The sequence below is a fragment of the Legionella sp. PC997 genome (assembly GCF_014109825.1).
GTDB lineage: Bacteria > Pseudomonadota > Gammaproteobacteria > Legionellales > Legionellaceae > Legionella.
The window spans coordinates 3,611,201-3,726,543 of sequence record NZ_CP059576.1; the positions used below are offsets into that span (position 1 = coordinate 3,611,201).

Sequence of the window (115,343 nt, forward strand, 5' to 3'; positions counted from 1 at the left end):
CAAAAAGGAACAGTATATGTTGCCCCTGAACACAAGCATATGGAAATCGAACGTGTTCATGAACGATTAGTATGTAAACTAGTTGATGGCCCCCCAGTCTCCGGTTTTTGTCCTTCGATTACCCGATTGCTGCATTCTATTGCCAAAGTTTCTGGAAATAAGGCGATTGGAATTCTATTAACTGGAATGAGTGATGATGGTGCAGAAGGTTTATTGGAATTAAAAAAAGCTCATGGACATACATTGATTCAAAACCAGGAAAGTTCCATCGTTTTTGGAATGGGCGCTGTAGCTCAGTCCTTGGATGCTGTAGATGAGGTTATTGGGTTAGAGCAGATTGCAAGTTATTTAACCAAAATTTGTCCGACAAAACATGAGTAGCTCTTTTATGGAAAAAGAAAATCCCGTGGTCTTGGTGGTGGATGACAGTGCCACCATGCGCTTAATTACCTGCAATGCCTTACTTAAAGTTGGTTTTGCAGTGATTCAAGCTGAAAATGGTGAGGCCGCATTATCCTTACTTAAAACCTCGAAGCCTGATGCCATTTTGCTGGATGTAGAAATGCCTGGTCTGAATGGTTTTGAAGTCTGTGCAGCGATTCGAAAATTACCCGATTGTCTTTTCCTTCCTATTATGATGGTCACTGGATTAGAAGATTATGAATCCATTAATAAAGCCTTTCAGGCAGGAGCTACTGATTTTACCACCAAACCAATTAATCCAACGCTATTAGGATATCGTGTCCGTTATATGGTACGGACTAATTCGTATTTTCAAGAATTACAAATTGCTGAACAAAGAGTCAAAGCCTTAAATGAAGAACTGATAAATAAGTTAGTTGAAATCCAGCAAAATGCAATTGCGGTAGCACGCTTTGTCCCTCAAGATTTTTTGAAAGTTCTAAATCGTAAAAATATTGCAGACATCAAGCTCGGCGATTGTGTTGAAAAAGTCATGACCGTCCTCTTTTTGGATATAAAATCGTTTACTTCACTTGCTGAACGTTTAGCGCCTGTTGAAATTTTCACGGTTTTTAATGAACTAATGAGTTATTTAGATCCTGCTATTTTAAAAAATTCTGGCCTTATTGATAAATATATTGGTGATGCCATTATGGCATTATTTAATAGTGCCGATGACGCTGTGACCGCGGCATTGGATATGTTAGAGGCTTTAGATCGTTTTAATGCCACGCGAGTTCGCGATAACCTAAAACCTATTAATGTAGGAATTGGGATAAATACCGGTAATTTGATTGTAGGCACTGTTGGTTTTGAAAAACGGATGGATTGCAGTGTCATTAGTGATGCAGTCAATATAGCTTCTCGACTTGAATCATTAACTAGAAGTTTTAATATTGAGCTTCTCATTGGTGAACAGACCTATGAAGAATTAAAACAAAAAGAAAAATACAATTTACGTAGTTTAGGTTTAACCCAAGTGAAAGGGAAAAGCTTATCTATAGAAATTTATGAAGTTTTTAATCATAACTCCCCCACTGAAATGCAGTTAAAAAAGGATTCAGCTACTCTTTTTAAGGACGCTGTAACGCATTATGAAGCAAAAAAATTTGCGGATGCGGCAAATTGCTTTGAGCAAATCGTACTAAAAAATCCAAATGACTCACCAGCACAATATTATTTGCAGAAATGCAAAGAAAAAATGTAATGAGTCATTTTATCCAGGTTAAACGAGTGATGACCCTTCTTAACCGGCTTTAATTTGATCCACTACTTGTTGGTTGAGATGGGTCACAATTAGACTGACTAATTTAACTGCTTGCTCATAATCACGTTTATCAAACATTCCAGCTTGTTGATGTGCATAGCGAATAGGAACTCCGATATTGATACTAGGAACCCCTGAACCTGAACCTTGAACTTTTGAGCCATCTTGACCATAACCCATTTCTGACTCAAGTTGCACTTGAATATTATTTTTCTTTGCTAAATCTAAAATCCAGTTAAGTAGTTCTTGATGAGGAATCATGGAGCGATCATAGACAAATAAAGTAGGACCTTTACCCAAGGCTATTCGGCCTTTGCGTTTTGCAATTAAAACAGGATAATCATCGGCAATACCTACCTCAACATTAATGGTAATATCGGGATGAGTACTTTGATATACAGTACTTGCCCCACGTAGCCCCACCTCTTCCTGTACGGTTGCTGCTGCATAGAGTTGATTAGCTTTATCCTGGTTTTTTATAGAGTCTAGAACATCGCCAATAAGCGCCAGCCCCAAGCGATCGTCAAGAGCCTTTGCTAAAAAGCGGTTTTCACTCAAAGAACTAAATTGGCTTGCAGGAGTCACTTGCAATCCTGGACGCACATTGAATTTGCTTTCAGCCTGCTCTTTGGTTTCTGCCCCGATATCAAGAAAAATAGCATTCCCCGAGGGCAACTGATTTTTCTTGGCTTCATCAATAAGATGGGTCGAGTCCATCCCTGAATAAGCTAAAATAGGTCCATTAGGCGTGGATATCATCCAACGCTGTGCAAAAATTACGGAAGATGGAATACCGCCTAAAGGAATAACTTTGATAAAGCCATCTGGAGTAATTGATTCAATCATATATCCTACTTCATCCATATGCGCCATTAACAAGACATTAGGACCTTTCTGATTTCCTTTGTATTGGCCAATTAAATTACCCATTCCGTCTACTGTAATACTGTTCATGGATTGCTGCCATTGTTGCTTTACCGCATCCCGAACAGACTTTTCAAAACCAGATGCACCTGCTAAATCTGTTAATTTCGCTAAAGAATGATCGTCTGCAATAGCACTTGTTGCGCCAAGCAGCGATAACCCTGCTGTGAAGAGATTTAATTTTTTCATACCAATGTCCTTATCTAAAATCCGGTGTGAGAAACGTTGAATCAATAAGCCGGTAAAATTCATCCTCTTATTCAAAGGCTTTCCCTGAATCTTCCCATGCGTTGCTGAAAAACTATTCTCAGGATCCGAAAGATCCTGCCAACCACCCGTAGCCTCACGGAAAAGCCGCGTACGTAGACTCCGGATATGATTAAGAAATAGTATTTGTTCACAGGACTCAGCGGATGTTTTTCCGAATTATTGTGACCTCATTCTACTATAGTAAGCCTCAAATATTTAGGCTATTATTGCCCTTTTCATTGGAATAATTTTTGCCATGCACACTGCCATTGTAATTCCGGCCCGCTATGCTTCTACTCGTTTACCAGGAAAACCTCTGGCCATGATTCAAGGGCAAACGATGTTGCAACGTGTAGTCCGCTTATCACGTGCTGCTGCGGAAGGATTAGAAAATGTGTCGGTAGTCGTTGCAACAGACGATGAGCGAATTGTCCATCATTGTAAGGAATTAGGTGTTGCATCAATAATGACTCCACCAGAGGCGCCAAGTGGAACGGATCGTGTCGCCGAAGCAATACGCTCTATGGAAAGTCAACCCGATTTCATTTTAAATATGCAGGGCGATGCTCCTTTAACACCGCCAGATTTTTTACGTGCATTAATCGATGCGTTCACTACTTCTCCTTGTGACGTGATTACCCCCGTAACTCAATTAACCTGGGATCAGCTGGACAATTTGCGCCAAAATAAATTAGCCACTCCCTTTAGTGGTACTACCGCCGTATTCGATGAACAAACAGGCCACGCTTTTTGGTTTAGCAAAAATATTATTCCTGCCATCCGCAAAGAAAAAGAATTACGTCAAAACAGTGATAAAAGTCCGATATTTCGTCACATTGGCTTATATGGTTATTCGCGAGATATGCTCGAACGCTATATTAACCTGCCAGAAAGTAAATTTGAAAAAATGGAAGGTTTAGAGCAATTACGTATCTTGGAAAATGGCTATACAGTTCGTTGCATTCCCGTTGACTATAGAGGTCGTGCCAGTATGTCAGGCATTGATAGCCCAGAGGATATTGCTCGTGCTGAAGCATTGATTGCCCAACACGGTGAACTATTAGAGAGTATGTAACTATGAGGACTCGATTACTGGTTGCTCGTCATGGAAATACTTTTGCGCCTGGCGAACTGGTTCGAAGAGTAGGCATTACTGATTTACCGCTGGTAAATAGTGGCTTCACTCAGGGAAACAAACTGGGCAACTATCTGAAAACCAATGGTCTTATTCCAGATGTAATTTTTACTTCGAAGCTTAAACGGGCCATACAGACTGCAGAACAAGCCCAAAAGACTATGGGGACCCATTTGTCGATTGAAACGCTGGCCATTTTCAATGAAATCGATTACGGGCCTGATGAAAATCTGCCCGAAGAAGAGGTTGTTGCACGCCTTGGAAAGGAAGCAATTTATGCATGGGAAACACAAGCTATAGTGCCTGAAGGTTGGAATGTCGATCCCTCTTTACTGATTCAGAATTGGGTGGATTTTTCTTTGCGTATTCGTAAAGAATACCCCGGGAAAACATGTCTGGTAGTTACCAGCAATGGAATTGCTCGCTTTGCGCCTTATTTAACGGGTGATTTTGCAGCATTCAGTGCGCAATATGGAATCAAAGTTGCAACCGGAGGATTGTGTGTCTTTGAGCATAAAGAGCCATCTGGGACATGGGATTGTCTTGCTTGGAATGTAAAACCTCAGTGATCTTGGAAGATTTCTCATGAAATTATGGATGATAGGATGTTCTCTATTTATAAGTTCCATTTGTAATGGGGCTTCTCAATATTGTTCCCCAAATCAGCCCTGTTGGCCCCCTCAAGCACAATGGGACGAGTTCAATAAACAAGTAAATGGGCATTTACTACGCGGACAATCCCCTTTATCTCCTTGTTTTAAGAATTCTAAGAGCCCTTCATGCCAAATGGTTCTGCATGAGTTAAAAAATCCTTATTTTATTGAGTCACAAGCTGGGGCAACCCAATCCAATGGGTGGGTCGGTGGCTGGCAAACTGCAGTGAGTTCTTATGTGGTAGCAGTGGAAAGCGCCCAAGAAATAGCTGCTGCAATTAATTTTGCACGCACGCATCGAATTAAACTTGTGGTGAAAGGCACTGGTCATGATTATCTTGGTCGCTCCAACGCACCGAACTCACTTTTAATCTGGACCCATCCCCTTCGTGAGGTCACTATTCAAGATCATTTCATTCCACAGGGGTGTCCTGCAACCCAGACTCCCACGACTGCAGTCACGGTTGCCGCAGGCTCACGATGGATAGAGGTCTATAAAGAAGTCACTACCCACAAAGGCCGCTACGTTCAAGGGGGAGGTTGTGCCACAGTCGGTGCTGCGGGCGGATTTATCCAAGGAGGGGGATTTGGTAGTTTTTCCAAAAAATTTGGCACCGGTGCCGCTGGTGTTTTAGAAGCCGAAATTATTACTGCAGATGGAGTCATTCGCACTGCTAATGCCTGCCAGAATCAAGATTTATTTTGGGCATTAAAAGGTGGAGGTGGAGGTGCCTATGGCATTGTCAGTAAAATTACATTGCAAACCCATGACCTTCCCAACCTATTCGGAAAAGTTAAAGGTACGATCACTGCGAAATCGGATGCAGCATACTTCCAACTTATTCATCATTTTATCGAGTTTTATCGTCTCAAACTCCATAATGAGCACTGGGGGGAACAAGTTGCTCTAACCCCGGATAATAAAATGAATTTCTCGCTCGTTTTTTCGGGTTTAAGTAAAGCCGAAGTAGACAAACTTTGGCAACCATTTCTTAATTGGTTAGCAAAAAAACCCGAGCAGTACCAATTTAGCCTTCAGAGTGCAACTCGTCCTCCTAGGCACTACTGGGATTTTGATTATTTGCTTGCTAATGCACCAGAAGCTATTGTGGTTAACAAAGGAAAAAATGCGCCCCCACATGAATATTGGTGGGCATCAAATCAATCTGAAGTATCTATGTATATTAATTATTATTTATCCATGTATCTTCCGTTCACATTATTTACGGAGGAAAACGCAACAGCATTGACCAAAACACTTTTCGACGCATCGCGTTTTGTTGAACTTACACTTCATTTCAATAAAGGATTGTCGGGTGCCCCAAAAGATGCTCTTGCACATCAAAAAAATACGTCCATGCATCCTGAAGTACTTAATGCAGCGGCTTTAGTCATTATTGCAGGGGGTCAACAAAATACCTATGCCAATGTTGCTGGACATGAGCCGGATTTAAATAAAGCTAACGCAGCGATAAAGCAAGCCCATAAGGCTATGAAACGACTACAAACCTTAAGTCCCAACTTGAGTACTTATCCAAATGAAGCAGATTATTTTATTAAAAATTGGCAATCGGCTTTATGGGGAAGCAATTATCCTAAACTGCTGCAAATAAAACACAAATACGATCCTCAAAATCTATTTACCTGCCATCATTGTGTGGGAAGCGAGTAAGATTGATAGAGAATAGATTCTAGCAGGATGAAACGCCGCGTAACCTGGGAACATTTTGGGATGAAACCCGGGTTACGCTCACACTTCAGTGAGGTTACATTTTAAACATCATCAAAGTAATTTTTTAATGTTTGCTGTACGTCCAAATTGAGCTCACCAGAATTAGGATCAATTGCACTTACTGTATCCCCAAGATATCCGATCGCCCAGAAGAATATATTGTTGGTTTCCATATTCGCTTGCAAATAAGGCATGAGTGCATTTGTAAAAAATGCCTTGCCCTTTGCAGTTTTCCAGGATGCCTCACCCAGAACAACTGGATAACCTGCCTTATATAAAAATCCCCACGACCAGTCGAATCGTAATTGACTTGGAGTTCCTGGGGCAGTTTCCCAGCCAGCTACCTCAGCAGGATATACATGGGGTGAGAAAACGATATGGCTGTTTTGCGCTTGTGAATCGCCCAACAACCACTGCAATGCAGTCTGGTTTATTCCTTGACTCACTAATTCTTTTTTAAATTTATCCTTATCAAATACGGGAACTCCAGTTTTAGCTTGTTTTTCATTGAGTAACGGCTTGAAATCTTCCCCCCAATTCCCTTTAAAAAACATCCGCTCTAAAGTGCCACATAAAGCGGGATCAGGTGAGTGACTGTATCCATTATCATTTACGATCTTCGATTTGGGGACACAAATTACAGGATTGTTTGAATCATCATTTCCTGAATCAGGCCCTTCTACAAAGAGCAACAGACTAGGATTGTTTTTCTGAATTGCATTCGCAGCTGTTGCTATGACTTTGGTCCAGGGTACTTGAGAGTCATGCATTTTAAACCAATTTAAACGATAAGGTTCATTAAAAATATCAATGCCTAACACATTGTCTAAGTTACGCTTTTTAATTTCTGTGGCTAAAAGAGAAATATCTTGTTCGTAACGTTTCATATCATATACAGTACCATCTCGCATTGAATCGCCATAACCATGACGGTGATGGATGTCAATCATTACTCGGATGTTTTTCTTTTTTAACTCCTGTAAAACCGTCCAGAACGCTTGTTTTGGACTTACTGCTTTTTCACAAGCACTTCCATAACTTTGCCATGTTTTACAAAATAAGCCATTACCCGCGCTGGGAACCGCTTTATCTGAGAGCCACTTATTCAAATCAACCTCATGTTGATCATCATACAGAACTTCTGGTTGTATCGGTAATCTTAAGGTTTTAAAACTAACCCCTGAGTTTTTATCTACGCCTGAACTCGGGAACTCCCATGGCTTGCTAATTAAATTCATCATTCCATAAGCTCTTGGGCTAGAACTTAATGAGGGAATTGCATAAAAAGGATTGCTCTGTAAGCCTTGAACCACATTGGTGTCTTGGAATCCAGACCATGAGAGTCCGTCAATATGAACCAGCTGACCTTTATCAGTGTAAATTTTACTTTCCCGAGTCTGGTAGGAGTGCGCATTCCATGCAAGCATTAGTAATAAACAACCTCCTAATACATTCATTTTTTTCATTCACTGTACCTCCAAATTAATATGGATACTTACTTAAAAGGGGGATTATTTAATCACCGCCACATCATTTAAGACAAAAAATAGATGAGTTTTGCAAAATTTTAACAAAATAGATTGATTTCAATTGACGCCAAACAAAAGCCTGATGGGTGCAAACCCGAGAATCGTAATCCATTCAATTCTCGAGTTACACTGCAAACAAAAAAAGGATCATTATCCTACATGGGAAAAACGGCGATCATTTTCATAAATTGACTTTTTAACCAATTCATCCATGTCCGGACTAGGTTCGCAAGACTGATAAACAACTTTTAAGGGAGAAACATCCACAGTTGATTTGGTGATATTATTTTGCAAATAACCATCTAGATTTCTAAAAGTAAGATACTTATCTGTAGCAAACTCTTGGCATTCGGCCATAGTTTCGTCTTGGCATATTGAAAATTTAATTAAATGCTCTGCATGAAATGGTTCATGACTTTTTGAAAATACGTACTGCATATCGTACAAAACGCTATCAGCGCCAGCACAAAAATAAGAACCGGATTGAAAAGTGTTATTTTCGAATACATCACTACGAATAAAACGGCCTTCTCCAGGTTGCAAACCCGCGAGAGTTACTTTATGAGTTGCTATTTCTTTAGGATTGTCTGCAAAAGCATAACCAGTTAAAACCAAACCCAATAATACCGAGGCTACTTTCATCATTCTGTTTTAACTCCTAATTTTGAAATAAATATTCTCTGTAATGATTTTATTCTCCCTTAAACCAATACAAAGAACAGGAAAACAAGAGTTATTGTCTAAAAATAAAACACCAACTCTGATTAATTTCAGTCCGTCATTATACCCCATTTCATACGAATAGTGTAAAAATTTATAAATTAATTCGCATTTTGCTCGAAAACAGTCTATGGAAATGAGGCTGGAATTGATGAGCTATCAATACATTAAATGCAAAGTCTCTCTCGGGAAGAAGATAATTTTTGCTCTCTTTGTCTTTTTTATTAACCGAATAAAAATTATTTTGTTACAATGCCTAAATTAAATCTAGATGCGTGTTAATGAATGTCTAAAAAATTAATCCAAAATTTCAGAACTGCATTAATACATTATTTGAAAAATCCATATGATGAGAAGAATAAAAAAAATTTAACCGAATCGGCTTTCGCTATATATGATTATGCTGCGAAATTGAATAATAGCATGGAACCCGATAAATATATGACATCTATCGATGAAATGGTCAAAGTGGCAGTTCGGGGAATCAAAGTACATCCTTTCCTTGCAGAAGTATTGGATTCGTTTTCTCGTGAATTAGGGATGTTGGATCAGAAGCATAAAGCATATGCATTTCATGTCCTCACCATCACTTATAACTGGTATTTGAGAGAGCGTGTAATTGATCCGGAACAACTCGCTCGGAAAAAATTAGCAACAATCAAGAAAACAATCCAACAATTAAAAGTTGCTAACAATCCTTATGTTGAAGAATTAGAAGCTGCACTAACTCAACTAACCACATTAGTTAAGCAGTATTTTAAATTAACACCGGAGAAGCAATTACACGAGCATTCGGCCCTTGAAGAACGACTCAATTTTATTTGTGCGGAGCATCGAGCCGCCATTACTAGTGATGTTCGAGTTAAATTTGCTTTTTACAGTTTCCTTTCCCTAATTTTTAGTATTTTTGATGTATTGGGATTTTCTCTTGCTGCCGAATGCAAAAAAACAAATAGCTTTTTCCAAGAGGCTTCATTAACTCCCCAAAATACCCTATCCGATTTTAGAATCCCCTTTATTAAAGTTAAAGATAATTTTGAGGATGAAGAGCAATTACTTATTTTTGGTATCTCATAAAATTATTAGAGGCCTGTTTTCAGATCGTCCTCACTTTCAAGACCCTCAACTATAGTGGAATCGGGTGCCGCATGAAGATGATGTTTTCCGGTGGGGTTTTTTAAAATTTTATGCGTGGGATGAGGCGATTTTCGTTCAATTTCTTCAAAATTAAATTTGTTTACCAACCCATCTGTCTCGGAGTAATGGATTTCTATGGGAATTGGTTTTTGGACATGCTCTTCCGTTAAATATCGTGTTAAATTTTTAAAAGCGCTCGCTACAAAAGAGATAAAATCAGAAAACGACGAAAGCGCAGAAGCACCACCTTCTCGCCTTATCCCTCTTTGCCCTATAAGATGAGCATGTTCATCTTTATCGCTCGGATTCGATCTAATCGTTGGTAGATTACCGATAATTTGCAACAGTGGATTTTTCATAGCTGCTGGGGCTATTAACTGAATTTTCTTTATCTTATCTTTAGGCATATTTGCAGGTGGATTATCATTAAGTTCATGGATCATTTTTAATGCATTAGCAATAACAGCACCTCCTAAGCTGTGGCCTAATAAGATTATTTCATCCACATTGGGATCTAAATAGGCCTTTTCTAACATACTATAAAAATCTAATTGCATTTGTTTTATATTTAAATCCTCTTTCCCACGAGCTTCGTCAAAAGCAGCCCCCGACTGGTCATAACTTTTGACTGTGTACCCTTTTCTGACATATTGGTTAGCAACCACATTAAAAGTATTTACGCTGTCTTGTAATCCATGGACAGCTAAAACCAATTTCTTGCTAGGTTCATTTTTCGTAGAATCAGACCACGTTTTTATTTGTAACGTTCTTTTATCTTTCTCAGGGTTATATTCCTTAAATTTTTCGGGATGCTTTGCAGCGAAATCGATAATAGCCTGCTCTATATAATTCTCAAATCGGCTTGAAAAACCTCTCTTAAAACTTGATGATAAGAAATGGCTGGCAATCTCTTTAACCGCATCATCAATATGATGTGGTGGTATTACTTGATTCTCTTGATATTTAGCTAATATAACTCTGATTGCTTGAAGATCGCGTGCCCTGTTCTCATTAGGTTTAGGATTTAAATCTTCATATCGCTTACACGCATATTCTATTACTTTGGCAAAATCATATTCTATGCTTTCTGTACTATAGCTAGCATAGGGCTCTAATGCGCTAAAAGCCTTGTGCATTGTTTTATTTATTTCTTCGTTCGCCTTAGCTTCTTTTGACTTTCCTTTAGCAATAACAAAAGGGGCTAAGCAAGTATGCCAATCTGTAGTATTGGAATAGTTTCCTTGAGGAGTTTCTTTTGCTTTTTCTACTAAGGATGAAATTATTTTATTTATTTCTTCTGGATTAATTTTTATAATTTTTTTTGAAATTAAACTGGTTAATGCCAGCTTACATGCTTCTACTAAAGCGGCATCCTTTCTGGATTCGACAACTAGGGCATCTAATCTTTCTTGGTATAAAAGAAGGGCAGCCCTATTGTAATTAATAAAATCAGGATTGTTCTTAGTAAATATTTGATACGCCTTTAGGCTTTTAGGTTTTTTGGGGAACTTTTCATGGCTATTTTTGTATTTTTTTTCGCAATAGACAGCAAAAGCTTCATCTAGATAGCTTAATTTAAGCGCTTCCGGATTAGAAACATTTTTCTCATGATTAAGGTTTTGAACTTTAGAACTTAATGTTGTATATATGTTTTTATAGCTATTACCCATTCATATCTCACTCAAAAATATTTGTTCTGATATGTATTTTAAGTTCTTCCACGGCGTAGTTTTTATTCATATCGTATAAATATTATACCACAAATTACGCTGCTTGAATTTTTATCGCTTCATTGATACCGCACCGATTTTAATGAATTATTGGACTGCAACAGTGGTCAACTCATTACCATTATGACAAGTAAATAATAACTATTTGATTTCACGCCAAAAAAGGCTTTGCTATTAAAAAAAAATGGGTTATAACTCTCTCTTACCTGAATCAAGGATTGACAGGTATCTAGGATGGGTCAGCATGATGCTGAATATTATTTTTTCATGGAGTGAGAAAATGAACAGTAAAGTATTTTCGCAACGCTTCAATCGCGAGTTGGCTTCATTGGACTTTCCAGAGGAATTAACTGAAAAAGTCAAAGCCGTAGCTAAGGTATTTGGAATTTCACGTCATTTAGCAAACTCTTTAATCTTTGGTCACATACTTCCAGCAACCGAACAACTTAACCGAATCGCTGAGATTTTAGAAGTTTGTCCCAAATGGTTATGTGGGGCAACCGACCGAAAAAAAACTTATCACGCTCGTGAAACTACAGAATGATGTATAATAGTTAAAGTTGAGATAATTATTATATATTTGTAAAATGCTGTATCTGATCTTAGAGTCGATTATTGGATACAGCATATGTATCTATTTTCATCATTGAATATAGCTTTTATTCGCGGGTTATTACCATCATGGAATGCTTAAGTTTTTGTATTGCCAAATCAATTGATTTATCACGTGTTGACAATCATTTTAAAAATGCTTCGACTGACTTTACCTCATTGAAAACTCGAGATGTCCTAAAGTTAAGTGCAAATCACAATAAAGACCACACTATATTCATTTTTAAAAATGGCACGGTGGTTTCCTGGGGAATCAAACGTTATCAAATTAATGATTATCTAAGTACCATTAAGCTATTGGTTGATAAACCGGTCACTCTTTTGGTACATGATGAATTTCATTATCAATTCCGTGATAAAACTACGATAGAGCCACATGATTTTTTTGATGTGGATTGCTTGACTATAGAGGATGAAAGCGATGAGCTCAAACTCAGTCTCTCTTATGGGTTTTCTCAATCAGTAAAATTACAATATTTTGAAACAATTATTGATGCGCTAATTGAAAAATACAACCCTATGATACAAAGCCTTTCGCATACTGGTGAAATGGAAATTAGCCGTACTCAAATACAACAAATAATTGGGGAGATCCTGGGTGCTAAAAGTGAAATGAATCTAATTAGTAATTTCCTTTATCATCCCAAATACTTCTGGCAACATCCAACTTTAGAAGAACACTTCACTATGTTGGAACGTTACCTACACATTCAAAGACGTGTCAATGCAATTAATCATCGACTCGATACACTCAATGAAATTTTTGATATGTTTAATGGTTATCTCGACAATCGACATGGCCATAATTTGGAGATTATTATTATCGTTTTAATTATTTTGGAAATTATCGTTGCCGTTTTAAACCTACATTTTTAATAAATTAGCCTTTAATTAGAGCAAATTAACCCAAAACAAGCTATTCTTAACAAAAACGAATAATAATTTATTATTAATTATGCTTAGTAAAACAAATCAACTTAATAAAGATCAGCTCAAAGATCTAGAATACTTAAAAACCGTTTGCAAAAAAAATGACGGGAGTGTGCCTAATTTGTACACTCATTTGCTCATGCAAAAAAGAAATTTGCCTACACTCGTCCTGAAGTATGACAGAAAAAAATTGATTGGCTTTCTAAGTGTTTTTTTCTTTTACGAAGATGCAGTTGAAGTTTCTCTAATGGTTCACCCGAAGTATCGTCGGAAAGGCATTGCCAAAAAATTGCTTCACAATATATTACCGCTAGTGCAAGAACAAGGTTTTCAAAAATTGATTTTTTCTAGTCCTGCACATATCAATAGTTCGTGGTTATCTGAGCTTGGTTTTTCATATTTGCATAGTGAATACTATATGGAGCGGCATGATTTAAATCCATTGCTGGATTACAAAAAAAATCTAACATACCGCACTGCTACAGAGAAAGATATTCCATTGCTTTGCGTCTTAGATGAAGCGTGTTTCTTCAAAACCCAGGCAGAGTTAGTTCCTCGTTTTGAACACATCCTAGGAGACAGAACTTATCAAATAATTTTGGCCTTTGAAGACAATCATCTTGTAGGAAAAGCACACATACGCTGGGAAAACCATGGCGCAACCCTTTCTGATATCGCCGTTTTACCCATTCGACAAGGGAAAGGATTAGGGACAGCCTTGATTTCTCACTGCATCAATTATGCTCTAAGTGAAGGAAAACCTGATCTCAATCTGGATGTCGAAACGCACAATCAAAAAGCGCTTAATCTATATACCCGTCTCGGTTTCCTAACTCAAAACTCATGTGATTACTGGGAAATTAACCTCTACGATTTGCAAAAACGAATTAAACCAAAACAAAAACTTGGATAACTTAGCTTACAAAACAGGTTCCTATCTAAGAAAACAGATTATATTCAATGTCCTGATCAATCATTAAGTTCAAAGAAAATTGTACAATACTACTAAGGAATGGGATTCACCCCTTTGCGGAAATGACAATGCGAGTAATCCTACTTTAATTTTAATCTATAACACCTCCTCATATAGAGCTTGACAGAATTTAAACCCCGCCTTTAGTATTGTCCTAAAAAAGCCGTAGCAACAATTTTATCGCAAAATTGTTCGTTCAGCTTACATGAAACGTTTCACATATTAAAAATAAAAGGGATCATTGATGAAAAAAAGGGTTGTTATAACCGGCATGGAAATAACTTCTTCCATAGGAACAGGTGTAAGCAAATTCTGGGAAGCGGCAAAACAAGGGCAATGTGGAATAAAACGCATCCAGAGCTATGATCCTTCCTTGTATCCAACACAAATAGCAGGAGAAATTACGGATTTTTCACTGAATCATCTTCCTGAACTTAATAAAAATAAGCGGTATCCACGCGTCGCTCAATTTGCCCTCTATTGCACCCATAATGCCATAGAACAATCTGGACTTACTCCCCAGGAACTCAGCAAGACAGGGACTTTTATCGGTACTGGGATGGGGGGATATCCGGAATCAGAGAGCAGTTATAAATATTTTTTCAATGATAATTGGAAGAAAATGCAAGCTTTGACGGTGATTCGAGGAATGTCTAACTCCATTGCTAATTTTATTGCCATTGGATTTGGTCTCGGTGGACCCAATTCCACGATTTCGAATGCATGCGTTTCCTCAGCGGATGCTATAGGAACTGCTTACCAGCAAATTGCTCATGGCAGACTTTCCACGGCAGTCTGTGGCGGTACCGAAGCTCCTCTTTGGGAATCAATGATGTCTGCTTGGTGCAAATTAAAAGTCATGTCTACCAATAATGAGACACCAACAAAATCCTGCCGACCCTTTGATCTGAATCGTGAGGGGATGGTAATGGCAGAAGGAGCTGGGATTTTAATTCTTGAAGAATTAAATCACGCCAGAGCACGAGGAGCCACGATTTTTGCGGAAATTATTGGTTTTGGTTCCAGCTGTGATGCATTTCATATTACCGCACCTTCTTCAGAAGGCCAGCAACGTGCGATTCAAGGGGCACTAGATGATGCTAAATTATCACCGCGAGATATTCAATATCTCAAAGCCCATGGAACTGGAACCCAATTAAATGACAAAATTGAAACGCAAACGATTAAATCAATATTTGGTGAAAGAGCCTATGAAATCCCAATTACCGCACAAAAATCGATGATTGGGCATGCCATAGGAGCCTCTGGGGTAATGGAAGTCATTTCCACATCATTGAGTCTACAACATGATCTATTATTACCTACAATTAACTTAGAAACACCAGATCCTGCTTGTGATTTGGATTATGTACCTAATGAATCCAGGAAAAAAACAATTGATATCGTACTATCCAATCATTTTGCTTTTGGAGGTGCCAACGTGGCGTTAATTCTCCGCAGATATATCAAATAAATGAGATTGTCGTAGCCTGTTCAACCCAGGCTACATATATATCCTAGTTTCGTTAAACTATCAGCACTCAAGATTTCCTAACTTAAAACATATAACCTACACTAAACAATAATTCCGTAGTATATAAATGAGGCATACCGGGACCTTGATCTAAGGTCGCTCCATCATCACCTAAATAATTTTTACCCCAATCTGCAAATTCAACCCCTACACCGACTTGCCAGTTTGGAGTTAACATTTTTTGCACGCCTAACCCAAGGGTGTAGGAAAAAGCAACGGTACTGGCGGTATCAAACCAATAGGTAGGATACAAAACAGGATCTATTGTAGTAGGAAGCCAATCATGAGCATGGTTCCAACCCACACCAAAACTACCACTTAAATAAGGCTGAAGAGATTGAAAACCGCAAGCAATGAGTTTTCCTTTAAACTCTGCACGTACATGACTTACCTTATAGCTATAGGTATAAACATCCGGAACCCCATCAACAGAAACTGTTCCCGAAAGACCCGCATCACTCGCTGCAGCCACGCCGAGTCCGAATTGGGCAATCACATTGCTTGCACCAATAAAATGCTGTAGCCCAAAAAATAATTCACCCGATCCTAACCAGTCGGATCTCGAGTCAGCAAGATATAAGTTGTTCTGGGGAGGGGGAAAAGGATAAAGATATTGATCTTTACCTGGATTAGACCATGCAGGTCCTCCGCTGACGATAATAATGGATGACCAAACCTGGGGTAACACTGGAGCATAAGGATCTACCATAGCATATACATTTACGGTAAACAGCGCACAAAACCCTGAGGCTATTATTTTTTTCAACATACATATCCTTTTGATTTTTAATCACGAAATCCTAAGCATTCAGGCTAATTTTATACAGTATTTGGACCTATTTTTCTATACTTCATATCACTACATTTTAACTGCGCGTGCTCTGCTTTACTGAGAATCCGAAAACGTTCCATAATCACTGTCGCGGCGAAATGCAACCAAATACCTGTTCCCCATTCTTTTCCAAATTAACAAAAATGAAAAGATCTTAATAAGGGCTCGCTCTATAAATGATTCTGTACCAAGCAAAGGAGTCGTTTAAAACATAGCAATGGGCGTTTCTTGGGTATATAATCAGATATTTTATAAAAAAAGGCTAACAAATGAGTTATTCACTACGTGATATAGCAAATAAGATCCAAGGGGTAGTCATAGGTGATGACTCAATAAAAATCTCTTCATTGTCTCCTATTGATGAGATTGTACCTGGAAGCTTAGTATTTGCTGACAGTAATGAAAATGTGAAATTGGCAGAGGCATCACAAGCAGCTGCTATATTAGTCAACACTCACATCACTGCTTCTCAAAAACCAATAATACAAGTAAAACATCCTTTCAAAGCTTTTATCACTTTGATGCATCATTTCAATCCACCACAAAAAACAAGACCTGGAATCCACTCCACTGCAGTAATTGGCGAGGGTGTACAATTAGGAGAGGAGGTATTTATAGGCCCCTATGTGGTAATTGAACCCGGTTGTGTTATTGGAGATCATTGTATTTTAAAAAGTCATATTCATATTGGTCGTGAAGTGACTCTGGGTGCCCATACTACCATCCATTCTCATGTCACTATTTATGACACCTGCCAAATTGGTTCCCGAGTAACTATTCATGCCTCTACGGTTATTGGCTCTGATGGTTTTGGTTATACCTTTGTTGATGGCAAGCACCTGAAAGTCCCTCATATTGGCCGAGTCATCATTGGGGATGATGTAGAGATAGGTGCGAATACCGCCATAGATCGTGCCACAATGGGAGCGACTGTTATTGGAGAAGGAACTAAAATTGATAACCTGGTCCAAGTAGCCCATTCAGTTAAATTGGGTAAACATAACATATTATGTGGTTTCACAGGCATAGCAGGAAGTACGACTTCCGGAAACAACGTCATTTTTGCGGCGAATGTTGGGGTTAGCGATCATGTACGCATTGATGATGGGGTTGTATTAGGCGCTCGCACCGGAGTACCACCCAACAAACATTTAAAAGAAGGAAATGTTTATTTAGGCAATCCAGCTCGTCCTAAGGATATTGCTATTCAACATGAGTTAGGCGTCAATCGCATCCCTTTAATACGCAAAAACATTAAAGCACTCTCCGAACAAGTTGAATCATTAAAGAAACAATTAGCCAAAGCAGAGGCAGAGTAACTATGACATCCCCCTTGATTCTCATTGATGGTTCATCCTATTTTTTTCGTGCCTTTCATGCATTGCCGCCTTTAACTAATTCCAAAGGCCAGCCCACAGGTGCCATCTATGGGGTAGCTAATATGATTAAAAAGCTCATTAAAGACTACCGACCAGAAGAGTTGGCTGTAGTTTTTGATGCCAAGGGGAAAACATTCCGAGATGATTGGTATCCCGAATATAAAGCCCATAGACCCTCCATGCCCCAAGAGCTAAACTCTCAATTTGAGCCATTGATCCAGATACTGGAAGCGATGGGACTTCCCATATTGATTATCGAGGGAGTTGAGGCCGATGATGTAATCGGGACTTTGGCACGACAGGCGACGGAACAAGGAATTTCTGTGGTCATATCGACAAGCGATAAAGATATGGCGCAACTTGTTAATGAACACATTACATTAGTCAACACCATGAGTAATACCATCATGGGAATTGAAGGCGTCCGAGAAAAATTTGGGATAATACCAGAGCAAATGATTGATTATCTCACCTTAATTGGCGATAGCGTCGATAACATTCCAGGAATAACCAAATGTGGACCAAAAACCGCTGTCAAATGGCTTACAGAATATCAATCTCTGGATAATCTCATCCAACATGCGACGGAAATTAGTGGCAAAATTGGAGAATATTTACGAGAAGGTATTCCCCATCTGTCATTATCCAAGAAATTAGTGACTATAAAAACCGATGTTACTTTACCCCTAAGTTGGGGGGAGTTAAAGCCTAAACCCATGAAGAAAGAACAACTTATTGAATTAACCCGTCAATTTGAGTTCAAAAACTGGCTGAAAGAGCTATTAGGGGAAGAGGAAAGTATATCCTCGAACAAATCAAGTATCTCTAGCACTTCTTACGAATTGATTACAACAAATCTCCAGTTAAATCAGTTGCTTAATCAACTGGAGGAATCCGAAGAATTTTGCATTGCTATAGAAACTAGCAGTATCGAAATCATGGTTGCAGAAATCGTTGGAATCTCTTTAGCACTTAAAGAAGGGAAATGCGTATATATTCCATTGACCCATCTAGATGGGACAACTCAATTAATTCGTGAGGAAGTATTAACTGCATTAAAACCTATTTTAGAAAATTCTAAAATAAAAAAAATAGGCCAAAATCTTAAATACGATTATGCAATATTGAAAAACCAGGGGATTAACCTTAAAGGTGTGTATTATGACACTATGTTAGAATCATATGTGCTCAATAGTGCCTCTGGCCGTCATGATGTTGAGTCTATGGCCTTAAAATACTTAGGACAAAAAACAATTAGCTACGAAGAGGTTGCAGGAAAAGGCGCCAAACAATTGCGTTTTGATCAAGTTCCAGTGGCTAAGGCCGCTGCTTATGCTGCAGAAGAGGCAGTAATTACCCTGCAACTTCACAATAAATTGTTCTCTATGATCCCAGAATCGGTACAAAATGTCTTCAATGAGATAGAAATGCCTTTGGTTCCCGTGCTTGGCGATATGGAGCGCCTTGGAGTGCTTATTGATTCCATAACTTTGGAACAACATGGGAATCGATTAAAAGAGCGCATCCATGCCTTAGAGCAAGAGGCATTACAATTAGCAGGTAGACCCTTTAATCTGAACTCGCCCAAACAATTACAAGAGATCCTCTTTGATTCACAAAAGCTGCCAGTGATCGCAAGAACACCCACGGGCCAACCTTCTACAGCCGAGTCTGTATTGCAAGAGCTCGCGTATGACTACCGTCTTGCAGCAGTAATTCTTGAGTACCGTAGTTTAACAAAACTTGTTTCTACTTATATTGATGCCCTACCTAAAAAAATTAATCCGCACACGCACCGAGTTCATACCTCGTACAATCAGGCGGTCGCTGCCACAGGTCGACTTTCTTCTAGTGAACCCAATTTACAAAATATTCCTATTCGCAGTGAAGAAGGCCGGCTAATTCGTACTGCATTTATTGCACCTGAAAACTGCCTCATTTTAGCAGCAGATTACTCACAAATTGAATTACGAATTATGGCTCATTTATCACAAGATGAGAATCTTTTAAAGGCCTTTGCTCGGGGTTGGGATATTCATACGGCAACAGCCAGTGAAATTTTCCAAACACCCCTAGAAGAGGTGAGCAGCGAACAACGGCGTCGGGCTAAAGCAGTTAATTTTGGTTTGATTTATGGGATGTCAGCTTTTGGTCTGGCAAAACAGATTGGTGTTGAACGTCAGGATGCACAATATTACATTGATACTTATTTCCAACGTTACCCTAAAGTTTTGGAATATATGAATCGCACCAGGCAGCAAGCCCATCATCAAGGTTATGTGGAGACTTTGTTTGGTCGACGTTTGTATTTACCTGAAATTAATGCACGCAACATGGTTCGCCAAAAGGCAGCAGAGCGAACTGCAATTAATGCGCCGATGCAAGGTACTGCGGCAGACATCATAAAAAAAGCCATGATATCTATTGCCCACTGGCAAAATGAGCAAAAAAATCCACCGGCCAAGATGATTATGCAAGTACATGACGAGTTAGTCTTTGAAGTACAAGCCCAAGAGATTGAATCAAGCAAAAAGATAATTCGAGAATTAATGGAGCACACAGTAGAACTTTCCATTCCCCTTGTAGTCTCTATTGGTATAGGCCCTAATTGGGATGCAGCTCATTAGAGTGATGCAATGTCAGTGAGGTTACGATACGAAGCAGCAACGCTTCATTTATACATGATGCGTTGCCCAATAAATATTTAATGCATCACCGTATTCAAGAGGTTTAATAATTTGTCCTCTTACATTTAAGTCTTTGATCGCAAGCTTATCCTCTTTTGTATAAGCATTTGTTAAAATAAACACTTCGGTAAAAGCTAGGGAAGGATCTTTTCGGATTATTTTTAACAGATCAATTCCATTCATTTTAGGTACATTAATATCCAGAAGAATAACTTTTGGATGAATTTTTGCTTCTCCATCCCGCCCATATAATTTATTTAATGCCTCTTCACCATTAGAAGCAACTTCAATAGCGCACGACTCTTTAACTTTTTTAAAAATACGTTTTACACCCTCGACATCAACAATATCATCCTCGATATACAAAATATCAACGGTGTTTCCTTGGGATTCCATAATCATTCTCCTGCCGCGTTTCTGTTTTTATAAATATCACAAAATCACGGGTATTAAGATAGATTCTAAAGTGAATTATCCTAATTATATTGATTCATACTTTAATTATAGTATCAATAAAAGATCATTATGTGAAAAGTTTAACTTTATTGCCTATAATCTATATTACCAAGTTATAAGGAATAAAAATTATGTATCAATTAGATAAATCCATTAATTTTATGCTTGTGGATGACGATGAAATTGATATTAAAGATATGCAAAGAACTTTTAAAAAAAATAAGATCGACAATCCACTTCATGTAGCCACTAATGGAATAGAGGCTCTAAATAAATTATTAGGCATAAATGGAGAAAAAAAATTAAAACCTACCCCCAAAATTATTCTTTTAGACATTAATATGCCTAAAATGAATGGGATTGAGTTCATGAAAACTCTACGAACTAATAAAAAATTAAAATCCGTTTTGGTTTTTATTCTCACTACTTCGAATAGTGAAAAAGATAAAATAGATGCTTATAACCTGAATGCAGCTGGCTATATTGTAAAACCTTTTCAAATTTCAGATTTTATGGAAGTCATTTCCTCATTACATCATTATTGGAATCTACTTGAATTCCCAAGCAAAAAAGCGGAATAATATTTGTAATTCATTATTTAATGAGAGTGTAAATCTTGTTTTTTAATTTGCTTAGGCCAGGTAAAGGACATTGAAGTTCCATGTCCAACCCGAGATCGGACCATTACTTGTCCTCCCTGGGATTCAACAATTTTCTTTACTATACTCAAACCAACACCCGTCGACTCCAATTCATCTCTTGATTTAAGGGTTTGAAAAACGACAAAAATCTTATCAAAAAACTCAGAGGGTATTCCGGGACCATCATCATGAATCGTAAACAGATAAAAGGCCCCTAATGTGTCTAATTCAATATTTATCTTTCCTTTTTTTCGATGGTGATGCTTTATGCTATTGCCGAGTAAATTGGATAATACCTGTATTAATGGGATCCTTGCTGTTTTGAAAATCGGCAGATGTTTTGGATAACGTATTTCGAATCGCCCATCTTGATTAAGATTTTCAATAATTTCCTTCAAAATTTCTTCAGTATTCACCAGCTCAAGATTCAAATCGATCCGACCAGCTCGTGAGTATTGTAATATTCCATCAATTAAATTAGCCAGGCGCAAAGTACGTTGCCGTAATAATGCTAAATGTTCTTTCGATTTATCATCTAATTTATCCATATTATCTTCTTCAATCCAAGTCGCTAAACGTTCGATTGCACGCAGCGGCGCCTTCAAATCATGCGAGGCAATATAAGCAAATTGTTCTAATTCTTCGTTCGTTTTAATTAATTGAGTTTCAATTTTCTTTGCTTCAGTAATATCTTTGGAAATCATGACATAACCAATCGGGTGGCCCTCATTATCACGTCGTACTGTTAAGGTTACCGAGGCAATAAAAGTCGACCCATCTTTACGAAGGCGTTCAAATTCCTGATCGGCTTTTCCTTCTTCTAATGTTTTTTGCATAAACTTCTGAGCAATTCCTGATTTGATGTCTTCAGATTTAAAGAGGTCTAAAATATTTTTCTTGTTTACCATCTCGGTCGCATGGTACCCGTAATTGCGGAAAGCTCCTTCATTCCATACAATTATTTTCCCATCCAAATCAGTTGCGACAATGGAATACTCAATCGAGCTTTCTAAAATATTTTGCAAGATGCTTTTTGCATAAAATGCTTCTTCCGTCTTAATAGGTTGTACCTCCAAGTCAAGTATGCTCTCTTTTATTGGGGCATTCTTTTTGCTTTGGTGATGTTTATTTTTGTCCAATTTTTGCCCTAAGGAATTCAGATCCTCATCACTTTCTTTTTCATGAATTTTTTTTGTTTTCTGTATTCTCTGTGGTTGGTGATCCGAAGACCCATGCATTAGCTCATAATCCATAATTTGCGGTTCCCTAAAATTTATCTATTTGTTATGTAAACAATATATATAAATTATAGCGTGAATTTGAACCCTTTGCTGACGACACCAAAAAGTAAGTCAGAACAATCTAGATGCTATCTAGTTTACAGCCGCCGCCACTCTTTTAGCATGGGGTGCATGTGAAAATGCTTGTTGTTTGTTTCCGATTGACTCATCAAAATAATAAGCCCAAGTTTTTTCAATGCATGTCTGATTTACGGTTTTAGTCCAAGTGTTGTACTCATTAACCAACCGGTTATATTGAATAAAAACTTTAGCAAAAGCTCCACGCATAAATTCAGAGTCTGACCAGGCGATAAGAGGAAGATGAGGATATTTTTGTAATATTACTGCTGCAAGTTGTGGGCCATGAGTTGAGAATTCGTCAATCAAATTTAACTCACCATCAATAATAACCAGATCGGGTGCATGAGTATCTATAAAAGACAAAGCATCTTGGCTATTACTTACGACATCAATTGATATTGGAGCACTAACTGACTCCAAGAGTCTAGATAAGCAAAATGCATTAAAAACGTTGTCTTCGATAATTAATACACGCATAGCATCCGGGCTCCCTATAAGTTCATGATTAAGTATAAAGATCAAACCTTAAGGAAGAATTAAGAAATTATTTTTTTAAACTAATTTATTTTCTTGTTTATGTAATTCAAGTTTCACGCACCACTATATATAATTACTTAAATTTATAGTGAGAAAGAACACAACCCATGCTGAATATTAAAACGGAAGTACTTAACGCCGAACATAGAATTCGTGGGTATATTCGTGAGACTCCCTTGGATTTCTCTGTTCCACTAAGTCAATTAACCGGGGTAAATCTTCATTTAAAATGTGAAAATTTACAGTATACAGGTTCATTCAAAATACGGGGGGCATTTAATGCTTTATTGTCTTTAAAAAAAGAACAGCTAAATGGTATTGTCGCGGCCTCTACAGGAAATCATGGAGCAGCAATCGCGTACGGATTACATAGGCTTAATCTGCCAGGAATTATTTTTGTTCCCGAACATGTATCCCCCGTAAAAAAAGAAAATATAGACTTTTATAATACTTCTCTTAAACTCTATGGCAACGATTGCGTAGAAACTGAGATACACGCCATAAACTACGCAAAACAACAGGGCATGGTGTATGTATCTCCCTATAACAATAGGCAAGTAATTGCAGGTCAAGGCACAATCGCCGTAGAACTTATGCGTCAACTCAATTCCATTGATGTAGTTTTTATACCTGTTGGCGGAGGGGGATTAATTGGCGGAGTTGCTGGATACCTGAAAGCAGTTTCATCTAAAACTAAAATTATAGGGTGCTTGCCAGAAAATTCTCCAGTTATGTACGAATCGGTTAAGGCGGGAAAAATTATTTCCATGGACACCTTGCCAACCCTTTCCGATGCCACAGCCGGGGGCATTGAGCCAAATTCAATTACTTTAGATCTATGTCGCGACTATGTGGATGATTTTGTTTTAGTTTCTGAAAATGAAATTCAATCTGCAATCCTCACAATCGTCAATACTCATCATTTATTAATTGAAGGTGCCGCAGGCGTTGCTCTGGCTTCATTTTTAAAATGTGCCAAATATTATCAAGGAAAAAATGTGGTGGTTGTTCTAAGTGGCGCTAATATTAGTCTGGAAACATTAAGGAAAGTAATCCAGTAGGGTAAATAATTCCGTACAATTTTTTGCCTTAATCACTCATCATCCGCAGATAGACTGCAGGATGATGAGTTTAAACCATTTATTTAAAAAAACCTTAATGGCCACCGCCCCCTTCTCCGCCATAACCTTTTTCATTACTTGATGAGATGGGTTGATCAGGCTGACTTGTATTGCAGGAACTGAATAATACAGTAATACCTAACAAACAACCTGCAAAAATCACTCTTCTTAATAGTTTAATTGTTAACATGACTTTCCCTTTTAATGATTTAATCCATAAATAGTCTAAGTCCAAAATCCTACTTCATAGATTGAATAATTCATTCTCAATAATATCTTAGTCGCCATTATTATAATCTGCAATTATCTCCTCAATTACCCGCCAAGATTTTGCACTATCCAATGGATTTGTACCCGGCAATTTCGCGCAGACAATTAATGCTTTCCACAAGGCCCATCCTCGAGCGCGAGCCCATGTTGCTTTATCCAGTTGCAGTGCCTTACGAAACACATCTCGGCTTGCCTTTTTTAAAAATGTCCAAGCTATGACCAAATCACATGCAGGATCCCCAACAGCCAATTGTCCAAAATCAATTACTGCATAAAGACGGCCTTCTCGCATCAATAAATTACCTACAGCAATATCGCCATGAACCCAAACCGGATTTTTATGCCAGCTCTCAGCTAGGGCCTCAGACCAGATTGAATAAAGGGTTCGGGTATCTGTTTGTTGCGCCAGAATTTTAATTGCCTTTTGAACTTCAGCATCATAAGTTATTAGTGGGCCGCCACGGTAGAAGCTGTGCTCGCCTGCCGGTGGTCCATCTGCCGTATCAATTGCTTGCAATTCCACCAAGAATTTTGCAAGAGCCGTTGCAAATAAACTCTGATCGTTAACGCATTCAATCGAAGCTGTTTGTCCTTCAATCCATCGATAAATGGACCATGGCCAAAGATAACCCTCAGCTGGCTCACCTTTAGCTATAGGTGATGGAATGGACAATGTTAAATGAGGAGCAAGATAAGGAAGCCAGTGCTGCTCTTTTTCTACTTGCAGCGCATAGAATGCCTCACTGGGCAGTCGAACTGACATTTCATTACCTAGATGAAAGGTTCTATTATCCCAACCACTAAATTCTACAGGCTTAATGGGTAAATTAGCCCATTGTGGAAATTGTGAATCAATCAATCTTCGTATAAGTGAAACATCAATGGATACCGTCATTGCTACCTTACACCTTAATCTTCCTTAGTTTTTATACTTCGATATCATGCGCTAACAGACGTCTGTTCGCACGGAAATAAGTTACAGGAGAGTATTCCAATAAATCGGATAGTTTTTCCATATAAATACACGCAAAGCGATCCACTTGATAGGCAAAATAACTTTCCTCAGCACCCGCGCGAAAAATACGTTCCCATTTTGGATTAAAATAGCTTTGTTGTTCTTTTAACAATTTAGTGAGTTGTGCATCTATTCTGCTGATTTGCGCTTGTAATTCTTGTATTTCATTACTGTATTCTTTTGAATCTTCATCAATCATTTTAGTATACAACTCGACATATTGTTTTTCTAAGCCTTTTTTGATGTCCATTGCCTTGCTGATTTCTTTCTCTATAGGCATGGCCCGAGCTTGCGCCGCTATTTCCTCTCCCAGCTCTTCAACCACTAAAGCAGTGCGCCAATTGCAGTCTTTTTTCAATCTTAAGATATCTCCGTAAATGTGATCCCCAATATAAAGAATCTCATCACCTCGGACATGTAAATCTTCGGTAAATTTTTTGGCATTTCCTCCTTGGTACACGCCAGGAACTATTGGACCCACAGTGTTAGTCATGGTACCAACGGCTGGATGAATTGATAAAAAACGAAGATTATCGTAAAAAAAGCGTGGTTTATTAGCTAAGGTAATGACAAATTCAAATAAATTAATCCAACTTTCACCCTTCTTCAAGAAAGGGTTAATTGCATATTCCAGCAAGAGCTTCGTATAGGAAAAGTCAGAGTTGGTCAGGATAAATATTTTTTTACCATGATGGATGAAATGCCGAAGCCCATCAACCAACGCGCGTTCTTTAATAACATAGGTCGGTAAATTTTTGCTAATGATGGTTTTTAAGCTGCCATCAGAATGAACTTTATCCACACAAAATTGTACATCTTGTGCTATGGTTTGATAACTGGGTATTTCCTCAGGATAAAGCGTGTCTTTCAAATGAACCAACTGGCCATATAAAACGCAAAAGGCAATTGAAAAAGAAGTATCAATTGCCATGTAATTTGGATCACTCAAATCAACATAGATACTTCGATAAATTTTCTGTTGTTCTGCATAATCGATAGGTTTCGTGCCATGATAACTTTGCCGAATTGCCCCATAACGACTGAGTTTTAAAATATTGCCATTTTTTCTATCAATGACCAAACCACGGATTGCATCATGATAATTGAAATTTAATTTTTTAATTTGCTCAGGATAATGCTTTACATCTACTAACTGCTCTTTAACTAGCTGATAAACCAGCGACTCAAAATTCTCAGAATTATAACGAATCAAGGTATGGTCCATGTCTAAACCAATTAACTTGATTTTTTTCATGTTTAAAATTCGGTTTACATAAACTTTATGTTCATTCATTAGCCTAAAACCTATTTAGTTATAAAGTAGTATTACTTAATTTTTGGCCCATAACTCAGGGCATAGAAACAAAGCATGATCCGAGAATTGTTCAGTCACCACACATCCAGGAATCTTCGATTTAATCTACTTTACTTGCTTAATACCCTCGGGAGAAGCAAGCAAAATCACATCAGCTGTTCGACGTGCAAAAATCCCGTTTTCCACAACTCCAGTTATCCGGTTAATCCGATCTTCCAAATCCATAGGTTCATTAATTGTTAAATTAAACACATCCAGAATAATATTCCCATTATCGGTAACAAAGCCTTCTCTATATTCGGGATCTCCACCCAATTGCACTAATTGTCGAGCAACCAGGCTTCTTGCCATGGGAAGCACCTCAACGGCTACAGGGAAGTTTCCCAAATGCTTCACAAGCTTTGAGTTGTCTACGATGCAAATAAATTTTTCTGCTACTTGGGCAACAATTTTTTCGCGCGTATGGGCTCCACCGCCTCCCTTAATCATTTCGCCATGCTCAGTCACTTCATCGGCACCATCAATATAAATGGGCAAATCCTGGACCGAATTTAAATCAATCACAGGAATACCTTCTTTCCGTAATAAAGCCTCTGTGGCTTTGGAACTTGATACACAGGCATCAATTCGGTGTTTTATAGTAGCCAGCTCTTTAATAAAGAAATTCACTGTAGAGCCTGTACCAACACCCACCACCATATCGTCTTCAATGTATTGCAGCGCGGCTTTTGCCGCGTTCATTTTTAATTCACTCATTAGAAACCGCTCCCTTTCCTTTGCCTTATAATTTCATATAAAGAAACACCAGTGGCTACAGAAACATTTAAACTTGTTACACTGCCTGACATAGGCAAAGAAAATAAACCATCACAATGTTCACGTGTTAGACGGCGCAGCCCCTCACCTTCAGCACCCATCACAATAGCAACATCACCAGTGCAATCTATTTGGTGTAGAGAACCGGTTGCCTCGCCCGCTGCACCATAAATCCAAACTCCATTTTCTTTTAAAAGCTTCATGCTACGTACTAAATTGGTAACCCTTACCAAGGGAACTGATTCCGCCGCACCACATGCAACTTTGCTTACTACGGGAGTAATACTGGCGCTTTTATCTTTAGGAATGATCACAAAATCAACCCCTGTTGCATCTGCAGTACGCAAACAGGCTCCTAAATTATGGGGATCGGTCACTCCATCTAGGATAAGAATCAAAGTAGGTTGTTTACTAGATTCCAGTAATGCAAGCAAATGAGACTCATTGTAATCGGGCAATGACGAAGCACTTGCAACGACTCCTTGATGGGCAAAGTCTGCAAAACGCTGGTTCATTTTTTGGGTGCTTAGCTTTTCGATAGGGACATGTGCTTGTGTGGCTTTATCAATGATATCCTGCAATCGTGTATCTATCCGGTCTTCACTTATATAGAGTTTCTTAGTCACTCGATGCGGATTGGTTAATAAAGCAGAAACCGCATGTACACCATAAACATACTGCTCACTCATGACTTACTGTTTCCTCCACCGGCTCAAAATCAATTTTACGCTCATCCAGATCCACGCGAGCCACTAAAACAGTCATTTTGTCCCCCAAACGATACACTTGTCCGCCGCGGGTCCCAATCAAACGATGTTTTACAGAGTCAAAAGTATAGTAATCATTCTTTAATGAAGTGACATGAACTAAACCTTCGACGTAAATTTCATCAAGTTCGACAAAAATTCCAAAACTAGTGACTGCGGAAATTCGTCCTTTGAATACTTGCCCTAATTTATCTTGCATGTACTCACATTTTAACCAAGCAACTACTTCTCTTGTTGCTTCATCTGCTCGTCGCTCCGTCATAGAGGAATGTTTGCCCAATCGATTCATGTCTTCGTGGGTATAACTGAATTCATAAACAGGATGATTCTCTAACAAATGACCAATTGCACGATGGATTAATAAATCAGGATAGCGTCTGATAGGCGAAGTAAAGTGCGTGTATGCAGAATAAGCGAGACCAAAGTGCCCTTCATTCGCTTCAACATAATGCGCTTGTTTTAAAGAACGGAGCATAACTGTTTCAATCAAATGTTGATCGGGTCGACCTTCTATAGAATTCATAGTGCGCTGAAAATCTTTGGGCCCGGGTTTCTTACCCCCGCTTAATTGTAATCCTAACTCACCTAAAAACTGTCTTAGAGCCGTAATTTTATCCTCTTCAGGAGCAGCATGCACCCGATAAAGAGTCGGAATTTTTGCTTTTTCCAAAAATCGTGCCGTCGCTACATTCGCAGCCAACATGCATTCTTCAATCAATTTATGAGCATCATTGCGAATCACTGGGATGATGTATTGAATTTTTTTATTTTCATCAAACTCAATTCGCGTTTCAGTGGTTTCGAAATCCATTGCTCCGCGAAGTTTACGGGTTGCTAATAAAACATGGTACAAATCATAAAGGGCTTGCAACCCTGGCCATAAAGCAACATGTTGTTCGTCTGTGTGGCCCTGCTCCAGCCAAGAACCGACCTGGGTATAGGTCAATCGGGCATGGGAATGGATCACTGCACGATAAAAACGTGAACGTGAAATTTTGCCCTCATTGCTAATGGACATTTCGGCAACCATACACAGCCGGTCGACATGTGGATTTAACGAACATACACCATTAGATAAAGCTTCCGGTAACATAGGAATTACTTTACCAGGAAAGTAAACCGAATTACCCCTGCGTGCGGCCTCTTTATCCAGGGCAGAATCTTGCATTACATAGTTACTAACATCTGCAATTGCAACATACAATTGATAGCCACCTTTAGGCTTTTTATAACAATAAACCGCATCATCAAAATCCTTAGCATCTTCCCCATCAATTGTAACAAAAGGAAGGCTGCGAAGATCGGTTCGCCCCTTAATTTGTTCCTCAGTAACATGTAGGGGAATTTTTGCAACTTCAATGCTTACATCCTCTGGCCATTCAAAAGGTATTCCATGGGCATACAGTGCAACTTGGATTTCCATCCCTGGCGCCATATGCTCACCCAATACATGAATCACTCTACCGATGGCTTGGGTTCGCTTACTGGGAAATGAAATTAATTCAACTAAAACGATTTGACCATTTTTTGCACCATTCACCATTTCTTGTGGGATAGAAATATCCTGCGTCAGATGTTTGCTATCGGGCAAGACAAAACTTACCCCATGATCGCTAAAAAAGCGTCCTACTACGGAGGCATTCGCATGCTCAATTACTTCATGAATTTTTGCTTCAGGTCTTCCCCGTCGGTCCACACCCGCTTGATAGGCAAGAACAATATCCCCATGCATTACCGCCCGCATTTCTTTAGCGGACAAAAACATATCTTCCGAGCCATCATCCGGAATAAAAAAACCAAAGCCATCTGGATGTCCTTGGACCGTACCCCGTGACAGATTAATCCTTTTCATAAGGCAAAACCGACCACGTCGATCCTGCATAATTTGGCCATCGCGCAACATGGCCTTCAGCCTAAATCCCATAGATTCTTGTTTGCTTTCATTACTTATGTGTAGTTTGTCAAATAATTGATTGCGCGACATGGGTTTACCGAATTCATTAAGAACTTCCATGATGAATTCGCGACTTGGGACAGGATCGTTATATTTTTCACTTTCTCGTGCATAAAAGGGATCTTTTGATTTTTTGCTCACTACTTATCCTGTTTGTATTTAGTTATCATCATATTTAAGTTATATATCATTTGCTCAGTTCTACCACTTATCCATAAAAGTAGCAAGATAAGGGGGCAACCGCCAGTAATTCTCCCAAAGTAGTTAAGAACCCTCTATCCAAAACGCATTCTTTAAGAAATATTGCTGGATTTATATCTATTTTCAATATCTTCAAGAACTTCTTTTGCACAAAGATTTGTTTGAATTAATGCACCAATTAGAATCTGCTGCGTCATCTCACTACTAATCGTGGAGTCACGAGATAATACAGAATAAACATTTTGCATAAACTGGAGTTTTCTTTCTTTATTCTCTAGCTTATCTTCAGTTTTTGTATCAAACAGCTTTATGTACATACTCATACTCCAAAATTAAAATCTCGGGAGATTGTGCAAATGAATTAACTCTTGTTACTTATTGTTCTTAGGCATAGGAATCACAAAACCTCGTGCCCCCACTGCAGCAGTTAAGGCAGATAATGACATATCTTCTGCTGCCCAAAACGTACTTTCTTTACCATTATTAGGGATTTTCACCCCCTTCCATTTACACACGGCAATGAGACCTTCACAGGGGACTTGTTGTTCATGGCCAGGTTTAGATTCAATGCAATTTATAGGAAATGGACCTTTGTTCAATGCTAATGCAGACCAATTACCACCTTGTAAACGAGTTGTCCAACCTGCGCTAGCGCTCGGCTCAGTAACGGGATGGGTAATCCATAAATCAGCAGAAGTAAGATTATGAATAAAGATCAGACTGCTTTGTTTACCTTGTAGAGTCACTGACTCACCTTGAACAGCAATCGCCTGACATCCAACAGGGAGAGTGGATTCAGCAGCAACAACCATAGATAACATGGAACAACAAAGAAAAGTGAAAACTCTCATTACTTTCTCCAAAAAATAGACCAATCTGATTGTTCAGAACATGTAGGCAGCGTGCAAGGATAAAATTATATAGTTAGGCTATATTACTTGTCAGCCTTACTTGTTAAAATCATTCTATCATTCGACTGACAATTCAATTATATGCAGATCTGGGTAGATGCCGATGCGTGCCCTAAAATAATTAAAGAGATTTTATTTCGCGCCGCGGTCCGTACAAAAACACGACTCACCTTGGTGGCTAATTCCTTTATTAATTATCCTCCCTCACCTTTTATCGATGCAGTTCAAGTCGTTAAAGGCTTTGATAGTGCAGATCATTATATCACAACTCATTTGCAACCGTTTGATTTAGTTATCACTGCGGACATCCCTCTTGCCGCAGATGTGATTGCAAAAAAAGGATTGGCAATTAATCCTCGTGGAGAGGAATATACGGAAAACAACATCAAACAGCGGTTAAATTTACGAAACATGAACGAGCAATTACGCGCTACCGGGCATTATTCGGGTGGTCCTGCTGCCTTAAGCATAAAAGAAAAAACTGCCTTTGCCAATGCATTAGATCGCTGCTTAGCTAGAAATATAAAAAGTTGACAAATAATTCTCAACAACCTAGATTTAAATATACTCCAGATGGAATGGTACAACTGCATGAAGCGGGTTAGACATATTCTATTTTTTATACTTTTAGTGATTACCCCACTCGCTTATAGCAATACCGTTATAGTAGGCGTTTCAAAATCTGCACCTCCTTTTTCTGCAATAGACGGAAGTAATCATTATTTTGGTTTTTGCATCGATCTAATGGATGAAATATGTAAACGTCTCAATATTACTTGTGAATACAAACCAGTCACCATGAAAAACCAATTGGCTATACTCAATGCAGGAGATATTGATATTACGTTCCCGCCCAGCCCCATCCCTCAATCCCTCTCCGCAAATTATGTTTATAGTTTGCCCTTTATGACAAGTGATGGACAATTTTTAACAATGTCCTCAAATATAAAAACCATTAAGGATCTTAAAAACAAAAAAATAGGGACTCTAGAAGCAAGCGACCTCGAGGATACCCTTGCGCTGTATACCAGCAGAGATAATATAAAATCCTATCCAAAAATTTCTTTAATGATTACCGCATTGCTCAATAATAATGTGGATGCAATTATATTGAACATCAATATCTTTAAGTATCTTACCATCAATAAAGTGATTAACTTTAAGCCTGTGGGGAAACCTATTGTACTTGGAAACGGCTATGGAATCCTCGCACTTCCCAAAAATACGGCGCTCATTAATGGTATCAACAAAGTTTTATTACAAATGGAAAACGATGGAACTTATGAAACCATTTATAATAAATACTTCGGCTCTAATTTGTAGCGTTATGCGGTATAGGTTAAACTGACACCTTTTCAAAGAGCAGGATTGAAACATGTCAGAGCGTATTAATGGCGAAGAAATCATCAATATACATAAAAACTCCATCCTCCAATGGAATACTTCCGGTATCGTGTATCAACAGCAAGAATTTTATCGCTTAGTAGAAGAAAATCATGCATTTAACTATCAGCTCTGGCTGGCAGAAGATAGAGCTCGTCGTGATGATCAGGGTTATGAATTTGTCTACCAGGCAAAGCGAGAAATTGATCGCTACAATCAATTGCGTAATAACCGTATGGAAGCAATGGATGAATGGCTTTTCCAGCAATTACAACCAGCACATTATAATGTATGTCCAGTGCACTCTGAATCACCCGGCATGATCATTGATAGACTCTCTATTTTATCATTAAAATCTTATCACATGGGTCTACAAACTCAGCGCGAAGATGTCACCGAAGAACATAGAAACAATTGTGCCCATAAATTAGGGATCATTAATCAACAATTAGAACAATTAACCCAATGCTTTAAAGAATTGCTTGAACAAGTGCATGCGAAAAAGCGTACGTTCAGAGTCTATCATCAATTTAAAATGTATAATGATCCTACTCTAAACCCCCAATTATACTCTCGGTAGGATGCTGATTTAGGCTTGTGTCACTCATTGAATGAGAAAGTTTGGAGGGAGGGGTTTGTTTAGAATAAAAGAAATTCCAAATTGAAGAACCGCTTTTTGGCCGGGAATCAGAGGCTTTGCGTTTCGGACGCTCACTTGATTCCCGTGGATGCCGGGTTTTCATATCATCCATCGACACCCCGGCACATTCTGATTCTTTAATTTTTGGATCTACAACCTTAGCTACAGGCGATCGCCCTAATCCACGAGCTAAAGCTCGAAAACCAAAAATTAATGAGAATAAGGCACCACATACAATTGCTAAGTCTCCCATTAACGAGGTATCGTGACAATGTCCTTCAGAATCAATATCTTGGGAGAAGGTCAAAGCAAAATTAGAGAAATTGTTTCCTTTAGATAAACCAGAAGCAAAAGAGCGAAATACTTCAAACCACTCTTGAAAAAAAGTCTGTGGGGAAGGATCGAGGTTAAGACCATCGGTTAATGCCGCAGCAAACGTTTCTGCATCTAAAATATCAGCCTCTACGTTGCTCTCGATACGATTCTTCATCTCCTTAATTTTAGTGTAAGGATGATCTTTTTGGTCGTCTTGTTCGCGTCTTTTCATATGCTGGTAGTGAGCATTTAAGGTATACGCGGTCATCCCTATCATTAATATTAAGCCAGAAACGATAATTACTGCCAATAAAGCAGGAGGAAAGCTACCTGCAGTGATTAGAGAAAGTGAAGAAGCGGTAAATAAAATACTAGTCAATACCCCGTAAGCAAATAAACCATACTTCATACCTAACAAACCGGCTGTCAGATAACTGTACGTCAGTTGGTCTTGTAATAATCGGTGCTCTTCTTCAAAACTCCCAATTAAACGGCAAACCTCTCTTTTCAATCTTCTGATTTCTTCTAGATCTTCATTTTTAAGGCTATGCCTTGCCTGTAACTCAAGCAATTTAGCATAAGTCAGCTCCAATTCTTTAGTAGTTAGGGCTAACTTACATCGGGTTTGGGTAACTTCGAGGCGTAACTGAAAATCATATTCTTCATAAATTCTTGAGATGACACAGGAGAGTGTGTATAAAGCCCCAATACTGGATAAAGCAATAAGGAGCGGTGGCGAAAGCACTGAAAGACTTACCACGCCAATGTAAAGATATAATCCGTCTAACAATCCACCCGCTGCTACCGCTAAATACGCATGAACGCGTGTATCCGTATCCTGATATTCTATTTTTGATAAGTACGTTTTAAGATCTAATGGCGTTAAAGAGCTGAGTTGTTGAATTTTCAATAAAAGCTCTTTATTTTGATCCATTTGCGTTTTACGCTTCTCAACCATGCTGCGTATCCAAAGACGATTGGCGGCAGCAAATACACCTAAAAACAATCCTACAGGGATTACCATGTATTTGAGATCCATCCCACTGATTAGGCTTAATACCTGAACTGCGCTCCGCCACCCTTTGTATGCATTTTTTAAGCCCTTCATCAAATCACGAAAATAGGGCCAAGCAGACGCTATTAATTTTTTTAACGAATCCTTCTCTTCTTTATCATAAACACTGGCTAAAAAGGAAAAGGAAACCAAAAAAATTGCTTCTGCAGCAACCGCGGCGATTCCTTCGGGAGAGGTCAAAATTTTGTGCATTAGATCGGGATCAGACTTAGCAATAAATACTTCCAAGAAGTATTTAAACATACTGTAAGAAGAGCTTAGAGAGTCCATAACGGCATAAGCATGATAAACATAACGATCTTTATCGAGCTTTTGAGCGAGAAGTCTACTTTGCGCGTCAATACGACCGGCGATCGCCAAGAGGAAAACAAGGTCTTCGGATTTTAACGGTGAATCTTCTTCGCCCTTAATAGTCATTCTTACACACAGAAATGGCCACCAGTTAGGATGGGCGGATTATATGGATTATTGCTCTCGATGTCAATAATCGTTTCATCATGACTTAAAAAGATACAATTTTCAGGCAGTTGATCATGATATCACACTCAGTTCGTACAAAAAATATTTATTAAATCCACTTACGGGTTGTGACTTAGGAGCCAAACCTGCTACGATATTGCCCTAATATAAAAACAACTCAGGTAAGAGGATTCAATGAGATCAATATTTGCTCTCTTTATTTTTGTAGCACTAATGACCGGACCCGTTATGGCATCGAATGAAGCACAAATTTATGGTTATGTTGAAAAAGTTTCGTTTCCCCAAAAAAATTTGACTCTATCAGCTAAATTGGATACCGGGGCTAAATCAGCATCGTTAAATGCGACCAATATTACTGAAATAACCAAAAATGGGGTTCCTTATTTACGTTTTACTGTTCCGACTAAGACTGGCGAATCTATATTTGAAGCGGAATACAAAGGCCGAGTGAAAATCAAAGTTCGGGATGGAGAACATGGTTCCGAGATTATCGCACACGCACCAATCAAACGGCCCGTTGTACTGCTTGATATACAACTTGGAGATAAGGTCAGAACAATTAAAGTAAATTTAACCAACCGCAAACGCTTCCTCTATCCTTTACTTCTAGGAAGAGACGCAATTATTGCTTTTAATGGTGCAGTTAATCCAGCACTCACATTTACGTTAAAAAATCAGAGTTTTAAGAAACAATGAAAAACAACACGCGTCATGTTTATGGATTGATCATTACACTATTTATCCTTGGAGCAGGAATTTTTTTGTACCGACACTTTGTTCTCGATGTGCCGCTAACTGATACTGAAACGATAAACAGTTGGATGGTTGAATCCAACTTGCGTTTCGTTGCGGACCCGAATACGCCAATTAAAGCGAGTTTTAATATCCCTTATTTGCCACCCCATTTTGCTATTCTTGATGAGTATTTCGTCTCAAGAAATTATGGGGTAACCACTAACTTAAATGGTGATAATCGGGAAACCGTTTGGTCAATCCGGCGAGCCCATGGCGCACAATCGCTGTATTACAGAGCAATTTTTCGCCAAACTGAGGGCAATGAATCACCATTAGCGACCCCTCCTGCGGCCAAAACACAACCCCTGGCAGAAAGTCAAAAGTCCGCTGTGGAAACCATCATCAGCCAAGTAAGACAATCTTCAGCTGATATTAAAACCTTTGCTCAGAGCACCATTAAAGAACTGAATAAAAAAGATGGGAATGCTAAATTATTAACAAGTAATGACTTTAGTGATGAGCACCTTATCAATGCCGCCATTTTAATTTTAAATCAGTCTAAAATTTCTGCGATCCCCGTAAAGGGAATTTATTTATCTCAAAAAAGCAAAGCGGAATTAAGTTCATTTTTAGCTGTATTCAATGGTAAAAACTGGATTTATATTAATCCTAAAACTGGGGGAGCCGGTTTACCAAAAGATTTTCTTATTTGGCAATATGGTAATGAGCCTGTATTTAACGTCGAGGGGGGCAAAAAGCCGCAATTTAGTTTAACTGTATCGCCCACGCCCATCAATGCTTTAAGTATTGCTAAATCGCGGGGTCTGCAATCCGATTCGCAACTCCTGCGATTCTCTTTGTTACAATTGCCGGTTAATGCTCAAGCTACCTATAAGATTTTATTAACCGTACCTATAGGTGCTTTTATTATCTTAATCCTACGAAACTTTATTGGACTCAAAACATTTGGGACTTTTATGCCCGTTCTAATCGCTTTAGCGTTTAGAGAAACACATGTAGTCTGGGGAATTTCTCTCTTTGTTATTATTGTCTCTTTTGGGCTACTGGCACGTTTTTATTTAGACCAATTGCGACTGCTTTTGGTACCACGACTCGCAGCAATATTAACTGTCGTGATTATGCTTATGATCTTTATTAGTATCATCAGTCAAAATCTCGGCCTCGATGCAGGTCTCTCCGTTGCCCTATTCCCTCTGGTCATTTTAACCATGACTATAGAACGTATGTGCATTACTTGGGATGAACGCGGTGCATCAGAAGCCATTAAATCAGGCATAGGCAGCCTAATTGCAGCAGTTATCTCTTATTGGGCGATGAGTTATGAACCATTACAATATCTTGTCTTTGCTTTTCCTGAGCTGATTCTGGTTCTGCTCGCGTTAATCTTGTGGTTTGGACAATATCGAGGATACCGATTATTTGAGTTGAAACGCTTTAAATCACTTGCGGGACACGTAAAATGATTAATCTGTTTCGCCGTTTAAAAAACCACGGAATACTAAGTATTAATCAGCGTAATTCAGATTTTGTATTGCGCTATAATCCTAGAAAACTATTCCCTTTAGTTGATGATAAGTTAAAAACTAAAAAACTGGCTCTAAAAGCAGGTATTGCGGTCCCACCTTTATACGATATCATTGAAACGGAACAACAAATTAAAACCATAGAGGAACGTTTAGAACCTTATAATGACTTTGTTGTTAAACCAGCTCGAGGTTCTGGTGGAGATGGGATTTTAGTTTTTAAGGATAAAGTTTATGGTCGTTATCGGCAAATTAACGGCAAACTCACCACAACCCAAGAGCTTAGCTACCATTTATCCTGCCTTCTTTCAGGAGCATATAGTCTGGGAGGCTCCTCGGATTATGCAATTATAGAGAAACGAGTAGTGGTAGACCCCGTATTTGCCGAAGTAAGTTATGAGGGTATTCCTGATATTCGTATTATTAGTTTATTGGGTTATCCCGCTATGGCCATGGTGCGCCTCCCGACTCGCTTGTCGGGTGGAAAAGCGAATTTACACCAAGGTGCTATTGGGGTTGGAGTCGATTTAGCTACGGGAAAGACCTTAGGTGGCGTATATCATAATGACATCATCGATTATCATCCTGATACTTTGAACTCCATCGTCGGCATTGAAGTACCCTATTGGAATAAAATACTGGAAATAGCTTCCAGCTGTTATGAATTAACAGGTCTTGGCTATCTCGGTGTAGATATAGTCCTGGATAAAGAACACGGCCCATTAATGCTTGAATTAAATGCAAGGCCAGGCTTGAATATCCAAATTGCTAATCGGGAAGGCGGATTAAAACGCTATCGAATAATTGAAGCCCATTATCAGAAACATCCCAAAGAATCAGTTGCTGAAAAAGTAGCGTTTAGTCGTCAACACTTTGCTCGCTTAAAATAAAGTATTAAGTCTTAGGATGGGAGGAGTTTATGACGAAGGATCTCCTGGTTTTGGTATTTTATTACCCTAACACGTTGAGACCCCACATTTAAAAGTCATTATTCGCTAATAATTTAGGCTCAACTCTGTTTCAGAGAGCGATTCATCTTCTTCCTCTCGTTCCATTTTTGTATTCTTTCTCTTTTTAGAAAGGTTTTCCCCAAATTGGAACGTTGGGCTCCAAGCCTTTCTTTTTTCATGGGTGCTTTCTTTATCTTGTTCTTTAGAATCTTCAGAAAAGCCCTCCCCTACTGAATCAAAACTATAACCTGGGGTGAGAATTTTTTCATGATCTTCTAAATCATGGCCTGGTGTTAAAATGTGCTCATTGGATACTGGACTCCATTGGAAATTCTCGTGTTCTCCAGAATGGGAATAAATGGTCTCATCAATGTCGTCTAAACTATAGCCAGGAGTTTTTGGTATTACGTTTTCAATCGTGGCTTTATCGTTGTCCCAAGTAGCTTGGTAATAATATTGAGACTCATTAAAATCATCGAATACTTTAGCCAACTTGGTCGGTGAGGCTCCGTAATCATACCCCTCATAAAAAGCCAGAATTTCTTCACCAGGTTGAATTTGACGTGTAGTTATATAAGAATTAGTTCTAAAATCAAATCGAACATTCATTTCGCTTCGGTGTTTGGCTCCTTCTACACAATAGGCTTCTGAGGCTTTATCTTTAGTATAAAGATATCCTCCCTCTCCGGATTGGACTAAATAATTTGTATCAATATTATTTTGTGCTGCCCATAGAAGCATCTCTTCGCTCTTTTTCGGGACCGCATCCATTTTCTGGCCAACAAGCCGGCATAGAGTTTTCTTTGCAGGAATTTTCTGGCCACTAAATAATGAATAGCGATTTTCTTCCTTTCCTCGTATCGTAGGAGCTATAAATAAATGATAGGGAGAGGTTTGTTTCAGCTGGAGTTTTTGTTCTTTTTGAAAACGCATCACATCTGCAAAGGTACTTAAGTCATAGATCTTTGGATCTAAATTTTTATCTAAATACATTTGCTTTTTTTGTTCTTGTTTACTTAACATGTCTGATCTTAGTAAAGTGAAAAATTCTTTTAGTTCATTAGGCGTACTTATTTTACTTATTGCAACTTGCTGCGTTTCAGCGAGATCCTCTAAAATTTTAACCAAACTTTGAGGTTGACACACAATTTGAGGTCGCTCTGCTGTAAAATACTCATCTCCATAAGAAATAGTCAACTCATCAGCAAAATCAATTTTTCTGGCAGCAACATAATACGCATGATAATCAAATTGAACTTTTCCGCTGTCATCTTGACGTTGCTTACAAATTACTTTTACTTCTAAATTGGGTTTATTTGCATGGTTAACCCAGCGCGTACTTGATCCCGATTTCAACAAATCGATGACTACCGCATATTGATCCCTATCATCTAGATTTAATTTCCAAACGTAAGTTGAATCCCCTTGGTATTCTTCAACTATCCGCTCCATCTCTGCATTAGGACGAATACCAAATAAGTCTGTGCCTTTTATTTCTCCAACTATATCTCCAGGCTTAAACGATTTAGCCGCAAAGACTGCGAGTTGTTTAGGGCCCAGATTTGGACTTGCAGCAATTATAACGCCCTTATCATACTCAGTGCGTTGAAAGTTAAAATCGGGCTGAGTACAACTATACTTTAAATAATTACATAATCTTAAAAGAGAATCCTCCTCATCAGGAAAAAAAATGAGTTCCTCTTTTAGCATTTCCTGCCTGGCTTTTGTTTTGTCTGAGTTGTCTAAAAATTTAATGGTTTTTTTCATGTGATTCTTCGCCCATTTGATTGGGGTTGAATTTTAATAAAAAAAATTAACCTGTCCAGCTAATTTTTAAACAAATAGAGGGATTGAGTGGTAGCTTGGGAAACATCATCATTTTTAAAGCGAGATTGTATTCCCTTGAATCCCTCTAGAGGAAAAGATGTCTAGAAAACACCCAGCCAGTATTCATGTTACCAGTTGAATGAGAAATTTTCTGTGAAACTCTCAGGTGTTGTATTATGAGTTTCTTTAAGCACCGTATATAAATCTTGACGGGTTTTTAGCCAATCAATGGTCTCTTCTCTATTTTGTAGTGCCTCTTTCGTGTCGATTTGTTTCAATTCTTGTTGTTTTTGATGCCAGAACAGCCCGTTAATATTATATCCCTCAGCAGATCGTCTTTGGGCGGGGGTGACACAAAGCTCTTTTATACGTTGTAAACTTTCTTTTTGTTGCTCTTGCAGTTCTTTTAGAATTATTTTCTCTTGGTTTAACGTCTTGCCAACTTGGGCCAATCCTTTTTCTTGTAGTTCAGCTTGCAATTCTTTTGCAATCGTATCCTTGGTTGTCTCAGGAGCCATACGCCCGACACGAACATTTGAAAGGATTTTACTTGGTAAAACAGAATGTTGTTCACTTGTTCTAACGAAAGTTTGAGTAAAAATACGACTTAACATAATACGAACCATCCTTTGCAATAGAAAAATTGCTCATTATGTCATAAAAAATTTATAAAAAAAATTCTTGAAGAAATATAAAATAATAACCAATTTGATTCAATTTGTCCCTTTTATATAATATAATGTTGAAAAGATGCGCGTATTTTAGGGAATTGTATGTTTTTTAAAACCTTTTTTCGTCCCAAACCTTCGAGTGGTCCCAGACCTCCCATGGAATGGCTAGATGAACGATTTAAAATTAGTGGTTTAAACGATCTGATTCCCATAGCCGCTCGCCAAAAAACACAAAGCACCGCAAAAGTATTTTATAACCCACATTATTTTACAAGTAATGATTCAGGGGGTCCTTTTTCCTTAGCAAGGGCTTTATGCAAAATACCTGCAGTTAACGTAGCCGGAGATCGAGAGGGGATATTTCAAAATGGCACTCCCTTCCCACAATCCCCTAATTACTTTGAGCAAGTTCCCTTAAACCATCCCGAGCTACTTTCACCCACTGAACGCTTAACGGCTGCCAAAAAAATTATTTTTTCCAATAGTACCGTTGTTGCTGTGGGGGGGTATCCTGCATTGAACCCCAGAACCCTTAAGAAAGATCCCTATGAGATAGGAATCTTTTCTCTCGCGGGAGCTAGTTTTGAAAATCATTATCTACATTATTCACTGTTCATGCTGGATCCTGTGAATCCCAAAATTGAGCATCCGAAGTTTGCTCATTTATTCGAAAACTTACCGACTAATTTTAAAGAAGCCCAATCATCACTGGGGTCGTATGATTCAGATGGTTTTATTACCCGTATTCGCACTGGTTTTCCATTTCTATCTCGTTCAACACCCGATAAATTCTATTCTTCCTTTTATAAAAAAAATGCAGTTATATTTTTAGCAGAAGCTTATTACCGTCATCAATTGGAAGATATTTCAATGTTATTAGCTTCAGTAAATGAAGCAGCTAAGTCATCAGGGAAACCCGCTTTATTAAAAGCTACCGCCGTAGGAATGGGGTTTTTTGCTAAGGTGAATGGAGAATATGATATCCAATATCTCCTTTATCCTCGTTTCCTTCGTGCGTTTCAAAAATTATTACAAGAAAACTCCTACCCCTGGATAGCAAAAATTGAATTCCCTATATTCGGCGAACAGTTTCAAGAACAATTTGACTCGATTATGAATGAGCCATTCGAACACGTTGAAGTATATCGAGAAAACCGTGATGTTCTGGAGTTTACTAAAGAAGAGACTGAAAACTATTATGCTTGCGCAATCAATCCTTCTGATGCATTTTCCTATGCCGGCAATGAATGGGCAATGGGTAGTGTGGAGGCTATGATCGGTTTAAATTCATCATTGCGTTTCGATCAAATACCCCTGGTAAATCGCCCCCTGCTTGATTCTGACCATCATATTCCGGTCAAAATCAGCAGTAACTTCGAGGCTGAACTTGGTGAAATAGGACCCAGCAAGTTACAGATGCATTTGTAAAGGAGCACCCACAGCACTAATAATTGCGTCCACTATTTTTTTATCTCCGTCAAAGCGTCGCTCTAAAGCTTCTTTACTTAAGGAGCCATAAGTGTTTTGGCAGATCGTAGTAAACGTTTCTTCACAGTTATTGATCATTAGCCAGGTCAGAACGGTTCCTTCGTTAAGTAAATCACTTGCTCGCATTGATTTTGGTAGAGAGCCGTTATACTCATGCATGGCATTAGGTACCAGAGCACCACTCAAGAATTTATCTCGGAATTTAGGACATGTCGAAGCAATAAATTGTTCGAATGGAACAGGTTCTACCACCAGCTGCTCTTTTTCATCATCATGTCCGTCACTCTCCATTCCAACTTCCATTTTTAATATCGAGAGGGAAGTAGCCCTACCATAAAACTTATGTATCCAAGCATTTTGCGTATGCGATGAGTTTTTTTCAATGAAACGTATTAAATCCTTTAGCGAAGAACATGCCCCCCAGGCAAAAGGTTGTTCGTTAAATTTTTGGTAATCTTCTACATCAGAATAACGTATTGATTGCAATGCACACTCTGAAACCCGCGGAACTAAACCATTTTGTTGGAACAATTTCTCAAGACTTCGCCCATCCACGCGTATCAATAAAGAGGGGCACTGAAGCCCTACTATTTTAGGACCCACTACGGGATTTCTAACATTAAAAAATTTTGTCCACATACAACACCTCAACAAAAATTACATCATAGTTGAAATTATACAGAGGAAATATTAAACAAATATTAAGCGCATCGCCCAACAAGTGGACTCCATGCGATAAACAACATTATTATGATAGGGGGGTATAGCTAAAAGAGAAAAATCTAATGCCGCACACCTTGTGCATGTTGAATAAATAAGCGTTTTATAGACATAAAGCGATTACAAAAACTTAATCCTAAACCCCGTAATGTAACAAGCGGTATAAAGGAATTACTAAATAATCGTTTGAAACCTTCCATCATCAAAATAATTTGCCATACCGCATTCTTGCGTTCACGTTGATAAGCACCTAAGGCCTTTTTAGAGCATAACTTATCTTGTACCCTATCCAAACACTCTATCCAGGAGCGTACGTCAGCCAGTCCAACATTTAAACCCAAACCAGCCAAAGGATGGATGGTATGTGCTGCGTCACCAAGAAGCAACCAACGGTCTCCTGCATACTGTTTGACATGGCGCATCTGTAAAGGGAATTGGTGACGTGTGCTTAATACTTCAACCCCACCTAATTTTTTAGCAAACGCATGGGTTAATCTCTCATTAAACTCCTGTTCGGGAAGACTCATCAGTTTTTTTACCTGTTCTGGATCAGTGGACCAAACAATAGAACATTGATGTGCATCAGCAAGTGGCAAAAATGCCAAAGGTCCATCAGCACGAAATACTTGGTATGCGGTGCATTGGTGGGGTTTCTCTACCGACACAGTGGCTACTAGAGCATGTTGCTCATAAGACCAGCTGTTCAATGGTACCTTCAGTTTTTGCCGAACAGGAGAATTAGCTCCATCTGCAATCATTAGCAATTGCCCTTCCCAAGTTTGCTCAGAGCTGCACACCTTTACTCCATCTCTCCCACTAAATACCTCCTCAACACGGCTATCAGGAAATAAATGAATCGAGGTTTGGTTGGAGATTTGCTGTAATAAAGCGTGTTTCAACACAGATTCTTCAATAATATTCCCTAGATTCGGTTTTCCTATATAGCGGGAGTCGAAATCAATATGAGCCTTACTTTCAGCATCCCAAACATACATGCAACTGTAGGGAGAACGGCGTGTCTTATCCAAGTGTTGCCAGACATTTAATTGTTGGAGCAATGTTTGTGATGCAAAATTAATTGCATAAACACGCGGATCGGGTTCGGAACAATCCACTTTTAATGAGCCTGCATCAATAACGGCTACGGAATTACCACGCTGAGCCATGGCTAGGGCAGCAGTTAAACCCACAATGCCACCGCCAATTACTAATACATTAAATTGCAGACTCATTTTTTTTTCCTTCATAAACTATTTAGCGCTTGGGTAATGCGATTTCACACACCAAATCCGGAACCACTCCCCCGAACCCTTGTGCATATCGTGCTAAAAGATTCTTCAATACAGGAAGGTTATCCAGGGCAAGCAATCCTAATCCCCGTGCCACTCCAAATCCTGGGAAACGACTGGTAAATACCTGAATTAAACCATCTGTTAAACGAGTAATCGCTTTTTGATCATGAGCTCTTAATTGCATATAAGTTTGCAGCATTTCCGCACTAAGTCCTTGATCAACAATGCATTGCGCTAAAGTGGCCACATCTCTAAGCCCTAAATTAAACCCTTGTCCCGCTACGGGATGCAAAGTATGCGCTGCATTACCTACAAAAACTACAGGCCATTTGGCTTGTTTAGGCATTAAAACTTGTTGTAAGGGATAAGAAAAGCGCTTACCCACTTTGGCAAAACGACCTAAGCGATAACCAAAAGCACGTTGTAATTCTTTTAAAAAATCAACTTCTGATAAAGACAATAAGCGTTCTGCTTCCTTAGGAGGAACCGCCCAAACTAATGACATTCGATTTTCTTGCATGGGTAAAAGTGCCAATGGTCCATGTAGAGTAAAACGTTCATAAGCATGATAATTATGGGGCTTCAGTAAGCCCACGTTCGCTACAATTGCCTGTTGACCATAAAGTTTGGTCTTAGCAGGTAAGGAACAAAATCGGCGGGCTAAAGATTGCGCACCATCTGCCGCAACAATTAAACGTGCAACAACATTCATTTCTCCTGAATCAGTAAGAATTGTTGCTGCGTGTTTTCTATAATCCAAGGACTTAAGACTTGCTGGTGCAATAATCCGGTCGTGAGGTAATAATTGATGCAAGGCCTGATTGATATGCTGCATTTCTGCAACATAGCCTAACGGGGCACCAGGCTCTCCTTGCAGGCGAGATATCCCAAAATGGTGTTGCTCGGAAACATGAATCGTATTTATAGGAGTTGCATGATCCTCGAGAAGATCCCAAACGCCAAGCACGGTTAAAATGTGTCGACTCGCAGGAGATAAAGCCAACGATCGCGCATCAAAATCAGGATTTATTTTGTCACTAAACGGTTTAGCTTCTACCAACAAGGTATTATAGCCTAATCCTTGCAAAGCAAGCATTAAGGTAGCTCCCGTCAAACCTCCGCCAATGACCAGTATATCAATTTCTTTAATCACGCATTAACGCCTCAATATCATCTACCTCTACAGGCAATGCAGCAGTTAATACTTCATGACCTGTTTTCGTTACAATTACATCATCCTCGATACGCACTCCAATATCCCACCAACGTTTATCTACCCCTGGAGTCTGCGCACTAATATACAAACCTGGCTCAACAGTTAGAACCATTCCTGGCTCTAAAGGACGCCACTCGCCATTAATTTTATAAAGACCACAATCATGAACATCTAAACCCAACCAATGTCCTGAGTTATGCATGTAAAAAGGTTTATATGCTTCTTTAGCAACTAATTCATCCACATCGCCGTGCAAAATCCCCAACTCACAAAGACCTTCCGTTAAAATTCGTACCATTATTTGTTGTACCGAATTCCAGGGAAGTCCAGGTTTAATCGCTGCAATCCCTGCTTTTTGTGCTTTAAGCACCAGTTCATAAATACTTTTTTGTTCTGAGCTGAATTTGCCATTGATTGGAAAAGTTCTTGTGATATCCGCAGCATAATTTTCAAATTCGCCCCCCGCATCAATTAGTACCAAACTGCCTCGGTGCAGGGATTTATTATTGTCGGTGTAATGCAGAACACAGGCATTTGCACCCCCCCCTACAATGGGATCATATGCGACACTTCGACACCCATGACGACTGAATTCATAAATCAGTTCTGCCTCCAACTGATACTCATGCTCCAAATGTTTGCAACGACGCATTGCATGTTCATGCGCTTTAACAGAAATAGTGGCTGCTCGGCGCATTAAATCCAGTTCTGCATCGCTTTTAAATAAACGCATTTCACCTAATATTGGCTCCAAATCACATAAATAATCCGGTACTTTCACTCCTCGTCGTACTTGGCCTTTAAGAGTCACCAAAGACTGCATGATGGTTTTTTCCATCTCTGGATTTCGCGCAAGAGCATAATAAACAGCTGATTTACCACTTAATAGTTTCGGTAACTCTTCCCCAACACGATCTATGGGAAAAGCAGTATGCATGCCTAATTCCGATAGAGCTCCCTCTTGTCCTAACCGTTTTCCCGTCCATTGCTCTTCAGCAGGATTGCGAGGACGGCTAAATAAAATACTCTGCGTATCTGCGCCATTAGTCAAAACCAACAATGCATCAGGCTCATTAAATCCAGTTAAATAATAAAAATTGCTATCCTGACGAAAACGATAATGTGCGTCCCCATTACGTACCACTTCCTGAGCCGCCGGAATAATAGCGATACTGCCTTCAGGTAAGTTCTTTGCGAGTTGCTTTCTTCTTGTTTGATATTCTTGTTGAGAAATCATATTAACATCCTTATTAATGGGTCATTCCAGTATGCCCGCCACGTTCTTTTTCATTCATTACTAAATCACTGTGTAACCGGAGCACTGCCATTCGTGCATATTCACTGACTTCCATTAATGCACGTTCATCTTCTTCGTCTACATCTAAGGTATCACAGTCAAGCTCGGCAAATTCAATAAGATGTTGAAATGCATCTTGCGCTTCATCTTCATGGAATTGGTTAGCAGTAATACCCGCCAAAGTCAGAGCCTGAGTAAACCCTTCGCACCATTCACTAAAAGCTTGCGCTCGGACTAACAAGGATTCTTCATCATCAGGGAGTAACATTTCAAACTCAAAATCCATCGTATTAATTTGTTGCTGGCTGATAGAAAAAACCGAAAACATAGCTAAAACTGCATTACGACTGGCTTCATCTTTTTTATTGTTTAATAAAGCACGCAAGTAAGCTTCACCCTGACCGTCAGCACCAGCACAAAGATACCCACACATCATTCCATGTAATAAGCTGGAAGATATGTGCAACATCAAAACAGAAATCGTTGCAGAAAATTCATCATAATCAGGCAAATGTAAAGGTGATCTTTCTTGGGACATATTCAACTCATTTATAAAAAATATCCAATGATAACCGATTTAACGGAAGCGTTCACCCTACTAATTGCTGCTTACGAGCAAAATTGTTACTATTCACCTAGGCTCTCTATGGAATTGCAAAGGTCTTATATCATGACGCAAATGAAATCGTGTACTGTGAAATTGTTAAATAAAACTTATGAAATTAAATGTCCTGAAGGCGAAGAACCCAATTTATTGCTCGCCGTGCAGAAATTAAATAATCAAATAGGGATTAATAAAAAGAAAGCGAAACAGCTGGATGAGTTCCAAATCCTATTACTTGCTGCTCTTGATATCAGTCATGAATTGATATTATGCAAAAACAAACAAGCACACCAACAGCATCAAGTAACTCAATTTATTAACTCGCTTGAAAATAAAATTAATAAAATGGTAGGCGGTGAAATGGTGGAACGCCTTTCAGAATTAGATTAGTTTTATTGTAAATTTTACCTCCTCGCCTTGGGCGGGGAGACAAATTTAGGCTTTTTTGAGTAAGAGAAAGCGAACCAATTCGATTAAAAGGATTTGAGATGAGACGCCAATGGTATGTAGGATTTGGGGTAGCTTTATTAATTACATTTGCTCTTTTCGCTATGTTTCATAGCATTAAATGGTTTATCGCTTTTCTTATTCCCGTTATTGTTATTTGGATCTATGACCTGGTCCAAAAAGAACACACGATTCTGCGCAATTTCCCTGTATTAGGTCATGTTCGTTATTTCCTTGAGTTTCTTCGTCCAGAAATCCAACAGTATTTTATTGCCACGGATGAAAGTGAACTTCCATATAATCGTGAAACACGTTCACTCATTTATGAACGCGCAAAAAATACTCGTGATACAGTACCTTTTGGTACAGAACGCGATATTTTAAGCGTCGGATATACTTGGGCACTTCACTCTTTAGCACCCAAACATCACTCGGAAGTTGAGCCAAGAATAATGGTGGGAGGGCCAGATTGTCTTCAACCCTACAATGCTTCCCGATTTAATATCTCAAGCATGAGTTTTGGTGCGCTTTCTGGTAAGGCGATCATGGCTATGAACAAAGGCGCCTTGCTTGGGGGGTTTGCTCAAGCCACTGGTGAAGGAGGGTTAAGCACCTACCATTTACAAGGCGGCGATTTAATATTTCAATTTGGAACCGCCTACTTTGGTTGTCGGGACGCTCAAGGAAATTTTGATGAGAATGAATTTGCTGCCGAAGCCAATCGTAAAGAAGTAAAAATGATTGAAATTAAACTGTCTCAAGGAGCTAAGCCTTCCCATGGAGGTATTTTACCTGCTGCCAAATTAACTGAAGAGATAGCTAAAGTAAGAAAAGTCTCGATGGGAAAAGATGTTATCTCGCCCATGGCCCATTCTACATTTACCACTCCTGTTGGATTACTCCTTTTCGTAAAAAAATTGCGGGACCTCTCTCACGGCAAACCCATTGGTTTTAAATTATGTCTAGGACGTAAAGATGAGTTTCTTGCTATTTGTAAGGCCATGCTAAAAACCAATATCCTACCTGATTTTATTACGGTAGATGGCGCTGAAGGAGGAACAGGTGCGGCACCAGTAGAATATGTTAATTTTATCGGTACCCCTTTAGAAGCAGGATTGGTGTTTGTGCATAATGCATTAGTGGGGATTAATGTACGAGATAAAATACGCATTATCTGCAGCGGTAAAGTTGCCAATGGTTTTGATTTATTAACCAATATTGCAATGGGTGCCGATATGTGTAATGCCGCACGCGCTATGATGATGGCTGCCGGTTGTTTACAAACCAAACAATGCAACGCCAATACGTGCCCCACAGGGGTTGCAACCCAGAACAAACGGTTACAATATGGTTTAGTGGTCGATCAGAAAAAATATTATGTTGCCAATTATCATAAAAACACCATGAAGAGCTTTTTGGAAATGGTGGGTTCTATAGGTTTAGACAATCCCAGCGATTTGAAACCCAGCCACATCATGAGACGAGTCAACGTACAAGAGGTTAAATCGTTTAATGAGATTTATGAGTATCTTACACCGGGGCAACTCCTTGGGCCCGACATCCCTGAAAGCTATAAAATCCATTGGGACAAGGCCGATCCCGACAAATTTTAATTAATAAACATAGAGTCCTAAGTGCCGCCTCGGCGAAACCGGGTTATGTATTTTAAATCCCGGTTTCGCTGTGCTGACCTTTCTTTTGGGTTATTTCCACTTAATATTGCATCCCAGACTTGGTTTTTGTTCCGAACTGACAGGTTTACCTGCAAGAATGTTGTCCAGTGCATTTTGTAAATGAGCACCAGTTACAGGTTTATTATTACCTGGCGTGGATTCATCCAAACAGCCGCGATATACACATAGCAAATCCTTGTCAAAAATATAAAAATCGGGTGTACATGCAGCGTGATAGGCTTTGGCTACCTCTTGCGATTCATCATATAAATAAGGGAAGGGGTACTTAAATTGGTGGGCTTCAATTTTCATTTTTTCGGGACCATCTGCAGGATATGTCTCTGCATCATTAGAACTGATCGCGATAAATTGCACTCCATCTCTTTGATATTTTTCTGCCAACTCCACAATTTTAGTCTGGATATGTTTGACATAGGGACAATGATTGCACAAAAACATAATCACTGTCGCGATAGGTGATTTAATTTGGGCAAGCGATACCCATTGATCGTTTCGTGTATCAATTAAAGTAAAATCAGGTGCCTTACTTCCTAATGGAAGCATATTTGATGCAGTTGCTGCCATAATTACCTCGTTTGAATTAATTCAATCCGAATTGGGATAATCTCGTTTGGCGAACATGTTAAATGAAAAGTTGTAGGCGATCAAATGGCTTAATACTTGAGGTTCAGAGCTTACTATCTGCTCTAAATTACAGGTCGAGAATGCATTTCATTTTGTGGTTCTTCTTGTTTTTGGAGTTGGTTTTCCTCACGCAGTTGTTTTAATTCCGCTTTAAAATCCTTCATCTCCAATGGGGAAGATCTTTTCTTTTCACTTGGGTAAGTTACTGTTTCACGCGTTTCCATAGCTTTCGTCTTGAAGGGGGCAACTGGCTTTTCTTCAATCGGATTAACAATAGGTACCTTAGCGTTTTCACTTTTACTAATCGATGTTTCTTGCCTATTTTCTACCACTTTGGGATTCGAGTTTAATCCTGCTAAGGTTACTTCTTCGGATGCAGATGATTTTATGAAAAGGCCGCTAAAAAATTGCTTAAAACCTTGCCATGCTTTCTGGAGCAAAGTTTGAGTACTATCTTTTTCTAATAGATGGGGATCTTTGCTGAGATTGGGTTTAACTAAGAGAACATCTTTTTCTTTCGCGGGGAGAGGTTTTTCTTCAAGATCTTTATTTGCTTCAGTAGCAAGATAATTTTTAATTGTACTTAATTCTTTTTCTAATTCTGTTTTCCTTTCTTTCATATAAGTGGTCATCACAGGATCAATAGCCTGCAATACCTGCATATTGTTTTCACATCGCGCTATATTTTCTTCTAAAAATTTAATCCTTTTTTGGAGGTCTTGAGGTTTTACTGAAGGCAGAAATTGATATTTTTCATCATGATCTAATGCCTTTATTGGGTGCTTTTCTTCAGCCACTTGAATCCTTAATTTTTTTTGTTCTTCTACAATTGCATCATATTCTTGTAGTGCTTTATTGACTGCTCTTGTTGCTTTGGTGTCTCCTCGGATAAAATCCATAAATGACACTTTTGCTTGTAGCTTTTCTATCTCCTCACTTTTTGCTTTTAGTTTCTCCTTTAATTCTTGGTCTTTATAAGAATGCAGGGCAGTTTTATAACCATATACATTGACACCCCCACCCGGAGCTATTCCAACAATCATGTTCTGTAGAGGAGTTGCATGCCGATTAGTAAATGCACTTAATTTTAATGGATAGCCTCGTAGGTGAAATTCATCTGCCATTTTTTGCGCATAAGAACTGCCCTCTTTGATTAAACCTAACTCACAGCCAAAACAACGTAACCTATTGATATCCTCTTTTTTAAATCCAGCATTCTTCCGAGCCTCATCAAAAGCCTCTACAAAGTTTTTAGGTGAAAAATTAGCTGCACCATATCCGCTGTGGTGAGCATGTCCAACTACGGTAATGCGGGCAACATCAGATGGACGTAAACCAACCAAACACGCCGGTGAAAAGACTCGTATCTCATTATTAGGTAACTGCTTGGCGATATCTTGAGCTGCTACCAGAGTAGTCTTATCGTCCCCTAATACAAGTATGATATTTTTTGGCTTCATTATAGAAATCAAAAACAAGATAACCAATAATATAATTATAGAATCTCACGATTGATTTTTGCGCAACTTGCTATAATTAAACCACAGGGACTAAAGAGAACACGATGATTGTTTTAATGAGTGATAGCAAAGAAAATAAAGCGGCTGCGACTAATTTACATCAGTTTACTCATTTTGATAACGTAACATTAGACCAACTCACTGAATTGAATAAAACTAAAGAACAACTCCTATTGGTTGATGTAGACGCCAATGATAAATGTATAAGTTACCTTGAGCCGGTTAGTTTTGCGGAAGCATTATTAAAAAATCAGTTATCCGCACAGGTACAATCCGTTGTTTTTCTTATTTCTGATATTAATAAACACAAAAACTTGTTTGAATTTGCCAGACCTTTTCTGGCTCATTTGGAAAAAGCCTTTAATCATCAAGTCATCGCTTATATCCCCACTGATTTAAATTACTATGCCACAATTCTTATACCTCCTCAGGGTCATAATTTGCTATGGAAAGTCTATGGGATAGATAGGGAAGACTTCCCCAAGGAAAAATCATTAAATCTAGAATTATTTCAAGGAATAAAAGGCAAGAATCTTTTATGGAAAGGCTCTAATATCTTGGAATGGATAGTGACTGATAAAAAAGCCATTAGCAGCAATCCGATGGTGCCAGAAAATATTCGGTTCCACTTGTGAAATAATAAAATTAAGCAGGATCCCAATCGCGCTATATTGACTTTAATCCAGATGGCCATGATATAATCAACTTAACCCGATAGCGAGAGATTTTAGAACCAATGCTAACAGCATGGGAAGCATCCTGAAGTCGGCGTTGTGCAAGCCCACCCTGGAGTGGGAAGCCTGAACCGCCTCATCCGCTACCCACTTGAACTCCAGGGTTCATAATCCATGTCTGTCGGGCTATCCCTTCATTAATTGCTCTTTTAATAAAAGATATTCGTCTCTGACTTTGGCTGCCGCCTCAAACTCCATATTTTTTGCATGCATATACATTTGTTTTTCCAAAGTATTGATGTGTTTCACCAGTTCTTGGGTTGACCAATGTAAATAGTCTGGGCTTGGTTCTGCAATGGCAACGTTGCGTTTTCCTTGATATGCGCCTTCCATGATATCGGTAATGGATTTATTAATTCCTTTGGGAATAATTCCATGTTCTTCATTATATGCTTTTTGCTTTTCCCGTCTGCGGCTGGTTTCTTCCAAAGCCCTTTGCATGGACCCAGTCATCTTATCCGCATAAAGAATAGCGCGCCCATGCATGTTACGTGCTGCGCGCCCTATAGTTTGGATCAAAGAGCGATCAGAACGTAAAAAGCCCTCTTTATCTGCATCAAGAATAGCAACTAGAGCGACTTCGGGCATATCCAAACCTTCGCGTAATAAATTAATCCCCACCAACACATCAAAAACGCCAAGCCGCAAATCACGAATAATTTCCACGCGTTCAACCGTATCGATATCCGAATGCAAATAACGCACTTTAATACCATGTTCATTCAGGTAATCGGTTAAATCTTCAGCCATTCTTTTGGTTAAAGTGGTTACTAAAACTCGTGCTTTTTGTTGAATCACCAGTCGAATTTCCGACATTAAATCATCAACCTGGGTACGTACTGGCCGAATCTCAACTTCCGGATCGATAAGCCCTGTAGGCCTCACCACCTGCTCAGCAACATTATCTGAATGCTCTTGTTCATAAGGGCCAGGAGTTGCAGAGATGTAGATAGTTTGTGGGGAGCGTCCTTCAAATTCTTCGAATCGTAATGGTCGATTATCCAGTGCTGAGGGAAGTCTAAAGCCATACTGGACCAAAGTTTCCTTACGGGAACGATCACCTCGATACATACCCCCAATTTGTGGAATAGTGACATGGGATTCATCGATAATTAGTAGGGCCTCTTGAGGCAAGTAGTCAAACAAGGTTGGCGGGGGTTCACCCGCTTCACGTCCAGATAAATAACGAGAATAGTTTTCAATACCAGAGCAATAACCCAATTCCAACATCATTTCGATATCAAAATAAGTACGTTGTTCCAAACGCTGAGCTTCCACTAATTTGTTTTGTGCTTTAAATTCTGCTAAGCGCTCCTGCAACTCTTCCTTAACCCAATCTACTGTTTGTAAAATACGCTCCCGAGGAGTCACGTAATGGGTTTTAGGAAAAACGGTAATTCGAGGTAGTCGTCGCAAAATTTCGCCAGTAAGCGGATCAAACTGGGAAATATGTTCCACTTCATCATCAAATAGCTCAATACGTACGGCTTCGCGCTCTGAATCAGCTGGGAAAACATCAATAATGTCCCCATGGACTCGAAATTGTCCCCGCTCTAGTGACAAGCTACTGCGTGTGTATTGCATTTCAGCAAGTCGTCTTAAAATTTTACGCTGATCGGATTGTTCTCCGCGGGAAAGATGTAATACCATACGCAAATAGGAGTCAGGATCACCCAAACCATAAATTGCGGAAACTGTTGCGACGATAATCGCATCTTTACGTTCAATTAAGGCTTTGGTTGCAGACAAACGCATCTGTTCTATGTGCTCATTGATGGATGAATCTTTTTCAATGAAGGTATCCGAAGCAGGCACATAAGCTTCCGGCTGATAATAATCATAGTAGGAAACAAAATATTCTACCGCATTATCGGGGAAATAGGTTTTAAATTCGCCATACAGCTGAGCAGCAAGCGTTTTGTTTGGAGCCATAATTAAGGCAGGCCGGCGCATGGCTTGGATAACATGTGCTATAGTAAAAGTCTTGCCTGAGCCAGTAACCCCTAAAAGGGTTTGTTTGGATAACCCTGATTTCAAGCCGTCAATTAATGAGGCAATGGCTGTCGGCTGGTCGCCAGCAGGCTTATAATCGGCATATAGTTTAAATAAATCTTTCATATCTTTATAGTATATCTCACAGGAGCAACAAATGGATATCGCATTAGCAAAACGCGTGCAAAAAGTTAAGCCTTCACCTACTTTGGCCGTAGCAGCAAAGGCTACCCAAATGCGTGCTCAAGGGCATGATGTCATTAATCTGGGTACCGGTGAACCAGATTTTGACACCCCCAATTATATTAAAGAAGCTGCTATTGCTGCCATTAATCAAGGGTACACCAAATACACAGCGGTTGATGGCATTCCTGAACTCAAAGAAGCCATTAAAAATAAATTCAAAAACGATAATAATCTTGATTATCAGCTCAATCAAATTTTGGTTTCAGTGGGTGGAAAACAAAGCTGTTACAACTTATGCCAAGCGCTACTTAATCCTGGAGATGAAGTCATTATCCCTGCTCCATACTGGGTTTCTTACCCTGATATGGTGTTACTCGCTGAAGCAACTCCGGTAATTATTTCCACGACTCCTGCGCAACGTTATAAAATTAATGCCCAGCAACTTGAAGCAGCGATTACCCCCAAAACAAGAATGATCTTTTTAAATAGCCCCTCCAATCCATCGGGGGTCGCCTACACGCTAAATGAATTAAAAGCTTTAGCTGAAGTCTTAAAAAAGCATCCACAAATTATTATTGCTACGGATGATATGTATGAGCACATTCTTTGGAGCCAGCCTTTTGCCAATATTCTCAATGCATGTCCTGAGTTATATGATCAGACCATTGTATTAAATGGCGTCTCTAAAGCTTATGCGATGACCGGTTGGCGCATCGGTTATGCAGCAGGTCCTCTTCCATTAATGAATGCGATGAAAACCATCCAATCCCAATCCACTTCAAATCCTTGTTCGATTGCCCAAAGAGCAGCGGTAGCAGCACTAACGGGTGGCCATGAAAGTGTAGCTGAAATGGTAAAAGCCTTTCATCAACGACATGATTTTGTAGCCTCTCGGTTGCAGGAAATACCAGGAATAGAAGTTATCCCAGCGGACGGTACTTTTTATATTTTCCCCAGTGTGCAAGCCATTATAGAAAAACGTGGCTATGCCAATGACCTTGAATTTTCTGAAAAATTGTTAACCGAAGCGGGTGTGGCTCTAGTCCCGGGCTCTGCATTTGGCAATGAAGGCTGTATTCGGTTATCTTTTGCAACCAGCATGAACATATTAGAAGATGCCTTAAACCGCCTACAACGTTTTTGTAGTTAAAACCAATCACCCTTCTCCCGCAGGGGAGAAGGTGCCCCCAAGGCAAATGTGGGATATAAATAACTTTTTTAAATAGAGCAAGGAAAGAAAAACTCCCTATATAAAACAAATTTTAAAAAATTATTAGTAAATCTACTTGACCCCCAATCAGAATCGTTTTAAGATTCCGACCCTATTCCCCGGTAGCTCAGTCGGTAGAGCGGATGACTGTTAATCATTAGGTCACAAGTTCGAGTCTTGTCCGGGGAGCCATTAAAATCAATGGCTTATATCAAAATTTTATCCACTGTCTTGCCTCAAGGGACATTAGTGGGACACTAAGCAACAACCATCCACCAATATTTCTCATGAGTTATGCGCATCAATTAAAAAATATAAATCAACCACAAGAAGTATTTTTGGCTTTCTTAGATATATTAGGTTTTTCAGAATTCGTTAAGAACAATGATCATCAAAAAGTGATCGAAATATACCAGTGCGTAATTCGTCCCATGATTGATCTCTCCATAACAGAAGCGGCTGAGCAGCTAGTAGTAAATTCTTCTTGGATTAAACAGGTGAACACTTCTGATGTTAATGACAATTTAACACCCAAATTTGATAATGTGGTTCTTCATTGTACGGCCATATCTGATTCGATACTTTTATCAACACCTGATAATACATTTAAAAGCTTGATAATATTGCTCGCTACTGTACGTAATTTAATGGCAAAATTAATTTATTTAGGATTTCCCTTGAGAGGGGCGATTACGTCTGGACTAGTAACCTTGGATAATCGATTTTTATCAAGTTCAAATGTCAACCATCATTTAATAATAGGAAAGGCAATAGCTGAGGCAGTGGAGCTAGAAAAACGTCAAGTTTGGTCAGGATGTGCGATTCATTCGAGCGTGATCAATATAATCGGAAGAAACATTATACGTTTTGATCCAGTTTTAATTACCCTTTATGATGTGCCCATGAGAAACAATACCTATGAATTAATGCCAGTTGTAAATTGGTTACAAGGTTTCTGACGATGCAAAAAAATCATTTAATGAGATTGCAATCAAATCGGCATTTGAGCAGCATGGTAAAAAAATTGATAAAAAAGTAGAGATCATAATTAACAACACGATAAATTTTTTTAATGATATGCGTAATCATTGATAAATTGATCATATTGATATTGCAGAAGATGATTACAAAGCACAGAAAGCGTTTATGGAACAATTATGCGACTTTAAAAATCAGCATAATTGCCATATCCATCTTATTGCGCACCCCCGTAAAGGTGCTGATGAATCACAGCCTTCTGGAAAACTTGATAACAAAGGTACAGGGGCAATAAGTGATTTAGCAGATAATTGCTATACTGTATGGCGTAATAAACTCAAAGAGGAACTAAGAATATTCAAACCAGTGGTGTGACTCTTCCAGCAAAAGAATTAAAAACACTTGAAAGCTCTGATTGCATATGGTGCTGCGATAAACAACGCAATGGAGAGTGGGAGGGAAAAATCGGTTTTTGGTTTCATGGAGCATCGTTGCAATATCTTTACAAACCTGAACAAAAGCCGGTTAGATTTGTAGAATATTCAAAAACTTCACATTAATTTGATTTATCTACGCTGCGGGGCTATAAAATGAAAACAACTAATATTGCTAAATTTATGCTGATTGCACTTCTTATTCCTTACGCAGCATTCGCAGAGATTATTTCTGGCGAAGTAATTAAAATATCTGACGGAGATACTTTAACGATTTTAACTGATACAAATATTCAATTGAAAATTAGACTTATTGAGATAGATGCCCCAGAAAAAAAACAAGCTTTTGGAAGTGTATCAAAACAAGCATTGTCTACTCTTTGTTTTAGAAAAGAAGCTATTGTAAATACTAATGCAAAAGATCAATATGGTAGGATTTTGGGTAGAGTTACCTGTGCTGGAATAGATGTAAATGCTGAGCAAGTTAAAACAGGAATGGCTTGGGTTTACGATAAATATGTAACGGATAAAAGTCTTTATGATCTACAAGATCAAGCTAAAAATAATAAACTCGGCCTATGGGTGGATCCACACTCAATACCACCCTGGTTATTTAGGCATCAATAATCAAATTGGGTCAATTGAACAAAAATTACTAGATCTATCGATATTTCTTCTGAGATTAAACCGTTCTAGTGCATTTATGGGATTAATATCTTCAAGCTTACTAAAATCTATATCAGTCCATTTTGGCTTATCTACTTCTACAGAAATAATGTAAACATTCTCAATTAATCCGGTTGCAGGATTATTTCTTTGTACATAACCTGATAAAACTATTTTTTGCAAAATAGGTAAAGTAGAAAAAACTTCTCCCGTTATACGGAAAAATATAGCGTGAACTAAATGGCTAAAATCCTTCTTGAGCTGTATTTCATTCCGGTCTTTGATTAATAATTTATATCCTCTTGACGCAATTTCAGCAGTTCTCTTAGGCATGTCCTTTAAATCCGGCAAATCAATATCTAAAAATAATGTATTCTGATCTTTAAAATCAAAACTCAACTGAGTATCTTTTGCCCAAGTTAGATTACTTAATGCATAAGTAAAAATTTGCTCCATAGCATCCAAATCGCCATTTTCTGATTGTCGCACTATTGAATTAAACTCCTCCGTAGCTTCATCATGATCTTTTTTTATGCTTTCCCAATATCCTACGGCCTGTTGATAAAGAGACATTTTATTATTATTTTTATTTTCAATATCAGAGGCCCATCCAAACCAGCGGTGATAAAATTTTATCTTTTGAAGTTTTGGTTTTTTCGGATGAGGAACACTTAATTCATGATAAGTTAATTTTGTTTGATAAGGAGATGGTGTTACGTGATGGATAATCATTAATTCATCAAAGTCTTTATTTATTTCATTCGCTGCCTTTTGTAACAACTCTTCTAAAAACTCCGAATGATCATTTTTAATTTGATTAATCATTTTGGGCGGTAGTGGCAAACCATCCTCCGTCGCAAAAGATAAAATACCATTGTCATTAACCTTTAATTTAACATCAAGATACGCAGATTCGCTGCTATTTAACTCTTGCTGCGGGTGGCTATTTGATTTAGACGCCCCATTATCAAGGCGTTCCCTAATAGATAAACCAGTACCTGGTATACCTAAATTCCCATAAACCCCTTTACTCCCTACATTCATTGAACTACCACGAGGGCCCATTGATAAACTAACTCCCCTTTTTCCAAAATTCAGTCTAACTCCAGGGATCAATGTAACTCGTTTTTGAAATCGAAGTGCCATTAATCTTTCTCCGAATGATTATTTTTAATGTTTTGAATTGCATCACTAAACGATGCGGCAAGTATTCCCGTTGGCATAGCAATTAATCCAATACCTACAACCGCAGTAACTGCACCAAAAAACCGGCCTATAGCAGTAATAGGATAAACATCCCCATATCCAACCGTTGTTAATGTGGCGACAGACCACCACATTGCTCTGGGGATGCTTCCAAAATAATCTGGCTGTATGTCTCCTTCAACGATATACAATATCGAAGAAGATAAAATAAGTGCAAAAACACCTATTCCAAAACTAATAATTAATTCAAACCGTCTCAGATAAATCGCCCGTCCAATGTTTTGCATTGCAACTGAGTAACGCCCCAGTTTAGCAATCCTTAATACCCTTAAAAGCCGTGCTAATCTCAAAATAAAACCTTCTGTGCCCAACGTGGTAAGTAAAATTAAAAGCACAGTCAAAAGATCTAAAATTGCGGCAGGCGTAAGCATATAGCGAATTCGACTTGTACAACTGGAGTTTTCTACGCTAACCCATACGCGAGCAATATACTCAATAGCAAAAATAATAGTAAAAACCCATTCGGTTATGAAAAACATCCACTCATTATTGTGATAAATCGAACGTTCTGTTTCTATGATTGCTAAAAACAGAGAGCACAGAATAACAACAACAATTATCTTATTGGTAAAAGATAAGCCAGGTGTTTGCTTTAAACTTGGATCTAATTCTTGGGCTAAGCGATGCCTCAGTGACATATTTTTTCCCTGAAATGATGCTTCTTTTTTTAATAAGTATAGACTCACTAATTTACATGTTACTGATTTATGGACTAAAAATTATGTTTGGGTTTCATAGATATTCGTGGAATAGTACTTACGTAATTTTAACAATCACACGAGGGAGAAATTGGTCCGTCACAACAATATGAACGCCCATCTTGACATCCACTTACTCCCTGATGATGAGAACAGCAACCACTCTTTTGAACTGGGGTGTTAATTTTACCAAGTACATTGATTTTTCAACTATAGATCTTCTGTTGCTCAAAAAGGGAAGATTATCAATATTAAAATCAATTTAGGTGTTGCCACAATTTAACAATGAGCATGGGACAGGCATAAAACCCCTAAGGCTGGTTTTATTTTATGTAGGGGTACAACTCCACTACAGGTATATAAAGTAGTATAACAATTAATTTTTAATACAGAGCATGCTACAACTAACAACACCATATGTCGCTGTAGATTTCATATACATTGTTACGCTGCCAGTTACTGAACTTACATCACAAGACCATCCATGCAAACTCATTTGACCACCTCGATCTTGTCCATCAACTCTAATGCCTGAAAGTACACACATTCTATACTTATCTTTAAATTGTGGAGGTAAGGTAATGTGACAATTTACTATTTTCTCCCCGTGTTGGCTGAGTTCTCCCTCATATTTCTCATCGTGGAATCCCTTTTTCATAAAACATAAGTGTTTTTCCTGATTTATCTCAGCATAAACATAAAAATTATCTTGTTTATTATCACTGGAACATCCATATAAAAAAAATATTATTGAAATCATAATATTTATTAATGCTATTTTTTTATATACCAACATAAAGATCCATCCGATGGAATATTCAATTTCGTTTAACTATAGCTTACATTAAGTAGTATATAGCCCATATTAACCAGCCTAATGCGGAATTTTTGTACATTAACCCCTCGGGTTAGGCCTGAAGCTAGTGTAGATACATCAGTAATTACTTTACAGTTGGACTGTGTGAGTGAAGATCTGACCTGGACCTGTAAGTGGGTCAATATTCTTTATTAAAATAATTTTTGTTTACGTATTTGCTTATATATGTAGCAAGACCAATACCATCAATTGCTTTCTTCTTCATTGCTTCAACATGCGTAGCTCCTGGAATCTGATTATTATATAAATACACGCAGTTATTTTTTTGGAATTTAACTTTTATAAAGTCACTTCCAATTTCATACGCGACAACACACGATACTCCGCTTTTATTTTGATATGCGTCCATGCCACAGCCCTCCTTAAAAAGAGATATATGTCTAATTATATATCATAAAAAGTTCATAAATGTTCAATGGGCCGGCGGCATAGGGCGCAGTTTATTTGGTATAAAAAAGAAGATGTAAAAATGGATTAGAAAAAATTATTAGCCAATTTAATGGCACACCTGTAGAGACTGCGACTATAGGACTTATCGGCTTCCGTTATTAATTTTATACTATATTTAAAAGTATTAAGGCTAAGGAGAGCCCCATGCTCATGCCCAAATTGAATATTTTATTTTTTATTTTAATTGCACCAACATTAGCTATAGCTGAGTTGCCCCCTTTGCCTGATCCGAATAAAACTCCACAGAAATACGAAATGGCCATCAATGAACTCAAATCTGCAAAAAGTATAGAATGCTATTTCCCTCAAGGCTTGTTTGCAAATTGGCAAGGACAATCAATGAAACTTGAAGATGATCATATATCGAATGCGATTCATTTTGACAATATTGACACTTCTAATAAAAAACAAGCTAGGATGATAGCGAAGTTGGGTGCTACGGATGTTCGAGCTTTTATGTCACCAACTGGAATTACTTTTATTGAAATTACTGGTATAGGAAATTCTATATACACAACTGTTTTCCCATCATATTTGGGTGATAAAAAAATTAATTCTGAACCTCAAAAAGATACATTTCTTTTCGAAAAAGCTTATATTGCCGTTACCTCTCGTCACAGTTATGCTCCAATTATCGGAGCAATGCCATCTCAATTCCATGGTTACTGTAGGATTTTGGAATGAATTAGCTGAGAGAGGAAGAAATGCATGAATTTAATACTTATTCTAAAGTAGGGTTATGGAGCTGCATTAAGGTAATACATATTATGAAACCAAAAACGATTAAATATAAACAATTTACTGAAAAGATTATGAACGAATAATTAAGAAAGTGGGTAATGGCTATAATTCAGAATCATAACACAGACCAATTAGTCACTGATTACCTTTTAGCTAGTAGACTTTTGGAAAGTTTTCGGAGGATGGCAACCACTTAATATTCACATCAAGTACCTTCCTAATGAGGGGAAAATATTTGGGCATTTGGAAGTTTTTGAAGATGCTATAAATGATGAATTAAGATTCCTAGGATTAGTGCAAGAAATAATATAGCAGCTACATATTGGAGGAATATTCCTATTCGATAAAATATTGAGAGATCCTCAATATAGATTCAAAGTATTACGATAATCAAATAGGTTATCATTAACTAGATACTGCACGCAATGAGTTTTAATCGAAAACAAATGATGTCTTCAATTTTATCTAACCGAGGAGTCTAAATGAATAGTGAATATATTGTTCGATTATATAAGGCTAATGAAGGGAATATTGTTGAACAATTGGTGAAAAATTTCTCCTCAGAAAATGAGGCCAGAAATTTTATAAATAATTATAACGGCAACTATATTGGACAGTTATGGGTAATTGTTGAAGGTAATAATTTATTAGACCATATCAAAAGAAATGAAAAATAAACAAAGAGATAAATGGGATGCGAAATTTTTTATACGCAACTCATCCAAATTTTTAGAAGCTGGCAACATGCTTAGCTCAAACTTTAATTATATTGATATTGGTTGTCATCTGGGTCATTTAGCTATAGAACAATTATTAAAGGGGTTTTTAATCTGGGATGAAAAAGAACTTTCTTTCACTCACATCTTATTCGATTTATCAAAATTAATTGGTTCTAATCTGAGTAAAAAATTAGAAACCAAACTAAAGAAGATTGATACATTTTTTAATCGATACCCCAGGGATGAAGAAGAATGGGAGAATACTAGAAAACAATTAATAGAAAATAACTATCAATCTGTTACAGGAATAGATGACCTTCCTGGAGAATCTTCAACCATGGATTGGGATCTAATCTTAGAGGCCTGGTGTGAGCTAGTCCAGTTATGGGTACAAGAAAAGTTTCCTGTGGAATTGAACGATTCCCCTGAGTTTAATTCAATTGCAATAAGATACCCTTCTATTTTATTGGAGTGGGACTTTGATAACAACAAATTTAGCCCATTTCAAGTAGAGGTTGACTGTACAAAACAAATATCCTGGAAATGTAAGAAAAATCATTTATCACAGGCTTCCTGGAAAGAGTATTATGACCGTGGTTGCAAAGATTGCTCACCAAAACTTATGTCATTCTCCCATTAACAACTACAGTTGACGAATAACACCGACCAAAACTTACCACTTCCTCCCGCCTCTGAGTTCGCAATATACTTACTAAGGGGAGCCAATCCCAGTCTGGGTTTGGCGAAATTCCGTCAAACCTTAAATTTTACGTGTCGAATATGTGTCGAAATTTGGAACCAAATACGACTCTCTAAGCTTCCCCCCAAATTTACCGGTAAAAACATACAATCTTGGTGTGCCAACCTTTGATTCTTGGCTTGTGTGAGACTTTACCATCAGAGGCGGGTTTCAGCCAGCAGGCGTGTAATAAAACTCTTGTCACGGTGCGCTGATCAAAGCCCTTGCACAGTTCAATTCGATGACAACAAATGTTCATAATTTGAGTTGGTAAAACAATCGGTCAACAAAAAACTCCTGCTGGGCCAACAAGTATTGTTTAATCACTATCCTACTAAAATAAGCGACATCCCAGCAATTGTTAACAGTGTTGCGAAAAGCGTCCTGACAGAAGTCTTTTCTTTTAAGATAACAATTGAGAGAAAAAATACAAATAAAATTGAGGTGGAGCGTAACCCGAGGATAACTGCTGAATGAAAATGAAGAAAAGCAAAAACTGCCATGCTGTAGCCCAAACACGCTAGTAAGCCCGCAATAATATATTTTTTCTTGCCTTGATTTAATGTTTCCCATGTTATTTTCTTGAGCAACAACATGGGTAGAAATAATAAAAGTGCTTTAAGAACAAATAACCAACTAATATAAGATAAAGGATTACTTGCCGCTCGGATACCATACGTATCAATGGTAGAATAGGAAAAAATAAAAACTCCTGTCCCTATTGCATAGGCAATTCCTTGTAGTGAAAACGGGGATTTTTTAGTTATCCTAGTAAAAATAAACGAGATGATACCCAGTGATAATACAACTACCCCCACAAATTCATGGGTGGAAATGGGATATCCTACGTAATGATGCCAGTAATATAAAGCAAAAAGAGGCGCGCTGCCTACAGCAAGGGGATAAACTGCGCTAACTAATCCATGCTTATACGCATTACTAAGGAAGAGTATATAGCCAGTTTGCACGATGGCACTCATCACAACAAAGCTAAAAGTCGCATAATCAAGCAAAGGTACGATAAACAATAAAGGTGCCGCTACCATGAATTGAGGTATAACCATGAGCGTAACAAATAAAACATTATTACTTGATTGTTTTATTTGAATATTCCAAATCGCACTGCCAAAAGTGGATAAGAGAACCAGTAAAAATATTAAGGTTTTAAACGACATTAGTAGTCTTCGCAACGTTCGTTAACCTGGCCAAGGCAAAAGAAACGCAAGTGAGGAAAAACAAATATTATCATAATAGATCCAGAAGTGTGAGATAAAAAGCCTTTGAAAGATCATATGTTTTATTTGGTATGAAGTAAGTAGATACTGTCTTTAAAGGCAAGCAAAATTAAATGGGTTGCTTGCTTTAAGTGCTACGAAAATGATATGAGCTAATTCCTCAATAGCACAGATAATTGTTTTTGGATTTTTCCCCTTCTGTTGTAATCAGCAAAAAGACAAATCTCAACGCTTGTGCTTATCAGCTAAATTCAAAAATACAGTAACTTTTTTACCCTCAAATACGGGTATAATTGATTTTACCCGCACTTGGGGGTATAGTTAATATTATTGGCACTTGAGGGTAAAATGGGGATTTATGATTATCCGATCAGCAAAAGATTTGGCATTATATTTAAATGACAAGCGCAAGCAACTTAAAATGAGTCAATCGGAAGTTGCAGATTTAGTGGGTTTGAAACAGGATACCGTATCAAAATTTGAAAATAGTCCCGACAATAGCCGAATTGATACCCTGTTTAGGATATTGTCCGCCCTAAATTTAAACATTAGTCTTGTTGATAAAGGGCAAAAAACTCATGAAGAGATAGAGTGGTAATGCGTAAATTATACATTTTGATGAACAATGAGCTCGTGGGAGAGCTTACCCAGGATAATGCAGGAGGCTTGAGTTTTTTCTATGTTGAGGACTGGATTTCCAAGCCACATTCGCGACCAGTATCTTTATCGTTGCCGTTAGTAAATCAAAAATTTTCAGGAGAAGTAGTTTATAACTTTTTTGATAATTTACTTCCCGATAATCCACAGATAAGAGCCAGGATACAAGCTCGTTTTCAAGCAAAATCATCGCGACCGTTTGATTTATTGGCCTTAATTGGCAGCGATTGTGTTGGGGCAATACAAATTGTTGAACGTATTCCTCAGACACAGCGTTTAAGCATTGAAAGTCACGTTGTCAGTGAGGCGGAGATAGCTCGTACTTTACGTTCTTATCAAAACTCACCACTGGGAATGGATAAAGAGGATGATGCGTTTAGAATCTCATTAGCAGGTGCTCAGGAAAAAACAGCTTTTCTATATTACCAAAATGAATGGCATAAACCATTTGGACCTACACCAACAACTCACATATTCAAATTACCTATTGGATATTTACCACATCAAGGAATTGATCTAAGTGAGAGTTGTGAAAATGAACATCTCTGTTTACTACTAGCCAGCAAATTTGGTTTAGATGTTGCAAAATCAAAAATCTTACAATTCGAAGATGAAAAGGTGCTGGTGGTCGAAAGATTTGATAGAAAATGGAGTCGAGATAACCGTTATGTCCTCAGGTTACCGCAAGAAGACCTATGCCAAGCATTGGGTTATTCACCAAATTTAAAATATCAGTCAGATGGTGGCCCCGGTATTAAAGAAATTATGCAGTTACTTAACGGCTCACAGCAACCTCAAAAAGATAGAGATGAATTTTTCAGGGCACAGGTTGTTTACTGGTGCCTTGGCGCTATTGATGCGCATGCCAAAAATTTCAGTATAAGTATACAACCACAAGGCGGTTACCAGCTCACCCCCTTATACGACATCATTTCAGCATATCCTATCGTGGAACAAAAAAAGTTATCATTTAAGAAATTGAAAATGGCAATGGCTATATATGGAAAAAATAGTCATTATAAGATTGACGGTATTCAAAAAAGACACTTTCTTGAAACAGCAAAATACGTTCAATATTCTAAAATTAAAGCAGCTCAGATTTTTGAACAAGTAATTGACCGTATTGATTCTGCTATCGATGAAGTCTCAACCCAATTACCAAACCACTTCCCACAAAAGATTGCAGATCCAATCTTCAAAGGGATGAGGGCTTTTAAGGAGCGTATAATATCCACATAATAACTAAATGTATGGTAAGGGGGGCTGCACGAATCTGGTCAACCATCACTAGTCAGGTGGATGTAGTTTCCAAGCCGAGACTTTATTTCTTATTCATAACAACAAACTTGAGGAATAGTAAAGTCAAGATTACTACTGGAATAATGATTTCTGAAATAATAATACCAGCGTTATAAGGTGCGAAATTTCCATGTAAAATCATATCTCTAATATGACCATATAAAGCTCCTATTATAAAAAATGACCATCCTAATCCCGTAGCCAGCCAAAATTTTCCTCCAATAAATAAGGATAGGATCCCTAACAATGCCCATGCGCCATCGTGAAACCCTACTTCAAATTGAAATGGACTGCCTGTAGGCCAACCAATCATTTTAGCGGTCATATCAGGAAAGAATACATGGCCGATAAAACCAATTAAACCGATAAGACCTACCGTAAAAAATAGGAAATAGACTAAGTATAAATCTACGATCTGTTCAGCAGAATAATGTTTTCGCCTGATAAAATAGTGAATCGTTGCAAACAATACACAAGCTATAAGAATCACGTTATTAATCATTTTTATCCCCTTATTTATCCTATGCTAACCATAGCACGGCATAAAAAGATAATCAGCGAGTTTATAGTTTTGATGTCGGTTTTTGTCCTCTTAATAGAGATGGTGTTTTGCGCGAGAGCCTTATTCATTAACTCTTAAAAGTATTCTTTTCTTCTTTACCTTTATCTTCAGAATGTTGACTATCGATTTCTTCAATCTTACCTTGTAGATTGGATCGCCAAATACTATTTTTTATCAGTCGGCTGTGTGTTTTCTGGGTTTCCTCTTTTCGTGTTTGCCAATCTTTCTGCCAATCTGGGTTTTCCCAAAAAGGAGAAACACGCTTTAAAGTGGTTACATCGGAATTGGTTTCAAGATTTACAAACTTCACCGTATCCAAAGCAACTTTGGAGAATTCGGGTCCAAATTCTGTAGCTAATTTATAAACTCTGCGTAGCTCTGTTAGCGTAACCCATTTATCGGTGGGGTCTTCCTCTCTTTGAGCAATTTGTTTTGGCTCATAGTTCATATCGCCTTTTCCGACTACAAAAATTAAGGGGATTATTGGTTTGCCTTCTTTTTGTCTCTTATAATTTTCGACAATTAAATCATTGAGAATAAACTTAAAATAATTATACATAGAGTAAGGGTTGTTTCTGCTGAGATCGGTGTGTTTGCTATCGTAGGTGTCAGAATTTAGGGCATTGATTCCATTGTTGTTATTGATTGCCGTACAGAGCTCTTTATAGGCATATTTGCCAAAACCAAATACAACCACTTCCGAACTTTCACCACATAACTCTCTTATAGATTTTTCATCAACTTTCATATTTATCAAACAAAAAGTGAGATTAATATAATTATAGATTAATAATCGAGCATTTCTGGTGAAGGATATGATTCTTTACACACATACAGAAGTTTCTAAGGTCCAAAAATGCAGCATTGAAGTCTGCTTGAGGTGCCCTGAAAATATGACAATAAATGAACTTCATCTCATAACTAAAAACAAAGTTGACTTTTTTTGATCATTTTGGTCTACTGAATTTGGTTCGACGTATCATCGTGGAGCCAAGGATATACCTAATGGAAGGATACAATTGCTTAGAATACTGCGATGAGTAGAGCACTTCTTTCTTGTTGCATGTTCGCTATCAAAATAATAAAAACATGGTGCTGTCAGCGTATGGAATTCAATCTGATAACACCAGAAGCTGTTGTGCCTATGGAAATTAACGTACCGTCTTCTATTAAATGTGGACTCTTATCTTTATAAAAACTCATTAACTGATTTTTAGAATCAAGATGTTAAAAAATAGAAGAGGGAACCTGAAAAAGGATGAAAAAAATGATGGCGAGAATTAAATTATTTAAACCCTCCCCCCAAAAAAGCACTGCCTCTATTATCAAAGACGTACACGCCGAACATAAGCCAAGTCTTCTCAAAGGATCTTATACGGGTGAGAGATGGCGACACAAAAGTATGGAAAAAACCTTAGATTGGATCACCGATTTAAAAAAATCAGAGAAATTGGCCCAGCAAGCACAAATTAATTTAAACTTATGGGCCAAAAAAAAATCACCTTCACCCAAGTTAGTTGAAGTAATTCCTAAAGATTGGGGACTGGCAACACTTGAAGCGACCAAAAAATATGGAGTATCTTATTCTGTACTCAATATGGCAAATCCCCAATTTCCAGGCGGTGCTGCCTTAGAGGGAGGAAGTGCCCAGGAGGAAAATATATGGCATCGAAGCACCTGTGCTCAATCTTTATTGGATCCAAGCATTTATTTAGATCAAAAAGCTCAAGCATTTTGCTACCATGAGGCAGCAAAAAAGCTTCTAGAAGCTAAGATACAAATGACCCAGGAAGAATATGAGGCTTTGAAAAAGCACAGCGAGGAAACCGACACCCAAGGATATAAAGTATTTTTTAGCCCAGAATCCAGGATATGTTTCAGAGGTCCTGAAATAGTTTTTCCCACAGATCCTGAGGACTTTACATCGGCACGCTATATGGCAGACAGCGGCCTAAGTTATGCCTTTCTTCCTGAATCAGATATTTTCCCGTTTTATGAATTAAGATCCGCCGCGCCGCAACTTCCTTTCACACCCCACGCCTTGGATCTTGAAACCAGGAATCAATATATAGCGGATTTACGAAGACGTATCGCAGCCCAGCTTGATACATTAATCCTTGCAAAACAACCCAACGCAATTTTAGGAGCCTGGGGTTGTGGGGAGTTTAAAAATGATCCGCAAATCGTAGCCAAGATATATGGTGAAGAAATTGAAAAACGAGCGCATTTTTTCGACCATATTGTGTTCCCGATAATTAACACCGGTTCATACAATAACTACGCAATATTTAATCAACACCTCACGGATATAAAACTGGGGGCAAAACCTGCTGTTATTTCCAATTTAACACTTGAGTAAATTTATGCCACACCAATAACTGTGTTAAAAGCTTGTCCAACCAAGCCCAACGTTTTGAGCAGAGCATTCTGCTCTTCCATATTTGTACATAGAAATTCAACCTTTCCTCACACTACTTTGCTCCAATTCAAGCTACACTTGTTATATAACTCTTGAAGGATCGTGAGAATGAGTAAAGAACCTCTTGTAATTGGTGACATGAAAATTAAGCCTGGAGAACGCAAAACGGTTTTTTTACCCATGCCCAAATTATATGATTGGACTCCAATATGTTTGCCAATACATGTCATTAACGGGATAGAGGAAGGGCCTTCGTTATGTCTTACTGCTGCCATTCATGGTGATGAAATCAATGGCGTTGAGATTATCAGACGCTTCTTGAAAAAAAAGGGGCTAAAAAAAATCCATGGGAATGTTATTGCAATTCCTATAGTTAATGTATACGGTTTTTTATACCAGGAACGATACTTAATGGATCGAAGAGACTTAAACCGATCGTTTCCCGGCAGTTCAAATGGCTCACTTGCCTCTATTCTTGCACAAATTATCAGCAAGCAAATCTTATCCCAATCTACTCATGCAATTGATTTACACACCGGATCTAATCACCGCTTTAATTTACCTCAAATTAGAGCAAATCTTGATATGCCCGGTATTGAAGATTTGGCTCGAGCTTTTAATGTTCCAGTCATTTTACATTCAACCTTTAGGGATGGTTCAATGCGCGAGTATGCAAATGAGCAAGGTATTCCTATTTTAGTCTATGAAGGAGGAGAGTCTTTACGTTTCGATGAGTTATCCATCCGAACCGGCATTAATGGTATTCTAAGTGTGATGGGAGCCTTGGGAATGGTTCCGCCCGGTAGATACAGAGTAAAAAAATATACCTCTACGGTATCTAGGAGCAGTTATTGGATAAGAGCACCCATAAGTGGCATTTTAAGACACCTTAAAAAATCAGGCAATCGAGTCGCCAAGGGACAGGTAATTGCGGTTATCGCCAATCCAACCAGTACCGAAGAATACAAATTGAAATCACCCATTTCTGGAATTATTATTGGTGAAAATATGTTGCCACTTGTGCATTCAGGCCAAGCCTTGTTTCATATTGCTAGTTTTGAAAAATTAACCCTAGTTGAAGAGCAGCTTGGAAATCTGCAAGAGGCTTTTGATTTGAATGATTATGAAGATTAACGCATTTAAAAATAATTCAACCATAACCGTAATAATGCAGTTACTGCCTGGGGTGATTCCATAGGCGACATATGGCCAGAGTCTTCAATAATTGCTAATTTGGCATTTGGAATTTTGTCTGCCAGCTCTGCATGGACAGATAGAGAAAAATTTTTATCTTGGCGTGCGTGAATGACTAAAGTAGGTATTTCCAGTGATGGCAAGAAAGAAGTGCACTCTTGGCGAGCCAGCAGTATTTTTTGTTGGGCAATAAATGCCTGTTGGCCCACACTGAGAAACATGGAATGTACTTCTGGTTTAACCCGCTCATCATACACATAATGTTGTACTAGCTCAGCAGCAACCGTTTGAAAAGCACCTTGCTCCACTTTTCGTATTAATTCTATTCTTTTTTGCTCTTTTTCTTCAGAGTCTTGTTGGGCGGAAGTATTCAATAAGCATAATTTTAAAATGCGTTCAGGAACTCTTCTGGCAAGCTCCAGTGCCAACCATCCACCCATCGAATGGCCTGCCAAAAAAAACGCCCCCTCAACATGTCCTAACACTCTTTGGAGTAAATCCTCAGTGGAGGTACCGTGTAATAAGGGAATAATTTGACAATTCACCAGATCGTGCAAATGATTTGCTTGATAAGACCATACGCGATGGTCCGACAAAACTCCCGATAAAAAAACCAAAGTTTTTTTTGACACAATAATCCTTGATTAAGACCAAAGTTTGTAAACCAAAAACATCAAATATAAGCGCGTAGCCCCACACCATTTTATCCCTGCAACAGGTCCATACCAGGACTGTTTAGATTAATACGAAGCAGATAATCTAGTTGTCTTGTGGTGGTGCTGGGTTATCTTTCAGAATTTTACAGTGTAATAATTTCCAATAACCAAATAAATTGGTTTTTCGGGTGGATAGAAGCTTTAGGGCTTGGTAATCAAGAATTGAGTGCATCGAAAAATCCGACTTAAACCCTATAAGCTCATTAACTCGAGCAAATATCTTCTCAAAAAAGCGCATTATCGGGTGCTCCGATGCGAAATGATTCACGAATATAATTTCTGCCGTAGGTTTAGCAACACGGGTTAATTCTTGAAGAAAGGCCTTCACATCTGGAACCACTGAGGCCACATACATGGCAACAATAAAATCAAACCGATTATCAGGAAATTCTAAATGAGCCGCATCCATAATCCTTAACTGTACCCGTTCCTCCAAGTGATTTTTGACCACTTGTTCCTCAGCTTTTTCCAACATTTTTTCGGAAATATCAATCCCCGTAATCATCAAATCAGAACGATAAAGCGGTAGCGACAAACCGGTACCAATGCCAATTTCAAGTACTGTAGCATTTTGTTTTGCCGCTTTATTAACAATTTCAGCACACAAGGAACGGCCTGGGTTAAAAATGGAACCAAACAAAAAATCATAGAAGGAAGCATAAATGTTATAAACTTTTCTAATTGAAGCTACAGACATAAAGCACTCCAGCAAATACTAATAATTTAAAATAACGGTTGGTTTCTTTACTTATCCAATAGTTATAGAGTTTCTATTTCCAATAATTAAATAATAGTCCATGTGTACCGAATATAGGATCACTTTGAGGTACTCCGACACGTTTAATTTGCTCAATCACTCGGGGATGTTCTTCGGCCTTACCATAATTCATATCAAAATCAACATTCCCTGGGTAAGCACCGATACATTGAAAGTCGCTGGATAAGTGCAAACTTTTATGCGCAACACCGGCAGGAATAATGACCACATCACCATGACTTACTGGGTAAATCGTACCGTTATCCCCTCCAAATTGAACTGTTCCTTCCCCCGCAAGGATCACTAATACCTCATGGGTCCTACTGTGATAATGATGATAGTCATAAATCGAATCTACCCATGAATTTCCCCAATGGTTTTGTTGTAAAAGCTCTTGGAGTTTCTGAGGGGATTGGTTTTTAACTACTTCCATTTGCTTGTATATTAATAAAGGGAAGCGAGGGTTATTTGGGAACAAACCATTTGCTTTGATAAGCTCATGAAATACTTCTTGGGGCGTTACTGATTTAGTCATATCATTTACTTCCTTGTTGCTTCAGATGAAAACCATGCTACGAGACAGAGTTATTCCCATATCTCCATTGTAGTTTACTCAATCACGGAGGAGTAGGGACTGAAGGCTCATTTTCCGATTCTTCTTTTTTTGCAATTGAAAAAAATTGAGTTTTATTGCGCTGTTTTCTTTCTTTTAAAATTCCATCGGCATAACCTGTCCTTGGGTGTTGGCTAAGTATCGCCTCTTGATATGCTACCCGCTCTTGTCCTTTGTAGGAGTCAGGATCATCGGAAGTAATACGGCCATCCGGGCCTCTGTAGAATATGGATAATTGGCGTTTTAGTCGGGTTGAAGGCAGTTCATTGCGCGGTCTTTGTGGATTATTTCTTAGCATTATATCTCCTTTATTCTATTCCAAATAGAAGTCCATAGTTCTTCCCAAACTTTATATCAAATCTAGAGCGATGAAACAATACAATTCAATTTGATCAATAATAAAATTACTGACAAAATAGCATTCACTTTGGTCCTTAATCTAGATTATTTTTTATTACATGTCATTAAAAGTTGACTTAAACCACCCTATATTTTTATTAAAAAGCAAAGTCCATGAAGCAAGTAAAAATTTATTAGATGGATTTGGATTTAATTACTTTCAATATTTACGTTGTTTTGCAGACGGCTCCATTAATTGCTTAACAAACAACACCGGGCTCTTTGAATACTTCCAACATATTGATAATGCTCCAGTAGTATTCTCTTCATTTGACGATGAGCATGAAAATAATCATTCATACTGGTTTTTTTGGGATCAAGAGTTGCCCAGTACCCCCGTGCAAATTGCTCGCGAAAAATTTAATTTGCACAACGGACTCACTTTAGTTCGTCGGAGTAAAAATTATTACGATATGATTGCGGTAGCCTTACCCTATGAACATGCGAATCCCGGTTCGTTTTATCTCAATAAACTCAAGGCAATTGAGCAATTTATTTTTGACTTTGACCTGCAAAATAAAGATTTAATTCAGATACTGAATAAAAATCCGATTGCATTACCCGAAACCTATCGCGATGTAAATTATAAAGAGCTTTGTTTGAAGCAAGGCAGAATTCCTGTGGTTGGAAAGAACGAGAAAACGTACATTACCGCTCAAGAATTAATGTGCCTTAGATTATTGCTGCAAGGTGCAACACACAAACAAATCGCTCAGCTACTTGGGCTTTCTCCTCGTACTGTGGATACATATTTACTGCGTATTAAACAACGCACAGGATTTTCTTCCAGACTAGAAATGGAACGAATGGTTTATTTAAGCTCGGTACTATAGAGTTCATTCATTTTTGTCCGTATTCAGCACGGACAGACAATTTTTTCTTATCTTTTAAACTCCGTCAAGATTTTATTATTCAGGAGAAAAGTCTCATGAACATTTTAGAAAAAAAACCAGCCGAAAAACTTTTTAAACAATTCTGTGAGGGATATGAGCAAAGAATTGCATCCTTATTGCTTAGTCTTTTCAGTCAAAATACCAATGTTTGGGGATCAGGAGTCGATGAATATCGGGTGGGTTTAAAAGAAATAGAAGAACAGTTAAGAAGAGACTGGAGCCAATCAGAGCAAGGTAAAATAGAAATAATTCACTTTGTTCCCACTCCAGATGAGGCTTTGTGGGCTGCTGCCATATGCCGAGCACGAATGATCATTGAAGGAAAAGAATATTTATTTGAGCATTTACGCGGCACTTTAACTATTGAAAAGGAAGATGGAGTTTGGAAGATCGCCCACATGCATTGTTCTTTTCCTGATTATAGAAACCCTGCAAACGGTTCGTTCCCAGTTGGTAATGAATAACCCAAAGTAAACATATAACGTAAGCCTGGGATTTATTAAGCTTAAATCTCAGCTTCTACTCCCTCTAACTAATAAGAAAAGTCCATCTAAACCATCTAACCAGCAAAAAAAAAAAGAAGACCTATACTTAAAATAAAATTCATCATGAGGTGGGGTATGCCAATTTCATTTGAATCTTGTATAGATAAATTAAATTCTTTTTGTTTGGCCCAGGAGAAGAGTTTAGGCTTTTTTGGTTTTTTTGGTTTCCAAGGAAAAAAACCGGTCCTATCAATAATTAACCTATTGAGTGATACTCAGTTATCCCCTCTGCAAAGAAACCACCAAGCGATAAAAAAAATAAGCACGCTCCTTGCTGATCCCCAATATTCTTCTGATCCCAAACTCAAAACTCTATTGAATAATGTGAAAGAAGATTTAATACGATTTCTTTATAATGAACGAATTTTTATTTATAAGGGCGACACTGAAAGTTGGGCTAATTGTCAAAATATAAATGCTCTACACATAGGTTCTACTATAAAGGCGGGGAATTATTATTGTCAAAGAACACTTCAACAATGGTTAGAGTTTGCTTCCTACCAACAAACTCCCTACCAATTGAATGAGAGCGATTGTGGATGGAAACTTCATTTTTCTTTTGATCGTGAAACACCCGGAAATTTTGAAAAAGGCATAAATGTTGTGATGAAGCACTTAGTAGAAAAAAATATTCCTTTATTCAAAATTATTCCAGAAGACAAACCCATATCCCCCAATACAACAGGAAAAGATGTAACCGTTTATCTTTCCGACAATCGACCGATAAGTGAATGGGAACATTTAATCCAGGAAATCGAACATTCTCTAGCAACAGAAGATGTCATACCTGGTAAACAAGCAAATCATACCCATATGATTCAAGGAGGAAGATTTACTTCCTACCGAAATGATAAAGATCCGCAGGGAAATTACACGCAACAAGGATTCAATCCAGCGAACGAACCTGATGAGTTGGAAAACATTCGTGTGCCTTCTTTATCTTCTTCTGTTCCTACCATGTAGGTCAGGCCCCCATTCCGTAGGGTGGAATAGAGTTGAATGGGTTTTTCAGTTATGAGTGGAAGATTCAGATAGGTAGATGTGATGTGATTTTAGCTAAGAAGTTATTATATTTTGGTTATATAATAACTTCTTTCTCGATCTAATTTGTTAGTAATTGCATCCATCAAGTATCTTGTCTTTTCGGTCTGCTGTACACAATCCAAAGAACTTATCAGCATCTCCATCGGTTGGTTGCTTATCAAATAAGGCAAAATAATAAGAATCGAAATCATCAGATCGAGTCTTCCACCAATTATAATAAGTCCCTTCATTGGCTAAAGACGCATCTGGATTTTGTTGAGCCGATCCCTGACTTGGCCAGCCCTCTTCGGTTACAATAATTTCTTTTCCGGGAAATTTATTTTTGATGGCTTCATAACGATTCATAAATTCAGTTGCTGCACCGGATATAGGGGTATACGGTTTACTACTCCAATAAGGGTAAATATTAGCGCCAATGAAATCGAGTTTCCCAATAATTCCATAAGGATCACTTGCAGCTAACTTCAATAAAGCCCCATCTTGTTGTGCAGTTCCAATCACTGTTTTATTCCCTATTCCACTTTTAATACGGCTAATATCCTCAGAAATATGTTTTTGTACTAAGGTATTTGGTTGGGAAAAATTCCAGTTGGTAATGTCCTCATTTCCTACTGCAATTCCAATAATGCATTTTTTATTATCTTTGTTGTATTTATTCACACTCGCAATAGCATCATCTACCTGTTTTTTTCGAGCAATATCGCACCAGTTATCACAATGATCTTTTCCTGGATCAAACTCATACACTCCTAACATTAATTTTAGCCCTAAAGGACATGCTATATCAGCCATAGTTGCTGTACTTTTGCCATCTACCGTAGAAATTCCGGCATAAAATGTCTTAATGATCGTAAATCCATTTTGTTGTGCGATACGAAGATCTTTTATAATTTCGTTTTTCATGCCCTGTAAATTGTTCTTTATCTGGGCATCGGTGAACGCTTTGCTGTGGGCAGGATCATAATTAATCCCACGATCTATTGCCCAACAAGAAAACGCAACCAAGGAGAGCATGCCGCCAATTAATGATTTCATTGTGAACTCCAAAAGAGCATTTAACTAATTTTAGGCACATAACCCACGCTCTTCAAGTAACACCTCTTGAAAATCTCTTCCCCAACGATCCCGCCCCCAACCATCATAAAGCAATTAATTAGTTCATTTTTTTCGTTTTTTTACCGCGTAAAACAAAAAACCTACAAATTGTCTATAATTATTTTGTCCCGATAATAAAAGTGACAGCTTTGGCTTAATCTTATTTTTAAAAAATAATGAATTATATTTTTGAACTTTAACCATGAGGACAAGTAAAATGGATCTAAGTAAACGTATAGAACCAAAAACCTGGGCTTTCATTGAAAAAATCAAGAAAGCTGGGGGTAAACCGCTTTATGATCTTCCGGTGCAAGAAGGAAGGGCTATTTTTGATAAATTGCAAGAATTGCCTTTAGAAAAAGAAAAAACTGAAGTGGATATTGAAGATCGTTTTATTCAACACGCGAATGGTAAATTAGACCTTCGCATTGTTCGTCCTAAAGGCTCAAAAGAAAAACTTCCAGTAGTTATGTTCTATCATGGAGCAGGTTGGGTTTTTGGTGACTGGCAAACTCATGGTCGTCTTGTCCGTGAACTCTCAGTGGGTGCACATGCTGCCATTGTATTTGTCAATTATTCTTTAGCACCTGAAGCACAATATCCAACGCAAATTGAAGAGGATTACACCGCATTAAAGTATGTTGCAGAGCATGGTAAGGAATTAAATCTAGATACCTCTCGTTTAGCGGTGGCCGGCGATAGTGTTGGTGGAAATATGGCAGCAGTAATGACGCTACTTGCAAAACAGCGTGGTGGGCCAAAAATTGATTACCAAGTGCTTATTTATCCTGTAACTGATGCAAATTTTGAAAATGATTCCTATAAAGAATTTGCTGATGGTCCATGGTTAACCAAAAAAGCAATGGAATGGTTCTGGGATAATTATTTACCTGATAAATCAAAAAGAAATGAAATAACAGCGTGTCCCTTACGAGCGACTACTGAGCAACTTAAAGGATTACCTCCTGCACTTGTAATCAACGGTGAATGCGATGTATTGCGGGATGAAGGTGAGGCTTATGAGCATAAGCTTAATGAAGCAGGTGTACCCGTTACTGGGATTCGTCATCATGGCACCATTCATGATTTTCTTATGATCAATGAACTTGCTGATACTCCAGCATGTCGCAATGCCATTGAAACCATTAATAGTCATTTGCGTATGGTCTTTGCCAAAAAGCACTAATTCATATGTGTTGAGGATACTGCACGCATGCAGTATCCCCCTTATTTTGACTAAGACAATTCAAGATCGGAGATGGTTTTTTTTTCAGAATCTCTTTTTTTAACTCCGGTGAATAAGGGTTCTTGATATCCCCCTGGAACTCCATTTTTGGAAAAAACAATTTGCCATAACTGGTTCGTGCGTGCTCGAAATGTACCTGCGCAGGCCAATAAATAATAGCGCCACATCCGATAAAATCGCTGGTCATAATGCTCTTTTAAGTAGTCCCAATTTCGTTCAAAATGTTCATGCCATGCCATTAGAGTATGATCATAATAAGCACCGAAATTTGCCCAGTTTTCCATGGTAAATACTCCCTCCGAAGCATGACTAATTTGTGCCATAGAGGGAATCATTCCGTTTGGAAAAATATATTTGTTAATCCAAGGGTCTGCTGTAGTGGTAGTCGAATTACCGCCAATAGTATGTAACAAAAATAAACCATTATCCTTGAGACACTCACGGGCTTTTTGCATATAGGTACGGTAATTCCGATAACCGACATGCTCAAACATTCCTAAAGAGACTACCCGATCAAATTGTTCATGAACATCGCGATAATCCTGAAAACGGATCTCAATGGGTAGCCCGGAACAGTTCTGTTTTGCATATTCAAATTGTTCTTTGGATATGGTGATACCGACAACATTGACTCCGTAATTTTCAGCAGCATATTTTGCAAGAGCCCCAAAGCCACAGCCTATATCAAGTACCCGCATCCCTGGCTCAAGTTTTAATTTTTGGCAGCTTAATTCTAATTTATTTAATTGTGCGGTTTCTAGATCATTCGCATTTTTCCAGTACCCACACGTATAATTCATGCGACTGTCTAACATGGATTTAAATAAATCATTTCCCAAATCATAATGTTTTCGACCCACTTCCAGGGCACGCTTTTTTGATTGATGGTTAATCAACTTTAACCAAAGTAATTTCGGCCATAACCATTTGTCGGATTTAATTTTTTGATCCAACTGAGCCAGGAGAATGCGTGTAAAAAATTGATCGAGACTTTTACACTCCCACCATCCATCCATATAGGACTCACCAAGTGCCAATGAGCCGCCGTTAAAAATACGGGCATACAATGCTTCATTGTTAATTTGAATATCCCAGGGTTCACTCCCATTGGGAGTGATTCCTGCTGAATGCAAAAGGTCCGTTACAATTTCTTTAATTTGTTGGTTCATTAGTAGACTCATCCCTTTGTACTACACACCTTAAAAAAATCTAGTAAGTAATTTCTTAGCAAATAATAGTACTTACTTATCCTATGTCCCTAGATAGCAAAAGTCTTCATACACTACTCATCTTATGCATTCAATACAAACAATCATAAGCAAAAAATATCATCTATCAATCTATCTTAATGCAATGAGATATTTAATTAAACTCATCTTCCTCAATAAAATAATATACTGATTTCCCAATCAAGGCATTATGTATTACCTTATCATCATGAATGTAGTATAGATGCTATAAAAACTCATCAAATTTTATTAATCACTACCCGCAACGCTTGCAACTTTAAAGCAGTACTGTGAATAAATTCCTCACTATCAATAAGTTGTTTTTTGTAAAAAGCAATCTCTTCCTCTCGTATCGAGGGATTAATCTTTTTTAAAGCATCCAGTCGTTTTACTTCATGAGAGATATTTTGTTTCATTTGTACTGTTGCTTTCTCCAAAAGCTCTTGTAGTTGCGCTTCTGCTACTTTTTTACTTTGTACCAATATATTCTCTAGATCCGCACGAATCTGTTGAATGATTGGGTATCCTAAATGACGTTTCACAGGCTCACACAATTGATTCAATTGTGTATAATCCAAGATTTTGGAAAGATCCTTTCCTGAAACATCCATAAGCACTCGAATTGGTGTAAGTGGTAAAAAACGATCTAATTGTAAATATTTCGGCGCTGCGCAATTCGCTGTAAAAAAGGATTCTAAAAATAACGTTCCAGGTTTTATGCTTTTAATTGAGATGGTCGCTAAAGTTGCATTACCTACCTCTGAATCCAGGATCATTTCCATAGATTCACTAACCATTGGATGTTCCCAACTTAGGAATTCAACATCCTCACGCACCAAAGCTTTGGAACGCGAATAAGTTATCGTCACCCCATCCTCTTTTAGCCCTGGGAAATGACTGGATTTCATATGATCTGTGGGACGCAATATCTCTGAAGCTTCAGAATGGTATTCATGATCGATGCCATATTCCTGAAACACTTGAGCCATATAGTTTTCCAAACCCAAACAGTTTTCTTCTGCTTCAATAGCTGCAATCAATTCTTCTGCTTCTGGTGCGTTGCACGAGTTTAACTCCAACAGCCGATCGCGTCCCTCATGAAGTGCTTGATTAATTTGTTCCGCTCGCTGTTTAGTCTCGACAATCAGTTGTTCCAATGCTTCATTATTTGCATCTACCGTATCCAGAATAGGCAGTAACTGATCTTCAAATTCTTCATAAAGAGTAAAACCAACAGAGCAACTTTTGGTAAATAAATTAATCCCTTCGTGATACCAGCGAAACAATTTTTCTTGTACCGTATTCAACAGATAAGGAACATAAATTTCTATAGCATGACGCTGACCTATCCGATCAAGTCGGCCAATACGTTGTTCCAGTAAATCAGGGTTTAATGGTAAATCAAACAAGACTAAATGATGAGCAAATTGAAAGTTTCGACCTTCACTTCCTATCTCAGAACAAATAAGGGCCTGCGCGCCATTTTCTTGTTCCGCAAAATAAGCTGCAGCCCGATCGCGTTCAATGATCGATAGGCCTTCATGAAAAGAAGTAGAGCGAAGCCCTACCTTTACTTTTAAATACTGATCCAATGCCATGGCGGTATTTGCTTTGGCACAAATAACCAGCACTTTTTGGGGGAAAACCGCATTGATTTTGTCTGCTAACCATCTCACCCTAGGATCATGTTCAAGCCACAATTCCTTCGCTACAAGTTGTTCGGGATAAAGCTTTCTCTGTCCTTTTTGTTCCTCCAGAGAAGTGTAAATAGCAGGACACTCCAAAGGATTCGCATGCACTCGACGCTCAGGAAAACCCTGAATCGCTGCACGGGTATTACGAAATAGGACACGACCCGTACCATGTCGGTCGAGTAAATCTTTAATGATTTGACTCATATCCAACCCAGTTATTTTGCCCAAAAAGGCTTCTAATTGAGATTTGTGTTCTGGTTTTAAGGCGTCCGTGGATGTGTGCTCGCCATAAGTTAGCAATTCTTGTACTAACTTATTAATGTGCTGGTACCCTTCTTCTTCTTTTTTAAATACAGAAAAATCATAAAAGCGCGAAGGATCCAGCAGTCTTAAACGAGCAAAATGACTGGCGATTCCCGCTTGTTCTGGTGTCGCAGTCAGCAGCAATAAACCTTTGCTTTGTCCCGCTAGTTCTTCAATACACTCATACTCAGGACTTTTTTCTTTCTCGGCCCAATGCAAGTGATGCGCTTCATCGACAATTAACAAATCCCACTCACTACTGAGCGCATGCTGGCGTGCTTTTTCATGTTCCATTAAAAAATCTAAACTGCATAAAACCAATTGTTCATTTTCAAAAAGATTCTCTTGCGTTGTACCGATCTGCATCCCTTCTTCTTCATCTAATTCGTATACAAGTTCATAGCGCTCCGCATCAATTATGGAGAAATACAAATTAAAACGACGAATCATCTCCACAAGCCATTGATGAATCAAAGTTTGCGGTACCACAATCAAAACTCGATTAGCACGGCCGGTACATAACTGATAATGGAGAACCATACCTGCTTCTATGGTCTTACCAAGTCCTACCTCATCGGCAAGCAAAACTCTAGGGGCATAACGTTGTGCTACTTCCCGGGCGATATAAACCTGGTGCTTCAGATGGCTGGTTCGTGAACCCAACAATCCCCTCACTGGAGATTGCTGAAGTCTACTGACATGATTGAGCGTATCAATTCTCAATTTAAATGTATTTAACTTATCAAGCAATCCACTAAAAAGTCTTTGTTCTGGAGTGTTGAGCTGGATAAAACAATCCAGAGATAGCTCACTAATGCGATGCTCCTTCCCTTCTTCATCTACTCCTGTATAAAACATCAATCCTTGACGTTCTTCAACCTGAATTACATACATTTTTTGTTGATCAGATGTAATTACTTCTTCACCAGCTTTATAAATGATACGACTTAGTGGCGCACTATCTGTAGAATAAATTCGTTCCTCACCAGCAGCCGGAAAACTTAAACTCACTTGCCTGCCATTTAACTCAATAATGATCCCTAAGCCCAGTTGTGTTTCGGTGTTGCTAATCCAGCGTTGCCCAATATTAAATGTCATAAAAAATTCATCTTTAATTGTTAAGTGCGGATAAAATAATCAAAAATTAAAATAAACTCAACTTGACTTGTATCCTTTTTTTGAATAGCATGACTCGGTTTTAAACAACTTGAGGGGCATACAATGGATGCAAAATTAGATGACAATGTGGAAGAACAATTTTACTCTACCCAAAGAACATCAAATACAACTTATAGAAGAAAAGCAGCACCAGTTAAGATTGAGGCCGAAAGCTCAATTTTTGATCTTTGCTTAGGATCTAAAGAAGTAAGGGAAAAAGCCCAAAAGCAATTTAAAGAGCAACGAACGGAAGCCATTTCCAATATCAAAAGAGTAACCCCTGGTTTCTTTACACCCTATACAAACAAAACCGAATTCGGTATTTTCGCAGCAGCTCCACTTCCTTCTCCCGTCATTTTATCCTTGGTAAGTGCTGCAACTGCAATCACTGCCGTAGGAGCCGCACTAACTGCTTTAGGAAGTTTAGTTTTTGCCGCAGGTTCAGGATTACATGGGTTACGCAAACCTGAAGCCAAAGAAACGGCACACGAGGCATTACTGGTTGCAGCTAAGGCTGGTATTGTTGCGGCAATTTGTACTGCAATTTCAATTGCTGCTGCTGTAGCGGCCGTTCTTATAGCTCCAGTAGCCTTGGCTTATTTTGTTACTCGTTCTGGTGCGACTATTATTGATGCGATGTCTCGTTGCCTTCCTTGTTGTTCTTCGGAAGAAAATGAAAGATCCTATACAATTAGTATGAGTAATTAAGCAAGATGATTTAAAGTTGGGCTACAAAGCCCAACTCCTCATGCAATATATTTTTAACTCGTTAAATAATTCCTATTTAATGAGTAAACCTCTTATTCATTCTAAAAAACAAATATTCCTTGTTTTTTTAAGTTATCCTGGTTAAAAATAGTAGGCACAGGAAGATTATTCAACAGAAAGGAAATCGTATGGCTACCAACGTAGAAGAGCTTCAACATCTTATCGAAATTGATACCCCCCAAACTAAACCAATAGACTCAGAACAAGTCCCGATAGAAGAAAGAGTAAAAGCTCAATTAAAAATTCTCAATGAAGATTCAGGACAAGATAAGCTCCAAAAAATTACCATTACCAAAGAGCTATTTGATGAAATTAAGAAAAGCCTCCAAAATACAATCAAAAGCATGGAAAAGAATCCGAGTATTTTCTCACGTGCTGCAGAATACTGGGGTGAGTTGCCACTTTGGCAAAAAATTGTTGGCGGTGTCGTATTAACTGTTCCTACTTTAATCATTGGAATCATGGCACATGTAGGTTTCCTTTTGGCACTTTGTGGCGTCACCGCGGTTACTTATACCGCAGGAGGAGTCATTCTGGATGATCATCATAAATGCAGTACTAGTGCTGTAGAAAGTTTACAAAAAGGAATTTTAGGGCTGGCGGATCTTTTAGAACTTACTATTAGTGCATTAGAGATTATTCGTAAACAATTAGTAGTGGAAATTCAAAAATTTGCCAAAGAAAATGCAACCCTTGTAGAGAATATCGAACAGTTAAGCAAACAGATTGATGAGATAGACAAACAAATTTTAGCTACCTCCGGAATCAATAAGGCCTTAGGTGAAACCAAAGATGGATTAGAAGCAGTCTCTAGTCAGCTCAAAGACGACGTTAGTCTAAATGCTGAATTTTTACAACAAAACCAAGTGAAGTTAGATCGCATAACTGAGGCATACAGTAATAGTAAAAAAGAATTAGCAGAAAAAATCGAGGAAATTAAAAAAGTTAAGTTAGAGCTTGAAGCAGAACTTAGTAGAGCGAGAATGATGGTAGAGACTCTGAGTAGCACCGTAAAAGAATTATCCAACACGGTCATTGGAGAGGATCAACGCAATGCGTTTAAAGAAAAAATAGATGCCTTTATCCAACAGAAAGAAGGAACTTTTTTAGGAATAGCGACTGATTTCGAACGATCTGGACAGAAGTTTAAACAGGTGCAACAAGAGCTTGAGACTACAAATGGCAAATATGAAGAACTCCTGAAAAAGCAAGAGGAACATATTACTGTACTCGCAACGCTTAGAAATCAGGCTCCTACAGAACAAATGCCCCGAACTTCGTTTGGTGAGTTACTGGGCAAGAATGGAATTTATGCCACAAAGCAAGAAACACCCACCCAGGATGGAACACCCTCTTCCTCACTTGAACTAAACTAGAATTACCCAGGGTTAAAATAAACAGGGTAGTCTAGTGGAGTGAAATGAAAGTCGGTTTTCTGGTCGAAAGTTCTGGGGTAAGGGCTGACGCCCTTCCCAGACTAAACCTTTAAGTTGACGACAGTACCCTCACTTATTCTTTCCTACCCTCTAAATTCAAACCATATGCTTCTAAGGCTGCTATAACTGAGGGGCGTTGGCTAATTCGATGATACCATTTGATTAAATGAGGAAATTGTTTCTCATCGATGTTTTGTTGGTAAAAAATTTGAAAACAATAAATCCAGGGCCAAATAGCCATATCCGCAATAGTATAGTCAGAGCCGCCTATATAGATGGCATGCGTTAACTGTTTTTCTATAATACCAAGCAAACGCTCACTTTCATCCGCATAACGTTTGATTGCATAGGGAATCTTTTCCTCTGCACGGTGAAAATGACCTAATTGACCAAACATAGGTCCGATATGTGCAGCTTGAAAAAAACACCATTGTAAAATTCTATATTTATCTTGGGGTGATTCGGGTAAAAATTTATGATGCTTCTCTGCAAGATATTGCAAAATTGCCACACTTTCAGACAAATAAAAGTCTTTTTCCGAATCATACAACACTGGAATTTTATTATTCGGTGAAATTTTTAAAAATTCCGGATTAAATTGTTCTCCTTTGGAAATATCTATTAATTCAATCGTATACGATTGACCCAACTCATGGAGCATAATGATTGGTTTAATCCCATTAGGTGTACCAAATGAATATAAGGTGTACATAAGACCTCCCTGTTTTAATCCTAAATTGAAGCGAGTGTAATTTTATTCAATTATGCAGTCTGGCTCTGCTGCAAAAAGATAGATGCTTAAAAAATCTTAAATTTTGGGCAGATCTTACTGTAAATCCCAAATTGTTCATTAATAAAGGATCCTTCTGTACGCGTTCCATACATCCAAATATTAACTGTCCTTTTTTTAAACATCCGCATGATTTCAAACTCTTAATCGTAGCATAGGACTGAAGACCTTTCACTGGATTAACAAGTCCCTTTAGCATGCAATACCTGCTTCCAATCGATTAAGACGATATTTGCTTAACGTGTGCGGCAAGCGTATTAGAACCCTGACCACATTAAGGTCTATGAGCTTCCTGTTCTGTAGATTTGTCATAAATCTTGTTTTCTTTAGTAAGTACTTGTAATCTGTGACGTTCACGAACTGCCTCATACTCGGTTAAACAAATTTTTCCTGGGCTTGTAAACACAGTTTTAAATAAACCGTTTAATCTTAAACAGTTACCGAGTTTAGGTAATACAGCAATCTTTCTGAAAACAACATAACTTTCACGATCACTAGGAATTTGCTCTGCCTCGAGCTCTTGAAACCGAGAATCTTTCTTTATTTTTCTGTTAAGTAAGGAGCTATCAGGGTTTTGTTGAATTATTGACCCTTGAAATTCCAAAGGATAAGCCAAAGTATCTTTTGCGTCAGAACCATCAGGAAAAATATTTATCATATTATATAGTCTTATTTTCTCCTCTCTTGCAACTAATTCTAAAGGAAGCCTATCTTCTAACTTTGAGAGAGCTTCATTTACTACATCACCAGTTAAAAAATAACATTTTCTGAGATGTATCATATTGGCAAGATTCAAAGCAATTAAACCTCCATCAACAACATATAATGATAAGACCCACATACAATGAGCCATAAAGTTTTGCCATTTAGCATCATCAATATATTCTTGTTCTTCGTAGCCTCCATTTGATTTTTTATTATATTGCTCAAGATTTCTATATGGAGGAGAAGTAATTGCTAAGTTAAATTTTCCAATATTATCAGTGTCAATTGTAACTTCCTCAATTTTTTTAGGAATATGTTGTGATATAAATCTATCTTTACCCGAGAATGGTTTAAATAGATGAGTCATTTGCTCATAAGGTTCAATTAAAGCCGGGTTAGGATCAATACTTAGGTAGGAATCTATTGAGGGATGTGCTAATGCAGCTATTCTACGAGCTCCCCATCCTCCACACAGATCAAGAAAATGAATTCGTTCCGCTTTGAATTGATAATGCTTTTTTAATACTTCAATCACCTTCAGCAATATAATTGGAGAATACTGAGAGACTGCTAACTGCCGAGTAAGTACTTGGTTAATCTCTTTAATTCCAATTGATTTTGGCAAATTACCAATTGAAGAAACCCCTTGAGCATGTAAACGAAACAATTCCCGCAATTTATATGTTATAGCTGAATTATTTTCCTGCCACATGTCATAGACAGAAACTTTTCTTGCACCAGCAGTTGCTTTAAACCGTTCAATTTGGGTGAAGAATTCAACGGCGGTTTTACCTGTTTTATCACCTTTTTGCGATACAACGGTATGATAAAGGGGATAGGAGCCGTTTTGTGTATACCCATTACTTAGTAAATCTTCACTTTGTTTAACCAGCTCTTTAAAATCCCGAATCGCTTCTTCCTCACTTATTGGACGTCGAGGAAAAGGCATTGGGTTAAGGGGATTAGCATAAATTTCTTTAATACATCGAAGGGCCATTATTTGAGAATACAAATTATGAATAATTTCTGTAACATTTTTATTTATTTCAACATCATCGGCCTTTTCCCCATCTAAACTTTTACCCTCTTGCATTATAAATAAAGGAATTAATTCCTCAGATATATTGTGTAAACCTACCAGAAAAAAGTCATAATTGATATTAAGCATCTCATGAACAACGAATTGCTCTCGATCTGCAGCAAAAATATAAAATTGAGCATACTTCGAAATTATATCTTTCAGTTTAGTTCTATTTGTTTCCGGATCGGCAAGTAATTTCCAAGTGTTTTGAAGGGCTTTTATTTTTGAATTATAACCCCCGAGAGCAGGTATCCCATCGAGTAAGTTAAGAATGTTCTCATTTAGAAAAGAGCTTAATGCTAGTCCTGGCCGCCCATCTTGTTTTTGTCTTTTTTTGGCTGGTAATAAAGATGTAGAATCAATTGGGCTATTTCTTTGTTGTTTTGAATTTATTTGAGTGATGGACTCTTGTCTTTTTCTCTTCCTGGTTAATAAGGGATAAACTTCTTGAGAAATCCTAGTAAAAGTTTGACTCTCGCTGGGGATACTCGTTGCTACTTTCTCTTTTCCTTTTTCTAGTGGGGGAACATAGGGTTCTATAATTGGTAAATAGGGTGCTGGTGTTTGTAATGAGCGACTAGCTAAATTTGTTGGCGTCGCAGGTATACTATTAAAGGGCTGAGCAGTCCTGTCTTGTTCTTCACCTCTTTTAATAAAAGTCGGTTCATATTTACGTTTCATAATCTAATTTTCTCAAGCAAAAGGAATAAAGGAGGACACTCAAAACAATGTGACATTAATTTATTCTATATGAGCATTTATATGAATGTATGATTTTGGAAATAATCAATTTATAAAATGGAAATATTTGGTAAGCTAGTAGGACATCGTCAAGTTAACTACTGAATACACAAGAAAAAAGGAATAAATTATAAACTATATTCCGTTTTTGCAATGGAGCCTGAAGTCTTACTAGTGAACAAGATAATCTGCAATCTTGTCCTATTGATCATTTAAAATCTAAATCAACCTCTAACATGTACGCACGTTTTAGATGCAAGGTGCTTAGTTATTTTTTTTAGGCTATTCTTAGAAATCATAAGCAGTGAAAAGGATTAACATGAGCTTTAAAGATAAAGTGGCCATTCTTGGCAGTTCTCGCACGCCCTTTGTGAAATCGCAAACCTACTATTTAGGGAAATCCAATCAGGATTTGTTAGGTGCTGCATTGGCAGATCTGATCAATAAAACTAAAATTCAGGGTGAAATATTGGGTGATTTTATTGCCGGAGCCATTATGAATCATCCTTTTGATTGGAATCTGGCGCGCGAAACGGTTTTAGGGAGCTCCCTATCACCAGAGACCCCAGGATTAACCATCCAACGTGCCTGTGGTACTGGTTTAGAATCCATTAATTTGATTGCACTCAAAATTGCCAGTGGACAAATTACTGCGGGAATAGGTGGCGGGACGGATACCAATTCAGATACCCCATTAATTGGTCAAAGAAAATTAACCCATTTTTTAATTAAATTTAAACAAGCAAAAAGCTTTAAAGAAAAACTGGGAATGCTCAAAGAGTTCCGCTTAGGCATGTTAAAACCTCAATTACCCGAGGTTCGCGAACCCCGAACAGGTCTATCCATGGGGGATCATTGTGAATTGATGGTTAAAGAATGGCAAATTTCCCGCTTAGCTCAAGATCAATTGGCTTTTCACTCACATCAACATGCAGCACAAGCCTATGATGAAGGATTTTATGATGATCTGATTACACCGGTTGATTCCTTAAAACGTGATACGATTACTCGCAAAGATACTTCTTTGGAAAAATTAGGCGCCTTAAAACCCGCTTTTGATAAATCTGATAAAGGCAGCCTAACCGCAGGAAATTCAACCCCACTCACCGATGGAGCTTCTGTGGTACTATTGGGCTCTCCTCAATGGGCTGATAGTCATCAGCTAAAACCGCTCGCTTATTTTGTTGATTGTGAATTGGCCGCCGTAGATTTTGTACATGGTGCGGGCTTATTAATGGCACCGACGATTGCAGTTTCTCGTTTATTGGCCAGAAATCGACTCACCTTACACGATTTTGATTATTATGAAATTCATGAAGCCTTTGCCGGTCAAGTACTGTGTACTTTAAAAGCGTGGGAATCCCCTGAATATTGTCAAAAGGTTTTGAACCTCAAAAAACCTTTAGGGAGTATTGATCCGCAAAAAATGAATATTAAAGGCGGGAGCCTTGCTTTAGGTCATCCATTTGCAGCTACAGGTGGACGATTAGTCGGTGCTGCAGCCAAAATACTTGCCGATAAAGGGCAAGGACGTATTCTTTTAAGCGTTTGTACAGCCGGAGGGATGGGTGTTGCAGCTATTATTGAACGTTAGCTCAGCGTACCAATCCTTACGATCCAGAGACCCAAAACCTGGGTTTGATTTAAAACCCAGGTGCCTTGGTAATTCAAACAATTGTAAAAGATCTTATCTCTGGATGAACTCTTTCGCTATGAAGCTCTTTGGTTTTACGGGCAAAAAAATTACTTGCCAGATAGGCACTAACACCCACCGTTGAAGAAACTGCCTCCGTAACAGCCAAAGGTGGTTTTTGTTCTTCATTATTTCGTTTGAAGAAAAAACCGCCCCCATAAGTCGCGTTTGCTGCTACATTAATGTTTTTTGTAAGCAACACATTTAAATCACCAAAATACAGTGGGACTGTGAAATTACTGTTCCCTAAATTAATTCCTATTTTAAAAGGTTCTGCGATTACCGGTCCATTATAATGTGCACCCCTCACATGCTCTTCGCTATGAGGTGGGTAAGTAATACTAGGGATGCTTTTTTCTGAAAAATGGAGAAATGCTGCGGTAACGGTATGGCTTAACATGGCATTGGCTATAGCTCCCGTAAACGCTTCCGCACCTACAAATGCATATTCTTTGTAACTAGGCTTAGCAATTTGGATGCCTTTCGTGCATGCATAGGAACGCCGCTCTTCCCTATTTTGTTGCCAATGGTTAATACTGGCACCTAAAGTTTTTAAAGCGACACCTGAGGCGACACAAATAGTACTGGCAGTTTGCAACGTTCCAGCATTAATATAATCAGTAAGATTGTACGTGGTGCCATTATTTATATCTTTACCGTAAGACAAAGGAAACGATTCAGCAAAGCGATAGTTGTCCAAATTTATAAGGTCTACGCCTAGGGTAAAGTTACCCTTGGCTTCTACAGAGCCATAATAGGATGCGCTCACATCGTGTAAAGAAAGCGCATTAGAAACTGCAAATGCGGCACCGCCAAGAGTACATGCTAATGTAGCGCAGAGATTCACAGTATCTGCTACTGAATGAACTGCTGTATCCAACACCCAATTTGTTGCCGTCCAAAATTTATCCATCCACCGCATAAACATACCTTTTATTGATCGAAAAAAAACTCGCTCTGTTACTTAGCGAGTCGAATATGACGAATTTTTGTCTGAATAATCAGAACATAACAATTTCAACTGGTCAATATTATTTACAAGCTGAGCTATGATATTGCTTGGAGGATGTAAAAAAATTGCTCGTCGTATGTTCGGCTAGAAGTGACGCAAATAGGAATTTACCTCATTGGCACGATTTGTAAACAACCAATTGATCCCTCGATTGAGTTCCCTGTATAAACTATATTTAGAATCAACCATCCCCACCCCAATGATTTGTTGAGCCGCCTTTAACCTGTTAAGGGTTTTGTTATCAATCATAAAATAATGACCTAATACCCCGCCATAATTCTCTTTTAAACTCATATTACAAAATTGATGTACATTGTCATGAACTGCAACCAACAACAGGGCATTTTTTGGAAATTGCGATAAAGAAGAAAAAATCTGCGAATTTAAGGTAAGCAGATGATAATCCTCAACGGCAGATAGTCCCTGTAACGATTGGCTTAAGGCTTCCCCGTCCTCAAACGGCTCTTTCAATTCGATAAGTAAATGCATACTGCCCCCATAAGCAGCGATAACTTCATCCAGGGTAGGTACCACGGGAACGAGAGCACGTAGTTCATTGAACTTTAGATGGGAAATCATTCGATCATGCCCCCATAGTCGCTTTAATGTGGCATCATGATTTACCACCAACACTTTATCTGCTGTAGCGCGTACATCGAATTCAATACCCCAACATCCCAATTCTTTTGCCAAATTAAATGCCGCAAGCGTATTTTCCATGATGCCTTGAGCATGATTGTGCGCTCCTCGGTGAGCAATCAACCGCGCGCTCTTTATGGTTTCTAAAGAGGGCTTGTTTCTGGGCATAAACGCAAAATAACTATCCACTGTTTTTTGCAAAAAATTAAGTAACACAATGATATCCTAATGTTTTTATCCTTTTATTCTAAACAGGGAACATTGAAAACGCAAAAATAGCTGATTTCTCTTGCAACTTGTGTAAAAATAATAGACTTTTTAAGTTGATGAACAGTCTATGCCATTAATCACCACCGATATTAATCGGGCGATTTACGATTTAAAAGCAGGGAAACCTGTAGCCATCCCTACCGAAACGGTCTATGGATTAGCTGCACCTATTAATAATGAACAGGCAATTAGAGCAGTTTTTGCAATGAAGGAGCGCCCATTAAATCATCCTTTGATTGTTCATGTGGCTCCCAACTGGGATCTCAACAAGCTAGTTCAAGATATACCTCCTTATGCCCAGCAGCTCATTAAAGCATTTTGGCCAGGCCCTCTAACCCTGGTATTGCATTACAAACCGGATCAAATTAATCCATTAATTACGGGTGGCCAAAATACCGTAGCCATTAGATGCCCAGCCCACCCCGTAGCCCAGGAATTATTAACCAAATTAGACATCCCTTTAGTTGCTCCCTCTGCAAACCCTTTTGGGAAAGTCAGCCCCACAACGGCACAGCATGTCAGTGAATCATTCCCTGACAAAGAATTAACCATTTTAGATGGAGGCCGCTGTACCGTAGGTATTGAATCCACTATTATTGATGCGACGCATGCGGAAAATTATCAAATTTTACGGCATGGACTACTCGATGAAAAAGCCATCGCAAAAGTGATTGCAACTCCGTCATTTCACCATGAAAATACACTCCGAGTTCCAGGTAAATTAGAAAGTCATTACCAACCCCATAAAATCCTATATTATTTTTCTTGCTACGATACACTTGCAGCTTTTTGCACAAAAAATTCTGAGAAAGTCTATGTCATGGCTAGTAATCGGCCCATAGGGATCCGCGAAGATCATTTTCATCTCTTAGAAAGCCATCCTAAAAAGGTAGCCTTTGATTTGTATTATCAATTAAGAAAAGCCGACGCATCCGATGCGGAGATTATTGCAATCGAACTCCCGCCTCCTACAGGAGAATGGCAAGGAGTAAGAGAGCGTATTTTAAAAGCAGGAACTTCTTATTCCAATTAATCTGAATATGATGACTTCAATAATTAGAAAAAGCATTGACAGATCAGCAAAATATGAGTAACTTAGCGCCACAATGCCGAGGTGGTGGAATTGGTAGACACGCTAGCTTCAGGTGCTAGTGGGGGCAACTCCGTGGAGGTTCGAGTCCTCTTCTCGGTACCATTGTTCACTTTAGAATACTTCGCAATGGTTCAAAAAATACGTAATTCATTGATTATGTTGTAATAATACTGAATTCTTCTTCTCAAATCTTTCTCAACTATTCGTTATTTTTCGCATATAACCACTGGTACTTTGGGTAAGATCTTGGGTAAGATTTTTATTAACCTTTATTTTCCAAAGTTACCGATAGTTGAGGTAACTACAATGCTTTCAGATTCAAAGATTAAATCATTAAAAATAGAAGATGGTAAACGTCATGCTGATCGGGATGGTTTATTATTAGATTGATATAAAATATAAATCCATTTATGAAAATTAAGAAAATACTTATCCCCATTTTCTGGGGTAAGTATGTGTGTAACGGTTAATTGCGAAGAAATGAGCTTAAATACCAAAGGATCTAAGCTTATAAACAATAATTTATGGTTGCTGATAAGATTCTATGCGATTGGCCAGAGCAATCACCTTTTCTTTAATTTGAGGATTAAACTCCGTATTGGCGCATTCCAGTTCACGGCTGAATGTTGAGTCATACCATTTTATTTTATAAACATACCCACTTTCTTTAGTTCCAGTGACGAGCATAACGGTTGGTCTATTTTGAATATCATAAGAAACAAGTTCTTTTATAAGCTCAACGCCCAATCCGGATAATTTCCTGTTGTGCTCTGAAAACGCGCAACTACCAATCCCTGTTTTATCAAAAAATTGTACTGCACCATCCCATCCATCACCAACATCACCATTTTTTATTGATTTGTAAGCGCCATAAGGAGCAACACCAATACTCATATTCATGTCTTCTGGTGGAACACCAACAAAAGTATAAGCAAGTTTTAGATCATTAATGGAATCTCGTATATGTGTACTTTCTGAGGAAATAACACCTTTATATTCTTTCTTTTGGTAAGAGGCTGTATTTTTTAAATCCAGTAATTCTTTTGCTCTTGGTTCGTTGTTTTTAACATAGCCATTTTTTTGCTGCTCCTCATTCATGGCTAGGTATTCTTCGGTTTTCTTTGCTATATGTGCGTCATTTGCATTTTGTTTTATATTTTTACTAGTTATGTATTTACTTGCGGGAACAATATTTATTTCATTGTATTCTGGTATTTCAATACCCGCTTTTGCAAGAATTTCTTTATTTCGTTTGTTTATTTCTTCTTTTGTTAAACCTTCTTGATTGCTTGCTATAACACTAAAAGAAAATAAGGCAGATATACCGAATGCTAGTAATTTTTTACTCATGTTTTATCCCTTTTATTACTTATGCTTATTAATAATCCCACCAGCCATTATAAATACTGCAATCAGGAACAGATGTTGTATCAAAAGGCACTTTACCATTCCCATAGTCGCTTAAATAATGATATCCAGTGACAACCCATCTGAGTTTATTATTCTAATTAAAAAGAAATTCGTAACTATTTTTATCTTTTCACATTAATTCAAATCAGCTATCATCCTTAATGTTGGGTAAGATCTTGGGTAAGCTTCAAGGCCCAGTTATTACAAATTAATAAAATCAAGGACTTAGGTGGAGGTTCGAGTCCTCTTCTCGGTACCATTGTTCACGTAGAACACTCCAAATTATACTTACTTTTGTTCCAGATTACGCACTCATTTTCCTTAATTACTACTCCTATCTCCTGGTTTTGCTGTTGTAGGCGATGTGGTTGATGGTGTTGGTTTAGTGGGTTTATTAAGAGGGTCTAAAAGATTATTCGTGTAAAAATCAAGGCCAATGCAATTCCCCATTTTTTTGCTCCATAAGGATACATTTTTTTCGTTTATATTTTGGGGAAGCTCTGAATAAAACTCAGTTTGACATTTATCAAAACTTGCAGGAATTAATGTCACACATTTATCATAGTTTATATTTGCATTTTGCAACAAGGTATTGGTCTTTGGATCATCAACTAAGCGACGACACATCTTTGATGGGGCGAGTTCTTTAAAAGCAGTAAGCCATTCATCCTTAGACAAGCTCTTATTCGGTGTTGCCAGGGCAATGGCCGAAAAAAATATACTGCTCATACCCATTATGCTGACTAAACCTTTTTGAGACATGATAGTTATTCCCTTAATAGTATTCATTAAAGGATAGACTTAAATAATTTGTTTTTCATAAATTTGGTAGAGGATATTTTTATTACTTATAAATTGCTATGGAATTCCACTGGGAAACATACCTCGCGAAAGCGTATAATAGATCGACCCTAAAAGGAGGAGCTCATGGACATCATTATTGGCGGCGGAACGGGATTAGTAGGTCAAATATTAGTACCTGCATTACTGCAGTCCGAACATAATATTTATGTGATTGGACGAGATAAAGATAAAATTAAACATATCTTTCCAAATACCATCCATGCTGTCACTTGGGATGAGCTTCATACATTAGATCCGAATGAATTTGATGTGATTATTAATTTGACTGGCGAAAACATTGCAGAGCATCGATGGAGTATGAAAACCAAAGAAAAATTACTTTCCAGTCGTATTGAAACAACCAACCAATTGGTACTTTGGGGTAGCAAAGCTACAACCAAGAAACCGCATTTGTATAATGCCAGTGCGGTGAGCATTTATGGTTTACAGAAAAAACTAGCTCAAGACAATATTACATTTTCTGAAACAACGCCCCCACTTAGCACGGCTAAAACCAGCTTTGCAACGCAACTGGTTACTCAGTGGGAAGATGCGGCGAGAAGAGGCTTTGATGCGGGTATGCCTGTTACGTTAATGCGTTTTGGCGTCGTATTAAAACGTGGGGAAGGTATGTTAAAAAAATTGGAATTACCTGCTCAATATGGGATGGGAGCAGTGATTGGTTCTGGTGAACAACCCCTCGCATGGATTGATAGCACTGACCTGGTTGAGGCGATACAGTTTTTGTTATCAAATCCAAAAATAACAGGGCCAATTAACCTGGTCGCACCACAGCAGGTGTCACAAAAAACGTTTACCAAGACGCTCGCACAGGTACTTGGAAAACCAGCGTTCCTATGGATGCCTGCATGGGCAACAAAGCTTTTATTTGGTCAAATGAGTGAGGAATTATTACTATCAGGACAGACTGTAAACCCGCAGCGACTGGCAGAATATCAATTTAATTTCAAATATCCCACTTTATTATCCGCTTTAACTAAAGAATTTAGAGGTGAAGAATTACCATGAGTCTACGCATATTATCCTTAGATGAAGTCAAGCAAAGCATTACCATGAGCCAAGCAATAAAGGCGATGGAAAATGCATTTATTCAATTGGCTAAGCAGCAAGTTAAATTACCATTAAGAACAGGTATCCCAATTGAGGAAGAAGAGGCGCTCACTTTAACTATGCCTGCATATCTAGCCCAAGATAAAACATTAGGTTTAAAAGTGGTTTCTATTTTTCCCAATAATAGCACGCGCAACAAACCCGCTATTACCGGTTTTATTATGTTACTGGATTCAACTACTGGCGAACCGCAGGCGCTCATGGATGCCAGTTATCTCACTGCGTTAAGAACAGGAGCAGTTTCTGGATTAGCAACCCAATATTTAGCCACAGATGATGCAAACCATGTTGCACTCATCGGTTCAGGAATTCAAGCGGAGACTCAACTGCAAGCTGTCGCCACTGTGCGTGATATAAAGCAAGTATCTGTCTGGTCAAGGAATATTAAGAATGCAGAACAATTTGCAGCTCAATTCGCCAACCAATATCACATCAATGTATATGATCATATTTCTTCAGCGGTTAAAGATGCAGACATTATTTGTACGGCCACTGCCAGCACCGAGCCATTAATTCACTTGAGCGACCTGAAGCCCCATGTCCATATTAATGCCATAGGCTCACATACCGCTATGATGAAAGAAATCAGTAGTGAAGTATTAAACCATGCTGTTGTGGTTGTTGATCAATTAAGTGCGGTTATGGCTGAAGCAGGGGAAATCATTAGTGCAATACAGCAAAATCAATTAAAACAAGAGGATATTATTGAGATAGGTAATTGGCTACTCAGTAAGGATGTAGAATATAAAAAACAAATCAGCGTGTTCAAATCAGTAGGGCTCTCAATACAAGACCTAGGTGTTGCTTCGGTTGTGTATCAGAATGCTATAAACAAACATCTAGGAACGTTGTTTAACTTAAACTAACGGAAGTAAAGGAACCCTACCAATTTTAGCTTCGTCTCTCCAGGCTACAGTTTAATCGCTCTAAACAGGTCATCATAAGTGTTTAAGACGAGGGCGCCCCCTATTTTTAGCGGGCTATTTTAGTTCTCCTAAAGCTTCACCTAAGCGTATAGGACTTCCTGCTTGCAAAGCGTCACTCCAATGCACTTGCGCACCGTTTGCAAACATCAAGACTACCGTGGAGCCTAATTTAAAGTAGCCCATTTCATCACCTTGAACCATTTTCTTTTGTTTCTTATCCTTGTTGTATTCGAAATCTACACGATTTTTACTCCGTTTGATGTCCCCATGCCAACTGGTTCCTATCGCTCCAACTATAGTGGCTCCCACCATCACCATCACCATAGGACCTATCTTGGTAGAAAAGAAGATTGCAAGCCGTGCATTTCGGGCAAATAATTTTGGCACAACCCGAACGGTTGAAGGTTGTACTGAAAATAAAGCTCCGGGGATATAGGTCATCGATACGATTTCAGCATCCATTGGCATATGCACCCGATGATAATCTTTAGGTGATAAATAAATTGTTGCAAAACGTCCATTTACAAATTCGGCAGCCCTATCTGTATCACATGCTAAAAGATCTGCGACTGAATAATAACGACCTTTTGCCTGAATTAATTGACCTTGCTCTATAGTTCCTAGTTCGCTTATGCAACCATCTACCGGTGAGATAATGTCTGCCTTAGCCAATGGCCTACATTCTGGTTTTAAATGGCGGATAAAAAAATCATTAAAACATGTGTATGCAGTGGGATCCTCAATTAAAGCCTCACTCATGTTAACCTGATATTTTCTTATAAATCTCTGAATAATATAGTTTTTTACTTTGACATTTTTTACTTCAGCCAAACAACCTGCGAGAGTTGTAAGGCCATGCTGAGGAATCAGATATTGAGGTAATGTTTTTATTAAGTCAAAAGACATATGAAACTCGCACCGCGTTTTTAGAAAAGGGGATAATAACCTATACTTCCCGTGGTCACAAATACAGCGGTGTAGTGTCCTTACTATGATTCGATTCGCCAGAGGTAATTTGTAACTGACGATGCGAAGCAGAAATCGTTTCACGATGATATTTCAGATTGGCAAGATAAAACGCTTTATGCGTATCAGTCATTTGAAATCGATCAACTACTTGATATTTTTGCTCCTGCAACATCATCGGATATTTAGAAGCTTCTCTTTTAATTGTTTCTACTATTTTGACAAACAAACACTCATTTAATGTTGAGCTCTCACCTCCATTCATAAAAATCATGGCAAGTGCTTTCGAATTACAATTTCCTTCTATATAGCCTTCTACTTCCGATCTCCTGGATACCCCTATAAGGTTGCCCCATGTTTTTGATTCATATTTTGTTAAAGTAGAATTGATTAAGCTCTTAAATGATTTAGAAGTTAGGGTATCTACCCAATCATAAATCGCCTTATACATCATGTTCATGCCTCCATCGCTATAAGGGTGAGTAAATCGCTTGTTTTCCTTCGCAAATGAAACCACATCTCTCGTAAAATCGGCGATTCCCTTTTCAAAACTCTTATCTTTATCCCTAATTGCCAAGTCTATACTGGGTATAGGATGTTTTTGCAACATAAGAGGAGTAAGCCCTAGGATTAGTTGAGTATTCAATGCGCCGTTATCTAGAGGTCCTGAGCTTAAAACATAAGCCAAGCGATTATCACCACTTTCATTTCCGCTTGTCTTTAAATATTGCCTAACCGGTTCGGCTCGTTGCCGAAATGATATTAAAGGTAATAAAGGTGCATATTTTTTATCGATAATTTCGTTAATATAACGTTCTAATTCCTCAGGCTTAAGGCTTTTTGCCCAAACAAATAACGAATCATGATATTGCTTTTTCACATCTTCATGGGTAAAAGGCAATACATCCCTTTTTACGGAAAGCAAAGCTTTTTCCATAAGCTCATCGGTAGTAGTCAAATGCAATTGGAAACTAACCTGTTCCGCTAGCAACTTAAGACTTGAAGCAATACCATTAAATTCTGCAGCATGAGTTGTCGTATTGGCTAAAGCTTGGCGAATTTTTAAGTTATACGTTTGATAAAGTAAGCTGAGCTTATTGGAAAATTCAAGATTGTCTTCTTCGGTAAGATCTTTACGTTCTTTTTCATAATAAGCTTTGGTGACCGCACGAAATTCATTAACAAATGCGACCATCGATAATACTGCATCTCGTAATTTACTGTCTTTATCCACACTAATTTTTGATTCAATGGTTTCAGCAGACAGTAAAGGGAGGTTGCCAAATAATTCCCATGCATTGGTTAGGGTTTCATCGGTTGCTTTTTTACTCACCAGTTCGGAAATTTGCACATAAGGGGGATTAGTTGCTTCTTTAAGTAAAGCGTTCGTTAGTCGGTAGGAGCTGTAGATCAACTCTTTCATTATAGGGGCAAATGCATCACGCCAAACTTGGTGATAACGGTTTTGCAATTCACCAAGATCATACTTATGCGTCTCTTCTTTTGCAAAGTTGGTTGTATTTTCTTTTTTGGTCCATTCTTCTACCTTGCGGTAAAAAGAGGGTTTTTGATAGAGCGCCAAATACGTAGGCGGTAACGGTAAACCATAGCCGTTATCCATACATCCCATATAAAAAACTACAACTCGGTACAAATTATCATAATGTTCCTGATATAAACTCATCATAAAATCAACAAATGATTCTGTATTTGTTTTTTCATTACAAAAACGAGGATACATCTCTTCATATTTTGCCCTTAAACTGGGATCAGTTTCATCTAATGAAGTGTAGTTTAAAGGTAAATCCCCGAAGAGTTCCGTTAAGCGCTTGCGTTGTACGTCGGGCTGAAAGGTTAATAGAGCCTTTAAAGCTGCAGCCAGCTTTTGTTCTTGGGCAACCGAATTTTGCGCCAAACGTGCGAACTCAACTGGGTCTGCATAAGCTTTAGGCAATCGTTTAAGCGCGAGTTCTTGTACCCCAGGTATAATAACCGGAATAGTCTCTTGCCCCGGATGGGTATAATGTGGCCAATGATAAGGCATAGAGTCTTGAACATTAGGAAAAGTCTCATAATCACGAACAGTTAGGGTAATGTGCTTTTTGGGAACACCGATTACTGATCTTGGTTCTTTCATATAGATAGTGAACCAATAGAAAAACATGTCAAAATCGATATCACCGTTTAAACTCAGGTTATGCGGATGCGCATCATCATCATCAAGAAACCATCTGCCGAGCAAAAGTTCCATGATGTTTTTCTCAATAAGTGTTTTTACACTAGGAGCAACTTGTTCCTTTAAAGTACTATTTATAGGAATGCCTTCTTTAGCAAAATGAAAGGGCTTGAAGTCTTCAACACCAATGGAGAGCGTTCCGATTAATTTATCTTGGGTGTGGCCTCTTTTTGCGGTAATTTCTAGAATATGACTCTTTACCGTTTGAAGCTGCTCTAGAGTGAACGGTTGTTCCGGCTTAAAATCGGGAATATCTTTGATTAAAATGGTATCTTCTTTTACCAATCCCTCTGGAGTTTTAACCACGTATTTCAGAGAATCATCGTGATCTAATTTAATATAAAGGGTGTTTTCTTTTTGGGGGCTATTCGATTCAAGGTTATCAGATAATAATTCTACATCATATTGCTCAAATACTAAGCGTTCTTCGGCAGATCGTTTTCCTTGAAACAACCTCTTGAATGAGGAAGTCGCTACACTTATTTTGGCTAATAATTCGGGATAGTGATTTTTCGGTTCTAATCTTTTAAAAAAAGCTTTCTTGGTAACGCCATCTTCTTCAAAAGTAACGTGAAATGTTTGATGCGAGCTATCGGAGATAGGGTTTTTTTCAGAATAAGTGAGTTGGCTATGTCTTAGCGCCTTTTTTGGAATTCCCATATGTTTAATCCATTAAATCACAGTAGTCCTTTAGAATAGTTCATATTAAGCAGAAATATTCAATAAGTTCAAGAATAATTTTCAAACAGATAACTAGGAAACTAAACAATACGCTTCAAGCTCTAGCCACATCACCAAAAAATGATCTTTAATATGATAGGGAAGCTTTTTTTATTATAACTCAGCAAGTTACAGTAGAGGTCTGGGATTATAAGAATGCCCTAGCCCGGAGGGAGATAAGATCTCGGGGCTAAGGCTGTAGCCTATAACGGCTACACTTGTTTAACTCATTTCACAACATGGATTGAATGACCACCATTCATTCTCATCCATTGTTTCCGGCTCTATAAGCGACAGGACTTCTTTATCAAGAGCTCGGAGCTCTTCTCCTGAGCTGGTTTGATTAAAAAACCAAAAATTTCCAGTCTTGTGGTATTTATATCCATTGGCCCCTAATAAGGAACAAGCGGCGATCACTATATTAGCAAGGACAATGATCGCTTTGTAGATATACGAGTCACTTTCGGGATCAACAATATCAAGTATTTTCTTTTCAGCTTTCTTTAATTCGGTACGCATGTCTTTGGCAATACTCGGATTCAAAAGCATTTTATAAGCAATAGTATATAATGAAATTCTATAGGCTTCTTCAGCTTGTTGCCATTTTTCATACGTTGCTCTATATGAGCCATCCCCAGATAACCGCTCATGAATTATTTTACATTGTGCTTCAACACGTAAAATAACTTGGCGAAACCGTTGGGCTTTTTCATTCTCTTCCTCTGCCGCGAATTCCACCATTTCAGTTTTGAGCTTTAAATCTTGCATTTGGCTAACGCAAATAAATCGCTCCCTTAAATTTATAGCTAAAGCCAATTGCACAGGATCAGTTATTGCAAGTACTGCATTTCCTTGGGTCTGGATCCCATTTTGTACGCCAGCATAAAGAACCTTTATTAATACCTTTCGAGTATTTTCCTCAATATGTTTCAACTGGGGTAAAAAAAGACGTAAGGCTTGCCCCTGAGAGTTTTTACCCAACACCAAGTGATACGCTTTGGGCTCGATTGCGGGTCCTATCCCTCGGTCTTTTACCTCTACTTTCCCCACTCCTGATTCCCTTAATAGAAGTAGTGCTTTACTGGCTGCTTCAAGTTCTAGAGGCCTTAACTCACGTAGACGTGCGGGAACATCATGCAGATCTGAAAGCTCATTACTAAAATGCTTGAGAATTGATTCTTGCAAATGGCGGCGAGGAACTAAGGCCACTCGTTCCAGTTCTTCAATATTGTGCGTTTTTCTTTGATCCAAAGCAACCAAGGTCGAAGCCATTAAGGGATAATCCTTGGTGGCATCAATTATTCGTTGATAGCCATCCGCAGATAGAGATCCTTTGACCCAAAAAATCAAGCAAAGTCTCTTACAGTCTTCATCGGGTAGCGAATGGATAAATCTTAATTCCTCCAGTTTTTTAGGATCTTTAAAAAATTGGGGAACATCTTCCGTGAGAGCTGGTTCTAATGTTACTAAAGTATCTATTGCCTGGTAATAAGCATCATCAGATAAGATAAGACGGATTAAATCTTCTGGATAATTTTGCTGAATTAAAAAAGGAAGTAATTTAATTTGCGTCTCATTCCACATAAAACCACTGAATTTTTTTATGAACTCAAAATTCTTTAGCAGCTCCCGATTTTGTTCGAGGAGCCCTTTTTCATAAAATATGATTGTGATTTTTAATAAACTCTTATTTATCCGCTCATCATCAGTGAATTTAATTTCTAAAATTTCCTTACACAATGGGCTGGAGGGCTTCAAAAGTTGTTCAATTAAGGGAACAGGCAAAGAAAGTTCATTTAATATTTTGTAGTGAAAAAGCAAATCTATAGCTGGGTTTTCTGCAAATAAATCGCGTAAATTGAAATCGCGAAAAGGAATAGGCGTGCGAACTGTCGCAGCATCCTGTCCTACATGTAACTTTTTCATCAATAATGCAATACGTTGAAAACGTAAATTGATTCCATTATCTTTGAATGCTTTTTGTATTAAATATTTGGGCAGAGCAGAGCCAATTTGATTTAATAGTGGATCCAAAGAGTAGCCAGAAGAAATGCTGATCCCAGAGCCAGGTACTGTAATAAACGGCTGTAAATCAAAACTCGCTGCACAGATAATTTCTCGATCCTGTGGTACTGCATGTCCTTTTTTCATTAAGCCGATTATCCATTGTGTTGGATCATCCTTTCGATACATCACCACAAGACCACAGTCTTCTTCTGCATCGTTAATGTAGGCGAAATCCTGACGAATCAACTGAGCATGATAGACTTCCAAAGTTTCATCTTTTTTCTTTAGAGGCTGGGGACCAAATAAATAGGCTAAATTACCTGCAGTCATATTACCCTGGAGAAAATGACTTCCTGATGCCTTCTTTTGCCAAATATTTAAATGTTTTATTGCTTGCGGTATAGAGCCAAGGAAATTAATGACTTCCCTATAAATTATTTTGATGTCATTTTTTTGTTCTGCAATTGCCCAGTCCTGTCCAAATGCTTGGAACATTTGTTGTGCATTTCCCTGTACGATAAAAGGCATAATTCATTTCTCAATATGACAAATTGAGAGTATTATAACCAATAATTGCGTAAATGGTGATGATTTTTTGCTAAAATTGCATTTTTAATACCTCGTTATCCGTTTGTGAAGGCAAAGAAAACCGCCTCGTTCTCCGGCTTGTCCGCAAATCCGTCATTTCGCTCCATTTCAGAGCCTAAGGAAAGCCGCAGAAGAGTACACTTGGCAGGTCTATTTAGAAGTTACTTTATTAAATGGAACATTTACTTGGAAAAGAAAAGAACATGAAATGTAATATTATAGGTGCTGGTCGGTTGGGTAAAAATATAGCCTTATCCTTGTTTAAAGCGCAGCTCTTTTCATCCATTTCAATTTGTAACCGAAGTTTGGATAATGCCCAAAAAGCATGTCGTGAGATAGGTTTCGGCCAAGCTTTCGACAAAATAGAACGCTTACCTGCAGCAGAGGTAACCTTTATCTGTTGTAATGATGATGTTATTGAGGAGGTTGTGAACACTTTAGCTCATAACAGGAGCTTAAAATCAGGAAGTTTTGTGATTCACTGTAGCGGCGTACTCAGTTCCGCCTCCCTTGCCCCATTAAGAAAAAAAGACTGCTTTGTGGCGAGTTTTCATCCTTTAAAAGCATTTAAGACAAACTATCTCGAGCCCTTCGCGTTTAATCGTGTCGACTGTGTTGTGGAGGGAGACAATGAAGTATGTGAATGGTTAAAAATCCTATGTAAGCAATTGAACGCGCAACTAATTACTATTAAACCTGAAGCAAAAGCCGCATATCATGCCGCAGCCTGTATGGCTTCGAATTATTTAATTACCTTAGCAGCCTGCAGTGAAGAATTATTTCTAAAAGCGGGAATTAATAACCAACAAAGTCGGCAGATGATGGTTAATTTAATGCAAGGAAATCTAAATAATTTACTGCAAACAGAACAGATTGCAGAATCCCTAACCGGACCCTTGGCCCGAGGCGATGCCCAAACCATCGCCCTACATTTGGACGCAATGGATAATGCAGAAATAAAGCGTTTATATCAGAGCGCGGCTTTAGCTACATTGCCCATGACGCAATTATCTATGGAAATAAAGCAGAATATTAGCGACCTTTGTAATCTAGAGTAGCCAGAATTTTGGCCAGAGTGCTGAGGGAAACTTGGGGAATTTCACACCAACCCTCTGGTTTAGGTCTTCGTTTCCACCAGGCTAAAATTTCACTACCACTCAGTCCTAAAGTTAAATGTTATTTTAATACCATACTCCCATTGCCTACTGATGGGATGTCATCTGGGGAATCGTAGGGTAACTCACCAGAATGATTTTGGGGTTCAAGAATCTTTTCTTCAACTCCCTTTATATCTGCTTTTGCTAAACCTAACTCTGAAAGAGCTTTTATACCAGCATTGTAATCAGTGCTAACCGAGGAAGGGACAGAACTCTGTATTTCTTGTTTCTTTTGCTTTTCTTCATTTTCTAGCTTTTCCATACTTCCTTTCTTGAATAAATCCTTTTCCTCACTGGTTAATGTTTTTCCTTTGCCAGTAAATAAATTGTCTTCACTTAAAACCTCAAGCACCACATCTCGTGTTCGCTTATCCTGACCTTTATGTGCTTGAGTTTTGCTCGCACCGGTTGCGTCAAGCTTCATTTCCCTATCCGCCGCATTGTTAGTGTCGAATAAACCTGAATAGAATTTTCTCACACTCGAAAATGCGAATAACACTAAAGGCACTACAAGAAGCATGGGTGATATCAAAGCAATACGAGCAGTCCATTGCAAAAAGGGACTTCTAATATCTTGCACCGCTGAAAAACTACTTACCTTGGCCGCACCCCCTTGGTCTTCACGGGAAATCGCAGCAGCTCCACCATGCATATTACATTGGCTTACTGATTCAGAGATTGCAACTCGTAATTTCTCAGGATCAGCGGTCTCTCCGTTAATATAAGCTGTCATTCGTTTATAAATCTTTCGCTCATGAGATTTGAGTTCCTTTTCTCCTCCATGCTCAACACGTTCATGAATGCTTTTTAATAATGCAAATCGTAACATCACATCCTGATTTCGTTCGTTTCCACTTTTACAACCGCCAGTGGAGGCCCATTCAATATACATACTCAGAGCTTGACTCAGCTGGCCATAACGACTGTCCCAATGCTGGTTGGTCGCCATCATACGAGCTAGAGTATTGGAAGCCAGGGTTGGTAAGTGATTGGATTCGATTTTATTTTTACTAGCTTCTTGGGCTTCAGTGTCTAATTGCGTTTTTAATCCGGTTTTAAAAGCTCTAATTTCCGCAATTAATTTTTCTCCTTGCCGGGACTCAGCAAAATATAGGGGTCTATGCTCATCGTTTAAAAATTCACGGTACTCTTTAAGCACTTTCCTATTTATTCTAGATAATTGTTCCCTTATGTCATTACTAAGAAAAGCGCTATTTTCTTGCAGTGTATGCAGCATCGCCATTTCGGCACTTAAGGTAATATCATCCAATTCCAAAGAACCGGTGACATCGAAAAATCCTCTATCGCCTCTGTAGCCTAAATCTTGAGTGTGACGATTGGTGCCTATGTTTTGAATGTATATGAAATTATTCTTAGGAGGTTGTTCTAGATTTTGCTCTTCTGCCAGTTCTTGCATCTTTTGTTGGTCAGATTTTAATTTCAGCAAATGAGCCTTCTTTTCAAATGTTGCCGCGTTTTCTTTTATTAACGCTGTAAGTTCTAACTCCTTATTTGCTGTTGGCAAACCTTGTTCCTTTAAAATCTTTAACTTCATTTGTGCTTGTGCTATAGCCCTCTCCGCTGTTTGAACTTCAACCTCTAAATGGGCGTTTGTCTGCTGAAAATCACTGATTTGCTTTTCTAGTTTTTTCGCACGAATGCTCCATGGAGTATTAAAATCATGCATGGCTTGAATGATGTACAAGGCACTCGCTCTTTGCAGGTTATTCCCATCACCGTATTGATCAAAAAATTCGGAGTGAAACGAAGTAAATAAGCTCTCCACCGCAGGTCCATCTTTCCCACCACGCATAACGCGCATTTCATCATGGAGAAAACCAAATTTCTGTACTAAGTCTCTTTTTATTAACTCATCCGACATACCATGAAAAACCAGCGCGGGAGAGGGAATACGAGAGCTCATGGCAGAAGTTGGTTGCAAAACAGCTTCTTTGTCTCGATAAGTATAGGTAACCCGTCTATAGGCGAGCTGATCTTCTATGTTTTCCTTGAATTGAGGTTTATCATGGGCTGTATTTTTAGTCCCGGTGATTAACATACCCTGCTGTAAATAGTTCGAGGTGTAGAAATAATCGTATCCCGTAGCAGTTTGATGCGTAAATGAATCTTTATCTACTCGGCTGCTTAGATTTTGCATGTAATTTAAAATATCTTCTCGACCGAATTCCTTTTCTTTTAAGTGGGTAACTACATTTTCTAAGATGATCTTTTTGGAGAAGTCAGCTAACTTAACTCGCTCCTTTGCCAAATTTTGATTAAGCTTATAAAGATCTACAACACCATCAGTGGTAGCTTTAGAAACTGCCTTCTTATAAGACTCCGCCACTTTATCTTGAAGGGCTAGAGCGGCCTTATGACGTATGTTTTTCCAATCCTCTTTACCAACCTTAGGTTGCGCATCGTCAATCTGAAGTGGCTCTTTATCAAATTGTCTGGAGACACTCTCATAGGTTTTCGTCATTAAGCACATATGAGCATAGCTTTCTTCAAAAGAAGCCACCATACTTGCTCTTTGATGAGCAAACAGGTTTTGTCTACCATATTTCGCTACAAACATAGTACGAAGCTCTTTAAATAGCTTCAAATTCTCCCCCGTTGGCGCTTTAGCAATACAGCCTAAATCAATCGAGCATAGGGTGGTTTTTGTCGGGGTGCGGCCGCCAAGTAGTTGCTTGAGATCCGCGTCTATAGACTTGCCTTTTAGTTTTTGCTTAATAGAAAGAGGCATCTGCTGTTCTATTTTATTACAAACTTCTTCTCGCTCTTCTTTGGTAAGGGTTAACTCGTAAACTAAACGTACTTGAGGATCAAACAATAAATCCTTCGATAAACCCCTTTCTTTCATATCCTTTACACGTTCGAAGGTTTTTTGATATAGATAATCTTGATATATAGCATTGGCTTTGGCTACTGCATAACGTTGGTCCTCAATCTCTATTCCTGATTTGAGGTCGGATGGCCAATTTTGGAAGTCGTTTTTTATGCTTTCTAAGGCAGCGTGGGCAGCACTCTCTTTACCTTCTTCACCGGCTTTATAGAGTAATTTTTGATATATTGCGATTTGTATATCTACACGTTTTATCGCGTTGAACTGCTCCAGATAATGTCCGTCACCTGCGCTTATAACTTTATTGAAATGTGCCAAGAATGACATCCCGACTCCTAAAATAGCCTTGATGATCATATTTTAGCATACGAAACCTTATCGAAACCTTATGAGTGGAAAAAGAGATCGATAGAGGATGGCGCTCACTCTGAGTCATACGTGTCGTTTTATTTAAAAATTAAGTTAATCTGGAGTTTATTAAAAATGTCGGTCAATACTCAAAAAATATACATTGTGTATTTATTTTATCATAATAACATTATGCCAACCTTAAGTATTTAGCGGAAGGAGTGCAGGGCACTCGGTTATCTATAAATTTGATCGCAAAATCAAGTGTTCTATCAAAACACTGGATTTAGCGGATGTAATTCCGAACTTAAAAGTAGAGATGACGTGCCATTACTCCAAGTATTCTAGGGTAGCTAAAGTTTAACTTCTTGTTCCACACCTTGTGGATGAGCGTTTTTCCTCTTCCTTCTTTTCTCATGCCAGGTCTGCAACATCACAAAAAATGCAGGGACAAAAACTACAGCGAGGCAAGTCGATGCCAACATCCCACTGCATACTGCAATGCCAATGGACTTCCGTGCATTAGCCCCAGCACCTGTTGCAAATACTAAAGGCATCACTCCCAGAATAAAGGCAAAAGAAGTCATTAAAATAGGGCGAAAACGGGTTTTAGCACCAATTACAGCAGCTTCCATAATCGATTTATTATGAAGCTCATGCTGTTCTCTTGCTACTTCAACAATTAAAATGGCGTTCTTTGCAGCCAAAGCGATCAGCAGCAATATCCCAATTTGGGTATACATATTATTGGAAAGACCCAAGGCGGACAAAGCAAGAACCGTCCCAATTAGGGCTAAGGGAACGCTTAATAGAATCGCAGCAGGAGCGATCCAGTCTTCGTATTGACCGGCAAGAATCAGATATACTAAAACCAGTGACAAAATAAAGATATAATAACTCATATTTCCGGCAATTTTTTCCTGATAGGCAGTACTCGTCCACTCATAAGAAACACCTGCTGGCAAAACTTGCTTCGCTAAGCGTTCCATCACTTGCATGGCTTGGCCTGAACTATATCCTGGTGCCGCAGCCCCATAAATATTACTGGAAGGGTATAAATTATAAAGAGAAATGATGGACGGTCCCACGGTAGGTGACATATCAGTCAGGGTTCCCAATGGCACCATTTCACCGGATTTATTTCTAACGTAATAATTACGAACATCGCCAACCGTCATGCGAGAATCTGCATCTGCCTGAACATAAACCTGAAACACCTGTCCGAATTTTGAGAATAAATTCACATAAGATGAGCCAAGATAGGTTTGTAAGGTATCCGATGCATCGCCCACAGAAACGCCCAAAGCTTCTGCTTTGATACGATTGATTGGCGCAGCAAGCTGAGGGACTGAAGCACGGAAAGAGGTCATCATCCTTTGTAACTCAGGTTGCTGACTTGCGTAGCGAATCAACTGATCGGTAGCCGTTTGCAATTTTTGATAATCGAATGATCCATCTTGCAACTCAACTTGCATCTGAAAACCACCCGAAGTCCCTAAACCTTGAATGGGCGGAGGAATCATAACTAAAATTTTAGCGCCAAGGGTTTTTTCCGCGATGGCATTAAGCGCTTTATACATCGACAGCAAATCCTCTTTTTTACCTCGAACACTCCAATCTTTGAACATCACATACAAAACTCCACCATTGGCAAGGCTCGAGCTACTATCTAATAGCGAGATGCCATCAATGGTGATCACATTGGCAATTCCATCGATTTTAGATACTTGGTCGCTCAAATCACGCAATAAGGCTTCCGTGCGACCTAAACTGGCACCATCTGGAAGTTGCACGTTCATCATGGCATAACCCTGGTCTTCCAGAGGAATAAACCCAGTGGGAATACGGCTAAGGCCTAAAATTGCCAATAGCACCAAAGCAAGGCCAATGAGACAAACTGATTTATTATTATGGACCAGTCTGTCAATGAATCTGAGATAGGTATTTTCAATAGGGTAGTAATACTTATCAAATAAACGAAAAACAATATTTTTCTTTCTTTGCGGATCAATGGGCCTGAGCCATAAAGCACACTGTGTGGGCTTTAAGGTCATAGCGTTAATCGCACTAATGAACGCGGTTGCGGCGATAACCAAAGCGAACTGGGCGTACATCGCTCCAGTCAAGCCAGGCATAAAACCTGCCGGAACGAATACCGCCATTAATACCAGCGTAATACCAATAATGGGGCCCATTAATTCGGCCATCGCATTAATTGCTGATTGTTTGGGTGGCGTCCCTCTTTCAATATGTTGGGTTACGCCTTCAACAATTACAATCGCATCGTCAACCACAATCCCAATTGCTAAGACCAACGCAAATAATGTCAATAAGTTAACGGAATAACCTAAGGCCAACATCGCGAAAAACGCGCCAATGATGGTTACCGGTACCGTAGTTGTAGGAACTAAAGTGGCGCGTGCATTTTGTAAGAAAAGCAGAATAACAACCAGAACCAAAATGCCCGCTTCGAACAAGGTTTTATATACTTCGTCTACGGAAGCCTTCACGAAAACGGTTGTATCAAACGGGATTGAATATTCCATCCCTGGTGGAAATTTTTTTGCCATTTTCTCAACGGCTTTACGTACTTCAGTTGCCACTTGCAGTGCATTGGCTCCAGGAAGCTGGTAAATACCAATTGCCGCCGCCGGCTTGTTGTTCAGTTTCGCGATCTGATTGTAGCTGTTAGACCCAAGCTCTACACGACCCACATCCCGAATACGTACAATTTGAGCGCTACTACTTTGATTAGCCGTTTGATTGGACTGTTGTGCGATTGTTTTCACAATGATATTGGCAAATTGATCGACATCAGCAAGTTGTCCCGGAACATTCACTGTAAATTGATATGAGGCTTTACTGCTGGTAGGTGGCGCACCAATTTGCCCGGAAGAAACTTCCTGGTTTTGATGACTAATGGCTTGCAGAACATCACTTGGATTTAGGGAGTAAGCCAACATTTTTTTGGGATCCAGCCAAACACGCATCGCATATGTCCCGGTTCCAAAAATAAGCACATTTCCTACCCCAGGTAAACGCGACAACTCATCTTGCATATTAATCGCAGCATAATTATCCAGAAATAGTCCATCGTATTCATTATTTTTGGAGGTTAGGGTAATAAATTGAAGAATGGCCGTTGATTTTTGTTGGACCAAAACCCCTTGTTTTTGCACTGATTCAGGCAGCTGAGCCATGGCAGACTGAACCCGGTTTTGCACCAATACTTGGGCAAAATTAAGGTCCGTGCCGATTGCAAAAGTAACAATCAAAGTATAGGTACCATTATTCGTGCTGTTGGATTGCATATACAACATGTTTTCCACACCATTCACTTGTTGTTCAATAGGCAGAGCTACTGTTTTGATGAGTGTTTTCGCATCCGCTCCAGGATAGGTGGTGGTTACCTGTATGGTGGGTGGGACTATGGCAGGATATTGAGATACGGGTAATATAAATACAGCTACCGCGCCCAATAGCACTATGAGTAGTGCGATAACGTTTGCCAATATAGGCCGCTCAATAAAAAATTTAGAAATCATTCTGCCGTTTTCTCACTTGTTGTAACAATTCCTTCGAACAACGCATGCCTGACATGATTAATGCTTGGCTTCCCCATTATTTTTTGGTGGTGTTGTTTTCTCACGTGGCTCAACCTTATTACCAGGAGTCGCATTCTGCAGGCCTTCAATAATTACTCTGTCTTGAGCGGTAAGTCCCGTTGCAACCGCCCGCATTCCCTCTTCTACACTACCTAATTTGACCCTTTTCGTGACCACAACATTGTTCTCATCCACAGTCAATATATAAGAGCCAATTTGGTCATAAAGGATTGCAGTATCCGGCACAGTTAATTGTTTTTTAGGTCTGGAGATTGCAACTCGCACTTGCACAAAAAGGCCAGGAACAAAAATGTACTCTTTATTTTGTAAAACAGCGCGAAGCTCCATAGTTCCTGTAGACGCGTTAAGGCCGGTATTAACGAAATCCAGCGTTGCCTTATACTTCGTTTTAGGATCATTTTGTAAGCTTACTTCTACTGGAATTTTATTAATATCTTCCGGTTTAAACCCACGTGCGCGAGCCGCCGCGCGTAAGTTGATTAAATCAATCTCATTCAGATTAAAGTAAACATAGATGGGATTTATCTGCTCAATGGTGGCTAAATTAGTGGCTTCTCCATGTCCCACAAGGTTACCTATATCCACCAAATGCCGACCAATACGTCCATCAAATGGAGCCGAAATATGAGTATAACTATAATTAATGGCAGCATTTACTTCATCAGCTTCTGATTTATCCAATTCTGCAGCAATCTCGAGAGTTTTGGCGTACCATTTTTCAACTTCATTTAGCGAAGTGGCATGCTCTTTGTACATACGCTGTTGGCGTGCATATTCGGATTTGTTGTATATAAGTGATGCTTTTGCTGCAGCAACAGTCGCTTTCGCAGCCCTAAGTTTTTCAAAATAGGGCTCGGGCTGAATTACAAAGAGCTCTTTGCCTTTTTTTACAAACGTACCATCTACAAACTCGATTGAATCAAGATAACCTTCGACACGTGCAACCAAATTAACCGAGTTATAAGCTACAGTACTCCCGGTTTGGGTCACATATTCTGCCATTTCAGCAATGATGGGTTTTTGCACGACAACGGCAGGTACCGGGATGGTCGGCGCATTGGTTTTGCCAAAAAAATGTGAAATCAAATAAATAAGAAGTAAAATAGCAACAACTATCCCGGCAATTTTGACTGACTTTGAATCTCTGTTAAAGTTCATACCCGATACCATTTTATTTAATTTCCTAATGTTCCCTTAAAATACCCTAACCCCTACATCCCTCTGCCGATATGAGGAGAGAGAGACTTTTTGTTTGCTGCGTTTCGGTACATCGTTTAATCCTTTACCATTTAGGTAAATAAAGTTGCTTTATTTCATCTTTCTTCGACCGCGGCGGCTCATGATTTTGCTGTTTAAGCAAAGTACCCCAGTTCGTGCGTGCGGCCATTTCAGCTTTTATTTGTTGGGGTACCACATCATTCGCACCGCGAATTTGCCAACCCCCACCCAGCGCACGATAAAGAGAAACCAACGCCAGTGGAATATTTGCCTGGGCATTAACAAGTGAGGTCTGGACGCTTAATTGTTGTTGCTCAGCATTTAAAACCGGGGTGAAGTCTACTTCACCATCAACATAGCGTATTATTGCCAGTCGTAATGTTTTAATCGCAGCATTATTTGCTTTGATTAACGCATGTTCTGTTTTTTTAGCTTCAATATAGGAAATAATACTATTTTGAACTTCTTGCTGTGCTTTGAGCACCAAATTAACGTAGCTTAATAAAGACTGCTGGAACACAGCATCTTGGGCGCGAACTGCGTTAGTAATTTGTCCGTAATTGAGTATTGGCCAGCTAAAAGTCGGGCCCGCTGTAACGGAATGATTTGCCCATTGAAATATATCTGACAATGAATTTTGACCAATATTATTAGAAGAAAAAACAAATGTTCCATTTAAGGCAAAGGATGGAAAAAGATTTGCTTTTGTAGCGCCAATTTTAGCCGATTGTGCAATGGCATCCATACGCGCTTGATAAATGTCTGGACGTCGTGCCAAGGTTTCGATAGGAATTCCAACAGCTACAGTTGAAGGCGCTTTGGGAATTCCTTTACTGTTTCTCAGTGCCCCATCAACACCGTTAGGCACCGTACCTAATAAAAGGGCCAAGGCATTTTTTTGTTGTTCTAAATTATTTACTAGGGATGGCAGAGAGGCTTCAGTTTGTGAAAGCTCGGTCTGTGCTTGTTCCACATCAATGAGGTTGGTTTGGCCTGCATTATATCGAGCACGAGCGATCTTTAATCCTTCTCTTTGTACCCTGATGTTCGCTTTCGTTACCTGGATTTGTTTCTCATAAGTACGAATTTGGATGTAGGTACTGGCAATATCTGCGGTAAGCGTGACCAAGGCGTTATCATAGGCAGCAACCGAAGATAAAAATGTAGCATCATTGGCTTGAATTGCTCTTCGATATTTACCCCAAAAATCAATTTCCCAATTCGCAGAAAAACCTAATGATAGGGTTTCAAAAGATGAGGGCAAAACCGTTTGCAGCTCACCCCCACCAATCTCATAATAGGTAAAGTTACCAATAGCTGCCTGTTGCTGCGGATATAGCTGACCTACCGATTGGGCCAATAGTGCTCGGGTTTGTAAAACTCTTACTCCAGCGCTTTGGAGGGTCAAATTGTTATGATACCCTTGACAAATTAGAGAGGTCAGCACGGGATCATTAAAAACTTGCCACCATTTCGTGGTGGTAAAAGGGGCCTCTCTTACCGTTGCATCCTTTTTTGGCCAATGAGCAGCAACTGGTTTTATCGGCTCCTTATAATTAGGGCCAACCATAAAACAAGAGCTTAGTAACAGGCATGCAACAAAGGTAAAAATTTTTAACATGGATACTCAGATTTCCCTATCTAAACTATTTTCCATTATTGGAAATGACATGAGCGTATTACTTCAAGCACTTTATCACTCCTATGAATTATTTAATAGATCATTGGAGTAAATCCTGGGTTAAACGATGGGGTCCCTGTCATTAGGAATTCATAGCTTGGTGCAGCCCGCTGAACTCGGGATATTTTTTGGCGCTTATAACCTGGGTTTTGGCCCAGGTTATAATTCAATTCAGAATTATTCTGAAGTATTGACTTGCAGGTGAGTCACATTTTGCAGACCACGTGGCAAGCGATTACCTCGTCGTCCGCGCTCTCCTTTATAATGTTCCAGATCGGCACCTTTCAATG

At 38.5% G+C, this 115,343-nt stretch carries 101 protein-coding genes, 2 tRNA genes, 1 other RNA gene and 1 pseudogene (2 of these 105 running past the window's edge); 49 read left to right on the forward strand and 56 right to left on the reverse strand.

Features of this window, described 5'->3' with window-relative positions:
- Both cheB and HBNCFIEN_RS15780 read left to right on the forward strand, forming a co-directional pair.
- Window positions 1-381, forward strand: partial view of a chemotaxis-specific protein-glutamate methyltransferase CheB gene (gene cheB, locus HBNCFIEN_RS15775; RefSeq protein WP_182392004.1) — the 3' end only. The gene continues 678 nt to the left of window position 1, outside the view; 381 of the gene's 1,059 nt are visible here — the last part of the coding sequence; the start codon falls outside the window, past its left edge; its stop codon occupies window positions 379-381.
- Between the two features lie 7 nt (window positions 382-388).
- A complete protein-coding gene (locus HBNCFIEN_RS15780; protein ID WP_182392005.1) occupies window positions 389-1,669 on the forward strand; it encodes an adenylate/guanylate cyclase domain-containing protein in 1,281 nt (426 codons plus the stop codon).
- 39 nt (window positions 1,670-1,708) lie between these two features.
- On the opposite strand, the gene HBNCFIEN_RS15785 is transcribed toward HBNCFIEN_RS15780, so the two are convergent.
- A complete protein-coding gene (locus tag HBNCFIEN_RS15785) occupies window positions 1,709-2,842 on the reverse strand; it encodes a M42 family metallopeptidase (protein WP_182392006.1) in 1,134 nt (377 codons plus the stop codon).
- 316 nt (window positions 2,843-3,158) lie between these two features.
- On the opposite strand from HBNCFIEN_RS15785, the gene kdsB reads away from it, so the two are divergent.
- The 3 genes from kdsB to HBNCFIEN_RS15800 are packed head-to-tail and all read left to right on the forward strand — an operon-like array spanning window position 3,159 to window position 6,362.
- Window positions 3,159-3,977, forward strand: a complete 819-nt coding sequence (gene kdsB / locus HBNCFIEN_RS15790; RefSeq protein WP_182392007.1) for a 3-deoxy-manno-octulosonate cytidylyltransferase — start codon at window positions 3,159-3,161, stop codon at window positions 3,975-3,977.
- A gap of 2 nt (window positions 3,978-3,979) precedes the next feature.
- Complete coding sequence (locus HBNCFIEN_RS15795; protein ID WP_182392008.1) at window positions 3,980-4,606, forward strand: histidine phosphatase family protein; 627 nt, start codon at window positions 3,980-3,982, stop codon at window positions 4,604-4,606.
- Between the two features lie 16 nt (window positions 4,607-4,622).
- Window positions 4,623-6,362 (forward strand): FAD-binding protein, encoded by a 1,740-nt coding sequence (locus HBNCFIEN_RS15800; protein WP_182392009.1) that lies wholly within the window; start codon window positions 4,623-4,625, stop codon window positions 6,360-6,362.
- A gap of 101 nt (window positions 6,363-6,463) precedes the next feature.
- Here the strand turns inward: HBNCFIEN_RS15800 and HBNCFIEN_RS15805 are convergent, their stop codons facing one another.
- Window positions 6,464-7,888, reverse strand: a complete 1,425-nt coding sequence (locus HBNCFIEN_RS15805; RefSeq protein WP_182392010.1) for a cellulase family glycosylhydrolase — start codon at window positions 7,886-7,888, stop codon at window positions 6,464-6,466.
- Between the two features lie 213 nt (window positions 7,889-8,101).
- On the reverse strand, window positions 8,102-8,596 hold the full coding sequence (locus HBNCFIEN_RS15810) for a hypothetical protein (protein WP_182392011.1): 495 nt from the start codon (window positions 8,594-8,596) through the stop codon (window positions 8,102-8,104).
- A gap of 360 nt (window positions 8,597-8,956) precedes the next feature.
- Between HBNCFIEN_RS15810 and HBNCFIEN_RS15815 the strand changes: the two genes are divergently transcribed.
- Window positions 8,957-9,748 (forward strand): hypothetical protein, encoded by a 792-nt coding sequence (locus tag HBNCFIEN_RS15815; protein WP_182392012.1) that lies wholly within the window; start codon window positions 8,957-8,959, stop codon window positions 9,746-9,748.
- A 5-nt stretch (window positions 9,749-9,753) separates the two neighbouring features.
- On the opposite strand, the gene HBNCFIEN_RS15820 is transcribed toward HBNCFIEN_RS15815, so the two are convergent.
- Complete coding sequence (locus HBNCFIEN_RS15820) at window positions 9,754-11,478, reverse strand: alpha/beta fold hydrolase (RefSeq protein ID WP_182392013.1); 1,725 nt, start codon at window positions 11,476-11,478, stop codon at window positions 9,754-9,756.
- A 340-nt stretch (window positions 11,479-11,818) separates the two neighbouring features.
- Between HBNCFIEN_RS15820 and HBNCFIEN_RS15825 the strand changes: the two genes are divergently transcribed.
- The 4 genes from HBNCFIEN_RS15825 (at window position 11,819) to HBNCFIEN_RS15840 (ending at window position 15,527) form a co-directional block, all read left to right on the forward strand.
- Complete coding sequence (locus HBNCFIEN_RS15825; RefSeq protein ID WP_182392014.1) at window positions 11,819-12,082, forward strand: hypothetical protein; 264 nt, start codon at window positions 11,819-11,821, stop codon at window positions 12,080-12,082.
- A gap of 137 nt (window positions 12,083-12,219) precedes the next feature.
- Window positions 12,220-13,026 carry an RMD1 family protein gene (locus HBNCFIEN_RS15830; protein WP_182392015.1) on the forward strand — a complete coding sequence of 269 codons (807 nt, stop codon included), beginning with the start codon at window positions 12,220-12,222 and terminating at the stop codon, window positions 13,024-13,026.
- 79 nt (window positions 13,027-13,105) lie between these two features.
- A complete protein-coding gene (locus tag HBNCFIEN_RS15835) occupies window positions 13,106-13,993 on the forward strand; it encodes a GNAT family N-acetyltransferase (RefSeq protein ID WP_182392016.1) in 888 nt (295 codons plus the stop codon).
- A gap of 304 nt (window positions 13,994-14,297) precedes the next feature.
- Window positions 14,298-15,527: a beta-ketoacyl synthase gene (locus tag HBNCFIEN_RS15840; RefSeq protein WP_182392017.1), complete on the forward strand. Its 1,230-nt coding sequence runs from the start codon at window positions 14,298-14,300 to the stop codon at window positions 15,525-15,527.
- 82 nt (window positions 15,528-15,609) lie between these two features.
- On the opposite strand, the gene HBNCFIEN_RS15845 is transcribed toward HBNCFIEN_RS15840, so the two are convergent.
- Window positions 15,610-16,356, reverse strand: a complete 747-nt coding sequence (locus HBNCFIEN_RS15845; protein ID WP_182392018.1) for an outer membrane protein — start codon at window positions 16,354-16,356, stop codon at window positions 15,610-15,612.
- A gap of 332 nt (window positions 16,357-16,688) precedes the next feature.
- On the opposite strand from HBNCFIEN_RS15845, the gene lpxD reads away from it, so the two are divergent.
- Both lpxD and polA read left to right on the forward strand, forming a co-directional pair.
- Window positions 16,689-17,738, forward strand: a complete 1,050-nt coding sequence (gene lpxD / locus HBNCFIEN_RS15850; RefSeq protein WP_182392019.1) for a UDP-3-O-(3-hydroxymyristoyl)glucosamine N-acyltransferase — start codon at window positions 16,689-16,691, stop codon at window positions 17,736-17,738.
- Between the two features lie 2 nt (window positions 17,739-17,740).
- On the forward strand, window positions 17,741-20,425 hold the full coding sequence (polA, locus tag HBNCFIEN_RS15855; RefSeq protein WP_182392020.1) for a DNA polymerase I: 2,685 nt from the start codon (window positions 17,741-17,743) through the stop codon (window positions 20,423-20,425).
- A gap of 48 nt (window positions 20,426-20,473) precedes the next feature.
- Here polA and HBNCFIEN_RS15860 read toward each other — a convergent pair whose 3' ends face one another.
- Complete coding sequence (locus tag HBNCFIEN_RS15860; RefSeq protein WP_182392021.1) at window positions 20,474-20,881, reverse strand: response regulator; 408 nt, start codon at window positions 20,879-20,881, stop codon at window positions 20,474-20,476.
- 191 nt (window positions 20,882-21,072) lie between these two features.
- Here HBNCFIEN_RS15860 and HBNCFIEN_RS15865 point away from each other — a divergent pair, with 191 nt between their 5' ends.
- A complete protein-coding gene (locus HBNCFIEN_RS15865) occupies window positions 21,073-21,522 on the forward strand; it encodes a response regulator (protein WP_182392022.1) in 450 nt (149 codons plus the stop codon).
- A 17-nt stretch (window positions 21,523-21,539) separates the two neighbouring features.
- On the opposite strand, the gene HBNCFIEN_RS15870 is transcribed toward HBNCFIEN_RS15865, so the two are convergent.
- Together HBNCFIEN_RS15870 and HBNCFIEN_RS15875 are read right to left on the reverse strand one after the other, a co-directional pair.
- The gene (locus HBNCFIEN_RS15870) at window positions 21,540-22,838 is read right to left on the reverse strand and encodes an ATP-binding protein (protein ID WP_370530128.1); all 1,299 of its coding nucleotides are present in this window, start codon (window positions 22,836-22,838) and stop codon (window positions 21,540-21,542) included.
- Window positions 22,839-22,955: 117 nt separating this feature from the next.
- Window positions 22,956-23,420, reverse strand: coding sequence for a response regulator (locus HBNCFIEN_RS15875; RefSeq protein ID WP_182392023.1), 465 nt, complete (start codon window positions 23,418-23,420; stop codon window positions 22,956-22,958).
- A gap of 167 nt (window positions 23,421-23,587) precedes the next feature.
- Here HBNCFIEN_RS15875 and HBNCFIEN_RS15880 point away from each other — a divergent pair, with 167 nt between their 5' ends.
- Window positions 23,588-24,541: a threonine/serine dehydratase gene (locus HBNCFIEN_RS15880; protein ID WP_182392024.1), complete on the forward strand. Its 954-nt coding sequence runs from the start codon at window positions 23,588-23,590 to the stop codon at window positions 24,539-24,541.
- A gap of 94 nt (window positions 24,542-24,635) precedes the next feature.
- Here HBNCFIEN_RS15880 and HBNCFIEN_RS15885 read toward each other — a convergent pair whose 3' ends face one another.
- From HBNCFIEN_RS15885 to HBNCFIEN_RS15920, 8 genes are all read right to left on the reverse strand, one after another.
- Entirely contained in the window at window positions 24,636-24,791 is a 156-nt protein-coding gene (locus HBNCFIEN_RS15885; RefSeq protein WP_182392025.1) for a hypothetical protein, read from the reverse strand.
- An 87-nt stretch (window positions 24,792-24,878) separates the two neighbouring features.
- On the reverse strand, window positions 24,879-25,766 hold the full coding sequence (locus HBNCFIEN_RS15890) for an aminoglycoside phosphotransferase family protein (protein WP_182392026.1): 888 nt from the start codon (window positions 25,764-25,766) through the stop codon (window positions 24,879-24,881).
- Window positions 25,767-25,797: 31 nt separating this feature from the next.
- Window positions 25,798-27,180 carry an HAD-IG family 5'-nucleotidase gene (locus HBNCFIEN_RS15895; protein ID WP_182392027.1) on the reverse strand — a complete coding sequence of 461 codons (1,383 nt, stop codon included), beginning with the start codon at window positions 27,178-27,180 and terminating at the stop codon, window positions 25,798-25,800.
- A gap of 126 nt (window positions 27,181-27,306) precedes the next feature.
- Window positions 27,307-27,957, reverse strand: coding sequence for a ribose-5-phosphate isomerase RpiA (rpiA, locus tag HBNCFIEN_RS15900; protein ID WP_182392028.1), 651 nt, complete (start codon window positions 27,955-27,957; stop codon window positions 27,307-27,309).
- Window positions 27,957-28,706, reverse strand: coding sequence for a 23S rRNA (guanosine(2251)-2'-O)-methyltransferase RlmB (gene rlmB / locus HBNCFIEN_RS15905; RefSeq protein ID WP_182392029.1), 750 nt, complete (start codon window positions 28,704-28,706; stop codon window positions 27,957-27,959). Before rlmB ends, rpiA begins: the two co-directional genes overlap by 1 nt.
- On the reverse strand, window positions 28,699-30,879 hold the full coding sequence (gene rnr, locus HBNCFIEN_RS15910) for a ribonuclease R (protein WP_182392030.1): 2,181 nt from the start codon (window positions 30,877-30,879) through the stop codon (window positions 28,699-28,701). The genes rlmB and rnr overlap by 8 nt, the downstream gene beginning before the upstream one ends.
- Window positions 30,880-31,031: 152 nt before the next feature.
- Window positions 31,032-31,256 carry a hypothetical protein gene (locus tag HBNCFIEN_RS15915; RefSeq protein WP_182392031.1) on the reverse strand — a complete coding sequence of 75 codons (225 nt, stop codon included), beginning with the start codon at window positions 31,254-31,256 and terminating at the stop codon, window positions 31,032-31,034.
- 54 nt (window positions 31,257-31,310) lie between these two features.
- Window positions 31,311-31,790: a hypothetical protein gene (locus tag HBNCFIEN_RS15920; RefSeq protein ID WP_182392032.1), complete on the reverse strand. Its 480-nt coding sequence runs from the start codon at window positions 31,788-31,790 to the stop codon at window positions 31,311-31,313.
- Window positions 31,791-31,931: 141 nt separating this feature from the next.
- On the opposite strand from HBNCFIEN_RS15920, the gene HBNCFIEN_RS15925 reads away from it, so the two are divergent.
- Genes HBNCFIEN_RS15925 through HBNCFIEN_RS15935 form a run of 3 tightly spaced genes read left to right on the forward strand, consistent with a single transcriptional unit; the run spans window position 31,932 to window position 33,813 of the window.
- Entirely contained in the window at window positions 31,932-32,384 is a 453-nt protein-coding gene (locus HBNCFIEN_RS15925; protein WP_182392033.1) for a YaiI/YqxD family protein, read from the forward strand.
- Between the two features lie 57 nt (window positions 32,385-32,441).
- Window positions 32,442-33,173 carry a transporter substrate-binding domain-containing protein gene (locus tag HBNCFIEN_RS15930; RefSeq protein ID WP_182392034.1) on the forward strand — a complete coding sequence of 244 codons (732 nt, stop codon included), beginning with the start codon at window positions 32,442-32,444 and terminating at the stop codon, window positions 33,171-33,173.
- A gap of 52 nt (window positions 33,174-33,225) precedes the next feature.
- Window positions 33,226-33,813 (forward strand): DUF4254 domain-containing protein, encoded by a 588-nt coding sequence (locus HBNCFIEN_RS15935; RefSeq protein ID WP_182392035.1) that lies wholly within the window; start codon window positions 33,226-33,228, stop codon window positions 33,811-33,813.
- Here the strand turns inward: HBNCFIEN_RS15935 and HBNCFIEN_RS15940 are convergent.
- Window positions 33,782-35,680, reverse strand: coding sequence for a hypothetical protein (locus tag HBNCFIEN_RS15940; RefSeq protein ID WP_182392036.1), 1,899 nt, complete (start codon window positions 35,678-35,680; stop codon window positions 33,782-33,784). The two genes, HBNCFIEN_RS15935 and HBNCFIEN_RS15940, sit on opposite strands and share 32 nt — an antisense overlap.
- Window positions 35,681-35,917: 237 nt before the next feature.
- Here HBNCFIEN_RS15940 and HBNCFIEN_RS15945 point away from each other — a divergent pair, with 237 nt between their 5' ends.
- Genes HBNCFIEN_RS15945 through HBNCFIEN_RS15955 form a run of 3 tightly spaced genes read left to right on the forward strand, consistent with a single transcriptional unit; the run spans window position 35,918 to window position 38,912 of the window.
- Complete coding sequence (locus HBNCFIEN_RS15945; protein WP_182392037.1) at window positions 35,918-36,439, forward strand: RimK/LysX family protein; 522 nt, start codon at window positions 35,918-35,920, stop codon at window positions 36,437-36,439.
- Window positions 36,436-37,962 (forward strand): inactive transglutaminase family protein, encoded by a 1,527-nt coding sequence (locus HBNCFIEN_RS15950; protein ID WP_182392038.1) that lies wholly within the window; start codon window positions 36,436-36,438, stop codon window positions 37,960-37,962. Before HBNCFIEN_RS15945 ends, HBNCFIEN_RS15950 begins: the two co-directional genes overlap by 4 nt.
- Window positions 37,959-38,912, forward strand: coding sequence for an alpha-L-glutamate ligase-like protein (locus HBNCFIEN_RS15955; RefSeq protein ID WP_182392039.1), 954 nt, complete (start codon window positions 37,959-37,961; stop codon window positions 38,910-38,912). Before HBNCFIEN_RS15950 ends, HBNCFIEN_RS15955 begins: the two co-directional genes overlap by 4 nt.
- Before the next feature lie 105 nt (window positions 38,913-39,017).
- On the opposite strand, the gene HBNCFIEN_RS15960 is transcribed toward HBNCFIEN_RS15955, so the two are convergent.
- Together HBNCFIEN_RS15960 and HBNCFIEN_RS15965 are read right to left on the reverse strand one after the other, a co-directional pair.
- Window positions 39,018-40,739: an SET domain-containing protein-lysine N-methyltransferase gene (locus HBNCFIEN_RS15960; protein WP_182392040.1), complete on the reverse strand. Its 1,722-nt coding sequence runs from the start codon at window positions 40,737-40,739 to the stop codon at window positions 39,018-39,020.
- A 188-nt stretch (window positions 40,740-40,927) separates the two neighbouring features.
- Complete coding sequence (locus HBNCFIEN_RS15965) at window positions 40,928-41,413, reverse strand: hypothetical protein (protein WP_182392041.1); 486 nt, start codon at window positions 41,411-41,413, stop codon at window positions 40,928-40,930.
- A 159-nt stretch (window positions 41,414-41,572) separates the two neighbouring features.
- Between HBNCFIEN_RS15965 and HBNCFIEN_RS15970 the strand changes: the two genes are divergently transcribed.
- The gene (locus HBNCFIEN_RS15970) at window positions 41,573-42,898 is read left to right on the forward strand and encodes a type IV secretion protein Dot (protein ID WP_182392042.1); all 1,326 of its coding nucleotides are present in this window, start codon (window positions 41,573-41,575) and stop codon (window positions 42,896-42,898) included.
- Here the strand turns inward: HBNCFIEN_RS15970 and HBNCFIEN_RS15975 are convergent.
- From HBNCFIEN_RS15975 to HBNCFIEN_RS15995, 5 genes are all read right to left on the reverse strand, one after another.
- Window positions 42,881-43,597, reverse strand: a complete 717-nt coding sequence (locus HBNCFIEN_RS15975; protein WP_182392043.1) for a hypothetical protein — start codon at window positions 43,595-43,597, stop codon at window positions 42,881-42,883. The two genes, HBNCFIEN_RS15970 and HBNCFIEN_RS15975, sit on opposite strands and share 18 nt — an antisense overlap.
- Window positions 43,598-43,740: 143 nt before the next feature.
- Window positions 43,741-44,910 carry a UbiH/UbiF/VisC/COQ6 family ubiquinone biosynthesis hydroxylase gene (locus HBNCFIEN_RS15980; RefSeq protein ID WP_182392044.1) on the reverse strand — a complete coding sequence of 390 codons (1,170 nt, stop codon included), beginning with the start codon at window positions 44,908-44,910 and terminating at the stop codon, window positions 43,741-43,743.
- A gap of 22 nt (window positions 44,911-44,932) precedes the next feature.
- Window positions 44,933-46,066, reverse strand: coding sequence for an FAD-dependent monooxygenase (locus HBNCFIEN_RS15985; RefSeq protein ID WP_255464423.1), 1,134 nt, complete (start codon window positions 46,064-46,066; stop codon window positions 44,933-44,935).
- Between the two features lie 49 nt (window positions 46,067-46,115).
- Window positions 46,116-47,423 carry a Xaa-Pro aminopeptidase gene (gene pepP, locus HBNCFIEN_RS15990; protein ID WP_182392046.1) on the reverse strand — a complete coding sequence of 436 codons (1,308 nt, stop codon included), beginning with the start codon at window positions 47,421-47,423 and terminating at the stop codon, window positions 46,116-46,118.
- A gap of 13 nt (window positions 47,424-47,436) precedes the next feature.
- On the reverse strand, window positions 47,437-48,021 hold the full coding sequence (locus HBNCFIEN_RS15995) for a UPF0149 family protein (RefSeq protein ID WP_182392047.1): 585 nt from the start codon (window positions 48,019-48,021) through the stop codon (window positions 47,437-47,439).
- A gap of 132 nt (window positions 48,022-48,153) precedes the next feature.
- Between HBNCFIEN_RS15995 and HBNCFIEN_RS16000 the strand changes: the two genes are divergently transcribed.
- Window positions 48,154-48,477: a cell division protein ZapA gene (locus HBNCFIEN_RS16000; RefSeq protein WP_182392048.1), complete on the forward strand. Its 324-nt coding sequence runs from the start codon at window positions 48,154-48,156 to the stop codon at window positions 48,475-48,477.
- 98 nt (window positions 48,478-48,575) lie between these two features.
- Window positions 48,576-50,147, forward strand: coding sequence for an FMN-binding glutamate synthase family protein (locus HBNCFIEN_RS16005; protein WP_182392049.1), 1,572 nt, complete (start codon window positions 48,576-48,578; stop codon window positions 50,145-50,147).
- Window positions 50,148-50,237: 90 nt separating this feature from the next.
- Here the strand turns inward: HBNCFIEN_RS16005 and HBNCFIEN_RS16010 are convergent, their stop codons facing one another.
- Window positions 50,238-50,792 (reverse strand): thioredoxin family protein, encoded by a 555-nt coding sequence (locus tag HBNCFIEN_RS16010; protein WP_182392050.1) that lies wholly within the window; start codon window positions 50,790-50,792, stop codon window positions 50,238-50,240.
- A 122-nt stretch (window positions 50,793-50,914) separates the two neighbouring features.
- Window positions 50,915-52,312 carry a hypothetical protein gene (locus tag HBNCFIEN_RS16015; protein ID WP_182392051.1) on the reverse strand — a complete coding sequence of 466 codons (1,398 nt, stop codon included), beginning with the start codon at window positions 52,310-52,312 and terminating at the stop codon, window positions 50,915-50,917.
- A gap of 104 nt (window positions 52,313-52,416) precedes the next feature.
- Here HBNCFIEN_RS16015 and HBNCFIEN_RS16020 point away from each other — a divergent pair, with 104 nt between their 5' ends.
- Entirely contained in the window at window positions 52,417-53,007 is a 591-nt protein-coding gene (locus tag HBNCFIEN_RS16020; protein WP_182392052.1) for a hypothetical protein, read from the forward strand.
- A gap of 70 nt (window positions 53,008-53,077) precedes the next feature.
- A non-coding RNA gene (gene ssrS / locus HBNCFIEN_RS16025) (6S RNA) lies at window positions 53,078-53,238 on the forward strand.
- On the opposite strand, the gene uvrB is transcribed toward ssrS, so the two are convergent.
- Window positions 53,233-55,224, reverse strand: coding sequence for an excinuclease ABC subunit UvrB (gene uvrB, locus HBNCFIEN_RS16030; protein ID WP_182392053.1), 1,992 nt, complete (start codon window positions 55,222-55,224; stop codon window positions 53,233-53,235). The two genes, ssrS and uvrB, sit on opposite strands and share 6 nt — an antisense overlap.
- A gap of 31 nt (window positions 55,225-55,255) precedes the next feature.
- Between uvrB and HBNCFIEN_RS16035 the strand changes: the two genes are divergently transcribed.
- The 5 genes from HBNCFIEN_RS16035 to HBNCFIEN_RS16055 all read left to right on the forward strand — a co-directional run bounded on the left by HBNCFIEN_RS16035 (window position 55,256) and on the right by HBNCFIEN_RS16055 (window position 58,533).
- Complete coding sequence (locus HBNCFIEN_RS16035) at window positions 55,256-56,434, forward strand: pyridoxal phosphate-dependent aminotransferase (protein WP_182392054.1); 1,179 nt, start codon at window positions 55,256-55,258, stop codon at window positions 56,432-56,434.
- 176 nt (window positions 56,435-56,610) lie between these two features.
- Window positions 56,611-56,686 (forward strand) — tRNA-Asn (locus tag HBNCFIEN_RS16040).
- 95 nt (window positions 56,687-56,781) lie between these two features.
- Complete coding sequence (locus HBNCFIEN_RS16045; RefSeq protein WP_182392055.1) at window positions 56,782-57,453, forward strand: hypothetical protein; 672 nt, start codon at window positions 56,782-56,784, stop codon at window positions 57,451-57,453.
- Window positions 57,454-57,640: 187 nt separating this feature from the next.
- Window positions 57,641-57,847: a hypothetical protein gene (locus tag HBNCFIEN_RS16050; RefSeq protein ID WP_182392056.1), complete on the forward strand. Its 207-nt coding sequence runs from the start codon at window positions 57,641-57,643 to the stop codon at window positions 57,845-57,847.
- A gap of 215 nt (window positions 57,848-58,062) precedes the next feature.
- Window positions 58,063-58,533, forward strand: coding sequence for a thermonuclease family protein (locus HBNCFIEN_RS16055; RefSeq protein WP_182392057.1), 471 nt, complete (start codon window positions 58,063-58,065; stop codon window positions 58,531-58,533).
- Here HBNCFIEN_RS16055 and HBNCFIEN_RS16060 read toward each other — a convergent pair whose 3' ends face one another.
- From HBNCFIEN_RS16060 to HBNCFIEN_RS16075, 4 genes are all read right to left on the reverse strand, one after another.
- Entirely contained in the window at window positions 58,534-59,718 is a 1,185-nt protein-coding gene (locus tag HBNCFIEN_RS16060) for a DUF4236 domain-containing protein (RefSeq protein WP_182392058.1), read from the reverse strand.
- Window positions 59,718-60,476: a potassium channel family protein gene (locus HBNCFIEN_RS16065; RefSeq protein ID WP_182392059.1), complete on the reverse strand. Its 759-nt coding sequence runs from the start codon at window positions 60,474-60,476 to the stop codon at window positions 59,718-59,720. The genes HBNCFIEN_RS16060 and HBNCFIEN_RS16065 overlap by 1 nt, the downstream gene beginning before the upstream one ends.
- A gap of 436 nt (window positions 60,477-60,912) precedes the next feature.
- A complete protein-coding gene (locus HBNCFIEN_RS16070) occupies window positions 60,913-61,332 on the reverse strand; it encodes a hypothetical protein (protein ID WP_182392060.1) in 420 nt (139 codons plus the stop codon).
- A 199-nt stretch (window positions 61,333-61,531) separates the two neighbouring features.
- Complete coding sequence (locus tag HBNCFIEN_RS16075) at window positions 61,532-61,762, reverse strand: hypothetical protein (RefSeq protein ID WP_182392061.1); 231 nt, start codon at window positions 61,760-61,762, stop codon at window positions 61,532-61,534.
- A gap of 245 nt (window positions 61,763-62,007) precedes the next feature.
- On the opposite strand from HBNCFIEN_RS16075, the gene HBNCFIEN_RS16080 reads away from it, so the two are divergent.
- The 3 genes from HBNCFIEN_RS16080 to HBNCFIEN_RS16090 all read left to right on the forward strand — a co-directional run bounded on the left by HBNCFIEN_RS16080 (window position 62,008) and on the right by HBNCFIEN_RS16090 (window position 63,963).
- Window positions 62,008-62,547, forward strand: coding sequence for a hypothetical protein (locus tag HBNCFIEN_RS16080; protein WP_182392062.1), 540 nt, complete (start codon window positions 62,008-62,010; stop codon window positions 62,545-62,547).
- Between the two features lie 539 nt (window positions 62,548-63,086).
- A complete protein-coding gene (locus HBNCFIEN_RS16085; RefSeq protein ID WP_182392063.1) occupies window positions 63,087-63,281 on the forward strand; it encodes a hypothetical protein in 195 nt (64 codons plus the stop codon).
- Window positions 63,271-63,963, forward strand: a complete 693-nt coding sequence (locus HBNCFIEN_RS16090) for a zinc-ribbon domain-containing protein (RefSeq protein ID WP_182392064.1) — start codon at window positions 63,271-63,273, stop codon at window positions 63,961-63,963. Before HBNCFIEN_RS16085 ends, HBNCFIEN_RS16090 begins: the two co-directional genes overlap by 11 nt.
- Before the next feature lie 120 nt (window positions 63,964-64,083).
- Here the strand turns inward: HBNCFIEN_RS16090 and HBNCFIEN_RS17895 are convergent.
- Together HBNCFIEN_RS17895 and HBNCFIEN_RS16095 are read right to left on the reverse strand one after the other, a co-directional pair.
- A pseudogene (locus HBNCFIEN_RS17895) lies at window positions 64,084-64,306 on the reverse strand (hypothetical protein); the annotation flags it as partial.
- 82 nt (window positions 64,307-64,388) lie between these two features.
- Entirely contained in the window at window positions 64,389-65,237 is an 849-nt protein-coding gene (locus tag HBNCFIEN_RS16095) for a hypothetical protein (protein WP_182392065.1), read from the reverse strand.
- 418 nt (window positions 65,238-65,655) lie between these two features.
- Here HBNCFIEN_RS16095 and HBNCFIEN_RS16100 point away from each other — a divergent pair, with 418 nt between their 5' ends.
- Window positions 65,656-65,895 (forward strand): helix-turn-helix domain-containing protein, encoded by a 240-nt coding sequence (locus HBNCFIEN_RS16100; RefSeq protein WP_182392066.1) that lies wholly within the window; start codon window positions 65,656-65,658, stop codon window positions 65,893-65,895.
- Between the two features lie 20 nt (window positions 65,896-65,915).
- Window positions 65,916-67,193, forward strand: a complete 1,278-nt coding sequence (locus HBNCFIEN_RS16105; RefSeq protein ID WP_255464424.1) for a type II toxin-antitoxin system HipA family toxin — start codon at window positions 65,916-65,918, stop codon at window positions 67,191-67,193.
- An 82-nt stretch (window positions 67,194-67,275) separates the two neighbouring features.
- On the opposite strand, the gene HBNCFIEN_RS16110 is transcribed toward HBNCFIEN_RS16105, so the two are convergent.
- On the reverse strand, window positions 67,276-67,755 hold the full coding sequence (locus HBNCFIEN_RS16110; RefSeq protein ID WP_182392068.1) for a DUF6790 family protein: 480 nt from the start codon (window positions 67,753-67,755) through the stop codon (window positions 67,276-67,278).
- A 127-nt stretch (window positions 67,756-67,882) separates the two neighbouring features.
- Window positions 67,883-68,563: a hypothetical protein gene (locus tag HBNCFIEN_RS16115; RefSeq protein WP_182392069.1), complete on the reverse strand. Its 681-nt coding sequence runs from the start codon at window positions 68,561-68,563 to the stop codon at window positions 67,883-67,885.
- Window positions 68,564-69,082: 519 nt separating this feature from the next.
- Between HBNCFIEN_RS16115 and HBNCFIEN_RS16120 the strand changes: the two genes are divergently transcribed.
- Window positions 69,083-70,174, forward strand: a complete 1,092-nt coding sequence (locus tag HBNCFIEN_RS16120) for a poly(ADP-ribose) glycohydrolase domain-containing protein (protein WP_182392070.1) — start codon at window positions 69,083-69,085, stop codon at window positions 70,172-70,174.
- Between the two features lie 168 nt (window positions 70,175-70,342).
- Window positions 70,343-71,368 carry a succinylglutamate desuccinylase/aspartoacylase family protein gene (locus HBNCFIEN_RS16125; protein ID WP_182392071.1) on the forward strand — a complete coding sequence of 342 codons (1,026 nt, stop codon included), beginning with the start codon at window positions 70,343-70,345 and terminating at the stop codon, window positions 71,366-71,368.
- A gap of 5 nt (window positions 71,369-71,373) precedes the next feature.
- Here HBNCFIEN_RS16125 and HBNCFIEN_RS16130 read toward each other — a convergent pair whose 3' ends face one another.
- From HBNCFIEN_RS16130 to HBNCFIEN_RS16145, 4 genes are all read right to left on the reverse strand, one after another.
- Window positions 71,374-72,060 carry an alpha/beta fold hydrolase gene (locus HBNCFIEN_RS16130; protein ID WP_182392072.1) on the reverse strand — a complete coding sequence of 229 codons (687 nt, stop codon included), beginning with the start codon at window positions 72,058-72,060 and terminating at the stop codon, window positions 71,374-71,376.
- A 127-nt stretch (window positions 72,061-72,187) separates the two neighbouring features.
- Window positions 72,188-72,841, reverse strand: coding sequence for a phospholipid N-methyltransferase PmtA (gene pmtA, locus HBNCFIEN_RS16135; protein WP_182392073.1), 654 nt, complete (start codon window positions 72,839-72,841; stop codon window positions 72,188-72,190).
- A 73-nt stretch (window positions 72,842-72,914) separates the two neighbouring features.
- Entirely contained in the window at window positions 72,915-73,436 is a 522-nt protein-coding gene (locus tag HBNCFIEN_RS16140) for a cupin domain-containing protein (RefSeq protein WP_182392074.1), read from the reverse strand.
- Between the two features lie 82 nt (window positions 73,437-73,518).
- Window positions 73,519-73,812 carry a hypothetical protein gene (locus tag HBNCFIEN_RS16145; protein WP_182392075.1) on the reverse strand — a complete coding sequence of 98 codons (294 nt, stop codon included), beginning with the start codon at window positions 73,810-73,812 and terminating at the stop codon, window positions 73,519-73,521.
- 160 nt (window positions 73,813-73,972) lie between these two features.
- On the opposite strand from HBNCFIEN_RS16145, the gene HBNCFIEN_RS16150 reads away from it, so the two are divergent.
- The 3 genes from HBNCFIEN_RS16150 (at window position 73,973) to HBNCFIEN_RS16160 (ending at window position 76,314) form a co-directional block, all read left to right on the forward strand.
- The gene (locus HBNCFIEN_RS16150) at window positions 73,973-74,746 is read left to right on the forward strand and encodes a helix-turn-helix transcriptional regulator (RefSeq protein WP_182392076.1); all 774 of its coding nucleotides are present in this window, start codon (window positions 73,973-73,975) and stop codon (window positions 74,744-74,746) included.
- Window positions 74,747-74,841: 95 nt separating this feature from the next.
- Complete coding sequence (locus tag HBNCFIEN_RS16155) at window positions 74,842-75,270, forward strand: nuclear transport factor 2 family protein (protein WP_182392077.1); 429 nt, start codon at window positions 74,842-74,844, stop codon at window positions 75,268-75,270.
- Window positions 75,271-75,426: 156 nt separating this feature from the next.
- Window positions 75,427-76,314, forward strand: coding sequence for a hypothetical protein (locus HBNCFIEN_RS16160; RefSeq protein WP_182392078.1), 888 nt, complete (start codon window positions 75,427-75,429; stop codon window positions 76,312-76,314).
- A 147-nt stretch (window positions 76,315-76,461) separates the two neighbouring features.
- Here the strand turns inward: HBNCFIEN_RS16160 and HBNCFIEN_RS16165 are convergent, their stop codons facing one another.
- Window positions 76,462-77,430, reverse strand: coding sequence for a hypothetical protein (locus HBNCFIEN_RS16165; protein WP_182392079.1), 969 nt, complete (start codon window positions 77,428-77,430; stop codon window positions 76,462-76,464).
- A 277-nt stretch (window positions 77,431-77,707) separates the two neighbouring features.
- Between HBNCFIEN_RS16165 and HBNCFIEN_RS16170 the strand changes: the two genes are divergently transcribed.
- A complete protein-coding gene (locus HBNCFIEN_RS16170) occupies window positions 77,708-78,676 on the forward strand; it encodes an alpha/beta hydrolase (protein ID WP_182392080.1) in 969 nt (322 codons plus the stop codon).
- Window positions 78,677-78,726: 50 nt separating this feature from the next.
- Here HBNCFIEN_RS16170 and cfa read toward each other — a convergent pair whose 3' ends face one another.
- Window positions 78,727-79,905: a cyclopropane fatty acyl phospholipid synthase gene (cfa, locus tag HBNCFIEN_RS16175; RefSeq protein ID WP_182392081.1), complete on the reverse strand. Its 1,179-nt coding sequence runs from the start codon at window positions 79,903-79,905 to the stop codon at window positions 78,727-78,729.
- A gap of 299 nt (window positions 79,906-80,204) precedes the next feature.
- On the reverse strand, window positions 80,205-83,060 hold the full coding sequence (rapA, locus tag HBNCFIEN_RS16180; protein ID WP_182392082.1) for an RNA polymerase-associated protein RapA: 2,856 nt from the start codon (window positions 83,058-83,060) through the stop codon (window positions 80,205-80,207).
- Between the two features lie 123 nt (window positions 83,061-83,183).
- Here rapA and HBNCFIEN_RS16185 point away from each other — a divergent pair, with 123 nt between their 5' ends.
- Window positions 83,184-83,828, forward strand: a complete 645-nt coding sequence (locus tag HBNCFIEN_RS16185) for a hypothetical protein (protein WP_182392083.1) — start codon at window positions 83,184-83,186, stop codon at window positions 83,826-83,828.
- Window positions 83,829-84,016: 188 nt separating this feature from the next.
- A complete protein-coding gene (locus tag HBNCFIEN_RS16190) occupies window positions 84,017-85,264 on the forward strand; it encodes a LegC2/C7 family Dot/Icm T4SS effector (RefSeq protein WP_182392084.1) in 1,248 nt (415 codons plus the stop codon).
- Between the two features lie 133 nt (window positions 85,265-85,397).
- Here HBNCFIEN_RS16190 and HBNCFIEN_RS16195 read toward each other — a convergent pair whose 3' ends face one another.
- Together HBNCFIEN_RS16195 and HBNCFIEN_RS16200 are read right to left on the reverse strand one after the other, a co-directional pair.
- Window positions 85,398-86,036 carry a glutathione S-transferase family protein gene (locus HBNCFIEN_RS16195; protein WP_182392085.1) on the reverse strand — a complete coding sequence of 213 codons (639 nt, stop codon included), beginning with the start codon at window positions 86,034-86,036 and terminating at the stop codon, window positions 85,398-85,400.
- Window positions 86,037-86,388: 352 nt separating this feature from the next.
- Entirely contained in the window at window positions 86,389-88,581 is a 2,193-nt protein-coding gene (locus HBNCFIEN_RS16200; protein ID WP_182392086.1) for a hypothetical protein, read from the reverse strand.
- A 379-nt stretch (window positions 88,582-88,960) separates the two neighbouring features.
- Between HBNCFIEN_RS16200 and HBNCFIEN_RS16205 the strand changes: the two genes are divergently transcribed.
- Window positions 88,961-90,235, forward strand: coding sequence for an acetyl-CoA C-acetyltransferase (locus HBNCFIEN_RS16205; protein WP_182392087.1), 1,275 nt, complete (start codon window positions 88,961-88,963; stop codon window positions 90,233-90,235).
- 73 nt (window positions 90,236-90,308) lie between these two features.
- Here the strand turns inward: HBNCFIEN_RS16205 and HBNCFIEN_RS16210 are convergent, their stop codons facing one another.
- Window positions 90,309-91,256: a hypothetical protein gene (locus HBNCFIEN_RS16210; RefSeq protein ID WP_182392088.1), complete on the reverse strand. Its 948-nt coding sequence runs from the start codon at window positions 91,254-91,256 to the stop codon at window positions 90,309-90,311.
- A gap of 174 nt (window positions 91,257-91,430) precedes the next feature.
- Entirely contained in the window at window positions 91,431-92,201 is a 771-nt protein-coding gene (locus HBNCFIEN_RS16215) for a glycerophosphodiester phosphodiesterase family protein (protein WP_182392089.1), read from the reverse strand.
- Window positions 92,202-92,322: 121 nt separating this feature from the next.
- Here HBNCFIEN_RS16215 and HBNCFIEN_RS16220 point away from each other — a divergent pair, with 121 nt between their 5' ends.
- Together HBNCFIEN_RS16220 and HBNCFIEN_RS16225 are read left to right on the forward strand one after the other, a co-directional pair.
- Window positions 92,323-93,288: an L-threonylcarbamoyladenylate synthase gene (locus HBNCFIEN_RS16220; protein ID WP_182392090.1), complete on the forward strand. Its 966-nt coding sequence runs from the start codon at window positions 92,323-92,325 to the stop codon at window positions 93,286-93,288.
- A 75-nt stretch (window positions 93,289-93,363) separates the two neighbouring features.
- A tRNA-Leu gene (locus HBNCFIEN_RS16225) sits at window positions 93,364-93,450 on the forward strand.
- A gap of 420 nt (window positions 93,451-93,870) precedes the next feature.
- On the opposite strand, the gene HBNCFIEN_RS16230 is transcribed toward HBNCFIEN_RS16225, so the two are convergent.
- Both HBNCFIEN_RS16230 and HBNCFIEN_RS16235 read right to left on the reverse strand, forming a co-directional pair.
- Window positions 93,871-94,698 (reverse strand): hypothetical protein, encoded by an 828-nt coding sequence (locus HBNCFIEN_RS16230; RefSeq protein WP_182392091.1) that lies wholly within the window; start codon window positions 94,696-94,698, stop codon window positions 93,871-93,873.
- Window positions 94,699-95,079: 381 nt separating this feature from the next.
- Complete coding sequence (locus HBNCFIEN_RS16235; RefSeq protein ID WP_182392092.1) at window positions 95,080-95,520, reverse strand: hypothetical protein; 441 nt, start codon at window positions 95,518-95,520, stop codon at window positions 95,080-95,082.
- A 165-nt stretch (window positions 95,521-95,685) separates the two neighbouring features.
- Here HBNCFIEN_RS16235 and HBNCFIEN_RS16240 point away from each other — a divergent pair, with 165 nt between their 5' ends.
- Entirely contained in the window at window positions 95,686-96,630 is a 945-nt protein-coding gene (locus HBNCFIEN_RS16240; RefSeq protein ID WP_182392093.1) for a TIGR01777 family oxidoreductase, read from the forward strand.
- On the forward strand, window positions 96,627-97,598 hold the full coding sequence (locus HBNCFIEN_RS16245) for an ornithine cyclodeaminase family protein (RefSeq protein WP_182392094.1): 972 nt from the start codon (window positions 96,627-96,629) through the stop codon (window positions 97,596-97,598). The genes HBNCFIEN_RS16240 and HBNCFIEN_RS16245 overlap by 4 nt, the downstream gene beginning before the upstream one ends.
- 114 nt (window positions 97,599-97,712) lie before the next feature.
- Here the strand turns inward: HBNCFIEN_RS16245 and asd are convergent, their stop codons facing one another.
- The 3 genes from asd to HBNCFIEN_RS16260 all read right to left on the reverse strand — a co-directional run bounded on the left by asd (window position 97,713) and on the right by HBNCFIEN_RS16260 (window position 104,115).
- Entirely contained in the window at window positions 97,713-98,564 is an 852-nt protein-coding gene (gene asd / locus HBNCFIEN_RS16250) for an archaetidylserine decarboxylase (RefSeq protein WP_182392095.1), read from the reverse strand.
- Between the two features lie 55 nt (window positions 98,565-98,619).
- Window positions 98,620-101,520 (reverse strand): hypothetical protein, encoded by a 2,901-nt coding sequence (locus tag HBNCFIEN_RS16255; RefSeq protein WP_182392096.1) that lies wholly within the window; start codon window positions 101,518-101,520, stop codon window positions 98,620-98,622.
- Window positions 101,521-101,802: 282 nt separating this feature from the next.
- Window positions 101,803-104,115: a hypothetical protein gene (locus tag HBNCFIEN_RS16260; protein ID WP_182392097.1), complete on the reverse strand. Its 2,313-nt coding sequence runs from the start codon at window positions 104,113-104,115 to the stop codon at window positions 101,803-101,805.
- Between the two features lie 263 nt (window positions 104,116-104,378).
- Between HBNCFIEN_RS16260 and HBNCFIEN_RS16265 the strand changes: the two genes are divergently transcribed.
- Window positions 104,379-105,233 (forward strand): Rossmann-like and DUF2520 domain-containing protein, encoded by an 855-nt coding sequence (locus tag HBNCFIEN_RS16265; protein ID WP_255464272.1) that lies wholly within the window; start codon window positions 104,379-104,381, stop codon window positions 105,231-105,233.
- A gap of 118 nt (window positions 105,234-105,351) precedes the next feature.
- On the opposite strand, the gene HBNCFIEN_RS16270 is transcribed toward HBNCFIEN_RS16265, so the two are convergent.
- The 5 genes from HBNCFIEN_RS16270 to parC all read right to left on the reverse strand — a co-directional run.
- The gene (locus HBNCFIEN_RS16270; RefSeq protein WP_182392099.1) at window positions 105,352-108,507 is read right to left on the reverse strand and encodes a hypothetical protein; all 3,156 of its coding nucleotides are present in this window, start codon (window positions 108,505-108,507) and stop codon (window positions 105,352-105,354) included.
- Between the two features lie 374 nt (window positions 108,508-108,881).
- Complete coding sequence (locus tag HBNCFIEN_RS16275) at window positions 108,882-112,073, reverse strand: efflux RND transporter permease subunit (protein ID WP_182392100.1); 3,192 nt, start codon at window positions 112,071-112,073, stop codon at window positions 108,882-108,884.
- 57 nt (window positions 112,074-112,130) lie between these two features.
- A complete protein-coding gene (locus tag HBNCFIEN_RS16280; protein ID WP_255464274.1) occupies window positions 112,131-113,312 on the reverse strand; it encodes an efflux RND transporter periplasmic adaptor subunit in 1,182 nt (393 codons plus the stop codon).
- Between the two features lie 124 nt (window positions 113,313-113,436).
- Window positions 113,437-114,993, reverse strand: a complete 1,557-nt coding sequence (locus HBNCFIEN_RS16285; RefSeq protein ID WP_182392102.1) for an efflux transporter outer membrane subunit — start codon at window positions 114,991-114,993, stop codon at window positions 113,437-113,439.
- Between the two features lie 237 nt (window positions 114,994-115,230).
- Window positions 115,231-115,343, reverse strand: partial view of a DNA topoisomerase IV subunit A gene (parC, locus tag HBNCFIEN_RS16290; protein ID WP_182392103.1) — the end only. It continues 2,140 nt past the right edge of the window; 113 of the gene's 2,253 nt are visible here — the last part of the coding sequence; its start codon lies off the right edge, out of view; its stop codon occupies window positions 115,231-115,233.

Excerpts from the sequence above, each read along its gene's own strand:
- HBNCFIEN_RS15780 (WP_182392005.1), top strand. The coding sequence starts at position 389 with ATGGAAAAAGAAAATCCCGTGGTCTTGGTGGTGGATGACAGTGCCACC.
- HBNCFIEN_RS15785 (WP_182392006.1), bottom strand. The coding sequence starts at position 2,842 with ATGAAAAAATTAAATCTCTTCACAGCAGGGTTATCGCTGCTTGGCGCA.
- kdsB (WP_182392007.1), top strand. The coding sequence starts at position 3,159 with ATGCACACTGCCATTGTAATTCCGGCCCGCTATGCTTCTACTCGTTTA.
- HBNCFIEN_RS15795 (WP_182392008.1), top strand. The coding sequence starts at position 3,980 with ATGAGGACTCGATTACTGGTTGCTCGTCATGGAAATACTTTTGCGCCT.
- HBNCFIEN_RS15800 (WP_182392009.1), top strand. The coding sequence starts at position 4,623 with ATGAAATTATGGATGATAGGATGTTCTCTATTTATAAGTTCCATTTGT.
- HBNCFIEN_RS15805 (WP_182392010.1), bottom strand. The coding sequence starts at position 7,888 with ATGAAAAAAATGAATGTATTAGGAGGTTGTTTATTACTAATGCTTGCA.
- HBNCFIEN_RS15810 (WP_182392011.1), bottom strand. The coding sequence starts at position 8,596 with ATGATGAAAGTAGCCTCGGTATTATTGGGTTTGGTTTTAACTGGTTAT.
- HBNCFIEN_RS15815 (WP_182392012.1), top strand. The coding sequence starts at position 8,957 with ATGTCTAAAAAATTAATCCAAAATTTCAGAACTGCATTAATACATTAT.
- HBNCFIEN_RS15820 (WP_182392013.1), bottom strand. The coding sequence starts at position 11,478 with ATGGGTAATAGCTATAAAAACATATATACAACATTAAGTTCTAAAGTT.
- HBNCFIEN_RS15825 (WP_182392014.1), top strand. The coding sequence starts at position 11,819 with ATGAACAGTAAAGTATTTTCGCAACGCTTCAATCGCGAGTTGGCTTCA.
- HBNCFIEN_RS15830 (WP_182392015.1), top strand. The coding sequence starts at position 12,220 with ATGGAATGCTTAAGTTTTTGTATTGCCAAATCAATTGATTTATCACGT.
- HBNCFIEN_RS15835 (WP_182392016.1), top strand. The coding sequence starts at position 13,106 with ATGCTTAGTAAAACAAATCAACTTAATAAAGATCAGCTCAAAGATCTA.
- HBNCFIEN_RS15840 (WP_182392017.1), top strand. The coding sequence starts at position 14,298 with ATGAAAAAAAGGGTTGTTATAACCGGCATGGAAATAACTTCTTCCATA.
- HBNCFIEN_RS15845 (WP_182392018.1), bottom strand. The coding sequence starts at position 16,356 with ATGTTGAAAAAAATAATAGCCTCAGGGTTTTGTGCGCTGTTTACCGTA.
- lpxD (WP_182392019.1), top strand. The coding sequence starts at position 16,689 with ATGAGTTATTCACTACGTGATATAGCAAATAAGATCCAAGGGGTAGTC.
- polA (WP_182392020.1), top strand. The coding sequence starts at position 17,741 with ATGACATCCCCCTTGATTCTCATTGATGGTTCATCCTATTTTTTTCGT.
- HBNCFIEN_RS15860 (WP_182392021.1), bottom strand. The coding sequence starts at position 20,881 with ATGGAATCCCAAGGAAACACCGTTGATATTTTGTATATCGAGGATGAT.
- HBNCFIEN_RS15865 (WP_182392022.1), top strand. The coding sequence starts at position 21,073 with ATGTATCAATTAGATAAATCCATTAATTTTATGCTTGTGGATGACGAT.
- HBNCFIEN_RS15875 (WP_182392023.1), bottom strand. The coding sequence starts at position 23,420 with ATGCGTGTATTAATTATCGAAGACAACGTTTTTAATGCATTTTGCTTA.
- HBNCFIEN_RS15880 (WP_182392024.1), top strand. The coding sequence starts at position 23,588 with ATGCTGAATATTAAAACGGAAGTACTTAACGCCGAACATAGAATTCGT.
- HBNCFIEN_RS15885 (WP_182392025.1), bottom strand. The coding sequence starts at position 24,791 with ATGTTAACAATTAAACTATTAAGAAGAGTGATTTTTGCAGGTTGTTTG.
- HBNCFIEN_RS15890 (WP_182392026.1), bottom strand. The coding sequence starts at position 25,766 with ATGACGGTATCCATTGATGTTTCACTTATACGAAGATTGATTGATTCA.
- HBNCFIEN_RS15895 (WP_182392027.1), bottom strand. The coding sequence starts at position 27,180 with ATGAATGAACATAAAGTTTATGTAAACCGAATTTTAAACATGAAAAAA.
- rpiA (WP_182392028.1), bottom strand. The coding sequence starts at position 27,957 with ATGAGTGAATTAAAAATGAACGCGGCAAAAGCCGCGCTGCAATACATT.
- rlmB (WP_182392029.1), bottom strand. The coding sequence starts at position 28,706 with ATGAGTGAGCAGTATGTTTATGGTGTACATGCGGTTTCTGCTTTATTA.
- HBNCFIEN_RS15915 (WP_182392031.1), bottom strand. The coding sequence starts at position 31,256 with ATGTACATAAAGCTGTTTGATACAAAAACTGAAGATAAGCTAGAGAAT.
- HBNCFIEN_RS15920 (WP_182392032.1), bottom strand. The coding sequence starts at position 31,790 with ATGAGAGTTTTCACTTTTCTTTGTTGTTCCATGTTATCTATGGTTGTT.
- HBNCFIEN_RS15925 (WP_182392033.1), top strand. The coding sequence starts at position 31,932 with ATGCAGATCTGGGTAGATGCCGATGCGTGCCCTAAAATAATTAAAGAG.
- HBNCFIEN_RS15930 (WP_182392034.1), top strand. The coding sequence starts at position 32,442 with ATGAAGCGGGTTAGACATATTCTATTTTTTATACTTTTAGTGATTACC.
- HBNCFIEN_RS15935 (WP_182392035.1), top strand. The coding sequence starts at position 33,226 with ATGTCAGAGCGTATTAATGGCGAAGAAATCATCAATATACATAAAAAC.
- HBNCFIEN_RS15940 (WP_182392036.1), bottom strand. The coding sequence starts at position 35,680 with ATGACTATTAAGGGCGAAGAAGATTCACCGTTAAAATCCGAAGACCTT.
- HBNCFIEN_RS15945 (WP_182392037.1), top strand. The coding sequence starts at position 35,918 with ATGAGATCAATATTTGCTCTCTTTATTTTTGTAGCACTAATGACCGGA.
- HBNCFIEN_RS15950 (WP_182392038.1), top strand. The coding sequence starts at position 36,436 with ATGAAAAACAACACGCGTCATGTTTATGGATTGATCATTACACTATTT.
- HBNCFIEN_RS15955 (WP_182392039.1), top strand. The coding sequence starts at position 37,959 with ATGATTAATCTGTTTCGCCGTTTAAAAAACCACGGAATACTAAGTATT.
- HBNCFIEN_RS15960 (WP_182392040.1), bottom strand. The coding sequence starts at position 40,739 with ATGAAAAAAACCATTAAATTTTTAGACAACTCAGACAAAACAAAAGCC.
- HBNCFIEN_RS15965 (WP_182392041.1), bottom strand. The coding sequence starts at position 41,413 with ATGTTAAGTCGTATTTTTACTCAAACTTTCGTTAGAACAAGTGAACAA.
- HBNCFIEN_RS15970 (WP_182392042.1), top strand. The coding sequence starts at position 41,573 with ATGTTTTTTAAAACCTTTTTTCGTCCCAAACCTTCGAGTGGTCCCAGA.
- HBNCFIEN_RS15975 (WP_182392043.1), bottom strand. The coding sequence starts at position 43,597 with ATGTGGACAAAATTTTTTAATGTTAGAAATCCCGTAGTGGGTCCTAAA.
- HBNCFIEN_RS15980 (WP_182392044.1), bottom strand. The coding sequence starts at position 44,910 with ATGAGTCTGCAATTTAATGTATTAGTAATTGGCGGTGGCATTGTGGGT.
- HBNCFIEN_RS15985 (WP_255464423.1), bottom strand. The coding sequence starts at position 46,066 with ATGCTTGCTTTGCAAGGATTAGGCTATAATACCTTGTTGGTAGAAGCT.
- pepP (WP_182392046.1), bottom strand. The coding sequence starts at position 47,423 with ATGATTTCTCAACAAGAATATCAAACAAGAAGAAAGCAACTCGCAAAG.
- HBNCFIEN_RS15995 (WP_182392047.1), bottom strand. The coding sequence starts at position 48,021 with ATGTCCCAAGAAAGATCACCTTTACATTTGCCTGATTATGATGAATTT.
- HBNCFIEN_RS16000 (WP_182392048.1), top strand. The coding sequence starts at position 48,154 with ATGACGCAAATGAAATCGTGTACTGTGAAATTGTTAAATAAAACTTAT.
- HBNCFIEN_RS16005 (WP_182392049.1), top strand. The coding sequence starts at position 48,576 with ATGAGACGCCAATGGTATGTAGGATTTGGGGTAGCTTTATTAATTACA.
- HBNCFIEN_RS16010 (WP_182392050.1), bottom strand. The coding sequence starts at position 50,792 with ATGGCAGCAACTGCATCAAATATGCTTCCATTAGGAAGTAAGGCACCT.
- HBNCFIEN_RS16015 (WP_182392051.1), bottom strand. The coding sequence starts at position 52,312 with ATGAAGCCAAAAAATATCATACTTGTATTAGGGGACGATAAGACTACT.
- HBNCFIEN_RS16020 (WP_182392052.1), top strand. The coding sequence starts at position 52,417 with ATGATTGTTTTAATGAGTGATAGCAAAGAAAATAAAGCGGCTGCGACT.
- uvrB (WP_182392053.1), bottom strand. The coding sequence starts at position 55,224 with ATGAAAGATTTATTTAAACTATATGCCGATTATAAGCCTGCTGGCGAC.
- HBNCFIEN_RS16035 (WP_182392054.1), top strand. The coding sequence starts at position 55,256 with ATGGATATCGCATTAGCAAAACGCGTGCAAAAAGTTAAGCCTTCACCT.
- HBNCFIEN_RS16045 (WP_182392055.1), top strand. The coding sequence starts at position 56,782 with ATGAGTTATGCGCATCAATTAAAAAATATAAATCAACCACAAGAAGTA.
- HBNCFIEN_RS16050 (WP_182392056.1), top strand. The coding sequence starts at position 57,641 with ATGGAACAATTATGCGACTTTAAAAATCAGCATAATTGCCATATCCAT.
- HBNCFIEN_RS16055 (WP_182392057.1), top strand. The coding sequence starts at position 58,063 with ATGAAAACAACTAATATTGCTAAATTTATGCTGATTGCACTTCTTATT.
- HBNCFIEN_RS16060 (WP_182392058.1), bottom strand. The coding sequence starts at position 59,718 with ATGGCACTTCGATTTCAAAAACGAGTTACATTGATCCCTGGAGTTAGA.
- HBNCFIEN_RS16065 (WP_182392059.1), bottom strand. The coding sequence starts at position 60,476 with ATGTCACTGAGGCATCGCTTAGCCCAAGAATTAGATCCAAGTTTAAAG.
- HBNCFIEN_RS16070 (WP_182392060.1), bottom strand. The coding sequence starts at position 61,332 with ATGTTGGTATATAAAAAAATAGCATTAATAAATATTATGATTTCAATA.
- HBNCFIEN_RS16075 (WP_182392061.1), bottom strand. The coding sequence starts at position 61,762 with ATGGACGCATATCAAAATAAAAGCGGAGTATCGTGTGTTGTCGCGTAT.
- HBNCFIEN_RS16080 (WP_182392062.1), top strand. The coding sequence starts at position 62,008 with ATGCTCATGCCCAAATTGAATATTTTATTTTTTATTTTAATTGCACCA.
- HBNCFIEN_RS16085 (WP_182392063.1), top strand. The coding sequence starts at position 63,087 with ATGAATAGTGAATATATTGTTCGATTATATAAGGCTAATGAAGGGAAT.
- HBNCFIEN_RS16090 (WP_182392064.1), top strand. The coding sequence starts at position 63,271 with ATGAAAAATAAACAAAGAGATAAATGGGATGCGAAATTTTTTATACGC.
- HBNCFIEN_RS16095 (WP_182392065.1), bottom strand. The coding sequence starts at position 65,237 with ATGTCGTTTAAAACCTTAATATTTTTACTGGTTCTCTTATCCACTTTT.
- HBNCFIEN_RS16100 (WP_182392066.1), top strand. The coding sequence starts at position 65,656 with ATGATTATCCGATCAGCAAAAGATTTGGCATTATATTTAAATGACAAG.
- HBNCFIEN_RS16105 (WP_255464424.1), top strand. The coding sequence starts at position 65,916 with ATGAACAATGAGCTCGTGGGAGAGCTTACCCAGGATAATGCAGGAGGC.
- HBNCFIEN_RS16110 (WP_182392068.1), bottom strand. The coding sequence starts at position 67,755 with ATGATTAATAACGTGATTCTTATAGCTTGTGTATTGTTTGCAACGATT.
- HBNCFIEN_RS16115 (WP_182392069.1), bottom strand. The coding sequence starts at position 68,563 with ATGAAAGTTGATGAAAAATCTATAAGAGAGTTATGTGGTGAAAGTTCG.
- HBNCFIEN_RS16120 (WP_182392070.1), top strand. The coding sequence starts at position 69,083 with ATGATGGCGAGAATTAAATTATTTAAACCCTCCCCCCAAAAAAGCACT.
- HBNCFIEN_RS16125 (WP_182392071.1), top strand. The coding sequence starts at position 70,343 with ATGAGTAAAGAACCTCTTGTAATTGGTGACATGAAAATTAAGCCTGGA.
- pmtA (WP_182392073.1), bottom strand. The coding sequence starts at position 72,841 with ATGTCTGTAGCTTCAATTAGAAAAGTTTATAACATTTATGCTTCCTTC.
- HBNCFIEN_RS16140 (WP_182392074.1), bottom strand. The coding sequence starts at position 73,436 with ATGACTAAATCAGTAACGCCCCAAGAAGTATTTCATGAGCTTATCAAA.
- HBNCFIEN_RS16145 (WP_182392075.1), bottom strand. The coding sequence starts at position 73,812 with ATGCTAAGAAATAATCCACAAAGACCGCGCAATGAACTGCCTTCAACC.
- HBNCFIEN_RS16150 (WP_182392076.1), top strand. The coding sequence starts at position 73,973 with ATGTCATTAAAAGTTGACTTAAACCACCCTATATTTTTATTAAAAAGC.
- HBNCFIEN_RS16155 (WP_182392077.1), top strand. The coding sequence starts at position 74,842 with ATGAACATTTTAGAAAAAAAACCAGCCGAAAAACTTTTTAAACAATTC.
- HBNCFIEN_RS16160 (WP_182392078.1), top strand. The coding sequence starts at position 75,427 with ATGCCAATTTCATTTGAATCTTGTATAGATAAATTAAATTCTTTTTGT.
- HBNCFIEN_RS16165 (WP_182392079.1), bottom strand. The coding sequence starts at position 77,430 with ATGAAATCATTAATTGGCGGCATGCTCTCCTTGGTTGCGTTTTCTTGT.
- HBNCFIEN_RS16170 (WP_182392080.1), top strand. The coding sequence starts at position 77,708 with ATGGATCTAAGTAAACGTATAGAACCAAAAACCTGGGCTTTCATTGAA.
- cfa (WP_182392081.1), bottom strand. The coding sequence starts at position 79,905 with ATGAACCAACAAATTAAAGAAATTGTAACGGACCTTTTGCATTCAGCA.
- rapA (WP_182392082.1), bottom strand. The coding sequence starts at position 83,060 with ATGACATTTAATATTGGGCAACGCTGGATTAGCAACACCGAAACACAA.
- HBNCFIEN_RS16185 (WP_182392083.1), top strand. The coding sequence starts at position 83,184 with ATGGATGCAAAATTAGATGACAATGTGGAAGAACAATTTTACTCTACC.
- HBNCFIEN_RS16190 (WP_182392084.1), top strand. The coding sequence starts at position 84,017 with ATGGCTACCAACGTAGAAGAGCTTCAACATCTTATCGAAATTGATACC.
- HBNCFIEN_RS16195 (WP_182392085.1), bottom strand. The coding sequence starts at position 86,036 with ATGTACACCTTATATTCATTTGGTACACCTAATGGGATTAAACCAATC.
- HBNCFIEN_RS16200 (WP_182392086.1), bottom strand. The coding sequence starts at position 88,581 with ATGAAACGTAAATATGAACCGACTTTTATTAAAAGAGGTGAAGAACAA.
- HBNCFIEN_RS16205 (WP_182392087.1), top strand. The coding sequence starts at position 88,961 with ATGAGCTTTAAAGATAAAGTGGCCATTCTTGGCAGTTCTCGCACGCCC.
- HBNCFIEN_RS16210 (WP_182392088.1), bottom strand. The coding sequence starts at position 91,256 with ATGCGGTGGATGGATAAATTTTGGACGGCAACAAATTGGGTGTTGGAT.
- HBNCFIEN_RS16220 (WP_182392090.1), top strand. The coding sequence starts at position 92,323 with ATGCCATTAATCACCACCGATATTAATCGGGCGATTTACGATTTAAAA.
- HBNCFIEN_RS16230 (WP_182392091.1), bottom strand. The coding sequence starts at position 94,698 with ATGAGTAAAAAATTACTAGCATTCGGTATATCTGCCTTATTTTCTTTT.
- HBNCFIEN_RS16235 (WP_182392092.1), bottom strand. The coding sequence starts at position 95,520 with ATGTCTCAAAAAGGTTTAGTCAGCATAATGGGTATGAGCAGTATATTT.
- HBNCFIEN_RS16240 (WP_182392093.1), top strand. The coding sequence starts at position 95,686 with ATGGACATCATTATTGGCGGCGGAACGGGATTAGTAGGTCAAATATTA.
- HBNCFIEN_RS16245 (WP_182392094.1), top strand. The coding sequence starts at position 96,627 with ATGAGTCTACGCATATTATCCTTAGATGAAGTCAAGCAAAGCATTACC.
- asd (WP_182392095.1), bottom strand. The coding sequence starts at position 98,564 with ATGTCTTTTGACTTAATAAAAACATTACCTCAATATCTGATTCCTCAG.
- HBNCFIEN_RS16255 (WP_182392096.1), bottom strand. The coding sequence starts at position 101,520 with ATGGGAATTCCAAAAAAGGCGCTAAGACATAGCCAACTCACTTATTCT.
- HBNCFIEN_RS16260 (WP_182392097.1), bottom strand. The coding sequence starts at position 104,115 with ATGCCTTTTATCGTACAGGGAAATGCACAACAAATGTTCCAAGCATTT.
- HBNCFIEN_RS16265 (WP_255464272.1), top strand. The coding sequence starts at position 104,379 with ATGAAATGTAATATTATAGGTGCTGGTCGGTTGGGTAAAAATATAGCC.
- HBNCFIEN_RS16270 (WP_182392099.1), bottom strand. The coding sequence starts at position 108,507 with ATGTCATTCTTGGCACATTTCAATAAAGTTATAAGCGCAGGTGACGGA.
- HBNCFIEN_RS16275 (WP_182392100.1), bottom strand. The coding sequence starts at position 112,073 with ATGATTTCTAAATTTTTTATTGAGCGGCCTATATTGGCAAACGTTATC.
- HBNCFIEN_RS16280 (WP_255464274.1), bottom strand. The coding sequence starts at position 113,312 with ATGAACTTTAACAGAGATTCAAAGTCAGTCAAAATTGCCGGGATAGTT.
- HBNCFIEN_RS16285 (WP_182392102.1), bottom strand. The coding sequence starts at position 114,993 with ATGTTAAAAATTTTTACCTTTGTTGCATGCCTGTTACTAAGCTCTTGT.